99 protein-coding genes, 4 tRNA genes and 1 pseudogene (1 of these 104 cut by a window edge) are annotated in these 114,003 nt (G+C 71.8%); 28 read left to right on the top strand and 76 right to left on the bottom strand.

Annotation, left to right across the window (positions count from 1 at the left end; all coding sequences use genetic code 11):
• Together ACOTKD_RS04600 and ACOTKD_RS04595 are read right to left on the bottom strand one after the other, a co-directional pair.
• Positions 1-360, bottom strand: partial view of a PhoH family protein gene (locus ACOTKD_RS04600; protein ID WP_424887563.1) — the 5' portion only. The gene continues 648 nt to the left of window position 1, outside the view; 360 of the gene's 1,008 nt are visible here — the first part of the coding sequence; the start codon lies at positions 358-360; the stop codon falls past the left edge of the window.
• 140 nt (positions 361-500) lie between these two features.
• A complete protein-coding gene (locus ACOTKD_RS04595) occupies positions 501-1,712 on the bottom strand; it encodes a carbohydrate kinase family protein (protein WP_424887562.1) in 1,212 nt (403 codons plus the stop codon).
• A 71-nt stretch (positions 1,713-1,783) separates the two neighbouring features.
• Between ACOTKD_RS04595 and ACOTKD_RS04590 the strand changes: the two genes are divergently transcribed.
• Together ACOTKD_RS04590 and ACOTKD_RS04585 are read left to right on the top strand one after the other, a co-directional pair.
• Positions 1,784-3,151, top strand: coding sequence for a 6-phospho-beta-glucosidase (locus tag ACOTKD_RS04590; RefSeq protein ID WP_424887561.1), 1,368 nt, complete (start codon positions 1,784-1,786; stop codon positions 3,149-3,151).
• Positions 3,152-3,223: 72 nt separating this feature from the next.
• A complete protein-coding gene (locus tag ACOTKD_RS04585) occupies positions 3,224-4,027 on the top strand; it encodes an HAD family acid phosphatase (RefSeq protein ID WP_424887560.1) in 804 nt (267 codons plus the stop codon).
• Between the two features lie 224 nt (positions 4,028-4,251).
• Here ACOTKD_RS04585 and ACOTKD_RS04580 read toward each other — a convergent pair whose 3' ends face one another.
• From ACOTKD_RS04580 to ACOTKD_RS04560, 5 genes are all read right to left on the bottom strand, one after another.
• Positions 4,252-5,160, bottom strand: a complete 909-nt coding sequence (locus ACOTKD_RS04580) for a ribonuclease Z (RefSeq protein WP_424887559.1) — start codon at positions 5,158-5,160, stop codon at positions 4,252-4,254.
• A gap of 11 nt (positions 5,161-5,171) precedes the next feature.
• Complete coding sequence (locus ACOTKD_RS04575; protein WP_424887558.1) at positions 5,172-5,528, bottom strand: histidine triad nucleotide-binding protein; 357 nt, start codon at positions 5,526-5,528, stop codon at positions 5,172-5,174.
• 61 nt (positions 5,529-5,589) lie between these two features.
• Entirely contained in the window at positions 5,590-6,750 is a 1,161-nt protein-coding gene (locus ACOTKD_RS04570) for a tetratricopeptide repeat protein (RefSeq protein WP_424887557.1), read from the bottom strand.
• Between the two features lie 2 nt (positions 6,751-6,752).
• Positions 6,753-8,087, bottom strand: coding sequence for an ATP-binding protein (locus ACOTKD_RS04565; protein ID WP_424887556.1), 1,335 nt, complete (start codon positions 8,085-8,087; stop codon positions 6,753-6,755).
• 34 nt (positions 8,088-8,121) lie between these two features.
• Positions 8,122-8,652 carry a hypothetical protein gene (locus ACOTKD_RS04560; protein WP_424887555.1) on the bottom strand — a complete coding sequence of 177 codons (531 nt, stop codon included), beginning with the start codon at positions 8,650-8,652 and terminating at the stop codon, positions 8,122-8,124.
• Positions 8,653-8,966: 314 nt separating this feature from the next.
• Here ACOTKD_RS04560 and ACOTKD_RS04555 point away from each other — a divergent pair, with 314 nt between their 5' ends.
• On the top strand, positions 8,967-9,959 hold the full coding sequence (locus tag ACOTKD_RS04555; protein ID WP_424887554.1) for a hypothetical protein: 993 nt from the start codon (positions 8,967-8,969) through the stop codon (positions 9,957-9,959).
• Positions 9,960-10,037: 78 nt separating this feature from the next.
• On the opposite strand, the gene ACOTKD_RS04550 is transcribed toward ACOTKD_RS04555, so the two are convergent.
• Positions 10,038-10,661, bottom strand: coding sequence for an RICIN domain-containing protein (locus ACOTKD_RS04550; RefSeq protein ID WP_424887553.1), 624 nt, complete (start codon positions 10,659-10,661; stop codon positions 10,038-10,040).
• A 164-nt stretch (positions 10,662-10,825) separates the two neighbouring features.
• Here ACOTKD_RS04550 and ACOTKD_RS04545 point away from each other — a divergent pair, with 164 nt between their 5' ends.
• Positions 10,826-11,116 (top strand): hypothetical protein, encoded by a 291-nt coding sequence (locus ACOTKD_RS04545; RefSeq protein ID WP_424887552.1) that lies wholly within the window; start codon positions 10,826-10,828, stop codon positions 11,114-11,116.
• 518 nt (positions 11,117-11,634) lie between these two features.
• Here the strand turns inward: ACOTKD_RS04545 and ACOTKD_RS04540 are convergent.
• The 8 genes from ACOTKD_RS04540 to ACOTKD_RS04505 all read right to left on the bottom strand — a co-directional run bounded on the left by ACOTKD_RS04540 (position 11,635) and on the right by ACOTKD_RS04505 (position 20,059).
• The gene (locus ACOTKD_RS04540; protein WP_424887551.1) at positions 11,635-12,561 is read right to left on the bottom strand and encodes a barstar family protein; all 927 of its coding nucleotides are present in this window, start codon (positions 12,559-12,561) and stop codon (positions 11,635-11,637) included.
• A 353-nt stretch (positions 12,562-12,914) separates the two neighbouring features.
• Complete coding sequence (locus ACOTKD_RS04535) at positions 12,915-13,313, bottom strand: Imm50 family immunity protein (protein ID WP_424887550.1); 399 nt, start codon at positions 13,311-13,313, stop codon at positions 12,915-12,917.
• A gap of 14 nt (positions 13,314-13,327) precedes the next feature.
• Positions 13,328-17,593, bottom strand: a complete 4,266-nt coding sequence (locus ACOTKD_RS04530; protein ID WP_424887969.1) for a DUF6531 domain-containing protein — start codon at positions 17,591-17,593, stop codon at positions 13,328-13,330.
• 38 nt (positions 17,594-17,631) lie between these two features.
• A complete protein-coding gene (locus ACOTKD_RS04525) occupies positions 17,632-18,006 on the bottom strand; it encodes a WXG100 family type VII secretion target (RefSeq protein ID WP_424887549.1) in 375 nt (124 codons plus the stop codon).
• Between the two features lie 139 nt (positions 18,007-18,145).
• Positions 18,146-18,763: a hypothetical protein gene (locus tag ACOTKD_RS04520; RefSeq protein WP_424887548.1), complete on the bottom strand. Its 618-nt coding sequence runs from the start codon at positions 18,761-18,763 to the stop codon at positions 18,146-18,148.
• A gap of 305 nt (positions 18,764-19,068) precedes the next feature.
• Complete coding sequence (locus tag ACOTKD_RS04515; protein WP_424887547.1) at positions 19,069-19,368, bottom strand: hypothetical protein; 300 nt, start codon at positions 19,366-19,368, stop codon at positions 19,069-19,071.
• 50 nt (positions 19,369-19,418) lie between these two features.
• A complete protein-coding gene (locus ACOTKD_RS04510; protein WP_424887546.1) occupies positions 19,419-19,610 on the bottom strand; it encodes a DUF6255 family natural product biosynthesis protein in 192 nt (63 codons plus the stop codon).
• Entirely contained in the window at positions 19,607-20,059 is a 453-nt protein-coding gene (locus ACOTKD_RS04505) for a hypothetical protein (RefSeq protein ID WP_424887545.1), read from the bottom strand. The genes ACOTKD_RS04510 and ACOTKD_RS04505 overlap by 4 nt, the downstream gene beginning before the upstream one ends.
• Positions 20,060-20,221: 162 nt before the next feature.
• On the opposite strand from ACOTKD_RS04505, the gene ACOTKD_RS04500 reads away from it, so the two are divergent.
• Together ACOTKD_RS04500 and ACOTKD_RS04495 are read left to right on the top strand one after the other, a co-directional pair.
• The gene (locus ACOTKD_RS04500) at positions 20,222-21,076 is read left to right on the top strand and encodes a helix-turn-helix domain-containing protein (RefSeq protein ID WP_424887544.1); all 855 of its coding nucleotides are present in this window, start codon (positions 20,222-20,224) and stop codon (positions 21,074-21,076) included.
• A gap of 12 nt (positions 21,077-21,088) precedes the next feature.
• The gene (locus ACOTKD_RS04495; RefSeq protein ID WP_424887543.1) at positions 21,089-21,289 is read left to right on the top strand and encodes a DUF397 domain-containing protein; all 201 of its coding nucleotides are present in this window, start codon (positions 21,089-21,091) and stop codon (positions 21,287-21,289) included.
• Between the two features lie 587 nt (positions 21,290-21,876).
• Here ACOTKD_RS04495 and ACOTKD_RS04490 read toward each other — a convergent pair.
• From ACOTKD_RS04490 to hrcA, 5 genes are all read right to left on the bottom strand, one after another.
• On the bottom strand, positions 21,877-22,623 hold the full coding sequence (locus ACOTKD_RS04490; RefSeq protein ID WP_424887542.1) for a response regulator transcription factor: 747 nt from the start codon (positions 22,621-22,623) through the stop codon (positions 21,877-21,879).
• A 92-nt stretch (positions 22,624-22,715) separates the two neighbouring features.
• A complete protein-coding gene (locus tag ACOTKD_RS04485) occupies positions 22,716-23,468 on the bottom strand; it encodes a 16S rRNA (uracil(1498)-N(3))-methyltransferase (protein ID WP_424887541.1) in 753 nt (250 codons plus the stop codon).
• Positions 23,465-24,568 (bottom strand): nitronate monooxygenase, encoded by a 1,104-nt coding sequence (locus ACOTKD_RS04480; RefSeq protein ID WP_424887540.1) that lies wholly within the window; start codon positions 24,566-24,568, stop codon positions 23,465-23,467. The genes ACOTKD_RS04485 and ACOTKD_RS04480 overlap by 4 nt, the downstream gene beginning before the upstream one ends.
• A 98-nt stretch (positions 24,569-24,666) precedes the next feature.
• A complete protein-coding gene (gene dnaJ, locus ACOTKD_RS04475; RefSeq protein WP_424887539.1) occupies positions 24,667-25,803 on the bottom strand; it encodes a molecular chaperone DnaJ in 1,137 nt (378 codons plus the stop codon).
• The gene (gene hrcA / locus ACOTKD_RS04470; protein WP_424887538.1) at positions 25,804-26,820 is read right to left on the bottom strand and encodes a heat-inducible transcriptional repressor HrcA; all 1,017 of its coding nucleotides are present in this window, start codon (positions 26,818-26,820) and stop codon (positions 25,804-25,806) included. It abuts the gene before it with no gap.
• A gap of 196 nt (positions 26,821-27,016) precedes the next feature.
• Here hrcA and ACOTKD_RS04465 point away from each other — a divergent pair, with 196 nt between their 5' ends.
• Both ACOTKD_RS04465 and ACOTKD_RS04460 read left to right on the top strand, forming a co-directional pair.
• On the top strand, positions 27,017-27,760 hold the full coding sequence (locus tag ACOTKD_RS04465; RefSeq protein WP_424887537.1) for an MBL fold metallo-hydrolase: 744 nt from the start codon (positions 27,017-27,019) through the stop codon (positions 27,758-27,760).
• Between the two features lie 29 nt (positions 27,761-27,789).
• On the top strand, positions 27,790-28,620 hold the full coding sequence (locus ACOTKD_RS04460; protein WP_424887536.1) for a DUF3097 domain-containing protein: 831 nt from the start codon (positions 27,790-27,792) through the stop codon (positions 28,618-28,620).
• Positions 28,621-28,750: 130 nt separating this feature from the next.
• Here the strand turns inward: ACOTKD_RS04460 and hemW are convergent, their stop codons facing one another.
• The 3 genes from hemW to lepA form a co-directional block, all read right to left on the bottom strand.
• A complete protein-coding gene (hemW, locus tag ACOTKD_RS04455) occupies positions 28,751-29,983 on the bottom strand; it encodes a radical SAM family heme chaperone HemW (RefSeq protein WP_424887535.1) in 1,233 nt (410 codons plus the stop codon).
• A 39-nt stretch (positions 29,984-30,022) separates the two neighbouring features.
• The gene (locus tag ACOTKD_RS04450; RefSeq protein WP_424887534.1) at positions 30,023-31,912 is read right to left on the bottom strand and encodes an AMP-dependent synthetase/ligase; all 1,890 of its coding nucleotides are present in this window, start codon (positions 31,910-31,912) and stop codon (positions 30,023-30,025) included.
• Between the two features lie 276 nt (positions 31,913-32,188).
• On the bottom strand, positions 32,189-34,051 hold the full coding sequence (gene lepA / locus ACOTKD_RS04445) for a translation elongation factor 4 (protein ID WP_424887533.1): 1,863 nt from the start codon (positions 34,049-34,051) through the stop codon (positions 32,189-32,191).
• Positions 34,052-34,257: 206 nt separating this feature from the next.
• On the opposite strand from lepA, the gene rpsT reads away from it, so the two are divergent.
• Complete coding sequence (gene rpsT / locus ACOTKD_RS04440; RefSeq protein WP_058044490.1) at positions 34,258-34,524, top strand: 30S ribosomal protein S20; 267 nt, start codon at positions 34,258-34,260, stop codon at positions 34,522-34,524.
• Positions 34,525-34,844: 320 nt separating this feature from the next.
• Here rpsT and holA read toward each other — a convergent pair whose 3' ends face one another.
• Positions 34,845-35,831: a DNA polymerase III subunit delta gene (gene holA, locus ACOTKD_RS04435; RefSeq protein ID WP_424887532.1), complete on the bottom strand. Its 987-nt coding sequence runs from the start codon at positions 35,829-35,831 to the stop codon at positions 34,845-34,847.
• Positions 35,832-35,903: 72 nt separating this feature from the next.
• Between holA and ACOTKD_RS04430 the strand changes: the two genes are divergently transcribed.
• A complete protein-coding gene (locus tag ACOTKD_RS04430; protein WP_424887531.1) occupies positions 35,904-36,176 on the top strand; it encodes a hypothetical protein in 273 nt (90 codons plus the stop codon).
• Position 36,177: 1 nt separating this feature from the next.
• On the opposite strand, the gene ACOTKD_RS04425 is transcribed toward ACOTKD_RS04430, so the two are convergent.
• From ACOTKD_RS04425 to ACOTKD_RS04395, 7 genes are all read right to left on the bottom strand, one after another.
• On the bottom strand, positions 36,178-36,981 hold the full coding sequence (locus tag ACOTKD_RS04425) for an arylamine N-acetyltransferase family protein (RefSeq protein WP_424887530.1): 804 nt from the start codon (positions 36,979-36,981) through the stop codon (positions 36,178-36,180).
• 59 nt (positions 36,982-37,040) lie between these two features.
• Positions 37,041-39,572 (bottom strand): ComEC/Rec2 family competence protein, encoded by a 2,532-nt coding sequence (locus ACOTKD_RS04420; protein WP_424887529.1) that lies wholly within the window; start codon positions 39,570-39,572, stop codon positions 37,041-37,043.
• Entirely contained in the window at positions 39,569-40,339 is a 771-nt protein-coding gene (locus ACOTKD_RS04415) for a ComEA family DNA-binding protein (protein WP_424887528.1), read from the bottom strand. The genes ACOTKD_RS04420 and ACOTKD_RS04415 overlap by 4 nt, the downstream gene beginning before the upstream one ends.
• 272 nt (positions 40,340-40,611) lie before the next feature.
• Positions 40,612-41,457: a DegV family protein gene (locus ACOTKD_RS04410; protein ID WP_424887527.1), complete on the bottom strand. Its 846-nt coding sequence runs from the start codon at positions 41,455-41,457 to the stop codon at positions 40,612-40,614.
• 117 nt (positions 41,458-41,574) lie between these two features.
• Positions 41,575-42,312, bottom strand: a complete 738-nt coding sequence (locus ACOTKD_RS04405) for a hypothetical protein (RefSeq protein WP_424887526.1) — start codon at positions 42,310-42,312, stop codon at positions 41,575-41,577.
• A gap of 141 nt (positions 42,313-42,453) precedes the next feature.
• Positions 42,454-45,342, bottom strand: a complete 2,889-nt coding sequence (locus ACOTKD_RS04400; RefSeq protein WP_424887525.1) for a leucine--tRNA ligase — start codon at positions 45,340-45,342, stop codon at positions 42,454-42,456.
• Positions 45,343-45,663: 321 nt separating this feature from the next.
• Entirely contained in the window at positions 45,664-47,625 is a 1,962-nt protein-coding gene (locus ACOTKD_RS04395; RefSeq protein ID WP_424887524.1) for a S53 family peptidase, read from the bottom strand.
• 172 nt (positions 47,626-47,797) lie between these two features.
• Between ACOTKD_RS04395 and ACOTKD_RS04390 the strand changes: the two genes are divergently transcribed.
• Both ACOTKD_RS04390 and ACOTKD_RS04385 read left to right on the top strand, forming a co-directional pair.
• Entirely contained in the window at positions 47,798-47,953 is a 156-nt protein-coding gene (locus ACOTKD_RS04390) for a hypothetical protein (protein WP_424887523.1), read from the top strand.
• A complete protein-coding gene (locus ACOTKD_RS04385; protein ID WP_424887522.1) occupies positions 47,950-49,491 on the top strand; it encodes an NADH-ubiquinone oxidoreductase-F iron-sulfur binding region domain-containing protein in 1,542 nt (513 codons plus the stop codon). The genes ACOTKD_RS04390 and ACOTKD_RS04385 overlap by 4 nt, the downstream gene beginning before the upstream one ends.
• Positions 49,492-49,575: 84 nt before the next feature.
• Here the strand turns inward: ACOTKD_RS04385 and ACOTKD_RS04380 are convergent.
• A tRNA-Ala gene (locus tag ACOTKD_RS04380) sits at positions 49,576-49,648 on the bottom strand.
• 230 nt (positions 49,649-49,878) lie between these two features.
• On the opposite strand from ACOTKD_RS04380, the gene ACOTKD_RS04375 reads away from it, so the two are divergent.
• On the top strand, positions 49,879-51,228 hold the full coding sequence (locus ACOTKD_RS04375; RefSeq protein WP_424887521.1) for a glycosyltransferase 87 family protein: 1,350 nt from the start codon (positions 49,879-49,881) through the stop codon (positions 51,226-51,228).
• Here ACOTKD_RS04375 and phsA read toward each other — a convergent pair.
• The 9 genes and pseudogenes from phsA to ACOTKD_RS04330 form a co-directional block, all read right to left on the bottom strand.
• Positions 51,194-52,810, bottom strand: a pseudogene (phsA, locus tag ACOTKD_RS04370) (O-aminophenol oxidase PhsA); the annotation flags it as partial. The gene ACOTKD_RS04375 and the pseudogene phsA sit on opposite strands and share 35 nt — an antisense overlap.
• A gap of 292 nt (positions 52,811-53,102) precedes the next feature.
• On the bottom strand, positions 53,103-53,336 hold the full coding sequence (locus ACOTKD_RS04365; RefSeq protein ID WP_030366518.1) for a hypothetical protein: 234 nt from the start codon (positions 53,334-53,336) through the stop codon (positions 53,103-53,105).
• 124 nt (positions 53,337-53,460) lie between these two features.
• Positions 53,461-53,533, bottom strand: a tRNA-Ala gene (locus ACOTKD_RS04360).
• A 112-nt stretch (positions 53,534-53,645) separates the two neighbouring features.
• A complete protein-coding gene (locus ACOTKD_RS04355; protein WP_424887968.1) occupies positions 53,646-54,302 on the bottom strand; it encodes a histidine phosphatase family protein in 657 nt (218 codons plus the stop codon).
• Positions 54,303-54,308: 6 nt separating this feature from the next.
• Entirely contained in the window at positions 54,309-54,755 is a 447-nt protein-coding gene (gene rsfS / locus ACOTKD_RS04350) for a ribosome silencing factor (RefSeq protein WP_424887520.1), read from the bottom strand.
• A gap of 144 nt (positions 54,756-54,899) precedes the next feature.
• Positions 54,900-56,558, bottom strand: a complete 1,659-nt coding sequence (locus tag ACOTKD_RS04345) for an LCP family protein (RefSeq protein WP_424887519.1) — start codon at positions 56,556-56,558, stop codon at positions 54,900-54,902.
• Between the two features lie 31 nt (positions 56,559-56,589).
• Complete coding sequence (nadD, locus tag ACOTKD_RS04340; RefSeq protein WP_424887518.1) at positions 56,590-57,195, bottom strand: nicotinate-nucleotide adenylyltransferase; 606 nt, start codon at positions 57,193-57,195, stop codon at positions 56,590-56,592.
• A gap of 55 nt (positions 57,196-57,250) precedes the next feature.
• Positions 57,251-57,415: a hypothetical protein gene (locus ACOTKD_RS04335; RefSeq protein WP_189383120.1), complete on the bottom strand. Its 165-nt coding sequence runs from the start codon at positions 57,413-57,415 to the stop codon at positions 57,251-57,253.
• Between the two features lie 128 nt (positions 57,416-57,543).
• Positions 57,544-57,711, bottom strand: coding sequence for a hypothetical protein (locus ACOTKD_RS04330; RefSeq protein ID WP_359093962.1), 168 nt, complete (start codon positions 57,709-57,711; stop codon positions 57,544-57,546).
• 76 nt (positions 57,712-57,787) lie between these two features.
• On the opposite strand from ACOTKD_RS04330, the gene ACOTKD_RS04325 reads away from it, so the two are divergent.
• On the top strand, positions 57,788-58,912 hold the full coding sequence (locus ACOTKD_RS04325; RefSeq protein ID WP_424887517.1) for a M48 family metallopeptidase: 1,125 nt from the start codon (positions 57,788-57,790) through the stop codon (positions 58,910-58,912).
• Between the two features lie 415 nt (positions 58,913-59,327).
• On the opposite strand, the gene ACOTKD_RS04320 is transcribed toward ACOTKD_RS04325, so the two are convergent.
• The 5 genes from ACOTKD_RS04320 to proB all read right to left on the bottom strand — a co-directional run bounded on the left by ACOTKD_RS04320 (position 59,328) and on the right by proB (position 64,435).
• Positions 59,328-60,371, bottom strand: coding sequence for a hypothetical protein (locus tag ACOTKD_RS04320; protein ID WP_424887516.1), 1,044 nt, complete (start codon positions 60,369-60,371; stop codon positions 59,328-59,330).
• Between the two features lie 155 nt (positions 60,372-60,526).
• On the bottom strand, positions 60,527-61,168 hold the full coding sequence (locus ACOTKD_RS04315) for a hypothetical protein (protein WP_424887515.1): 642 nt from the start codon (positions 61,166-61,168) through the stop codon (positions 60,527-60,529).
• A 50-nt stretch (positions 61,169-61,218) separates the two neighbouring features.
• Positions 61,219-62,538, bottom strand: coding sequence for a glutamate-5-semialdehyde dehydrogenase (locus ACOTKD_RS04310; RefSeq protein WP_424887514.1), 1,320 nt, complete (start codon positions 62,536-62,538; stop codon positions 61,219-61,221).
• 100 nt (positions 62,539-62,638) lie between these two features.
• Complete coding sequence (locus ACOTKD_RS04305) at positions 62,639-63,130, bottom strand: hypothetical protein (protein ID WP_424887513.1); 492 nt, start codon at positions 63,128-63,130, stop codon at positions 62,639-62,641.
• A gap of 204 nt (positions 63,131-63,334) precedes the next feature.
• Positions 63,335-64,435 (bottom strand): glutamate 5-kinase, encoded by a 1,101-nt coding sequence (proB, locus tag ACOTKD_RS04300; protein ID WP_424887967.1) that lies wholly within the window; start codon positions 64,433-64,435, stop codon positions 63,335-63,337.
• Positions 64,436-64,708: 273 nt separating this feature from the next.
• On the opposite strand from proB, the gene ACOTKD_RS04295 reads away from it, so the two are divergent.
• The gene (locus tag ACOTKD_RS04295) at positions 64,709-66,769 is read left to right on the top strand and encodes a hypothetical protein (protein ID WP_424887512.1); all 2,061 of its coding nucleotides are present in this window, start codon (positions 64,709-64,711) and stop codon (positions 66,767-66,769) included.
• Between the two features lie 288 nt (positions 66,770-67,057).
• On the opposite strand, the gene obgE is transcribed toward ACOTKD_RS04295, so the two are convergent.
• The 15 genes from obgE to folC form a co-directional block, all read right to left on the bottom strand.
• A complete protein-coding gene (gene obgE, locus ACOTKD_RS04290; RefSeq protein ID WP_424887511.1) occupies positions 67,058-68,494 on the bottom strand; it encodes a GTPase ObgE in 1,437 nt (478 codons plus the stop codon).
• Between the two features lie 126 nt (positions 68,495-68,620).
• The gene (rpmA, locus tag ACOTKD_RS04285) at positions 68,621-68,875 is read right to left on the bottom strand and encodes a 50S ribosomal protein L27 (protein WP_030201505.1); all 255 of its coding nucleotides are present in this window, start codon (positions 68,873-68,875) and stop codon (positions 68,621-68,623) included.
• A 14-nt stretch (positions 68,876-68,889) separates the two neighbouring features.
• Positions 68,890-69,210: a 50S ribosomal protein L21 gene (rplU, locus tag ACOTKD_RS04280; protein ID WP_030366503.1), complete on the bottom strand. Its 321-nt coding sequence runs from the start codon at positions 69,208-69,210 to the stop codon at positions 68,890-68,892.
• A 368-nt stretch (positions 69,211-69,578) separates the two neighbouring features.
• The gene (locus ACOTKD_RS04275; RefSeq protein ID WP_424887510.1) at positions 69,579-73,778 is read right to left on the bottom strand and encodes an Rne/Rng family ribonuclease; all 4,200 of its coding nucleotides are present in this window, start codon (positions 73,776-73,778) and stop codon (positions 69,579-69,581) included.
• Between the two features lie 225 nt (positions 73,779-74,003).
• A complete protein-coding gene (locus tag ACOTKD_RS04270) occupies positions 74,004-74,789 on the bottom strand; it encodes a TIGR03936 family radical SAM-associated protein (RefSeq protein WP_424887509.1) in 786 nt (261 codons plus the stop codon).
• Between the two features lie 140 nt (positions 74,790-74,929).
• Positions 74,930-76,855 (bottom strand): TIGR03960 family B12-binding radical SAM protein, encoded by a 1,926-nt coding sequence (locus tag ACOTKD_RS04265; RefSeq protein WP_424887508.1) that lies wholly within the window; start codon positions 76,853-76,855, stop codon positions 74,930-74,932.
• A 64-nt stretch (positions 76,856-76,919) separates the two neighbouring features.
• A complete protein-coding gene (locus tag ACOTKD_RS04260; RefSeq protein ID WP_424887507.1) occupies positions 76,920-78,446 on the bottom strand; it encodes a CHAD domain-containing protein in 1,527 nt (508 codons plus the stop codon).
• Positions 78,447-78,683: 237 nt separating this feature from the next.
• A complete protein-coding gene (gene rodA, locus ACOTKD_RS04255; RefSeq protein ID WP_424887506.1) occupies positions 78,684-79,883 on the bottom strand; it encodes a rod shape-determining protein RodA in 1,200 nt (399 codons plus the stop codon).
• Positions 79,880-82,018 carry a penicillin-binding protein 2 gene (gene mrdA / locus ACOTKD_RS04250; protein ID WP_424887505.1) on the bottom strand — a complete coding sequence of 713 codons (2,139 nt, stop codon included), beginning with the start codon at positions 82,016-82,018 and terminating at the stop codon, positions 79,880-79,882. The genes rodA and mrdA overlap by 4 nt, the downstream gene beginning before the upstream one ends.
• Positions 82,015-82,644, bottom strand: coding sequence for a rod shape-determining protein MreD (mreD, locus tag ACOTKD_RS04245; RefSeq protein WP_424887504.1), 630 nt, complete (start codon positions 82,642-82,644; stop codon positions 82,015-82,017). The genes mrdA and mreD overlap by 4 nt, the downstream gene beginning before the upstream one ends.
• 3 nt (positions 82,645-82,647) lie before the next feature.
• The gene (mreC, locus tag ACOTKD_RS04240; protein ID WP_424887503.1) at positions 82,648-83,580 is read right to left on the bottom strand and encodes a rod shape-determining protein MreC; all 933 of its coding nucleotides are present in this window, start codon (positions 83,578-83,580) and stop codon (positions 82,648-82,650) included.
• Positions 83,581-83,877: 297 nt separating this feature from the next.
• Positions 83,878-84,897, bottom strand: coding sequence for a rod shape-determining protein (locus tag ACOTKD_RS04235; RefSeq protein WP_004950903.1), 1,020 nt, complete (start codon positions 84,895-84,897; stop codon positions 83,878-83,880).
• 291 nt (positions 84,898-85,188) lie between these two features.
• Entirely contained in the window at positions 85,189-85,602 is a 414-nt protein-coding gene (gene ndk / locus ACOTKD_RS04230; protein WP_367136338.1) for a nucleoside-diphosphate kinase, read from the bottom strand.
• 186 nt (positions 85,603-85,788) lie between these two features.
• Positions 85,789-86,136 (bottom strand): DUF4233 domain-containing protein, encoded by a 348-nt coding sequence (locus ACOTKD_RS04225; RefSeq protein ID WP_424887502.1) that lies wholly within the window; start codon positions 86,134-86,136, stop codon positions 85,789-85,791.
• A gap of 2 nt (positions 86,137-86,138) precedes the next feature.
• The gene (folC, locus tag ACOTKD_RS04220; RefSeq protein WP_424887501.1) at positions 86,139-87,665 is read right to left on the bottom strand and encodes a bifunctional tetrahydrofolate synthase/dihydrofolate synthase; all 1,527 of its coding nucleotides are present in this window, start codon (positions 87,663-87,665) and stop codon (positions 86,139-86,141) included.
• A gap of 120 nt (positions 87,666-87,785) precedes the next feature.
• Between folC and ACOTKD_RS04215 the strand changes: the two genes are divergently transcribed.
• From ACOTKD_RS04215 to ACOTKD_RS04195, 5 genes are all read left to right on the top strand, one after another.
• Positions 87,786-88,886, top strand: coding sequence for an ATP-binding protein (locus ACOTKD_RS04215; protein ID WP_424887500.1), 1,101 nt, complete (start codon positions 87,786-87,788; stop codon positions 88,884-88,886).
• The gene (locus ACOTKD_RS04210; protein WP_424887499.1) at positions 88,883-89,611 is read left to right on the top strand and encodes a response regulator transcription factor; all 729 of its coding nucleotides are present in this window, start codon (positions 88,883-88,885) and stop codon (positions 89,609-89,611) included. Before ACOTKD_RS04215 ends, ACOTKD_RS04210 begins: the two co-directional genes overlap by 4 nt.
• A 122-nt stretch (positions 89,612-89,733) precedes the next feature.
• Positions 89,734-90,864 (top strand): non-hydrolyzing UDP-N-acetylglucosamine 2-epimerase, encoded by a 1,131-nt coding sequence (wecB, locus tag ACOTKD_RS04205; protein ID WP_424887498.1) that lies wholly within the window; start codon positions 89,734-89,736, stop codon positions 90,862-90,864.
• Positions 90,865-91,115: 251 nt separating this feature from the next.
• The gene (locus ACOTKD_RS04200; RefSeq protein WP_424887497.1) at positions 91,116-92,483 is read left to right on the top strand and encodes a glycosyltransferase; all 1,368 of its coding nucleotides are present in this window, start codon (positions 91,116-91,118) and stop codon (positions 92,481-92,483) included.
• A 161-nt stretch (positions 92,484-92,644) separates the two neighbouring features.
• Positions 92,645-93,820, top strand: a complete 1,176-nt coding sequence (locus tag ACOTKD_RS04195; protein ID WP_424887496.1) for a hypothetical protein — start codon at positions 92,645-92,647, stop codon at positions 93,818-93,820.
• A gap of 203 nt (positions 93,821-94,023) precedes the next feature.
• Here the strand turns inward: ACOTKD_RS04195 and ACOTKD_RS04190 are convergent, their stop codons facing one another.
• Positions 94,024-96,657, bottom strand: a complete 2,634-nt coding sequence (locus tag ACOTKD_RS04190; protein WP_424887495.1) for a valine--tRNA ligase — start codon at positions 96,655-96,657, stop codon at positions 94,024-94,026.
• Between the two features lie 99 nt (positions 96,658-96,756).
• Here ACOTKD_RS04190 and ACOTKD_RS04185 point away from each other — a divergent pair, with 99 nt between their 5' ends.
• The 3 genes from ACOTKD_RS04185 to ACOTKD_RS04175 all read left to right on the top strand — a co-directional run bounded on the left by ACOTKD_RS04185 (position 96,757) and on the right by ACOTKD_RS04175 (position 99,420).
• Positions 96,757-97,509: a hypothetical protein gene (locus ACOTKD_RS04185; RefSeq protein ID WP_424887494.1), complete on the top strand. Its 753-nt coding sequence runs from the start codon at positions 96,757-96,759 to the stop codon at positions 97,507-97,509.
• Between the two features lie 69 nt (positions 97,510-97,578).
• Positions 97,579-98,355 carry a hypothetical protein gene (locus ACOTKD_RS04180; protein WP_424887493.1) on the top strand — a complete coding sequence of 259 codons (777 nt, stop codon included), beginning with the start codon at positions 97,579-97,581 and terminating at the stop codon, positions 98,353-98,355.
• A gap of 138 nt (positions 98,356-98,493) precedes the next feature.
• Positions 98,494-99,420 (top strand): hypothetical protein, encoded by a 927-nt coding sequence (locus ACOTKD_RS04175; protein WP_424887492.1) that lies wholly within the window; start codon positions 98,494-98,496, stop codon positions 99,418-99,420.
• 49 nt (positions 99,421-99,469) lie between these two features.
• Here the strand turns inward: ACOTKD_RS04175 and ACOTKD_RS04170 are convergent, their stop codons facing one another.
• Complete coding sequence (locus ACOTKD_RS04170) at positions 99,470-99,895, bottom strand: hypothetical protein (RefSeq protein ID WP_424887491.1); 426 nt, start codon at positions 99,893-99,895, stop codon at positions 99,470-99,472.
• A gap of 170 nt (positions 99,896-100,065) precedes the next feature.
• Between ACOTKD_RS04170 and ACOTKD_RS04165 the strand changes: the two genes are divergently transcribed.
• The gene (locus ACOTKD_RS04165) at positions 100,066-100,302 is read left to right on the top strand and encodes a GntR family transcriptional regulator (protein WP_424887490.1); all 237 of its coding nucleotides are present in this window, start codon (positions 100,066-100,068) and stop codon (positions 100,300-100,302) included.
• 416 nt (positions 100,303-100,718) lie between these two features.
• Complete coding sequence (locus ACOTKD_RS04160; RefSeq protein WP_424887489.1) at positions 100,719-100,856, top strand: hypothetical protein; 138 nt, start codon at positions 100,719-100,721, stop codon at positions 100,854-100,856.
• Between the two features lie 213 nt (positions 100,857-101,069).
• Here ACOTKD_RS04160 and ACOTKD_RS04155 read toward each other — a convergent pair whose 3' ends face one another.
• The 8 genes from ACOTKD_RS04155 to ACOTKD_RS04120 all read right to left on the bottom strand — a co-directional run bounded on the left by ACOTKD_RS04155 (position 101,070) and on the right by ACOTKD_RS04120 (position 108,130).
• Positions 101,070-101,591, bottom strand: coding sequence for a DUF4232 domain-containing protein (locus tag ACOTKD_RS04155; protein ID WP_424887488.1), 522 nt, complete (start codon positions 101,589-101,591; stop codon positions 101,070-101,072).
• A gap of 192 nt (positions 101,592-101,783) precedes the next feature.
• Positions 101,784-102,200: an ACT domain-containing protein gene (locus tag ACOTKD_RS04150; RefSeq protein WP_424887487.1), complete on the bottom strand. Its 417-nt coding sequence runs from the start codon at positions 102,198-102,200 to the stop codon at positions 101,784-101,786.
• Between the two features lie 74 nt (positions 102,201-102,274).
• A complete protein-coding gene (locus ACOTKD_RS04145) occupies positions 102,275-103,165 on the bottom strand; it encodes a hypothetical protein (protein WP_424887486.1) in 891 nt (296 codons plus the stop codon).
• Between the two features lie 160 nt (positions 103,166-103,325).
• Positions 103,326-104,615, bottom strand: coding sequence for an ATP-dependent Clp protease ATP-binding subunit ClpX (clpX, locus tag ACOTKD_RS04140; RefSeq protein WP_030366476.1), 1,290 nt, complete (start codon positions 104,613-104,615; stop codon positions 103,326-103,328).
• Between the two features lie 142 nt (positions 104,616-104,757).
• A complete protein-coding gene (locus ACOTKD_RS04135) occupies positions 104,758-105,426 on the bottom strand; it encodes an ATP-dependent Clp protease proteolytic subunit (RefSeq protein ID WP_374206189.1) in 669 nt (222 codons plus the stop codon).
• 80 nt (positions 105,427-105,506) lie between these two features.
• Positions 105,507-106,112 carry an ATP-dependent Clp protease proteolytic subunit gene (locus ACOTKD_RS04130; protein ID WP_106677247.1) on the bottom strand — a complete coding sequence of 202 codons (606 nt, stop codon included), beginning with the start codon at positions 106,110-106,112 and terminating at the stop codon, positions 105,507-105,509.
• A 379-nt stretch (positions 106,113-106,491) separates the two neighbouring features.
• Positions 106,492-107,868, bottom strand: coding sequence for a trigger factor (tig, locus tag ACOTKD_RS04125; RefSeq protein WP_424887485.1), 1,377 nt, complete (start codon positions 107,866-107,868; stop codon positions 106,492-106,494).
• Positions 107,869-108,053: 185 nt separating this feature from the next.
• Positions 108,054-108,130: transfer RNA gene (locus ACOTKD_RS04120), tRNA-Pro, on the bottom strand.
• 196 nt (positions 108,131-108,326) lie between these two features.
• Between ACOTKD_RS04120 and ACOTKD_RS04115 the strand changes: the two genes are divergently transcribed.
• Positions 108,327-108,400, top strand: a tRNA-Gly gene (locus tag ACOTKD_RS04115).
• Between the two features lie 89 nt (positions 108,401-108,489).
• Here the strand turns inward: ACOTKD_RS04115 and ACOTKD_RS04110 are convergent.
• Positions 108,490-108,684 (bottom strand): hypothetical protein, encoded by a 195-nt coding sequence (locus ACOTKD_RS04110; RefSeq protein WP_106677252.1) that lies wholly within the window; start codon positions 108,682-108,684, stop codon positions 108,490-108,492.
• Positions 108,685-108,920: 236 nt separating this feature from the next.
• Between ACOTKD_RS04110 and ACOTKD_RS04105 the strand changes: the two genes are divergently transcribed.
• Entirely contained in the window at positions 108,921-110,000 is a 1,080-nt protein-coding gene (locus tag ACOTKD_RS04105; RefSeq protein WP_424887484.1) for an acyltransferase family protein, read from the top strand.
• A 57-nt stretch (positions 110,001-110,057) separates the two neighbouring features.
• Here ACOTKD_RS04105 and ACOTKD_RS04100 read toward each other — a convergent pair whose 3' ends face one another.
• Positions 110,058-110,504 (bottom strand): HD domain-containing protein, encoded by a 447-nt coding sequence (locus ACOTKD_RS04100; protein WP_424887483.1) that lies wholly within the window; start codon positions 110,502-110,504, stop codon positions 110,058-110,060.
• Between the two features lie 53 nt (positions 110,505-110,557).
• Positions 110,558-111,697: a PP2C family protein-serine/threonine phosphatase gene (locus ACOTKD_RS04095; protein WP_424887482.1), complete on the bottom strand. Its 1,140-nt coding sequence runs from the start codon at positions 111,695-111,697 to the stop codon at positions 110,558-110,560.
• Positions 111,698-111,845: 148 nt separating this feature from the next.
• Here ACOTKD_RS04095 and ACOTKD_RS04090 point away from each other — a divergent pair, with 148 nt between their 5' ends.
• Positions 111,846-113,075 carry a GNAT family N-acetyltransferase gene (locus ACOTKD_RS04090; RefSeq protein ID WP_424887481.1) on the top strand — a complete coding sequence of 410 codons (1,230 nt, stop codon included), beginning with the start codon at positions 111,846-111,848 and terminating at the stop codon, positions 113,073-113,075.
• Between the two features lie 37 nt (positions 113,076-113,112).
• On the opposite strand, the gene ACOTKD_RS04085 is transcribed toward ACOTKD_RS04090, so the two are convergent.
• Positions 113,113-113,919, bottom strand: a complete 807-nt coding sequence (locus tag ACOTKD_RS04085; protein ID WP_424887480.1) for an Fpg/Nei family DNA glycosylase — start codon at positions 113,917-113,919, stop codon at positions 113,113-113,115.
• Between the last annotated feature and the right edge of the window lie 84 nt (positions 113,920-114,003).

Raw genomic sequence — 114,003 nt, 5'->3', positions numbered from 1 at the left:
GGTGCGGCCGCGGCTGGAGAGGATGTTCTGGGTGAGGACCGCTGCCGGGGTTTCGGTCTCGGCTCCCTGCTCCTCGTTCTTGAGCATGGCGATCGAGCGTTCCACCGCGTCCTCCGTCATCGGCGCACCCGTGCGGAGCACCAGCATCATCTCTGCGAACAGACGCTGGACGAGGGCCACTTCCCGCTCGTCGCCCGTCGCGCTGACCTCGTTGCCCCGTACGTGGATGTCCGTCGACGGGAAAGCTCTCTCGATGACCCGCAGGAGGGAGTCACCGGAGCCCAGGACCGTCACCATGGGGTGCTTGGCCGGGACCGTGAACTGCGCCGTCGCCTGCGGTCGTGTGGGTGTCTGAGTCATGGGCCGGCTCTCTGGCCTGCTCATCGCCTCTCTTCTGCATTCCGGTGTCCGGAGATCCTTGGAATACCAGGGTACGACGGCAGAACCACCCGCCCGAGGGGTTTTCCCGCCCGGGGCCGGGCCCCGGGCGGCCCGGCGGCCTAAGGCCGGCGGAAGCCCAGCGTGGGGACGGCCCGGCGCAGCGGCCAGGGCCGGACGGCCGCGGGCAGCAGGCCGTCGAGGAAGGCGTAGCGGCGGCGGACGGCCGGGCTCTGGTCGTCGTAGGAGCGCACGTGCTTCCACCAGGCGGCGATCTCGACCCACCCGGGCGCGGACAGCGACCCTCCGAATTCCTGTACGGACAGGGCGGCCGTCAGCCCGGCGAAGGCGAGCCGGTCGGCGAGGGGCCAGCCGGCCAGGGTGCCGGTGACGAAGCCCGCCACGAAGACGTCGCCGGCGCCGGTGGGGTCGAGCGCCTCGACGGCGATCGCGGGGACCTCGGCGCTCTCCCCCGTGCTGCTGTCGACCGCGAAGGCGCCCCGCTCCCCCATGGTGACGACGGCGACCGGCACCTTCTCGGCGAGCGCGCGGGCGGCGGCGCGGGGGCAGTCGGTGCGGGTGTAGCGCATGGCCTCCTCCGCGTTGGGCAGGAAGGCCTCGCAGTGTTCCAGGTCGGCGAGGTCGGCCGGGTCCCAGCGGCCCGTCTCGTCCCAGCCGACGTCGGCGAAGACCCTGCTGCCGCGGGCGGCGGCGCGGGCGATCCACTCCTCCTGGCGGCCGGGCACGAGCAGGGCCACACAGGCCCGCGAGGCCGGCGGGCACTCGGGGGCGGGCACTCCTCCCCCGTTGCCGGGCGGCGGCGCCTCGTGCCCGTGGGAGACCATCGTCCGCTCGCCCTCGTAGGCCATGGAGACGGTCACGGGCGAGTGCCAGCCGGGCACCGTGCGCGACAGGCCGAGATCGATCCCTTCCCCTTGTGCGAGCGCCTCCCAGCAGTACTCGCCGTACATGTCGTCGCCGAAGGCCGCGGCGAGGGAGGTGCGCAGGCCCAGCCGGGCCAGGGCGGTGGCCATGTTGGCGATGCCGCCGGGGCTCGACCCCATGCCCCGCGCCCAGGACTCCGTGCCGCGCACGGGGGCCGAGTCCAGGCCCGTGAAGATGATGTCCAGGAAGACCGTTCCGGTGAGGTACACGTCGGTGGGCGGATCGGCCTCCGCGCGGACCGCGGCCAGCGGGTCGAGGACGGGAGCCGCCCCCCGGAACCCCCCGAAGCCCTCCGTGCGCTCGCCCGGGCAGTGCCCGTTCCGTAGGTCCTTCAGGCCCTTGTCCTTCAGGTCCTCATGGGGGGCCGAGTGGGGCGAAGAGGTCGTCATACGCGCTCGCTGCTCCTCTCACGGGGTGCGGATCCGGACAGTGTGCCCGATGCTGAGGTACCTTCCGGAATATGAGGCTGACGATTCTCGGCGGTGGCGGGTTCCGGGTGCCTCTGGTGCACCGGGCCCTCCTTGACGACGCGCGGCACGACACCCCGGGCCGCTGTACGGAACTCGTGCTCTACGACACCGATTCCATGCGCATGAGAGTGATCGCTTCGGTGCTGGCGGCGCAGGCCGACGGGGTGCCCGGCGCCCCTGCCGTGCGCATCGCGCACAGCCTGGACGACGCGCTGCGCGGCACCGACTTCGTGTTCTCGGCCATCCGGGTGGGCGGTACGGCCGGCCGGGTGCTGGACGAGCGGATCCCCCTGAGCGAAGGGGTGTTGGGCCAGGAGACGGTCGGCGCGGGCGGGGTCCTGTACGGGCTGCGCACGGTGCTGGTGGCCCTGGAGATCGCGGAACGGGTGGCCGCGGTCGCACCCCGTGCGTGGGTCATCAACTTCACCAACCCGGCGGGCATGGTGACGGAGGCGATGTCGGCCGTCCTGGGCAGACGGGTGATCGGCATCTGCGACTCCCCCGTGGGGCTGGTCCGGCGGGCCGCGCGCGCCGCCGGAGCCGACCCCGAACGGGTGAGTTTCGACTACGTGGGCCTCAACCACCTCGGCTGGCTGAGGACGTTGAGCGTCGACGGCGTCGACCTGCTGCCGCGCCTGCTGGCGGACGACGCGGCCCTCGGCTCCTTCGAGGAGGGCAAGCTCTTCGGCGCGGACTGGCTGAGAGCCCTGGGCTCCCTGCCCAACGAATACCTCCACTACTACTACTTCCGCCGGGAGACGCTGCGCTCGGTGCTGGAGTCGCCGGAGACCCGCGGCCAGTTCCTCGACGAGCAGCAGAGCGGCTTCTTCGCCCAGGCGGCGGCCGCCCCGGACCGCTCGTACGAGCTGTGGGAGCGCACCCGGCTGCAGCGCGAGTCCACCTACATGGCCGAGAGCCGCGCGGCGAGCGGCGGCTGGCAGCGGGACTCCTGCGACCTGGACGGCGGCGGCTACGACAAGGTGGCGCTCGCGCTGATGCGGGCGATCGCCCGGGACGAGCCCACGCGCCTGATCCTGAACGTGCCCAACGGCACGACCGTCCCCGGCCTGGGCCCGGACGCCATCATCGAGACGGTGTGCGAGGTGACCGGCGAGGGCGCCCGGCCACTGCCGTGCGCACCGCTGCGCGAGGACCAGCTGGGGCTGATGCTGCAGCTCAAGGCGGTCGAGCGGGCCACGATCGCGGCGGCGGTGCACGAGGACCGCGACGCGGCGCTGCGGGCCCTCGCCCTGCACCCGCTGGTCGACTCGCCCGCGGTGGCGGCCCGGATCCTGGAACGGGCCGGGCGGGGAGCCGTTCGGCGTACCGGAGGGGACACATCGCCCCTACCCGCGTAGACAATGCTTGACCTGCCCTCGCCAAGGCCCTAGCTTCGCGCTGCACCGCCTTTGCTACTCAGGAGTACACACGTGCAGCTCAGCCTTGCGTCCAAGCGCGCCCGCATCGTCGCGGCGGGCGCCGCACTCGCCGTCGGCGCCGGCCTCTACACGGCCGGCGCCGCCCGCGCCGAGCACTCCCTGCCGCGCACGGACACGGAGATCCCGAACCTCACCAAGGTGACGGACAAGATCAAGGCCTACTACGGCGACACCGTCGACAAGAACGGCCAGCACTACGCCTCGCCCGACAGCAACTACGCCAAGCAGGTCGCCGACATCCAGAAGAAGGCGAAGGCGCAGCTGGAGAAGGCCGTCAAGAACCAGTCCGGCTCCGGCAAGAAGGGCGCGGCGAAGCCCGCCATCGTCCTGGACGTCGACGACACCACCCTGCTGACCTACAACTACGAGCTCCAGCAGGGCTTCCACTTCACGCCCGAGTCGCAGGACGCCTACCTGAAGTCCACCGACATGGGCCCGGTCTTCGGCATGCCGCAGCTCGTCAACTGGGCGCAGTCCAAGGGCATCACGGTCTTCTACGTCACCGGGCGCGACGAGCACCAGCGCGACTGGAGCGTGCGCAACCTCAAGAACGCCGGCTACAAGCCCGCCGCCGACACCGCGCACTTCTACCTGAAGAACAAGAAGACGCCGCCGGCGTACCTGCCGTGCGGCGCCAAGTGCACCACCGTCGAGTACAAGGCGGGCACGCGCAAGCACATCGAGTCGCAGGGCTACCGCATCGTCGGCAACTTCGGCGACCAGTACAGCGACCTGCAGGGCGGGTACGCGCAGCACACGTACAAGCTGCCGAACCCGATGTACTTCCTGCCGTAAGGCTGTGAGGCCGTAGGGCCGTGCGGCCGGCGGGGCTTCACCGGTGCTCCGGCCCGGTACCGCCTCGCCGGACCGCCGCGCCGTGGCCGATCGCCGTTGCGGCGCATGGGGCTCCTCGCCGTTTCCGGCAGAGAAATCGCCCGCCGCCACGGCGAGGAACCCCCGCGGCGAGGGTCCGGCGGAATACCGGAATACCGGAATGCCGGAATGCCGGCCGCGGAGGGCTAGCGCCTCTTCGGCACGGGCACCCGCATCAGGTCCCGGGCGACCGTGAGCTCGCCCTCGAAGCCGCCCGCACGGGCCTGCCGCTCGAAGACGGAAGGGTCGTCGTACCGCTGCGAGAAGTGCGTCAGCACGAGGTGCCGCACTCCCGCACCGGCGGCGACCCGGCCGGCCTGTCCCGCCGTCAGGTGCCCGTGGTCCGCGGCGAGTGCCGCGTCCTCGTCGGTGAACGTCGACTCGATGACGAGCATGTCGCAGCCCTCGGCCAGCTCGTCCACGCCGTCGCACAGCCGGGTGTCCATCACGAACGCGAACCGCTGCCCGCGCCGCACCTCGCTCACCTCGTCCAGCGTGACCCCGCCGACCGCGCCCTCGCGCTGCAGCCGGCCGACGTCCGGCCCGCTGATGCCGTGCGCGGCGAGCCGCTCGGGGAGCATCCGCCGGCCGTCGGGCTCGACCAGGCGGTAGCCGTAGGACTCGACGGGGTGCGAGAGCCTGCGCGCCTCCAGGCGGTAGGCGGGCCCCTCGTACAGGACCCCGCCCGTGCCGGAGACGGGCTCCTCGGCCAGCTGCACCGTCTCGCGGTAAGCGGTGGCGTACCGCAGGCGCTCGAAGAAGCGCTTGCCGCTGCGCGGGTAGTGCGCGGTGACCGGGTGCGGCACCTGGTCGAGGTTGATGCGCTGGATCACCCCGGCGAGGCCGAGGGAGTGGTCGCCGTGGAAGTGGGTGACGCACAGCCGGTTCAGGTCGTGCGCGGCCACCCCGGCGCGCAGCATCTGCCGCTGCGTGCCCTCGCCCGGGTCGAAGAGCAGGCCCTCGCCGTCCCAGCGCAGCACGTAGCCGTTGTGGTTGCGGTGGCGCGTGGGCACCTGGCTGGCGGTGCCCAGGACGACCAGTTCGCGTACGGACAAGGGGGCGCTGCCTAGCCGGGGGGCCAGTTGAAGCCGCGGCCGCCGAGGACGTGGGCGTGCGCGTGGAAGACGGTCTGGCCCGCGCCGGCGCCGGTGTTGAAGACGATGCGGAAGCCCTTGTCCCCGTTCTCCTGCAGGGCCACCTCGCCCGCCTCGCGCAGCACGTCGGCGGCGATCGCGGGCTCGGCCGCGGCGAGCGAGCCCGCGTCCGGGTAGTGCACCTTGGGGATGACCAGGACGTGCACGGGCGCCTGGGGGTTGATGTCGCGGAAGGCGACGGTGGTCTCGGTCTCCTTGACGACGGTCGCGGGCACCTCCCCCTTGACGATCTTGCAGAACAGGCAGTCCGCCTGCGGTTCTCCCGCCACCGGTGGGCTCCTCACGGGTCGTCGGCTCGTCGGCTCGGTCTCGGCTCCTACGGTCCGGATGTTACCGGGCGGCCTCCGATTCCCTCTCGCGGGCGGCTTTCAGCCGCTTTTCCTTCGCCTTCCCGGCGGCCTCGCGCTCGTTCCGCCGCTGGGCGGCCCCGTACCACATGGCGAGCACCACGGGCACCCCGCCGATCCACACGAGCGCCTGCTCGTAGCCCCGGTCCGTCCACGGCACGGTCACCAGCAGCACCGCGCAGAGCGTGGCCCACAGCGAGTGCACCACGGCCAGCTTGGCGGCGAAGGCACGACGGACCACCGACAGGAGGGTGAGCTGCGCGCCCTTCGGGAGCGTGAAGTACGTGCGCCACACGCACACCCCCCACCCCACGCACATGAGGAAGAAGAACCACATGCGGGGACCGAGCGGCGCGGGCAGGGAGGTCGGGTCGTCACCGGTCGGAAAGGCCCGGGAGGTGACGGCGGCGTACACGAGGCAGAGCAGGGCGACCCAGCGGGTGCGGCGCACCAGGCGCAGGGCGACGTCCTCCAGCCGGGCGACGATGTACGTGCTGCCCGGGTCGGAGCCCAGCGCCGCCGCGTACTCCTTCGCCAGCTCCGGCAGCCTCGCCTCGCGGGCCTCGTCCCGGTGCCCGGCGAGCAGGGCGCGGGCGTCGGCGTCGTCCGGGGCGAAGGCGAGGACGTCGCGCATCACCTGCTGCGCGGCGGCGGGGTCGCCCATCTCCATCAGGATGTGGTACCGGGCGAAGTGGGAGGCGACGACCTCCGGGCCGAGCCGCACCGCCTCGTCCGCCGCCTGGAGCGCGCCCTGGAGGTCGCCCGCGGCACGCAGGGCCGCCGACAGCGACTGGTACGGGGAGGGGTGGTGCAGGTGCAGCTGCACCGCCTCCCGTGCCGCCGTCACCGCCTCGTCCGCCCGGCCCAGGCGCCACAGCGCCTCGCTGCGCAGCATGTGGGCGTCGCCGTGGTCCGGGTTGACGCGCAGGGCGTTGTGCGTGAGGAGCTCGACCGCCGGCCACTTCTGCATCCGGTAGAAGCAGGCGGCGGTCAGCACCAGGGCGGCGGGGTCGTACTTCTTCTCCTCGCTCTCGTTCATGTAGGCGAAGAGGAGGTCCTTCGCGTCCTCGGTCCGGCCGAGGGCCAGCAACGCCTCGGCGCGGGCGACGGTCGGGTGCTCGCCGCCGTACGGGGTGCCACTCACGCTCAGAACATCCTCTTCTTCTTGAGGTACGCGAGCAGCTCGTCGTACTGCCCGCCCTCGTTGGCGAACTGGGCGACCCGGCGGGCCGAGTCGAACCACGGGCCGGTCGACGAACGCACCTGGGTGAGGACCGCGAGCAGGTCGTCGGTTTCGATCATCCGGGGGCGGCCGCTGCGCACGGAGTCCATCAGGGCCCGCTCGGCGGCGCTCTCGCACACGTGGCGCAGGTCCGCGCCGGAGAACCCGTCCGTCCGCTTGACCAGCTTGCGCAGGTCGATGCGTGCGATCGGGCGGTCCTTGAGGTGGTGGCGCAGGATCGACTCGCGGGCGGGCTCGTCCGGCGGCAGCACCAGGACCGTGCGGTCGAGGCGGCCGGGGCGGCGCAGCGCGGGGTCCACGTCCCAGGGGTGGTTGGTGGCCGCGAGGACGAACAGGCCCTCGTTGGCCTGGCCGTCGACGCCGTCCAGCTCCAGCAGGAGCTGGTTGACCGTGGTGCGCAGGCCGGAGTGGCGCAGCTGGCTGCGCTTGGCGCCGAGCGCGTCCAGCTCGTCGAGGAAGACGACGCAGGGCGCGCTGCGGCGGGCCGTCTCGAAGAGCTCGCGCAGATTGCGCTCGGAGTTGCCGATCCACATGTCGAGGACGTCGCTGATGCTGACGGACATGAAGCGGGCGCCCAGCTCACCGGCGACGGCGCGGGCGATGTACGTCTTGCCGCAGCCGGGCGGCCCGTACATGAGGAGTCCGCCGCGCAGGCTCTTGCCGTAGAGCTTGCGGAGCTCGGGGTTGCGCATGGGGGCGAGGAAGGCCGCTTCCAGACGCTCCTTGACCTGCTCCATGCCGCCGACGTCGGAGAGGGAGAGGCCGGCGGTCTCGACGTCCCAGGCGCTGACGCCGGCGGGGTCGTCGTCGCCGTGGGCGGAGAGGGGGGTGGGCTTACCCTCCGCTTCCTCCGCTCCTGCCTCTGCTCCTGCCCCTGTCTCTGTCTCTACGAAGCGGGGCGGGATGACATCGGAGAGCTCGTCCTCGGCCTGCTTCCAGTCGTAGCGGGGGGCTTCGGCGGGGGCGGGGGGCGGGGCGGCCTGGGCAGGGGCGCCTTGGGCAGGGGCCGGGGCCGTGGCCGGGGCGGTCACCGGCGGGGCGACGGCGCGGGCGATCAGCGCCTGCGCCTCGGCGTTGCCCGGTTCCCGCTGCAGGGCCGCGGCGACCTGGGATATCGCGTCCTGGACGAGCCCCGCTTCGAGAAGGAGCTGGGCGAGGTGCAGGCGCAGGGGCACATCGTCGGGCGCGGCGTCGACGGCCGCGCGCAGGCTCTTGAGGAGCGGGGACTCTTCGGGCATGGACCAAGGGTAAGCGGGGGTGCGGGGCGGCCTGTTACTTGGACTGGTGATGCCCGTCCTGCCAGTGTTTGTCGCCCTTGCTGCCGCTGTTGCCTTTGCTTCCGCCGTTGTTGCCGCCGTTGTTGCCGCCGTTGTTACTGGTGGGCTTGTCGCCACCGCTGCCACCGCTGCCGCCGCCGTTGGTGACCCCGCTCCCGGAGCAGTCGCCGAGAACGCTCGCCGTGAAGACCGTCTTGCCGTCGACCTTCGCGGTGAACTTCCCCTGTACGCAGGAGTCGTCGTAGAGGCCCGTCACCCGCCCGTAGACGATGACCTTCTGGCCGCCGGTGGTGCGGCCGTCGCAGTCGACGCCGACGGCGGTGACGGGGCGTGCCCCGCCCTTCTCCGTGACGCCGGGGTCCTCGGCCTTGCCCGTGCAGGTCAGCCACTGGACGGGATAGCCGTCGTGCTCCAGGCGGGCGGTGGCCCGCTTGCCGGCGTTCACGGCGACGACGACCGAGTCCAGCCCGCCGGGCCCTTCCTGGCGGCAGCCGGCGAGCCCCACGGCCGCGGTGCCCGTGAGCACCACGGCACCAGCTGCACACAGCACTGATCGTCCCTGTCGTCCCCGTAGGCGCCCCAATGCCCGCATACGCGGCAGTTTCCCACTCACGGGGTCCGGGCGGAAGGGCTGCAGGGGGGCGCGGGGCGGGTGGACGGGAGCCCGAAGGGCGGCATTCGCCTGTGAGTTCGACGGCAAAAAGGCGCTGCCCGCCTGTCTCGTTTCATTCTGTTCGACCACTCCCCGATCGGACAGACTCTGCTCGAATCGAGGATTCCCTTTCCCTTCGATGCACCTGGCACCCCGAAACACCCGATTCCCATCTTGCAAGGAGAATCATGAGGGGTTCACGGATAATGGTTGTGCTGCTGGGCGCATGTGCGCTTCTGACCGGCGGCATAACAGGTGGAATAGCGGGCGGAATTCCGGCGGAGGCCGCGACGCCTGCGCCTCGCCCGGGGCCGGCACCGGGGCTGGACGGCAATGGCGTCCTGATAGAGAACAGACTGTTTCATGACGCTTCCGGTCTGGTGACCGTCGGCGTCTACGAACTCGATGGAGCAAGCGCCCAAAGCATCTGGACGGAGGCGAAGGTAAGGGTTCCCGACCCGGACATGATCGTGATCGGCGGCGGAGCGATCGGGACGGACTGGCCCGAGGGCGCGTACCTGACCGCCTCCTACCCGGACTGGGACAAGAGGGCCTGGGTGGTGAGCACGAAGGATCACATCAACCGCAACGAGCACATAGTGAAGGCGTACGCCATCGGCCTGAAGATCCAGGGGATCTCGGCCTACGACCTGGCCAACATGGCGAAGATCAGTCCGAGCGACAACGTGTACGGCCAGTACCCGAGCGCCGAGATCGGCGTCGGATCGAACGACTACGCACTCGTCGGCGGCGGCTTCCGGATCGACTGGAAGGGGTGGGGCAACATGGCCACCGCCTCGTACCCGAATCCGGGGTCGAACTACACCACGTGGAAGGCGAGCTCGAAGGACCACCTGCACGAATCCCCGGCATCCATCAAGTCCTACGCCATCGGACTCCCGAGGTGGCTTCCGCAGATCGGCCGCAGCCTGGAGTCCCGCGTGACGACGGCACCGTCCTTCGAATCACGCAAACCCGGTATAGGCGTCGACGTGCAGGACGGCTTTGCGCTCACCGGCGGGGGCGCGTTCGTGGAGAAGCACACCGGCGCGGGCAACCTGATCTGGAAGATGGAGCCGAGAATACATCCGAATCCGGGCTTCGATGTGGCTTCCAAGGAACACAATCAGGTCGACACGGCCACGATCAGAGCCTTTGCGCTCGGGATCCGGATCGGCTGAGGCGCAATAGGCGCGAGCCTTGCTGCCGGCACGGAGGATGCGGGCAGCAAGGCTCGCTACCGGCTCAGCACTACTGACTCAGTGGAAGACCCACTTCTGGTTCTGCCACCCGTTGCAGGCCCAGAGCTGCACCTTGGCCCCGTTGTTGGGGATGGTGTTGGTGTCCCCGTCCAGGCACTGGGCGCCCTGGGCGTTCTGCAGGTTGCTGCCGTTCCACATCCAGATCTGGTTGTTCCACCCGTTGCAGGCCCAGAGCTGCACCTTGGCCCCGTTGTTGGGGATGGTGTTGAGGTCGCCGTCGAGGCACTGCGACCGGTAGCCGTTCTGGATCGTGTAGTGGCCGACGGGCTGGTTGGGCACGGGCGTCCAGTACCAGCTCTGGTTGTCCCAGTTGTTGCAGCCCCAGAGCTGCACCTTGGCGCCGTTGTTGGGAATCGTGTTCCGGTCGCCGTCGAGGCACTGGTTGCCGAGGTTGTTGGTGAACGCGGGGGTGCGGTAGACGGTGTCGACGGCGGGTCTGACGGAGGACCCGATGCCGGGCAGCTCGGCGACGGATCTGACGTCGACCACGGCCTTCCCGGCGGCGGGCCCGGAGAGCGGCTGCGGCATCTGCGACGCCTGCGCCCCGGCCCCGGTGGCCAAGCTGAAGCTGACGGCACTCAGCCCGGCGGCAATGCCGAGCGCTACGCGGGACTTGTGCATGTTCGCCTCTTTTCCGAACGAGGGGAATGTGCCGGGGGCCATCCGGCCACAAGGGTCATGGACAGACCAGGGCGAGAGACGAAGTAAACGACCAAATTCCGGACGAATGAAGGTCATAGCCGGGCACCGAAACCCCATCGGGCACATGGATATGATGGCGCATCATGCGCATAGCACTTCCCGCCCTGGTAGCGATAGGCGGCCTGGCCGCGGTCGTCTTCGGCATCCGTCTCGTTTTCAACATCGGCGGCACGGCCGACTCGTACGCGGCCATGGCCCGGGCGAGGTCCGAACGGATCTACCGCCGCCTGACCGGCTCCAACAGCCTGACCATGCCGCCGGTAACCACCCGGGGCCTCACCACGACCAATTTCCGGGTCAGGGGCGCGGCCTTGACCTTCGCGGGCCTCCTGATGGTGACCGCTGGAACGGTGCTCTTGTCGATGCGGCTCTAGAGGAATGCCGTCCATGTGCCTTTCAGCAGCGTTTCCGCAGACCCTTGTGGGCGACGCAGGGCAAGTGGTGGCAGTCATGCCGGATGCCACCTTGTCGCCGATCGGGTCTTTCCAAGTAGAGGTCCGGGGGGAAACTCTCACCATCCCGACCCGGATCCACAACGGCGTGCCAGCCGCAGAGTCGGTACGTGCCCTGCCCGCAACGCAGCAGACAGATCACGGGGTCGACGAACCCTGGGTGGTCCCGTTCGTCGTCCAATTGGCCGGCGAATACGTCATAGAGATCCTGGAGGCGATCTCCCGGGGCCTCCCCGGCCTAGCCGTCCCGCATTCGCCTCAGCGCCGACTGTAGGGCGACTTCATTGCACAGAACCCGGCATTCTTCGCCCGCACACAACGACGTGTGGCGAGCTACTGGTCCTGCTACTACCGCCAAAAGTACCCGTGGTTCGAGACGTACCCGGGAAGCCCCCTGATGGAAGCGTTCCGGACGGCCGCGTCAGAGCGGACCGGACGCGTCACGCCTCGCCACACGCCGCGGGCGTGGTAGCCGTGGGACTGTCGGCCCCCGCATCCGCCGCCTCGCCGGGCTCGCAAACGATCAGCACGGTGAACGGAATCCCGACGCCACGGGGCTTGTGGTGTGGGCTGTGCCAATGCTCGGCAACCTGCTTCAGCAGGCCGAAGAAGTGACCGCGCTCCTCCGGGCTTCCTGAGAGCAACTGCGTCGAATTTTCGATCACGACGAGGTACCGGTCGGCAGGAAGCCAGTTGAGATCCCGCAGGCAGTCAAGGAGGGCGTTCCAGTTCCACCCGAAGTAGTCGGGAAACCTAAGCTGCTCCCAGAACTGCTCGAAGACCCCGTCACTGTCGGCCATCGAGGCCCCGTCCAGCCGCGCGACGAACGTCATCCCGGACGACGCAGGCAAGAGGTCGAGTTCCCTGGCGGTGGCATCCCGGGCCACCACACGCAACCACGACTCGGCAAGCGGCACGGGGTCAGAGGGGAGCACTTGCCCGAACACAACCGTCGGCCCGTCGTCGGTATCCAAAACCCGCACGTCAAACCGCCTCTGCGGAAAGGCCCGCCCAAGCGCCGCCTCCCAGGACCGAGCCACCGCCCGGGCTATGTCCCCGAGTGCCTCTTCTTCCTCGGCGGTGTCACCGCAGTCGATCGCGTACCCGACCACGAAGCGGTTGAGAACGGCTTCGATGCTGCGAACGTCCCCATTCAGCTGGCGATACCAGTCGTCAAAGCTACCCGGCGCATACGAACGCTTCCGGAGCACGCATCCCCGCACCTCGACGAACTCAGGGTTCATGAAATGGACGAGGGCCAGCCACATGCCGGCCGTGCAGTGCCGCGCAAGAAAGTCGACGGCATCCAGGTCGCCCGTGTAGCTGTCGATCCAGGACTTGATCTCCGGATACTCATCGGGATGCACGGGCACCATCCGACGGAGGCAAGGACAACACGGAGCTCCGCGGCGTCGCCAGCAGGCCGATCACCGGGGGTGATTCCCGATACTCCCAGGTGAAGGGTCGGCGAAGCGCCTCTGCGAGCACATCACCGGTCAACCGCTCACCACCCTGGTGCGCCGGCCACTCGTCACCTAGGTACACCTCGACATACCCGGCTCGCTCCCAACGGGCGACGATCCCAGCGAAGACAGGAGCAACAGCCGGCCACTCAGCCTCGTCATCACTACCGGTCCAGTCAGCCAGAACCGACCAGAGGGGCGACATCTCCCGAGCGTTAACGAGGACACACTCCTCCTCCCCCGACAGAAAGCGCCTCTCAGGATTCATCCTGACGGCCGCTCTGGTATGCAGAAATACTTGACAGGAACACGGAATCTACATTTGCTTGAATTCGAACCTGAGAGGACATCACTTCAACCTTGATGGAATCTGTGCGCACCAAAGCGATATCAGCAATCGGGTCAGTACCGAAACCAAAAACAGTGACGTCGCGAACCCCGCCAAGAGAAAGCTCGATCTGCACGGTATCAAATCCCTGAGTCATCCATTTTTTCGGCGCCTTCGCCGGATACTCGGGAAGGTCAAGCCGCACCTTCAGAACTGGCCCTTCCCTGCTCAGCGTGACTTCATGGATGTGAACACCTTGAAGAGGGGGAACGGTTCCCCCGTAAACACTGGCGATTCCGGCAGGATTCGATAGCAGTTCAGTCCACATTGACGATGCCTTCATCAGTACTCATAGTGTTGCGCAGTTCCGGGCACCTTGCCGGTCCGAGGGTTCTCGAACGGCCTCACGTTGAGGTGACGCCCCTGGTCGCCGACTCCGCCCTCTCCGAACTGGTGGCCAGCCGAGTGATCCTGAATGATGACACGACTTCCGTCGCCGCGGGTGTACACGTACTCACGTGTCATCACAGCCTGTCCGTTTTCATCCATGACCTGCCTGCCGGATCGACCAGTCATGGGCACCATTTGCAGTTCGTCCGGCTGCTGCGACATCGGGATCCCCAAGTGTCGTTTCGCCTTACGGAAAGCAGCATTCCTACTAGGTGAGTAGTCGTGCGAAGGCTGGGCAATCTTGCACCCTTCGGGCGCCAAGCCCAGCGGATCGCCCCAGCCATAGGGGTTAACGACATAGCCATGATGATTGTCGGCCGGAACCAATCCCAATGGGTCCGGAGTGACGTATCGGTGAGCTTCATTATCGTAGTAGCGGAAGTAGTTGTAGTGCAGGCCCGTTTCTGCGTCCGCGTACTGGCCCGGGAAGCGGAGGGGGCAGTCGATGCCGTCGGACGGTGGGGACGGGAGGCTGGTGCCCCAGAGGGTCGTGCGGTGTTGCCAGGCCAGTTCGCCCGTGGGCGTGATCAGTTCCGTGGGGGTGCCGACCGCATCCGTGATGACGGCGTGGAAGTGCGTGCCGAAGTCCCGTTCGGCGTCGCCCTCCGCGAATTCCGCGATCAGGGACTTGCCCGCCGACCTGGCCAGGCGCGTGCGGTCCGTCTGCGTCAGGGGGCGGTGCGTGCCCGGGGCGTAGTCCCAGGTCGTCACCCTGCCGTCGGCTGTCGTCTGCTCGGCCAGCCGTGTGCCGTCCCAGGAGAAGGACGTCTCCTCGGCTGTTTCTCCGGCCTCTGACAGAAGCCGCTTCGATATGCGGCGGCCCAGCGGGTCGTACGCGTACCGCCAGCGCTCCCCCTCCGGCGTCACCGCCTCCCTGAGGCGGTCTTCCGCGTCCCACGTGTACGTCCAGACACGTGTTTGCCCATTCAGCAGCCGCGCCGTCTTGCTGGTCAGGCGGCCCTGCGCGTCGTGTTCGTAGCGCGTGCTGCCCGCCCGGCGGATGAGCGTGCCCTCGAACTCCCGTCGGCCGGCGGCCGCATGGGCCGGGGCCGTGACGCTCGTGACGTTGCCCGCCCCGTCGTACGCGTACCGCTCCGTCCAGCCGTGCGCCCGCACCGTCGTGACGCGGCCGGACGGGTCCAGGTCGAAGCGGCGCGTGCCGGAGGTGAGTTCGCGGATCTCCGTGAGGTAGCCGTCCTCGCGGTACGCGTACTCGCGGTGCTGGAGAAGGCGTTCCGCGCCCTTCACCACCTGGCGCGTCACGCGGTCCGCCGCGTCCCATTCCTGCGTGAGCGTCGCACCGTCGCCCAGGCGGCGTTCCGTCTCCCGCCCGGCCGCGTCGTAGGCGAAGGTCAGCCCGCCCGCCTCGCCGCTGAGCCCCACCGGCCGGCCCGCCGCGTCGTACGTCCACTCCGACGCGAGGCCGGACGGCGTCACGCGCCGAACCCGGCGGCCCAGCGCGTCGTACGCGTAGGTCGTCGTCCGGCCGTTCACTGACTCCGTCAGGACGCGGCCGAGCACGTCCCGCTCGTAGGCGAGCGACGCGTCGGCGTTCGCGGCACCGGCCAGGTTGCCCGCGGCGTCGTAGGAGAACGTCGTCACCGCATCGTCGTCACCGCGCTGCTCCGTGACGCGGCCCAGCGTGTCCCGCGTGAAGTGCAGGGATTCGCCCGCGCCGTTCGTGCGGGTCGTCAGGCCGCCCGCAGCGTCGTGCGCGTACGTGAGCGTGCGGCCGTTGAAGTCCGTCTCGGACGTCAGCCGGCCCGCCGCGTCGTAGGCGTACGACCATGTCAGGCCCTGCGGGTTCGTCACTCCCGTCAGGCGCAGCTCGGTGTCGTACGCGAAGGCGTACGTCGTGCCGTCGGGGTCCGTGCGGGACGTCGGGAGGTCGAAGTGGCCGGCCTCGTGACGGGTGGTGTTGCCCGCCGTGTCCGTGTGGGTGAGGAGGTTGTCCTCGCCGTCCCACGCCCAGGTCTCGCTCGTCCCGTCCGGGTACTCGCGCCGGGACGGCCTGCCCTCCGGCGTCCAGGTCGTGCGGGTGGCCCGGCCCAGCGGATCGACCGCCTCGACGATCCGGCCGAAGGGATCCCGTACGACCGTCGTGCGGTGGCCCAGGGGGTCCGTGATCTCCACCGGGAGCCCGGCCGCGTCACAGCTGACCTGCGAGACGTTCCCGAGCGCATCGGTCACCGCGGTCAGGTGGCCCCGGTCGTCGTGGGCGTAACGGGTCTCCGCGCCCGTCGGGTCCGTCGTCGTCGCGAGGTTGCCGCGGTCGTCGTACGTGTGGCGCCACGTCGCGCCGCCCGGCTCCGTGACCTCCACCGGCTTGCGGAACTCGTTGTAGAGCGCGGAACCCTGTGAGCCGTCCGGCAGAACAACCTTCGCCAGGTTGCCCGCCTCGTCGTACGCGTAGCGCGTCGTCCGGCCCAGCGGATCCGTCACCGAGAGGCGGTCCGCGCCCCTCTCGTCCCACTTCGTCAGCGTCTTGTGGCCGAGCGGGTCGGTCTCCTCCGTGACCAGCGCATCCGCGTTGTAGCGGTACGTGCGCTCGTGGCCGAAGGAGTCGGTGACCGTCGTCGTGCGGGTCTCGGGGTCGTACGCCAGCGAGCCCGAGAGAAAACCGTCACTCCCCTCCGTACGGACCACCCGGCCGGACGCGTCGTACGTGTAGCGGTACGAACTGTCGTTGCGGTCGGTCCAGGAGGTTATTCGGCCCTCGGCGTCGTACGTGAAGCGCAGGGGCTTGCCGCTGGAGTTGGTGACCTCCGTGAGGTTGCCCGCGCCGTCGTAGCCGTAGCGGATGAGGGTCGTGCCGCGGCCGGGGGCGGTCGGGGGTTCGTACGGGGACGGGGGCTCGTCGAGGAGGCGGAGGGCCGTCACGCGGGCGCCCGCGGCCTCCCCGATGACCTCCGTCTCGACGGCCACGTACGAGCCGCCCGAGTGGCGGATCCCGGTCGGCGTGCCCGTCGCCGTGCGCTCGAAGTCGATGCGCGCGCCGTTGCGGTCCTCCACGCTCTCCAGCGGCAGCTGGAGGATGCCCGGCTCCTCGGTCGGGACCAGGCCGCCGAAGGTGCGGGTGATGCCCGTCTGCGGGTCGGCGATGGTCATCACGCCGCCGGGCGTGCCGTCCCAGGTCAGGGGCCTGCGCGGGCCCTTCACCGGCAGGACCGGCTCGCCCGGCGCGGGTACGGGGTAGACCAGGCGCATGCCGTCCGCGGCCGCGTAGACGACGCCGTCGCCGTCGATCTGGACGCGCTCGTCGAAGGTCGAGGCCCAGGTCGGGCCGAACCAGGCGCCGGTGCGGTTCGAGGAGATGTGGGTGCGCTCGACGACCAGCGGCAGCGCGCCGGGGAGGGTCACGTCCGTCGCCGGGAGGAGCATCGCGCCGGTCGCGACGTCGATGGGGTCCAGGGCGCAGTCGATGTTGACGGGGAGTCGGGCGGCCTGGGCGAGTTCGACGTCCATGGGGCGGACGCCGTTGAAGAGGTTGCGGAAGCCGCCCGCGGCGCCGGCGTTCTTGGCGAGGCTGCCGAAGCCGCCGAACATGCCGCCGTAGATCATGCCGTCATTGGCGGCGTTGCCGGCCTCGGTGAAGTTGATGCCGTCCTGCCGCCCCTGCGCGATCTTGATCGGCTGAGCGACCGCCAGATTGACCGTGACGGACTCCAGGCCGCCGAGCGCTGCCGATGCCAGCGTCACGCCCACCACTTCGGCCACGGTCGTGGACACGACGACGCCGAGCGCGGCACCGGCCTCCACGATCGCGGTCGCGGCGGCTCCCGCGGGGCCGGCGAGGGCGCCGCCGGTGGCCATGGCGACCACGACAGCGGCACCCAGGACAGCGAGGTCCTCGATGATCTTGTCCCAGAGGTCGTCCATCGCCTTGTCGACCGCTGCGGCAAGCTGTTCCAGCCCCTCCGCCATCCTCTTGGACGACTCGGCGAGGTCGTGCAGCCAGCCGTCCTTCTCGCCCTTGGCATACCGGTGCCAGAAGACCTCGAAGGCCTCGATCGCCTCACCCTTGTTGTTGTGGATGAGGGAGGTGGCCTGGTTGTTGACCGGGGTGCGGATCTTCTCGACCTCACCCGCGAACTTCCGCCACGCCTTGGCGGCCTTACGGAGCTTGCCGGCATCGCCGTCGGGCCAGTAGAGGCCCATGTACTCGACGAGGAAGTGCTGGACCTTGTGCTTAACGCTCACTTGCCGCTACCGGCCTTACCCGGGTCCCCGCCCTTGACGCCGTTCTTCGAGAACATCCCGGCGATCAGCTTGTCGTTCTCGATGTGGCCGTCGGACATGTCCACCATCGCCTCGTGGATGCTCGCGAGGCCGGCAACGAAGATCTTCGTCGCGTGCTCGATCCTCTCCCGGGCGGGCTTGTACGAGTCGCCGAACGTCTTCCCCTGCTCGTCCGCACCCCATGGCGCGCCGAGGCCGTCGAGCGTCGTCGTCAGCTCGGTCAGCGCCTCGCGCAGCTTGCCGCTCTGCTCACTGAACGTCGGCGCCGCGGACTTCAGGTCCGCGGTCTTGATGTCCAGGATCTTGCCGTCGCCGCCCGGGCTGTCGCCCATAGCCGCCTCCCCCGCCAGGTCGTACACCAACGCCACATAATCGCACGTAGGTATGACGCTCTAGCGTCTGACGCGCGGTCGGCACGGCCACGGGGCGCGGCACGAACCGCCGCACTCCCCGTGGCCCGGACCGGCCCGCCTACAGCCGGTTCCACGCCTCCCGGCCCTGCGCGGACGGGATGTGCGCCCGGAACTTGTTCTCCAGGTTCGCGCCGCGTACGACCCCGAACGTGTGGTACGTCAGGCCCCATTCGTCGATGGCCGAGCCGTCGGCGAACATGCACATGGAGTGCAGGTTGTCGCGGCTGACACGATCCCCTTCCCTGATCCATCCGCCGACGTCGAGCTTGTTCTCGCCGAACTGCGACGTGCCGCCGAGGTGGGCGCAGTACACCGCGGCCGGGTTGACGCCTCCGGGAATGGGCGGCAGAGCAGGCTTACGGATGTAGGCCAGTGCCGCGAGGGTCGGCTTGTCCGCGGCAAGGGTGTCGGACGGAAGGACGATCTGTGTGTTGTCCTTCGCGTTCTGGAAACGGCACAGCTCGCGCACCGTGCCCAGCGGGGTGAGGTTGAGCTGGTTGTCGTAGTACGCGCGGTAGTCGGCGGGCGTGCCCCCCTTCTGCAGGCACCATGCCGCGGGCGTGACCGGCTTGGCCGCCGGTGCGGATCCTGCCGGTGCGGCCCCTGCCTGTGTGGCGGTCAGGAGCGCGGCGCCGGCGGTGAGAACCATGGCCGCTGCTGTGATCCGTGCTCGCATTGCGTCCTCCCGGTGTCCGGGTTGAGTGACGGAACGACAGAACGGCGGAATCCTGGGGTGGGGAGGACCGGCCCGTCAACGCTCGCGAGCGCGAATCGGACGATGTGATTCCGCGTCGGAAGAGGCTTGACGGCAGGCGCGGGCCTTCAGGTGGGGCCGCTGTGGCGCTCGGCCGGCATCCGTGACGCGCTTCTACGCCGCGTCGCCCCACCCGGACCGGTGGATTTCCGCGCCGAGAGGGCACCAGCCCCCGGCCAGCCGCTGACGCCGGCCGCGCAGAACCCGCATCGGCTGCGCAGGCGCCCTCAGCAGTTCACCTCACCCTCGCCGTTGCACGTCGTGCACGGCGCCTCGTGCTGCCAGCCGTCCTCGTCCTCCCACTCGATCTTTCCGCTTCCCTGGCACGAGGAGCACAGCGGCATCGGTCCCGCCCCTCCGATCTGATCGCACACGTCGTAGACGGCGTCCTCTTCCAAGAGGATCGCGTTCACCCCCGGCGGAGCGTTCTTCGTGACCTTGATCCGCAGACGGCCTTCCCACGTCCCGGCGACGACGCCCTCGATCCCGTCGGCCCACCCCGAACCGCTCGCTTCGACCCGGATCATGTCGCCATCCCGGACAGCCACTGCCGATCACTCCCATCGCCCCGTTCCCGTCAAGGAACCATGCTGGTGCTCACCGGCAATGGCAAACAAGCCTCCCACTGGGGCAGCTCCGGGAGCAGCAGGGCCGCGTAGCCCGTGAAGCGGCGGGTTCCGCAGTGGTCGCAGCTCGCCGCGTCGCCCTCCTGCGTCCAGCCCGCCGTGTGCGTGCACCTCGGCACGAGCCTGCCCACGGTCGCGGTCACCCCGTCGTCCCTTGCGGGATCCAGTGCGCGTTGCGGAAGTGGCGGCGCAGGGCGATGCCGGCGTGCACGACCTCGTCGCTGCCGCTGCACCTCTCTTCGGCCTGCCGCCATGCGGCATTCAGTTCGGCGCACGTTTCGCAGCCGGCCAGGGGTGTGGCCGATACGGCGTGCCGTTCGGGTTCGGGCAGTTCCACGACGTGGCCGCCGACGCTCACCTGCAGGCGGCCCCCTTCGTCCCCGCGCAGCCTCAGCCGCAGCGTGTCCCCGGCGACTGCCGGGGCGCCCACGATGAGCTCGGACGTCAACGTCTCGGCGGCGTCCGCCAGTTCCGACATCCGGTGCTCCGTCAGGACGGCCCGCAGTGTGGCCCTGGCGACGGCCAGTGCGCTCGGGTCGCGCGGCAGTTCCAGTACGTACGTCCATGGCTGCGTTACGGATACGGTTGCCATGAGGCCTCCCGGTGGCGAGGTGGGGTCGGGCCATTCGAAGTGGCCCGCGTCACACCGTAGCGGCCCCATGGGATACATCCCACGGAAATCATGGGATACGGCTTACACGTACGCCGTTCGAGCGATGCCGTCATGCACACGTACGAGCAGTGAAGGAACGCGATGCCACCGAGCACACCCTCACCGACCATCCGGCGGCGTCGCCTCGGCGCCGAACTGCGCAGGCTTCGCGAGCGCGCCGACCTGACCGCGACAGAAGCCGGGGCGCGGCTCGGAATCACGCAGTCCCGAGTCAGCAGCATCGAAGCCGGGCGCTACGGAGTCAGCGCAGAGAGGGTCCGCACCTTTGCCATCAACTACGACTGCGCAGATCAAGCGCTGGTGGATGCCCTGGCTGCCATGACAGGTGAGCGGAAGCGAGGCTGGTGGGAGGAGTACCGCGACACGCTCCCCGGCGGCCTGACCGATCTCGCGGAACTCGAACACCACGCGACGGCGCTACGTGTGGCCCAGGTGATCCACATCCCGGGACTGCTGCAGACGACGGACCAAGCCCGCACGATCTTTCGCGAGGCAGTGCCCCGGCTCCTGCCGCACGAAATCGAGTACCGCGTGTCTCATCGCATCAAGCGGCAGGCGGTCCTCTACCGCGATACGCCTCCGCCGTACACGGCGATCATCCATGAGGCAGCTCTGCGCATGCAGTTCGGTGGCCGCGTCATCGCCAAGGCGCAGCTCGACCACTTGCTCGACATGGGCGAGCGGGCAGACATCACCATCCTGGTGATCCCGTTCGGAAGCGTTGCGTTTCCGACCACCGGTCATGGAGCCGACTACTTCCACGGACCGGTTCCCCAACTCGACACCTTGGCGCTCGACATCGCCCACGGCGGCGCCATGATCGATGCACCAGCACAGCTCGAAAAGTACCGCCAGATGCTGGACCGCATGGAAACGGTCGCCCTCGATCAGAAGGCGTCACGCGAACTCATCCACCACATCGCGAAGGCCATCTGAAGGGGAAGGAAAGTGGCTCACCTCAACTGGCAGAAGTCCTCCTACAGCGAAGAGGCGTCCTCCTGCGTCTTCCTCGCCGCAACCCCCACCGGCGCCGTCCTCCTCCGCGAGAGCGATGTCCCCGACGCCATACTCGCCACAAGCCCGGCGCGGCTCCGCCCCCTCATAACGCGCATAAAAACCGGAACGCTCAGCGCGAGCGCCCCCCGCTGAACCCGGCGGCCGCCGGTACCCCCGTATCCGGCGGCCGGCCTCGGTTCTTCCGAGGTCAAGCGTCGCCCACGGCAGGTGCCCGTCACCATAGGAAGATCTTCCTACGGCAGGCGCACGCCCCGAGGAACCTCAGGCCACCGCCGGTCGTGGTGCGACCCGCGGCGCAAGTGCTAGCTTGGGCGTGCGTGCAGTTAAGGCAGAAGTACCAGTGGCTGCACGTATAGACCCCCGTCGTCGGACAGCTACTCCGCGACGAGGGTCCACCGAAAGAGGACGGTATGCGGCCGTCAGCCCTCAGCTTGTGTGAGGACTGGCGGTCACCGTCCGGTCAGCCACCTCCCGAACTCGCGGATCACCGCGCAGATACGCCCGAGAAGCGACTTCTTCCGATGGCGTCCCATGGGCGCCCCCTCCCTACAAGTGCACCCCTGCCCGGGGTGCTCCGGAGGACGCCCACGCCGGGCGCCCTGGGCGAGCGTCCGGAGAGGTGTTCACGTCCTCGTGGGAGGGGGCGCATTAGGTGCGCCACGGGCGACAATATCGTCTACAGACAGCCGAGTTGGTCTCGTGTCATCCGTTCAGGTGGTTCACGCGACCAAACCCTCCGCCCGCGCCACCACCAGCGTCGTCACCCGGTTGTTCGTGCCGAGCTTGCGGTAGATCCGTTCCAGGTGGCGGTTCACCGTGTGCGGGGAGATGGCGAGGCGGCGGGCGATGGCCGCTGCTGTCAGGCCCTCGGCGAGCAGGCCCAGGACCGTCGCCTCGCGCGGCGTCAGGTCGCCCCCTGCCGCGGAAGAGCCCACGCTGCGGAGGCGTTTCATCTCGGCGAGGTGGTGGCCCATGGTCTGGATCACCGGCTGGAGGCGTCTCAGGAAGGCGAGGTCGTGGGAGAGGAAGTCGCCCCGGCGGCCCAGGAGGGCGACGCACATGCTGCCGTTGTCGTGGGTGAGCGGCACGCCGACCTGCTGGGTGACGCCGAAGTCGCGGCGGGCCTCGCGGTACCAGTTCGTGTTGCGCCAGCCGTCGCAGATATCGGCGATGTTCACGGGCGCCGTTTCGGTCATCCCGTACTCCAGGAGGGGGTGCCGCTGCTGGATGCGGCGCTGGACCAGGCCGTCGACGACCCGGCTGAGCGGCTCAGGCGCCCAGCCGACGACGGCTCCCGTGCCCTCCCTGACCCGTACGTGCGAGAAGGTCGCCGAGTCGCAGCCCAGTGAGTCCAGCAGTTGCCGGGCCATCACGTGCCAGGCGGCGTCGGCGTCCTCGTTCTCCAGAACCGCGACGACGAGATCAAGCATCTGACCGTAGTCCCGTGTGCGGAGTTGTGCTGCCATGGCAGAGCTCGCTCCCCCCTCGTGACCCCCGTCATCCCCGTTCCTTACGACGTTCCCCCGAGATCAAACCCTTCGCGCCGCGCGCGCCGCCCTCAGGACCAGCGGCCCGTCCGCCCCAGCAGCAGCGCCGTGGCCGCCGTCCCCGCCGTGGAGGTGCGCAGGACGCTCGCACCGAGGCGGTACGGCTTCGCACCCGCCTCGGCGAACGCCGCGAGCTCCTCGGGGGAGACACCGCCCTCGGGACCGACGACGAGGACGATGTCGCCCGTGGCGGGCAGCGGTGCCGTGGCGAGGGGGGCGCTGTGGCCCTCCTCGTGGAGGACGGCGGCGAAGGCCGCGTCCGCGAGGAGCTGCGCGACCTGCCGGGTCGTCATCACTTCGCTGACCGTGGGGAAGCGGAGGCGGCGCGACTGCTTGCCGGCCTCCCGTGCCGTGGCGCGCCACTTGCCGAGGGACTTCAGGCCGCGGTCGCCCTTCCACTGGGTGATGCAGCGGGAGGCGGCCCAGGGGACGACGGCGTCGACGCCGGTCTCGGTCATCGTCTCGACGGCCACCTCGCCGCGGTCGCCCTTGGGCAGGGCCTGGACGACGGTGATGCGGGGCTCGGGGAGCGGCTCGGAGCGTACGGACGTCACGGCGACGTCCAGGTGGTCCTTGCCCTCGACGGCGGTCACGGTGCCGAACGCGCCCGTGCCCTGCCCGTCCGTCAGGCCGATCTCCTCGCCGACCCGCAGGCGGCGGACGGAGACGGCGTGGCGGCCTTCCGGGCCGTCGAGGGGGAAGACCGTACCGGGGAAGACCCCCGTCAGGGCGTCCTCCTCGACCAGGAACACCGGCGCTGTCATGACTTGCTCCCTCGCATCTCGCTCAACTTCCCCCGTGCCGCCTCCAGTTCCCCCAGCAGGGCCCGCAGCAGCTCCGCCGCCGGCAGCGGCCTCGCCAGGCGGTGGCCCTGGCCCGCCCACAGGTTCATCGCCTGCGGGTCGCCCGCCGCCGCGGCGGCCTTGCGCAGCCCCGCCGTCAGGTAGTGGACCTGGGGGTAGGCGGCAGGGGCGTACGGGCCGTGTTCCCGGATGAAACGGTTCACCAACCCCCGGGCCGGGCGGCCCGAGAAGGCCCGGGTCAGCTCCGTACCGGCGAACATCGGGTCGGTCAGCGCCTGTTTGTGCAGTGCGTGGGCGCCGGACTCCGGACAGGCCAGGAACGCGGTGCCGAGCTGCGCGGCGCAGGCGCCCGCGGCGAGGACGGCGGCTATCTGCTCGCCGCGCATCAGCCCGCCGGCGGCGATCACGGGCAGGTCGACGGCGTCCCGGACCTGGGTGAGCAGGGACAGCAGGCCGAGGCCCGCGCCGGTGCCGTCGGCGTGCGGGTCGTCGCGGTGGGTGCCCTGGTGGCCGCCGGCCTCGACGCCCTGCGCGCAGACCAGGTCCGCTCCGGCCTCCTGCGCGGCCTGTGCCTCGGCGGCGGAGGTGACGGTGACCACCGTGACCGTACCGGCGGCGCGGAGAGCGGCGACGGCCTCAGGCGAGGGGCAGCCGAAAGTGAAGGAGACGACCGGCACGGGGTCGTCGAGGAGGATCGCGAGCTTGGCTTCGTAGGCGTCGTCGCAGCCCTGGTCCCAGTCGCCGAGCGGCGTCTCGTACCAGGCGGACTCGCCGGCGAGCTGCTCGGCGTAGACCTCGACGGCGGCCGGATCGGCCGCGGGAGGCTGGGGCATGAACAGGTTCACACCGAAGGGTGCGGCGGTACGGGCCCGGAGCTGCTTGATCTCCTCGTACATCGCCGCGGGCGTCTTGTAGCCGGCGGCCAGGAAGCCGAGGGCGCCCGCCTCGGAGACCGCGGCCGCGAGGGCGGGCCCGGAGGCGCCACCCGCCATGGGGGCCTGCACGACCGGGTGCCGGCACAGTCCGGCGAGCGCGGAAGCCACCCTGGGTTCGTAAGCCATGCACACATCGTGTCACAGGCGATGACGATCGCCGGACGGGTCCGCTGCGGGCCCGTCCGGCGATCGTCGATCAAGGCGTGATGAAGGTGTTACGGGGCTCAGTGCCCGTTGAACGCGTCCTTCAGCCGCGAGAACAGCCCCTGCTGCCCCGGCTTGAACTCGCCCATCGGCCGCTCCTCGCCCCGCAGCTTCGCCAGCTGCCGCAGCAGGTCCTCCTGCTGCGGGTCCAGCTTGCCGGGGGTGATCACCTCGACGTGGACGACGAGGTCACCGCGGCCGCCGCCGCGCAGGTGCGTGACACCGCGCTGGTGCAGCGGGATCGACTGGCCCGACTGCGTGCCGGGGCGGATGTCGATCTCCTCGATGCCGTCCAGGGTCTCCAGCGGCACCTTGGTGCCGAGGGCCGCGGCCGTCATCGGGATGGTGACCGTGCAGTGCAGGTCGTCGCCGCGGCGCTGGAAGACCGTGTGCGGCTTCTCGTGGATCTCCACGTAGAGGTCGCCGGCGGGGCCGCCGCCGGGGCCGACCTCGCCCTCGCCCGCGAGCTGGATCCGGGTGCCGTTGTCGACACCGGCCGGGATCTTGACGGTCAGGGTGCGCCGCGAGCGGACGCGGCCGTCACCGGCGCACTCCGGGCAGGGGGTCGGCACGACCGTGCCGAAGCCCTGGCACTGCGGGCACGGCCGGGACGTCATGACCTGGCCGAGGAAGGAGCGGGTGACCTGCGAGACCTCACCGCGGCCGCGGCACATGTCACACGTCTGGGCGGAGGTGCCCGGGGCCGCGCCCTCGCCGCTGCACGTGGTGCAGACGACGGCGGTGTCGACCTGGATCTCCTTGGTGGTCCCGAACGTGGCCTCGTCGAGGGTCACTTCGAGACGGATCATGGCGTCCTGGCCGCGCCGGGTGCGCGAGCGCGGGCCGCGCTGCGACGCCTGGCCGAAGAAGGCGTCCATGATGTCGGAGAAGTTGCCGAAGCCCGCGCCGAAGCCACCGGCCCCGCCACCGCCGCCGGACGCCGAGAGCGGGTCGCCGCCGAGGTCGTAGACCTGCTTCTTCTGCGGGTCCGAGAGCACCTCGTAGGCGGCGTTGATCTCCTTGAACCGCTCCTGCGTCTTCGGGTCCGGATTCACGTCCGGGTGCAGCTCGCGGGCGAGGCGGCGGAAGGCCTTCTTGATCTCGTCCTGCGAGGCGTCACGCCGTACGCCCAGGACCGCGTAGTAGTCCGTGGCCACTTACGACTCCGCCAGGATCTGTCCGACGTAACGTGCCACTGCGCGTACCGCTCCCATCGTTCCGGGGTAGTCCATGCGGGTCGGTCCGACCACGCCGAGTTTGGCGACTGCCTCGTCGCCCGAACCGTAGCCGACGGCGACGACCGATGTGGAGTTCAGTCCCTCGTGAGCGTTCTCATGGCCGATGCGCACCGTCATCCCGGAGTCCTTGGCCTCGCCCAGCAGCTTCAGCAGCACGACCTGCTCCTCCAGCGCCTCCAGCACGGGCCGGATGGTGAGGGGGAAGTCGTGCCCGAAACGGGTGAGATTGGCGGTGCCGCCGATCATGAGCCGCTCCTCGGTCTCCTCGACGAGCGTCTCCAGCAGGGTGGCGAGCACCGTAGAAACGGTTCCGCGGTCCTCCTGCTCGAAGGACTCGGCGAGATCCGAGACCAGCTGCGGCACATCCGTGAACCGGCGGCCCACGACGCGGCTGTTGAGCCGGGCGCGGAGGTCCGCCAGCGAATTCTCCCCGATCGGGGCCGGGCAGTCGATCATGCGCTGTTCGACGCGCCCGGTGTCGGTGATCAGGACGAGCATGACGCGGGCCGGCGCGAGCGAGAGCAGCTCCACGTGGCGCACCGTCGACCTGGTCAGCGACGGGTACTGCACCACGGCGACCTGCCGGGTCAGCTGCGCCAGCAGGCGGACCGTGCGCCCCACGACGTCGTCCAGGTCGACGGCGCCGTCCAGGAAGTTCTGGATGGCGCGCCGCTCCGGGGTCGACAGGGGCTTGACGCCCGCGAGCCGGTCGACGAAGAGCCGGTAGCCCTTGTCGGTCGGGATGCGGCCGGCGCTGGTGTGCGGCTGGGCGATGAAGCCCTCCTCCTCCAGCGCGGCCATGTCGTTGCGCACCGTGGCCGGGGACACGCCCAGCCGGTGCCGCTCGGTGAGGGCCTTGGAGCCGACGGGCTCCTCGGTGCCCACATAGTCCTGGACGATGGCGCGCAACACCTCGAGCCTGCGTTCGCTCAGCATCGCGCGCACCTCCAAGTCCAGACCGTCTTACGGGGCCGATCCTGGCACTCAGTGGTGGCGAGTGCCAAAGCCCTCCAGCCAGTGTACGGCCGTGCACCACAGCCAGGGCAAGAGCCGTCCGCGCCGCGGCGCCCGCGCCCCCCGGGGAAGGACAGCCGGACGGGCAACCGTACCGCGCTCCCGCTAGCGTCCTGGTATGGACAGCGGTCAGCAAGGCCAGGGGGCGGAAGCACGGTGGGAACGGCTCGCGCCGGGGGTCGCACGCCGCCGAATGCCTGCGTGGGACGCCACAGTAGGGGTGATCGTCGGCAGTACGGGTGTGCTGCTCGTGGACACCGGGGCGACGGTTGCGGAGGGGGCGGAACTCGGGCAAGAGGTGCGGGAGCTGTTCGGCCGGAGCGTGACGCATATCGCTCTTACGCACCCCCACTTCGACCACGTGTTCGGCACGGCCGCGTTCCCGGGCGCGGAGGTGTACGGAGCGGTGGGCGCCGCCGAGCTGATGCGGCGCGAGCGCGAGGAGATCCGCCTGGACGCCGAGCGGTACGGGCTCGCGCCCGGGGCCGCGGCGGAGGCCGCCGAGCGCCTCGTCGTGCCCCGGCACCCGGTCAGCGGGGAGCTGACGCTCGACCTGGGCGGCGGACGGCAGGCCCTCCTCGCCAACCTCGGGCCCGCCCACACCGCGCACGACCTGGCGGTCTTCGTCGCGGGTCGCGGCGGAGCGCCCGAGGTCGTCTTCTGCGGGGACGTCGTCGAGGAGTCCGGCGAACCCCAGGCCGGTCCGGACGCTCTGCCCCGGTGCTGGCCCGCGGCCCTCGACCGGCTGCTGGAGCTCGGCGGCGAGGACGCGGTGTACGTGCCGGGGCACGGGGCGGCGGTGGACGCGGGATTCGTACGGGCGCAGCGGGACGCCTTGGCGGCGCGCTTCGACGTGTCGTAACCGTGTGCGCCGCGGGAAGAATGATCTCCATGCGCAGCAGACAGTACGGACCCGATCTCACTCCCCCGTGGAAGAAGCAGCAGCCCGCGCCCGAGGTGGCCGCGGACGTCGATCTCGTGGTCGAGGAGGTCACCACCGGCTTCTGCGGGGCGGTGATCCGCTGCGAGAAGACGGCGCAGGGGCCCGTGGTCACCCTGGAGGACCGCTTCGGCAAGCACCGCGTCTTCCCGATGGAGCCGCGGGGCTTCCTGCTGGAGGGGCGCGTCGTCACCCTCGTACGACCCTCCTCCGCGCCCGCCGCCAAGGGGCCCGCGCGGACGGCATCCGGCTCGATCGCCGTCCCGGGCGCGCGGGCGCGCGTCGCCCGGGCGGGGCGCATCTACGTGGAGGGCCGCCACGACGCGGAGCTCGTGGAACGGGTGTGGGGCGACGACCTGCGCATCGAGGGCGTGGTCGTCGAGTACCTGGAGGGCGTCGACGACCTCCCGGCGATCGTCCGCTCCTTCGCCCCCGGGCCCGACGCGCGGCTCGGCGTCCTCGTGGACCACCTCGTGCCCGGCTCGAAGGAGTCGAGGATCGCGGCGGAGGTGACGGGCGAGCACGTCCTCGTCGTGGGTCACCCGTACGTGGACGTGTGGGAGGCGGTCAAGCCCTCCTCCGTGGGCATCCGGGAGTGGCCGCGGGTGCCGCGGGGGCAGGACTGGAAGACGGGGGTTTGTGAGGCGCTGGGGTGGCCGTCGAACACGGGCGCCGCGTGGCAGCGGATCCTTTCGGGCGTGCGGTCTTATAAGGACCTGGAGCCGGAGCTCTTGGGCAGGGTCGAGGAGCTGATCGACTTCGTGACGGTGCCGGTGGGCTAGCGCGGAGGCTTCTCCCCTGACCCGCCCCTTCCCGAAACCGGGGCTCCGCCCCGGGCCCCGGTCCGCGCCGGACGCGCGTCGTCCTCCATCGCCGGACGGGCTGAATTCCAGCCCGTGCGGCGCTTGAGGCTCAGTCCACCAGGTCCCGCACCACCGCGTCCGCCAGGAGCCGGCCCCGCAGCGTCAGGACCGCGCGGCCCCGCTCGTACGGGCCGGGGTCCAGCAGGCCGTCCGCCAAGGCGCGAGCAGCGGCCGCCGCACCCGCCGGCTTCAGCAGCGACAGCGGGCAGCCGTCGATCAGCCGCAGTTCCAGCAGGATCCGCTCGACCCGGCGGTCCTCGTCCGGCAGGACTTCCCGTCCCGCGCCCGGCGACCGCCCCTCGGCCAGCGCCTGCGCGTACGCGCCCGGGTGCTTGACGTTCCACCACCGCACGCCCCCGACGTGGGAGTGCGCGCCGGGGCCCGCACCCCACCAGTCCGCGCCGCGCCAGTAGAGCTCGTTGTGGCGGCAGCGGCCGGCGTCGGACGTGGCCCAGTTGGAGACCTCGTACCAGGAGAAGCCCGCGGCCGTGAGCGCCTCCTCGGCGATGAGGTAGCGGTCGGCGTGGACGTCGTCGTCGGTCATGGGGACCTCGCCGCGGCGGATCCGGCGGGCGAGCCGGGTGCCCTCCTCGACGATCAGCGCGTACGCGGAGACGTGGTCGGGACCGGCGCCGACGGCCGCGTCCAGCGAGGCGCGCCAGTCGTCGTCGGACTCCCCGGGCGTGCCGTAGATCAGGTCGAGGTTGACGTGCTCGAACCCGGCCGCGCGCGCCTCCGCGACGCACGCCTCGGGGCGGCCCGGCGTGTGCGTGCGGTCGAGGATCTTCAGGACGTGCTGCCGGGCGCTCTGCATGCCGAAGGAGATCCGGTTGAAGCCGCCCTCGCGGAGCTCGGCGAGGTAGCGCAGGTCGACGGACTCGGGGTTCGCCTCGGTGGTGATCTCCGCGCCGTCCGCGAGGCCGAACTCGTCGCGGATCGCGGCGAGCATCCGGACGAGGCCGGCGGCGGGCAGCAGGGTGGGCGTGCCGCCGCCGACGAAGACGGTCTCGACGGGGCGCGGGTCGTCGCCCAGGACCTTCCGTGCGAGGCGGATCTCCCGCTCGACCGTCTCGGCGTAGTTGTCCCGCGAGGCGAGCGCGCCGCCGGAGCCGCGCAGCTCGCTCGCGGTGTACGTGTTGAAGTCGCAGTACCCGCAGCGCGTCGCGCAGTACGGCACGTGCAGGTAGAACCCGAGCGGCCGCTGCCCGGCGCCGGCAAGGGCGTGACCGGGCAGGGCCCCGTCCTCGGGCATGGGTTCGCCGTCAGGCAGTACGGAAGGCATGGGTCCATTGTCCGGCATCGCCGGAGTGGACCGGTCGGCTCACGCTTCCCGGGCGCCCTCGTACATCTCGTCGATCAGGTGCTTGTACTGCCGCTCGACCGCGGGCCGCTTCAGCTTCAGGCTCGGGGTGAGCTCGCCGTGCTCGACGTCCAGGTCGCGCGGCAGCAGCCGGAACTTCTTGATCGTCTGCCAGCGCTGGAGGCCCTCGTTGACCCGCTGCACGTAGCCCTCGACGAGCTCGACGGTCCGCGGGTCGGCGACGACCTCGGCGTAGGGCTTGCCGGCGAGGCCGTGGTCGGCGGCCCAGGCCATGAGGGTGGGTTCGTCGAGGGCGATGAGGGCGGTGCAGTAGTTGCGGTCGGCGCCGTGCACGACGGCGTTGGAGACGAAGGGGCACAGGGCCTTGAAGCGGCCCTCGATCTCGGTCGGCGCGACGTACTTGCCGCCCGAGGTCTTGATCAGGTCCTTCTTGCGGTCGGTGATGCGCAGGTAGCCGTCGGGGGACAGCTCGCCGATGTCGCCGGTGTGGAACCAGCCGTCGCTCTCCAGGACCTCGGCGGTCTTCTCGGGCAGGCCGTGGTAGCCGGCCATGACCCCGGGGCCGCGCAGGAGGATCTCGCCGTCGTCGGCGATGCGGACCTCGGTGCCGGGCAGGGGCTTGCCGACCGTGCCGGTGCGGTAGGCCTCGCCGGGGTTGACGAAGCTGGCGGCGCTGGTCTCGGTGAGGCCGTAGCCCTCCAGGATGTGGATGCCGGCGCCGGAGAAGAAGTAGCCGATGTCCGGGGGGAGCGCGGAGGCGCCGGAGACGCAGGCGCGCAGGCGGCCGCCGAAGGCCTCGCGGATCTTGGCGTAGACGAGGGCGTCGGCGACCTTGTGCTTGGTGGCGAGCCCGAAGGGGACGCCCGCGCTGCCGGTGCGGCGGAAGTTGTCCTGCGAGGCCTTGGCGTACTCGCGGGCCACCTCGGCGGCCCAGCGGAAGATCTTGTACTTGGCGCCGCCTCCCTCGCGGGCCTTGGCCGCCACGCCGTTGTAGACCTTCTCGAAGATGCGGGGGACGGCCGCCATGTAGGTGGGGCGGACGGCCCGGAGGTTCTCGGCGATGCGGTCCTGGCGCCCGTCGACGGCGGTGACGTGCCCGGTGCTGATCTGGCTGCACGTCAGCACCTTGCCGAAGACGTGCGCGAGCGGCAGCCACAGGAACTGCACGTCGTCGGGGCGGACCATGCCGGTGGCCTGGATGGCACGGGCCATGTACGACCAGGTGTCGTGGGGCAGGCGCACGCCCTTGGGGCGGCCCGTGGTGCCGGAGGTGTAGATGAGCGTGGCGAGCTGGTCGGAGCGCAGGTCCTTGATCCGCTCGCGCACGGTCTCCGGCTCGGCCGCCAGGCGGGCGGCGCCGCGCCGCTCCAGCTCGGCGAGGGAGAGCACCCAGCCCTCGGGGTCGCCCTCGGCGGGGACGGCGTCCTCCTCCTCGACGACCACGACGTGCACGAGGCCGGGCAGGTCGGCGCGGTGCTGCCGGGCCTTGGCGAGCTGGGCCGCGTTCTCGGCGATGAGCACCCGGCTCTCGGAGTCGGAGAGGATGAACGCCGTCTCCTCGGCGTTGGTGCTGGGGTAGATGGTGGTGGTCGCGGCCCCGGAGCAGAGCACTCCGAGGTCGGTCAGGATCCACTCCACGCGGGTGGAGGAGGAGAGGGCGACCCGTTCCTCGGGGTGCACGCCGAGGTCGACCAGGCCCGCGGCGATCGCGAAGATGCGCTCGGCGGCCTGGCCCCAGGTGAGCGAGGCCCAGGTGTCGGGGCCCTGGCCGGAGGGGGCGGGGACCGGGTAGCGGTAGGCCTCCGCGCCGGGTGTCGCCCCGACGCGTTCGAGGAGGATCGACGCCACGGAGGGCGGCCGGTTCTCGATCAAAGCCTGTGTCTCGGTCACGGCGTCCTCCGGGGCCCGATTCGTTGCTGGTGACTCACGAGTAACCTTCCAAGCAGTGATCAGCGTAAGCGGCCGGGGCCCGTGGCGTAAGAGGGTGAGAACGGCTTGTCGAAGCTGTGACCGGCGGGATCGCGGCCTTGCGGCCGGAACGTACGGAAGCGCCCGCTCCACGAGGTGGGAACGGGCGCTTCCGTACTGAACCGGAGACTGACCGGAGACTGACCGGGGGCCGGCCGGGTGCCGACCCGGGCGGCCGGGGCCGGCCCGGGGGGCGGGCTACTTCTTGCCCTTCTCCCCCGCCTCGTCGCTGGACAGCACCGCGATGAAGGCCTCCTGCGGGACCTCCACGCTGCCGACCATCTTCATCCGCTTCTTGCCTTCCTTCTGCTTCTCCAGCAGCTTCCGCTTACGGGAGATGTCACCGCCGTAGCACTTGGCGAGGACGTCCTTGCGGATGGCGCGGACGGTCTCGCGGGCGATGACGCGGGAGCCGATCGCGGCCTGGATCGGCACCTCGAAGTTCTGCCGCGGGATGAGCTCGCGCAGCTTGGCGACGAGCCGCACGCCGTAGGCGTAGGCCTTCTCCTTGTGGGTGATCGCGGAGAAGGCGTCGACCTTGTCGCCGTGCAGCAGGATGTCGACCTTGACCAGGTCGGCGGTCTGCTCGCCGGTGGGCTCGTAGTCGAGGGAGGCGTAGCCGCGGGTCTTGGACTTCAGCTGGTCGAAGAAGTCGAAGACGATCTCCGCGAGGGGGAGGGTGTAGCGCAGCTCGACCCGGTCCTCGGAGAGGTAGTCCATGCCCAGCATCGTGCCGCGGCGGGACTGGCAGAGCTCCATGATCGCGCCGACGAACTCGGTGGGCGCGAGGACGGTCGCCTTGACGACCGGCTCGTGCACCTCGGCGATCTTGCCCTCGGGGAACTCGCTCGGGTTGGTGACGACGTGCTCGGCGCCGTCCTCCATCCGCACGTTGTAGACCACGTTGGGCGCGGTGGCGATGAGGTCGAGGCCGAACTCGCGCTCCAGCCGCTCGCGGACCACGTCCAGGTGGAGCAGGCCGAGGAAGCCGACGCGGAAACCGAAGCCCAGGGCGGCCGAGGTCTCCGGCTCGTAGACGAGCGCGGCGTCGTTGAGCTGCAGCTTGTCCAGGGCCTCGCGGAGCTCCGGGTAGTCCGAGCCGTCCAGCGGGTAGAGACCCGAGAAGACCATCGGCTTCGGGTCCTTGTAGCCGCCCAGGGCGTCGGTGGCGCCGTTCTGCTGGGAGGTGATCGTGTCACCGACCTTGGACTGCCGGACGTCCTTCACACCGGTGATGATGTAGCCCACCTCGCCGACGCCGAGGCCGTCGGCCGGGAGCATCTCGGGCGAGTTGGTGCCGATCTCCAGCAGCTCGTGGGTGGCGCCGGTCGACATCATCTTGATGCGCTCGCGCTTCTTGAGCTCGCCGTCGACGACACGGACGTAGGTGACCACACCGCGGTAGGAGTCGTAGACCGAGTCGAAGATCATCGCGCGGGCCGGGGCGTCCTTGACGCCGACCGGGGCCGGGACGTCGCGGACGACGCGGTCGAGCAGCTCGGGCACGCCCATGCCGGTCTTGGCGGAGACCTTGAGGACGTCCTCGGGCTCGCAGCCGACGAGGTTCGCGAGCTCGGCGGCGAACTTCTCCGGCTGGGCGGCGGGCAGGTCGATCTTGTTGAGGACCGGGATGATCGTGAGGTCGTTCTCCATCGCCAGGTAGAGGTTGGCGAGGGTCTGGGCCTCGATGCCCTGCGCGGCGTCGACCAGGAGGATGCAGCCCTCGCACGCGGCGAGCGAGCGCGAGACCTCGTAGGTGAAGTCGACGTGGCCCGGCGTGTCGATCATGTTGAGGATGTGGGTGTTGCCCTCGTCTTCGGTGGGCGCCCACGGCAGACGGACCGCCTGGGACTTGATCGTGATGCCGCGCTCGCGCTCGATGTCCATCCGGTCGAGGTACTGCGCGCGCATCTGCCGCTGGTCGACCACGCCGGTGAGCTGGAGCATCCGGTCGGCAAGCGTCGACTTGCCGTGGTCGATGTGCGCGATGATGCAGAAGTTGCGGATCAGAGCCGGGTCGGTACGGCTCGGCTCGGGCACGTTGGTAGGGGTCGCGGGCACGCAGGATCCATTCGGTGACTTCGGCGTTGGTACGCCAGTCTCGGCGGGAGTCGGGTATACGACCCCTCCATCGTCCCATGAGCGGCGGCCGTCGTCCGGTTTGGGCGGCCGGAGGAGCTGCTGGTAGCCTGGTCCACTGTGCTTCGCGACCCTCTCACGCGTGGGGCACACATCTCGAAATCCAACGAACCTGAAAAGGCTCTTTCGTGGCGAACATCAAGTCCCAGATCAAGCGGAACAAGACCAACGAGAAGGCGCGCCTGCGTAACAAGGCCGTCAAGTCCGCGGTCAAGACCGCTGTCCGTGCGGCCCGCGAGGCCATCGTCGCCGGTGACGCCGAGAAGGCCACCGCCGCCGTTGCCCTGGCCGGCAAGAAGCTCGACAAGGCCGCCACCAAGGGTGTCCTGCACAAGAACGCCGCCGCCAACAAGAAGTCGGCGCTGGCCAAGCAGGTTGCCGCCCTCAAGGGCTGAAGCCTCTCCGGGGCGTGAGCCCCGGGCCTTCGCCGGTATCGGAATCAGCGGCCCCTCTACCGCTCCGGTCCGGCACCCCGCCGCGCTCGGTCGTTCGCCACGCGGGCGCGGCATGAGCCTCACGGCTCGATGAACGATCCAAAGGCCTCGTGCCCCCTTTCCCCAAGGGTGGCACGGGGTCTTTGGGCTTTTCGCGGGCCTTCCGTGTTCTCAATCTCTGCTTGGACTCAGAGGACGGACTCACAAGACGGACTCACAAGACGTGAGCCCAAGCAGAGATCGAGAACGGCGCCAGAGAGAGATCGGGAAGAGAACAGCGCTCAGGCGCGGCTGCGCGCCGCCCGGGCCACCGCGACGACCGCCTTCTCCAAGGCGTACTCCGGGTCGTCGCCGCCGCCCTTGACCCCCGCGTCCGCCTCCGCGATGGCGATGAGCGCCGCGGCGACACCGTCCGCGGACCACCCCCGCATCTGCTGCCGGACCCGGTCGATCTTCCACGGCGGCATGCCGAGGTCCCGCGCCAGATCACCCGGGCGGGCGCCGCGGGGGGCGGAGGCGAGCTTGCCGATGGCGCGGACGCCCTGCGCGAGGGCACTGGTGATCAGGACGGGCGCGACGCCCGTGGACATGGCCCAGCGCAGCGCCTCCAGGGCCTCGGCGGCCCGGCCCTCCACCGCGCGGTCGGCGACGGTGAAGCTGGAGGCCTCGGCGCGGCCCGTGTAGTACCGCCCGACGACGGCGGCGTCGATCGTGCCGTCGATGTCGGCGACGAGCTGGGTGCAGGCGCTCGCCAGCTCCCGCAGATCGCTGCCGATCGCGTCCACCAGGGCCTGGCAGGCCTCGGGGGTCGCGGAGCGGCCGGCCGTACGGAACTCGGTGCGCACGAACGCCAGCCTGTCGGCCGGCTTGGTCATCTTGGGGCAGGCGACCTCCCGCGCCCCGGCCTTGCGCGCCGCGTCCAGCAGGCCTTTGCCCTTGGCGCCGCCGGCGTGCAGGAGCACCAGGGTGATCTCCTCGGCGGGCGCGGAGAGATAGCCCTTGACGTCCTTGATCGTGTCCGCCGAGAGGTCCTGGGCGTTGCGCACGATCACGACCTTGCGCTCGGCGAAGAGCGACGGGCTGGTGAGCTCGGCGAGGGTGCCCGGCTGGAGGGCGTCGGGGGTGAGGTCACGGACGTCGGTGTCGGCATCGGCGGCGCGGGCGGCCGCGACCACCTCCCGGACCGCCCGGTCCAGGAGGAGATCCTCCTGGCCCACGGCGAGCGTGACGGGGGCGAGAACGTCGTCGGTTGCAGTCTTCCTGGCCATCGCGACCAGCATCCCACGCGCTACTGACACCTCCCCCCGCGCGTCCGTCCGCCATATCGCACAATGTGCGTTGTGAGCAGCCCTTATCTCTCCTCAGACACCGATTCCGTACGACACCTCCTGGTGCTTCCCGACCGTGATGCCGCGGAGGAGGCGGCCGAGGAGGCCGCGCAGCGCTTCGCGCTCGACGACGACCCTCAGATAGTCCGCGAGGCCCTGGCCGGCGAGGACGACGCCGAGGACGCCCAGTGGCTGGTCGTCCTGGAGGCCCCCGAGGGCGACCTCGACCTCGCCGCGCTGCGCGAGCTCGCCGAGGAGTACGACGGCTGGCTCGAGCGGGAGTGACTCAGCCTTCGGCCGGGACGGGGCCGCTCGCCTGCGGTATGCGCTCCAGCTCGATGCCGAAGTGCTCCCGGAAGGCCGGCAGGATCTCCTGCTCCGCCAGCGGCAGCTCCTGACGGCCCGTCGCGCCGGTGGTCACCAGGGTGCGGTCGCTGAGGGTGACGCGGCCGGTGGCGGTGAGCCGGGAGCAGATCACCGCCTTGGTGAAGAGGGACTTGGGCGAGGTGCGGTGCCACCAGCAGCCGCCCTCGAAGTCCGCCAGCTCCCGGGGCCGCCGTTCCAGGCGGTACTGCACGTCGCCCGCCCGGAGGAGGTCGAGGTCCCCGTCCGCCGTCTCGGCGAGCCGGAAGGGACCGGCGGGGTCGGCCTGCTCGCCCCGCTCGTCGAACCGCAGCGGGTAGTGGCTGTTCCGGCCGAACCCGACGTCCACCAGCCACGGCTCCGCGCTGTCGGCCGCGTGAACCCGCAGCGCGAGGTGGTCGAAGGGCGGGCCGAACAGCCCCTCGGGACCCATCACCCGCGCGGCCAGCAGCGTGACCCGGTAGCCCAGGGCGTCCAGCAGCGCGGCGAACGCGCCGTTGAGCTCGTAGCAGAAGCCGCCCCGCCCGCCCGTCACCTTGGCCACGAGGGCGGCGGGGTCCAGCACGACCTCCTCGCCCAGGTGGATCGACAGGTTCTCGAAGGGCACCGCGTGCAGGTGGCGGAGGTGGAGCTCGCGCAGAGCGGCCAGGTCCGGCACGGCCGGCCGGGTGACGCCGATACGGCTCAGGTAGGCGTCGACGGCGGCGTCACTGATGATCTTGTTCATGAGTCAGTTATCTCTCAGGTCGCTGGTGATGTCATCGGGCTGTGGTCCCGGTCACGGTCCTAGGTCGTGGACCTGGTGACCGCCGCTACCCTCGCCCCGCTGCCGGTCACCGCGACCGGCCCGTCCGTGTCGGTCCGCAGGACCGTCGTGCCCTGTGCCCTGAGCGCGGCGAGCGTGCGGGGCGAGGGGTGGCCGTAGGGGTTGCCGGCGCCGGCCGAGACGACCGCGAGGCGGGGCCGGAGGCCGCGTATCAACTGCGGGTCCTGGTGGGCGGAGCCGTGGTGGGCGACCTTGAGGACGTCCACGGCGGGCAACTCGGGGTGGGTCTCCCGGAGGGCCTGCTGGGCGGGTGGTTCCAGGTCGCCGAGCAGCAGCGCGGTCAGGCCGGCGCTGCGGACCAGCAGGGTGACGCTGGCGTCGTTGGGCCCCTCCTCGGCCGCCGCCGACGTCCCCGCCGGCGGCGGCCACAGCACCTCCCACGTCAGCTCCCCCAGGCCGCTGCGCTCCCCCGCCCGGGCCGTGGTCACGGGGACGTGCGCGCGCCCGGCCTCGCGGCGGACGAACGCCGCCCGGCCCGCGGGCTCCGCGAACGGCGTCGTCTCGATGCCCCCGACCGCCCGGCCGCGCAGCACCCCGGGCAGCCCGTCCACGTGGTCGGCGTGGAAGTGGCTCAGCAGGACGAGGGGGATCCGCTCGACGCCGAGGGCGCTCAGGCACCGGTCCACGGCCCGGGGCTCCGGACCGGCGTCCACGACGACCGCGCTCCCCTCGCCCGCCGCGAGGACCAGTGCGTCCCCCTGCCCCACGTCACAGACCGCGAGCCGCCAGCCGGGCGGCGGCCAGCCTGTCACCGCGCGGTTCAAAGGCGCCGGCCGGACGACCGCGACGAGCAGCAGCAGCGCGCCCGCCGCGCAGGCCCAGGGACTGCGGAGCAGCCGCCGGGCCGTGAACACGACGGCTGCCGCGACCGCGGCGAGCAGCAGGCCGCCGGCCCAGCCGCCCGGCCAGGCCAGCTCCGCCCCGGGCAGGTCCGCGCCCGTACGGGCCACCGCGGCGGCCCATGAGGCGGGCCAGGACGCGAGCCGGGCGAGCCACACCGCGACGGGGAGGGCCACGGGCGACACGGCGAGCGCGGCGAAGCCGAGCACCGTGGCGGGCGCGACGGCCGCCTCGGCGAGGAGATTGCAGGGCACCGCCACCAGGCTCACCCGCTCCGCCAGCACGGCGACCACCGGCGCGCAGACCGCCTCCGCGGCGGCGGCCGCCGCCAGGGCCTCGGCCACGCGCGGTGGCACCCCGCGCCGCCGCAGGGCCGCGCTCCAGCGCGGCGCGAGGGTCAGCAGGGCACCGGTGGCCAGCACCGAGAGGAGGAAGCCGGGGCTGCGGGCGAGCCACGGGTCGTAGAGGACGAGCAGCAGGGCCGCGGCGGCGAGGGCGGGCAGCAGGCCGCGGCGCCGGCCCGTGCCGAGGGCGAGCAGCAGCACCAGCCCGCAGGCGGCCGCACGCAGCACGCTCGGATCGGGCCGGCACACCACGACGAACCCCAGCACGAGCCCCGCGCCCAGCACCGCCGTCGCCCGCAGCGGCACCCCCAGCCGGGCCGCGAGGCCGCGGCGCTCGGCACGGGCGGCCAGGTGCGGCGGCCCGACGAACACGGCGAGCAGGATCGCGAGGTTGCTCCCCGAGACGGCCAGCAGGTGCGTCATGCCTGTCGCCCGGAACGCCTCGTCGAGGTCCGCCGGCACCCGGGAGGTGTCCCCCACCACGAGGCCGGGAAGCAGTGCCCGCGGATCCTCGGGCAGCCCGTCCGTGGCCGCCCGCAGCCCCGCGCGGAACCTGCCGGCGACGCGCTGCACCGTGCTCGGCCCGCCCACGACCCGGGGCGGCTCCCGGCCGCCGATCCGCAGCACCGCGGCGGGCAGCGGGCCGGAGCCTGCCGCCCGGGACGGCACCGTAAGACGCCCTTGGGCCCGCACCCGGGTGGACGGCAGCAGCCCGAGCCACGAAGGCGGCGCGATCAGCAGCACGGGCGCGCGGACGGTGGTCGTCGCACGGCCCGCGGTCACCTTGACCGCCTCGGCCTCGACGACGGCCGCGGGAGCCGCCCGGGCGGCTCCCCGCACGTGCGGGCGCGCGGCCCTCGGGTCGGCCGTGACCGTCGCCTCGACCACGGCGGCGGCATGCCGGCGGGCCAGCCCCGGCAGCGGCCCGCGGCGGGAATCCGCGCCCCGCAGGGCTGCCACCGCCGCGCCGGCCGCGGCGCACAGCAGGACGGCGGCGAGGGCGACGGCGATCCCGCGGCCGGCCGTGCGGCCCGGCCTCCCCCGGGCCAGCAGCACGCCGGCCGCCAGGGCCCCGGCGCCCGCCGCCAGGGCCACCGCCCGGCCGGTCGCGGTCAGGGCCGCGGCCGCCGCCACCCACGCCGCGACGGCGGGCGCGACCAGCCGCAGATCCGGTGGGCCCTCGTCCCGGAGCCCCGGCCCCGGCCCCGGGAGGGCCGCTGCGGGCCCATGTGCATTCCCGGTGGGCGTCATGGCCGCACCGCCACGAGCCCCGGGCAGCGGCGCCGTCATGGCTGCACCAGCCGTCATGGCTGCACCAAGGGACGGAGGTCGGTGAAGCGGCGACTGCCGATTCCGTTCACCTTGCGGAGCTCCTCGACGGAGCGGAAACCGCCGTGCTGCGTGCGGTAGTCGAGGATGTGCCGGGCCAGGACGGGACCGACGCCCGGCAGCGCGTCCAGCTGCTCGACCGTCGCCGAGTTCAGGCTCACCGGGCCGACCGGCGCGGGGCCTGTCCCGGCCGAGGCGGCCGTTCCCGGCGAGGGCCCGGGCGCACCGCCCGGACCGCCCTGGCTTCCCCCACCGCCCTGGCCGCCCGCCGGGGCGCCCACCACGATCTGCTCCCCGTCCATGAGGACGCGCGCCCTGTTGAGGCCCGTCGTGTCCGCGCCCGGGCGGGCTCCCCCGGCCGCGGCCAGCGCGTCGGCCACCCTCGAACCCGGCGGCAGACGCCGCACGCCGGGCCTGCGGACCTTGCCCGCCACGTCCACGACCACCGCCCCGCCCGTACGGGACGGTGAGGCCACGACCGGCGGAGGCGGCGGTGTCACAACGGCCGGCGTCTCCCGCGCGGGCACCCGTACGGTCTGCGGACGGCCGGCCAGGAAGTGATACGCGGCGAAGGCGCACGCCGCCACCAGCACGACCGTCAGTGCGGCGAGCGTCTTCGGCTCGATGCCGCAGCGCAGTTGCAGCCATAGCGGCAGGCGCTCCCGCACCGCGAGCCGCCAACGCCCGCCCGGCGGCGGGCCGTTGCGCTCGGGTAGCGAAAGGTGCCCGTTCGTGCGATCGGTCATGCGCAAGACGGTAGGGCGATTGCCCTGATCCCGCTGAGACGGCCTCATTCCCGTGGATAACCCGGCAGTTGTGGATAACTTCGCCGCCCGGCAGGGGGAATTGAGGCCGGGCCTCATTGCGGCCGGGCGATCCCGTATTCGATGATTCCGCCGGACCCTCGCCGTAGTGGCACAGCACCGTTGCGGCGGAGGAAGGTGCCGTGGCCCGGCAGGAGCGTCCGGGTGCCGAGCGCCCTGGGCGGGCCCGAGGCCCGGCCGGAAGCCCGGGGGCCCTACTTCGGCGCCACCACCACGCCCAGCAGCCCCGGCCCCGTGTGCGCCCCGATGACTGCTCCCACCTCGCTGACGTGCAGTTCCCCCAGCGCCGGAAGTCGTTCTCGCAGGCGGTCGGCCAGTTCGGTCGCGCGGTCCGGCGCCGCCAGGTGGTGGACGGCGATGTCGACGGGCGACGCGCCCGCGCGCTCCACCGCGATCTCCTCCAGCCGCGCGATGGCCTTGGACGCCGTGCGCACCTTCTCGCGCATCTCGATCCGGCCGCCCTCCAGCTGCAGCAGGGGTTTGACGGCGAGCGCCGAGCCCAGCAGGGCCTGGGCCGCGCCGATCCGGCCGCCCCGGCGGAGGTAGTCCAGGGTGTCGACGTAGAAGAAGGCGGCCGTGCCCTGCGCGCGCTTCTCCGCGGCGGCGACCGCCTCGTCCAGGGTCCCGCCGGCGTCCGCCGTCTCGGCGGCGGCCAGCGCGCAGAAGCCGAGGGCCATGGCGACCATGCCGGTGTCCACGACCCGCACCGGCACCTCCGCGTCGCGCGCCGCGAGGACCGCCGCGTCGTACGTGCCGGAGAGCTCCGACGACAGGTGCAGCGAGACGATCCCCTCCGCGCCCGCCTCGGCGGCCGCGCGGTAGGCCGCCGCGAAGATCTCGGGGCCGGGCCGCGAGGTGGTCACCGGCCTGCGCTTCTGCAGCGCCTGGGCCACGCAGCGGGCCGAGACCTCGGTGCCCTCTTCGAGCGCCTCGTCCCCCAGCACGACGGTGAGCGGTACGGCGGTAATGCTGTGCCGTTCCATCGCCCGCTGCGGCAGATAGGCCGTTGAATCAGTAATCACAGCGACATGGCGGGACATGTTCCGGAGGTTACCCGCCGGGGCGCTCCGACGGCAGTACGGGCCCCGTACAGGTGATCATCCTGCGGGACGGCCGGACACCGGGAGCCCTCATGGGGTACGCCCGCCCCGGGGCGGTCAGCCTGCGCTCTCCGGACGCCCCGTCTTCTGCCACGAATAGCCCGGCGCGCGCCACGCATCCCGCTCCCGGTCCCGCCCGGTGATCGCGCGTGGCTCCGGCTGCTCCCCCGGCTCTCCCGGCTCTCCAGCCGCTGCAGCGGCCCCCGCGGCCGGCCCGTCCGCACGCCCCGCCGGTGCGTCACCCACCGGCTCGTCGCTCCAGTGCCGCAGCGCGCCCGCCTCCATGCGGATCTGGCCGCTCAGCGTCTCCAGGTCGTCGTCGGCGAAGCGCCGGGCCCGGTCCTGGGCGGCGAAGCGCAGCGAGTCCGCCGAGTCCTTGACGCGGGCCGTGCGCTCGCGCAGCTCGGGCAGGCGGGCCGCGATGCGGGTCTTGTCCGGCTCGGTCTCCAGCCGCTTGAGCTCGTCGTCCAGCTCGTGGCCGTGGGCGCTGAGGCGCTGGAAGAGGGCGAGCGCCTCGGAGAGCGAGGGGTCCTCGGGGGCGGCGGTCTGCAGGGCGTCCTGCGTGGCGCGCATCGACGTGCGCAGCGAGAGGCGCAGCTGCGCGACCTCCCCGGCCGCGCCCGGCTGGGCGAACTGCCTGGCCTTGAGGCGGGTGTCCTCGACCGTGCGCCGCGCCTGGTGGACCGTGCGGTCGACGCCGCGCTTGACCGCCCGCACCGTCCTGACCGTGGCGATCACTGCCAGCGCGACGAGGACCGCGAAGATCAGTGCGACGATCACGGCCACGGCTTCCATGACGCTCCTCGGGACGGTGTGGGGACGGCGTCCGCCGTCTCCCTCCACCGTAAACGGCACGGGCAGGCCGCGGGTTCCGAACGAACCCCCAACCTGCCCGTAGGGAAGAACCCTCAGCCGGCCGAAGCAGGCCGGACCGGACTACGCCGGGACGATGTTCACCAGCTTCGGCGCCCGCACGATGACCTTGCGGATGCCCGCGCCGCCCAGCGCCGCGACGACCGCCGGGTCGGCCAGCGCGGCCTTCTCCAGCTCCTCGTCGGTGATGGCCGGCGGGACCTCCAGGCGCGCCTTGACCTTGCCCTTGATCTGGACGACGCAGGTCACGGCCTCGTCGACCAGGTAGGCGGGGTCGGCGACGGGGAAGTCCGCGTGCACCACGGAGCCGGAGCGGCCGAGCTTGCGCCACAGCTCCTCGGCGATGTGCGGGGCCAGCGGCGCGATCAGCAGCACCATGGCCTCGGCGACGGACCGCGGGACCTCGCTCAGCTTGGTCACGTGGTTGTTCAGCTCGGTGATCTTGGCGATGGCGGTGTTGAAACGCAGGTTCGCCAGGTCCTGGCCGACGCCGTCGATCGCCTTGTGCAGGGCGCGCAGCGTCGCCTCGTCGGCCTCGGAGTCCACCACGGTGACCTCGCCGGTGGCCTCGTCGACGACGTTGCGCCACAGGCGCTGCAGCAGCCGGTACTGGCCGATGACGGCGCGGGTGTCCCAGGGGCGGGAGACGTCCAGCGGGCCCATCGCCATCTCGTAGAGGCGCAGGGTGTCGGCGCCGTACTCGGCGCAGATCTCGTCCGGCGTGACGGCGTTCTTCAGGGACTTGCCCATCTTGCCGAGCAGCCGGCTGACCTTCTCGCCCTGGTAGTAGTACGCGCCCTCGCGCTCCTCCACCTCGGCGGCCGGGACGGCGATGCCGCGCGCGTCGCGGTAGACGTACGCCTGGATCATGCCCTGGTTGTAGAGCTTGTGGAACGGCTCGGCCGAGGAGATGTGGCCCAGGTCGAAGAGGATCTTGGACCAGAAGCGGGCGTACAGCAGGTGCAGCACGGCGTGCTCGGCACCGCCGACGTACAGGTCGACGCCGCCGTGCGGCTGCCCCTCGCGCGGGCCCATCCAGTACTGCTCGGCCTCGGGGGAGACCAGCTGCTCGTCGTTGTGCGGGTCGAGGTAGCGCAGCTCGTACCAGCAGGAGCCGGCCCAGTTGGGCATGGTGTTGGTCTCGCGGCGGTAGCGCTTGGGGCCGTCGCCGAGGTCCAGCGTGACGTTGACCCAGTCCTCGTTGCGGGAGAGCGGGGTCTCGGGCTCGGTGTCGGCGTCGTCGGGCTCGAAGGTGCGCGGCGAGTAGTCCTCGACCTCGGGCAGCTCCAGCGGCAGCATCGACTCGGGCAGCGAGTGGGCGACGCCCTGCTCGTCGTAGACGATCGGGAAGGGCTCGCCCCAGTAGCGCTGGCGGCTGAAGAGCCAGTCGCGCAGGCGGTAGTTGACCGTGGCCTCGCCGATGCCCCGCTCGGTCAGCCACTCGGCCATGCGGGCCTTCGCCTCGCTGACGACCAGGCCGTCCAGGGAGATGCCCTCCCCGGCCGAGTCGATGATCTCGGCGTCGTACGAGTCGAAGGACTCGGCCCAGGCGGCCGGGTCGGTGCCGCGGTCGTCGGCCGGCCGCACGACGCAGCGCATCGGCAGGTCGAAGGCGCGCGCGAAGGCGAAGTCGCGGCTGTCGTGCGCGGGGACGGCCATGATCGCGCCGGTGCCGTAGCCCATGAGGACGTAGTCGGCGGTGAAGACGGGCAGCTTGGCGCCGCTGACCGGGTTGATCGCGTAGACGCCGGTGAAGACGCCGGTCTTCTCCTTGGCGTCGGCCTGGCGCTCGACGTCGGACTTGGCGGCGGCCTCCTTGCGGTAGGCGGCGACGGCCTCGCCCGGGGTGGCGTGCCCGCCGGTCCAGTCCTCGTGGGTGCCCTCGGGCCAGGCGGCCGGGATGACGGAGCGGTGCGTGCCGTTGTCGGTCACCACCTGGTGCTCGGGCGCGACGACCAGGTAGGTGGCGCCGAAGAGGGTGTCCTGGCGGGTGGTGAAGACGGTGATCTTCTCGTCCGCGTGGCCGTCGACGGCGAAGTCGACGCGGGCGCCGACGCTGCGGCCGATCCAGTTGCGCTGCTGGAGCTTGATGGCCTCGGGCCAGTCCAGGGCGTCCAGGTCCTCCAGCAGGCGGTCCGCGTACGCGGTGATCCGCATGTTCCACTGGCGCAGCTTGGACTTGAAGACGGGGAAGTTGCCGCGCTCGGAGCGGCCGTCCGCGGTGACCTCCTCGTTGGCCAGCACGGTGCCCAGGCCGGGGCACCAGTTGACGGGCGCCTCGGAGGCGTAGGCCAGGCGGTACTCGCCCAGGACGTCGGAGCGCTCGGCGGCGGTCAGCTCGCCCCACGCGCGCCCGCCCGGCACCTCGCGCCGGCCGCTCTCGAACTGCTCGACCAGCTCGGCGATCGGGCGGGCCTTCTTCGCCTCCTCGTCGTACCAGGAGTTGAAGATCTGCAGGAAGATCCACTGGGTCCACTTGTAGTAGGCCGGGTCGATCGTCTCGAACGAGCGGCGCTTGTCGTGGCCCAGGCCCAGGCGGCGCAGCTGCGCCTTCATGTTGACGATGTTGGCGTCGGTGGAGACCCGCGGGTGGGTGCCGGTCTGCACGGCGTACTGCTCGGCGGGCAGGCCGAAGGCGTCGAAGCCCAGGGTGTGCAGGACGTTGTGGCCGGTCATGCGGTGGTAGCGCGCGTAGACGTCGGTGGCGATGTAGCCGAGCGGGTGGCCGACGTGCAGGCCCGCACCCGAGGGGTACGGGAACATGTCCATGATGAACTTCTTGGGGCGTGCCACGACCGCCGGGTCGCCCGCCAGGTCACCGCTGGGGTTGGGCGCCTCGTACGTGCCCTCGGCGTCCCAGGCGTCCTGCCAGCGTGCCTCGATGTCGGCGGCCAGCGCGGCCGTGTAGCGGTGCGGGGCAGCCACCTCGGCGGCGGTGTTGGTCTCGCTCATCGTCCTCAAAGCTCCATCGATCGTCGTCGTCTCTACCTGCGGCACCTGCGGAAATGAAAAATCCCCTCGCACAGGAGGGGACGCCGCGCCGATGCCGACCGTGGTCACCGGTCGGTACTGATCAGCGCGGCCCGCTAAGCAGAAGGCGTACGGCACGCATGGGGTCAGGTTACCGCAGGGGCCTGAGGGCCCGCACCGACGGTGCGGGCCCCGTATGCCACGAGTGAGCGCCGCGCCGGCGGGTCTTGTCCGGCGGGTGCGGGCCGTCCGTGGTTGCTCGCGCAGTTCCCCGCGCCCCTTACGGGGCGCGGTTCGCCCTGCTCAGCGCCGGTGACCCGGGACGTACGACGTCACGTACGAGTCACCCGGCGTGCCCACGCCCGTGACGTCGTCGTAGCCGGGGACGGCCGAGAGCGAGCTGTCGCCGCCGAGGCTGCGCAACGTGGTGACCAGGCCGTCCTTGGCGTCCACGCTGTTCTTGTAGTCGACGCGGACGACGCCGATGCCCTGGCCCTTGCCGAGCGGGTGGTCGGTGACGTCGTGGTAGGCGGCGGTGCCGTAGCGGTCGTAGATGGCGGGGTTGGCGAAGCCGATCGGCACGCCGTGGCGGGCCTGCTGGGCGAGCGCCTGGACGCCGGCGATCACCGGGGCGGCGAGCGAGGTGCCGCCGATGCGGTACTCGTCGTACTTCACCGAGCCGTCGGGGAAGGTCTGGGTCTGGCCGACGAGGAAGCCGGTGCTGGAGTCGGCGACGGCCGCGATGTCGGGCCCGACGCGCATGGGGGTGCTGCCGCCCGCCTTGGCGAGCGCGTCGGGGACGACGCCGCGCTGGTAGAACGGCTGCTGGTGGATCTTGCTGGTGCCGCCGCCGGCGCCGCCCGTGAAGACCGAGCCCTCCCAGCTCAGGCCGTCCTTGGAGAGCTCCGCCTTGTGGGTGCCCCAGCCGGTCTCCCACAGGTACTTGTCGCCCTTGCCGACGGCGAGGGAGGTGCCGCCGACCGAGGTGACCCACGGGGAGTTGGCGGGCGTGTCGGCCTGCTTGGTGCCGTGCTTGGCGACGTTGTCGCCGTCGTCGCCGGAGGAGAAGTAGAAGCCGATGCCCTCGACGGCGCCGGTCTGGAAGACCTGGTCGTAGGCGGCGGCCACGTCCGGGGTCTCGTTGCTCTCGACGTCGCCCCAGGAGTTGGAGACGATGTCCGCGAGCCGCCCGTCGACGATCTTGTGCAGGGCGTCGATCAGGTCGTCGTCCTGGCAGGACTTGCCAGCCACGTAGACGATGCCGGCGTCCGGGGCGACGGCGTGGGCGGCCTCGATGTCGAGGGTCTCCTCGCCGTACCAGCCGGAGGCGTCGCACTCCTTCTCGCCGGTGTGCGTCCAGTCGGCGGGCAGCACCTGGGAGTACTGGCCCTTGCTCCAGCTCTTGTCGCCGTTGCGCTTGGCGTACTGCTGGACGTCCTGGGCGATCGTCGGGGAGGCGTAGGCGTCGGTGATGGCGATCGTGACGCCCTTGCCGGTGAAGTTCTTCGCCCCGTACGCGGCGCGCAGCTGCTTGCCCGTGTAGCCCTTGATCGCGTACGGCGCGTGGGAGCCGTAGGCGGACGGCAGGCTCTTGTTCACGTTCGAGCCGTAGTACGTGGAGAACGGGCCGGCGTTGCGGAAGGCGGCCGACGGGCCGGGGAGGGTCTCGCGGTGCTTCGCCAGGCGCGGGGCGTCGTTCAGGCCCACGACGGTCAGGACGGCGCCGTCGAGCGAGGCGGGGACGGAGGCCGTGGTGGACGGCGCGTGGTAGGTGCGGCCGTCCTTGACGTAGCGGTGCAGCTCGGTGCCGAAGGCCTTCCTGGCCGCGGCGGCGTCACCGGTGACGGTGACGTAGTGGTCGTTGGTGCCGGTCACCTTCAGGCCGGAGGAGGTCAGCCAGCCGGTGACCCCGGCTATCTGTTCCTTCGTCGCCCCGAATCGTTCCTTCGCCCGGCGCGCCGTCAAGTACTTGCCGTACGAGGCGGACGCCGGGTCGGAGACGGCGCGGGCGTAGGCGGCGAGGCCCTTGGCGTCGCGGCCGGCGAGGTAGACGCGGGCGGTGACCTTCTCCGACGCGTCGGCGGTGCCGCGGTCGGCCGAGGGCGTCGCCCACAGCGGCTTGGTGCCCGCCAGCGCCTGCCGGTCGTGCGGCCCGGGCTGGGCCGCCAGGGCGGTGGGCGTGCCGAGCGCGAGCGCCCCGGCGGCCAGCGGCAGCGCTGCCGCCAGGGCCAGTCCGGCGCGCACGCGGGAGCGGCTTGATCTCATGGAACCCCCTGCGAAACGAGTGGTCGCAAACAGCGGGGCGTGCTGGCATGAGCACGCCCACAGTGCGTCACTCTTTCGGCGAACTGCTCAACCGTGGGGCATGAGTTCGTCAAGAAGAGATCAAGGAGGCGCCGGAGGGGCCGGTGGGGTAAAAGACCCGACGTTAGCAGTGGTGAGGCCCCTCGCACCGGGGTTGCGCGAAGCGGACCGCACGCCGCCGGTGGGCTCCCTACGGTGCCGTGCCATGGACCCCTTCCAGCTGCTCATCCACCTGACCGACTCCCCCGACCGCACCGGTGCCGCCGCCGCTCCGGGCCGGGCCCGGTGAGCCCCGCGCTCCCGGAACGGCCGGCGGTCCTCGCCCTCGGCCGCCCGCGCCTGCTGGCCGGGCTGGACCGGGCGGCCCGGCTCGACCGCAGCGCCCACCTGTCGGTCCACGGCTCGCTGCCCCAGCACACCGAGGCGCAGCTGACGGCGCTGGCGGAGGCGGTCGCGCTGCGCGGCCGGGGCGGCGCGGGCTTCCCCTTCGCGCGCAAGCTGCGGGCGGTGGGGCAGGCGGCGCGGCGGCGCGGCGCGCGCCCCGCCGTGGTGGTCAACGGCTGCGAGGGCGACCCGTCCAGCCGCAAGGACGCGGTGCTGCTCGCGCGGGCCCCGCACCTGGTGCTGGACGGGGCCCTGCTGACGGCGGCGGCCCTCGGCGCGGGCTCGGTGGTGGTCGGGGTGACCCGGGCGGCGGCCGAGGCCTCGGTGCGGGAGGCGCTGGCCGAGCGGGGGCTCGCCGACCGGCGGGCCCGGTCCGTGCGGGCCCGGGTGGTGCGCCTGCCCGAGCGGCTGGTGTCGGGCGAGTCCTCGGCGCTGCTGCGGGCCGCCGACGGCGGGCTGCCGCTGCCGCCCGGGCGGCCCGACCGGGCCGCGCGCGCGGGCCGGGGCGGCGCGCCGCCGCAGCGGGCCAAGGCGGAGACGTTCGCCCAACTCGCCCTCGCCGCCCGCCTGGGCGCCGAGGGCTACGCGGCCACGGGCGCCCCGGGCGAGCCGGGCACCCTGCTGCTGACCGTCTCGGGCGCGGTGCCCGAGCCGCAGGTCGTGGAGGTGCCGGGCGGGGTGCCGCTCGCGTACGTGCTGAAGGTGTGCGGCGCCGCTCCCGCCCTGCAGGGGGTGCTGACGGGCGGCTGTCACGGCGCGTGGCTGGACACGGCGACGGCGGCCCGGGCCCGGGTCTCCCACGGGGGCCTCGCGGACCGCGGCGGGGCCCTCGGGGTGGGCGCCGTGCTGGCGCTGCCCGCGGACACCTGCCCGCTGGGCGAGACCGTACGGGCCGCGCACTGGCTGGCCGCCCAGTCGGCCGGGCAGTGCGGACCGTGCCGGTCCGGGGTGCCGGCGCTCGCCGGGGCGCTCGCGGACGTGGTGGCGGGCGCCGGCCAGGGCGCCCTGGAGCGCGTGCGGGAGGCGGCCGGGGCCGTGCGGGGCCGGGGAGCGTGCGGGCACCCGGACGGCGCGGCACGGTTCGTCCTGAGCGCGCTGTCGGCCTTCACCGACGACCTGGCGGCGCACGTCCTGAACGGCGGCTGCGGGCGCCCCGCGGCCGGGGTGCTGCCGCTGCCCTCGGGCGCCGGCGCGGAGGCCACCGCGGACGGCGGCGGCCCGCGGCGCGTGGAGCGGCTGGCGGTGGACTGGACGCTGTGCGAGGGGCACGGGCTGTGCGCGGGCCTGCTGCCCCAGCTCGTACGGATCGGGCCGGACGGCTATCCCTCGCTCGCGGACGCGGGGGTGCCGGACCACCTGCGGGGCCGGGCCCAGCGGGCCGTGCGCCGCTGCCCGGCGCTGGCCCTGAGACTCGACAAGGAGCGGCTCGGCAGAGAGCGCTGAGCGTACGAAGCAGGGAGCGAACAGGGAGTAGTGGACGCACGAAAAAGCGGGCCGTCCGTTTCTGGACGACCCGCTCATCTCCTGTGGAGCTAAGGAGAATTGAACTCCTGACCTCCTGCATGCCATGCAGGCGCTCTACCAACTGAGCTATAGCCCCTTGACGCTCGCCGCCCGGGATCGGTTCGGGCTCCTGCCCTTTCCGGTTCCCCCTGGCGACATCGACAACATTACACGGACACCCCCTCCACCTGCCAAATCGGCCGCCCACCGGCGCCGGGAAGCCGGGCGAATGGGATAACATCGCCCCCTATTCGCCCGATTTGTCGGCCCTGCTTCGTCACTGCTTTTGTCACTGTTTTTGTCACTCCTGGAACCGGAGCGCTCCTCGTGACAGCCTGGCCCGGCCGCCCCGGCCGCCGCAGCACCCTGGCCGCCGCCGCGGGCTGTCTGGTCTCCTTCGGCCTCTTCCTCCTCGCCCAGCGGGCCTCCCACGTCGCCTCCATCGACGTCCTCGTCTACCGCGCCGAAGGCTGGACCGTCCGCACCGGCGGCGACCTCTACGCGATGCGCGCCACGCACCGCGGCCTGCCCGCCACCTACCCGCCCTTCGCGGCGCTCCTGTTCACCGCCCTCACCCTGCCCGGCCCGACCGCGCTGCGCGTCCTCACCGAGCTCGCCAACCTCGGCCTGCTGCTCGCCCTCACCCACCTCTCCGTACGACTCGTCGACGGCCGCCCCAGGGCCGCCGTGACGCTCACGGCCGCCGCGCTGTGCGTCTGGTGCGAGCCCGTCTGGCAGACCCTGCGCAACGGCCAGGTCAACCTCCTCGTCGCCGTCCTGGTGCTGTGGGACCTGACGCGGCCGGCCGGGCACCGCTGGGCGGGCCTCGGCACCGGCCTCGCGACGGGCATCAAGCTCACCCCCGCCCTGTTCGTCGTCCACCTGGCCGCCACGGGCCTGGCCCGCCGGGCGGACGGCGGGCCGTGGCCGCGCCGGGCGGCCGTCGCCACCGCCGCCTTCGGCGGCACGGCGGCCCTCGCCGCAGTGGCCCTGCCGCACGACTCGCGCCGCTTCTGGACCGACGCCGTCTTCGCCGCCGAGCGGGTGGGCCACGCCGAGGACACCGCCAACCAGTCGCTGCGCGGCGTCCTCGCCCGGCTGCTGCACACCGGCGACCCCGGCCCCTGGTGGGCGGTCGCCGCGGCGGCCGTCACCGTCCTCGGCCTGGCCGTCGCCGTACGGACCCAGCAGTGCGGGCGGCGGGGCGCGGCCTGGGGCGCCCTGTCCTGCGCGGCCACCGCGCTGCTCGTCAGCCCCGTGTCGTGGTCGCACCACTGGGTGTGGTGCGTGCCGGCCGGGCTGCTGCTCGCCCGCGAGGCGGCCGAGCGCCGCAGCCCCGCCTGGTGGGCGGGGACCGCGGCGGCCGCCGCGCTGTTCTGCTCGTACGTGCTGTGGCGGGTCCCGCACAGCGTCGAGGACCGGCCCGAACTCCACCAGAGCGGCGCCCAGATGCTGCTCGACGCCGGCTACCCGGCGGCCGGGGCCGCCTTCCTCGTGCTGGCCGCCCTGCGGGCCGCGGACACCGGCGGGAGCGTCAGCCCGAGTGCCCGGAGTGACCGCCGTGGCCGTGGCCGCCGTGCTCCCCGTGGTGGAACTTCAGTACCTCGCCCGGCATCACCACGAACGGACGCATCATCCCCATGTCCTCGTGCTCCAGCAGGTGGCAGTGGTACATGAACCGGCCGCGCGCGCCGCGGAAGCGGCCGATCACGTTCACCATCTGCCCGGCGGGCACCTGGATCACATCCTTCCAGCCCGCGTCGCCGTCCGGCACCGGCGCCGTGCCCCCGTGCTCCAGCGGCGACAGCGTGCCGCCCAGGGCCGTGTCGAACGGGCTCTTCGGGCCCGCCGGGTAGAGGTCCCGGCTCAGCACCTGAAAGTCGATCAGGTGGATGTGCATGGGGTGCGTGGGGCCGCCCAGGTTGAGGAAGCTCCACTGCTCCCAGCCGTCGTAGGTGACCATGAAGCCCAGTGCGTCGTCGAAGGTCTGCGCGGCCCTGCGGTACGTGCGCAGCTTGCCGTCCGCGCCCTTGACCTGGATCACGCCCTCGCTCGGGACCCGCACGTCCCCGGGCTCCGCCTTCTGCATCTCCCACATGCCCGGGTGGGCGTTCCCGGCCGTGCCGGGCGGGACCAGCGCGATCAGCCGGTGCTCGTGCGCGGGCGCCGTGTCGTGGGTGATCCGCTCGAAGGAGCTGGAGATCACCGGCGGCAGCACGAACGGGTCGTCCGCCTCCTCGTCCGCCACGCGGAACTCCATGACCTGCGGGTACGCGCCCCCCGGGGCCTCGTTGACCAGGCGGACGCGGCGGCCCCGCAGCAGGCCGAAGTCGATCAGCAGGTCCATCCGCTCGGCGGGCGCCACGGGCAGCGGCCCGTCCAGCGGCAGGGGGCGCGGCAGCAGCCCGCCGTCCGTGCCGATCCGCCAGGCCGCCCCCCGCACCGGCGCGCCCGTCTCCTCGTCCACGAGCCGGAGGGCGTAGGTGCGGGCGTTGGAGGCGTTGAGCAGCCGGAAGCGGTACCACCGGGCCGTCACGTCCAGGTGCGGCCAGATGACGCCGTTGACAAGGGTGTACGGGCCGTTGAAGGCCCGGGTGACGTTCTTTCCCTGTGCGTCCTTGCCGACGATCACGGTCTTGTGGAGGAGCCGGCCGGACAGCCTGCCGTCCGGGTCGGTGTCGAGGTTGCGGTCCTGGACGATCAGCGGGATCTCGTGCCTGCCCGAGGGCAGGTGCAGGGCGTCCTCCTCGTCGTCCCGCACGAGGTACATCCCCGCCAGGCCCGCGAAGACGTTCCACCGGGTGATGTCCATGGCGTGGTCGTGGTACCACCAGGCGACCGCGCGGTGGTCGTTGGGATATTCGGAGAGCTGGCTGTCGCCGGGCGCGACGGCGTTCTCGGACCAGCCGTCGTTGCCGCCGCCGGTGGGCACGCCGTGCAGGTGGGTGACGGTCCACGGCGGCAGCGCGGCGACGTCGGCCAGCGGTGCGGCGTCACCGCGGCCGGGCAGCGTGTCGGGCACCGGAGCGCCGGGCGCCTGCGCGGCCTCCACGGCGGTCACCGGGTGGGGTCCGGTGAGGCGGTTGCTCCAGGTGACGCGCAGCCGGCGGCCGCGCCGCACCTCGATCGTCGGCCCCGGGACGTGGCCCCCGTAGGCCCATACGCGGGTGGGCGGCAGCTGCGAGTGCAGCCGGACCCAGGTGGCGGTCTGTTCGATCTCGATGCCGTGGAGCGCTTCGGTCCGGCCGGGACGGAGCACCGGCGGGACGCGCAGGGCGTCGAGGAAGGGTGTGAGTTCGGCCACGGGCGCTTCGGGGCCCTCTCCGGAGCCGGCCGGGCTGACGACTGTCTCGGTCACGAGGTGACCTCCGCATGCTTCCCCCGTGCCGCCGGCCGTTCCCGGCGGCAGCTTCACCCCTCAGGACGCGCGCGTCCCTCCGGGGGGTTGCCCGACATGAAGGAAATCCGGGGAGAAAACGGGAAATCACACATTCCGCCGCGAGCCGGCGTGTGATCGCGTGCGGACCCGGGAGCCGGCGCGGCCGCGGCCCTCAGGCCGTCGCGAAGGAGTAGAAGCGCTTCAAGGCGCAGTGCTCGTCCAGCAGCCGGCCGTAGATCGGCTCGCCTTCCAGCTCGCGGTAGGTCTCGATGGGGTCGCCTTTTATGATCAGCGCCCGTGCGCACTCCACGCACCAGTACTGGTAGGCCGAGTTGAGCGGTTCCATGTCTCGGACGATCGGTGTGCCGCTGCCGCACCAGTCGCACTTCCGGCTGTGAGCACCCATGGGTCAGCCGTTCCCTCCCCTTCGGCCCGTCCTCCGCTCCCGACAGCCGGATTCTGCCACGGGAATGTGCCGGTAAAGCAAACGATCCCGCCTCCGGTGACGGAGACGGGATCGTTTCGAACTGTGGAGCTAAGGAGAATTGAACTCCTGACCTCCTGCATGCCATGCAGGCGCTCTACCAACTGAGCTATAGCCCCGCTGTTCTCAGGTCTTCCGGCGTTTCCCCCGGCGTTCCCCGCGAACAAGAAGAACTTTAGCCTGCCACCTGCCCCGATGTGAAATCCGGGCCCCGGGGCACCCCGGCGGCGCTCAGTCGTCGTCGCCGAGGACCGGCTCGGGGAGCGTCCCCGCGTTGTGCTCCAGCAGGCGCCAGCCGCGCGCGCCCTCGCCCAGCACGGACCAGCAGCAGTTGGTGAGGCCGCCCAGCGCCTCCCACGACCGGGACTCCAGCTGGAGCAGCCGGCCGATGGTGGTGCGGATGGTGCCGCCGTGGCTGACGACGACGAGCGTGCCGTCCTCGGGCAGCTTCCCGGCCTGCTCCAGGACGACCGGGGCGGCCCGGTCGGCGACCTCGGTCTCCAGCTCGCCGCCGCCGCGCCGGACCGGCTCGCCGCGCTTCCACGCCGCGTACTCCTCGCCGTACCGCGCGATGATCTCGTCGTGCGTGAGGCCCTGCCACACGCCCGCGTACGTCTCGCGCAGCTCGGCGTGGTGGCTGACCGGCAGGCCGGTGACCGCGGAGAGCTCCGCCGCCGTGTCCGCGGCCCGCTTGAGGTCCGAGGCGATGATCGCGTCCGGCCGGAGCCCGGCCAGCAGCCTGGCGGCCCGGCGCGCCTGCGCGACGCCGGTCCCGGTCAGCTCGATGTCCGTGGAGCCCTGGAAGCGGCGCTCCAGGTTCCACGGGGTCTGGCCGTGCCGCCACAGGACGATGCGGCGGCCGCGGCCGCCGCTCTTGGCGCTGGTCAGCTCAGCTCACCGGCCCGCGTCGCCGAAGCCCTCGCCGGCCTCCGCGGCCTGGGCACGGGCGTGCTCCTCGCCCTTGCCGCGGGTGGCGGCGGCGTCGGCGGGCAGCTCGATCTCCGGGCAGTCCTTCCACAGCCGCTCCAGGGCGTAGTAGACGCGCTCCTCGCTGTGCTGCACGTGGACGACGATGTCGACGTAGTCCAGCAGCACCCAGCGGGCATCGCGGTCGCCCTCGCGGCGCACCGGCTTGGCGCCGAGCTCCTTGAGCAGGTGCTCCTCGATCTCGTCGACGATCGACTTGACCTGGCGGTCGTTGGGGGCCGAGGCCAGCAGGAAGGCGTCGGTGATCGACAGTACGTCGCTGACGTCGTACGCGATGATGTCGTGCGCGAGCTTGTCGGCGGCCGCCTGGGCGGCGGCCTTGATGAGCTCGATGGAGCGGTCCGTGGCGGTCACAAGCCATGCTTTCGGTCGAAGGGGGTCAGGTACCCATCAAGGGTCTCACGACCCACCGGCGGCCCTCCTGGGCATTTCGGCGGCCACCGTCCGTGACCGCCTCCGCGACCGCCCGGCCGTCCCGGCCCGCGCGGCCGGGGCGCGTCAGCCCTTGTAGTCCTTGCCCAGGACCACGGTGACGTCGGCTGTGCCGGCGTCCTTGGACTGCTTCACGGCGCCCGCCGACAGCCCCAGGGTCTTGGCGACCTCCCTGGCCTGCGCCGCCCGCTTCTCGTCCGCGTAGAGCACCGCCGAGGCCCCCTCCGCGGTGCCCGCCGTGCCGCCGTCGATCACGCTGTAGCCGCTGTTGACCAGGGTGATCTGCGCGGAGGTCGCCGCGCCCTTGCCGCCTGTGGCGTTCTTCACGCTCACCCGGGGCGCCGCGTTCGGGTCGGTGTTGCGCACCGTGCCGCCCAGGACGTCCTTGACGAGCCCGCCGGTGGCCTTCTCGCCGAGGGTGCCGTCCTGCTGCACGGGGAGCACGGAGGTGGCGTACGAGCCCTTCTTGGCCAGCGCCGCGAGGTGCGCCAGGGAGGCGCCCAGCTGCTCGGTGGACAGCGACGGGTCGGGGATCTGCGCCAGCGTCTCCACGGTGCGCGTCGCCGAGGCGCCGTCGGCCGGCATCTTCCGCAGCACCGCCTGCATGACCTGGCCGAACCGGGTGAGCTGCTTGCCCTCGTCCTCACCGGGCCCCCGGTAGGTGGCGTAGGCCACCGCCATGCGGCCGCTCAGGCTCTGCGCGGTGCCGCGCCGGACCACCGGGCCGTCGCCCTGCTTCTCGCCGGGGACGTCCGTGTCCGTGTCGGCCTCGATCCCGCCGACGAGCTCCACCAGGTTCTCCAGGTAGGGCGTGTCCAGCCGCCAGCTGCCCTTGATGTCGGAGCCCAGCAGCGTGTTCAGGGCGTCCCGGGTCGCGCCGGTGCCGTCGTCCTGGACGGACTTGCCGAGCGTCGTGGAGCCCGCGCCGCCCTCCTTGGCGACGGCCAGGGTGTTCGGCAGCAGGACCGTGGTGCCCTTCCCGGTGGTCTCGTTGTCGACCAGCAGGGCCGTGGAGGAGCCGCCGCCGTGCGTCTGCCGCAGGTGGACGACGATCACGTCGCGCTTCTGCCCGCCGCCGGACGCGGCCGCGCCCTTCTTGCCGTCCGGGCCGCTCAGGAACAGGTAGGCCGCCGCGCCGCCCACCGCGAGGACGAGCACCACGGCGAGCGCCACGATCCGGTTGCGGCCCTTGCGCTTGCGCTCGTCGCGCCGCTCGGTGCGGCTCTCGCTGAACTTGAGCCAGTCGATGACGTCCTCGGAGTCCTCGTCGGGCTCCTCGATGAACGAGAACGAATCCGCTGCCGCGGTGGGAACGGGCGCCTCGCCGGACGCCTCGCCGGGCGCGCGCCCGCCGGCCGGCGGCTCGTGCGGCCCGGCCTCGTGGGGCTGCGCCCCGGGCCCCGGCGCTTCCGGCTCCCGGGTGCCGGGCGCCTCGGTGTACGGCGGGCCCGCCTGCCGCGGGATCCACTCCTGCTGCCGGGTCTGCTGCTGAGGGGGCTGCTGCGCGGGCATGCCGTACGGGTCGTAGCCGCCCGCCGTGCCGTAGCCGTCGTACCCACCGCCCCCGTGGCCGGTCTCCTGGGGCGAGAAGGAGTGCTGCTGCAGCGGTTGACCGTACGGATCGTAGACCCGCTCGGGCGCGTCCGGCCGGTACACCGGCTGCCCGTAGGCGTCGTAGCCGTACACCTGCGGCTGGTGTGCGTACGGGTCCTGTCGGTCGTTCACCGGTTCCCCTCGGTACCCCTCGGTCCGTGCCTCAGTGCCGGTAGAGCTTGCGCTTGTTGATGTAGCGCACGACACCGTCGGGGACCAGATACCAGACGGGGTCGCCCTGCGCCACGCGCGCCCGGCAGTCCGAGGAGGAGATCGCGAGGGCCGGCACCTCGACCAGGGAGACGCCGCCCTCCGGCAGCCCGGGGTTGGTCAGTATGTGGCCGGGCCGGGTCACGCCGATGAAGTGGGCCAGGGAGAACAGCTCCTCCGTGTCCCGCCAGGTGAGGATCTGGGCCAGCGCGTCGGCGCCCGTGATGAAGAACAGGTCCGAGTCGTCGTTGAGCGCGGCCAGCTCACGGAGCGTGTCCGTGGTGTACGTCGGGCCGCCGCGGTCGATGTCGATCCGGCTGACCGAGAACTGCGGGTTGGACGCCGTGGCGATCACCGTCATCAGATAGCGGTCCTCCGCCGGCGACACCTCGCGGTGGCTCTTCTGCCACGGCTGTCCCGTCGGTACGAAGACCACCTCGTCCAGGTGGAAACGCGCGGCCACCTCGCTCGCGGCGACCAAGTGGCCGTGGTGGATCGGGTCGAAGGTCCCGCCCATCACGCCGAGCCGCCGCTTCACGGGCCCTGTCTGCTCTCCCATGCGTGCAGACCCTACTGGGCGCGGCCGGAGGCCGGACCCCCAGGGACCGGCTCGCTCAGCGGTCGCGGTTGAAGCGGGTGGTGACCCACAGCAGGAGCAGCAGGATGACCAGGGCGGCGCCGCCGGTCATGAACGGGCTGATGCTCGGGTGGGTGTCGACGTGCTCGCCCTCGGAGGCGAGGGTGGCGAGGGCGGTGTGCGCTGAGGCGAAGGCAGTCATCGTCGGCAGGACCTATCCGGGACGGTAGCGGGCAGAGACTTCTGCCACATCGTATGCGGGGGCCGCGGGCGGGCTCACGCCGACTCCACGCCTTGTGGCGCGGCGTCAGTCGTTTCCTCCCTCCCGCGTCAGTCCTTCTTGTAGCCGCGCAGCAGGAACCAGGCCAGGAAGACGATCCCGACCACGCCGACGATGAGCACCGTACGGATGACGGGGCCCGGACCCGTGTCGTCCTTGGAGACGGCGAGGATCTCGGTGACGCCGGGCTGGGCGGCGAGCGCATGCAGAGGGGACATGCCTCCACGGTAGCCCCGCCGGCGGCAGCGCCTAGGGTGGGGTCCGGAAGGTGCACACGCCGCCGAGGGGGTCTCGATGAGTGACAGCAGCAACGGCAGCAACGGCCACGCTCCGGGGGAACGGCTGCCCGGCCGGCAGCGCAGGCGCTTCCCGGACATCTCCTCCCGCGCCTACGAGCACCCGGCGGACCGCTCCGCCCTCGTGGCGCTGCGCAAGCTGAGCGGCTTCGACACGGTCTTCAAGGCGCTGAGCGGGCTGCTGCCCGAGCGCAGCCTGCGCCTGCTGTTCCTGTCGGACTCGGTGCGCGTGGGCGAACAGCAGTTCCAGCACCTGCACACCATGCTGCTGGACGCCTGCTACGTCCTGGACCTGCCGAAGGTCCCGCCGATGTACGTCACGCAGGACCCGCAGCCCAACGCGATGTGCATCGGCCTGGACGAGCCCGTCATCGTCGTCACCACCGGCCTCGTCGAGCTGCTCGACGAGGAGGAGATGCGGGCCGTCGTCGGCCACGAGGTGGGGCACGCCCTGTCCGGGCACGCCGTCTACCGCACCATCCTGCTCTTCCTGACGAACTTCGCCGTCAAGATCGCCTGGATCCCGCTGGGCAACGTCGCGATCATGGCGATCGTGACGGCGCTGCGGGAGTGGTTCCGCAAGTCGGAGCTGTCCGCGGACCGGGCGGGGCTGCTGGCCGGCCAGGACGTCCAGGCCTCGATGCGCGGCCTGATGAAGATCGCGGGCGGCAACCACCTGCACGAGATGAACGTGGACGCGTTCCTCGCGCAGGCCGAGGAGTACGAGGCGGGCGGGGACCTGCGCGACTCCGTCCTCAAGATCCTGAACGTGCTGCCGCGCAGCCACCCGTTCACGACCGTGCGGGCGGCGGAGCTGAAGAAGTGGGCCGCGAGCCGGGACTTCCAGCGGATCATGGACGGGCACTACCCGCGGCGCGACGAGGACAAGGACGCGTCGGTGACGGACTCCTTCCGGGAGTCGGCGAACCACTACGCGGAGTCCGTGCGGGCCAGCAAGGATCCCCTGATGGGGCTGGTGCGGGACATCGCGGGTGGCGCGGGGGAATTCGGCGGGCGGCTGCGGGACGCCTTCACGGGCCGCCCCGGCAGTGCGGGGAGCGGCTCCGCCAAGGACCCCGGGAAGGGCCCCGAGGGGCCCTCGGAGGGCACGGGGACGGCCTAGCGGCCTCCGGCCGGGTACCCCGGCCAGGAGCGGTAGTACGGCACCGCCGGAACGGCCGATGGGGCTTGAGCGCCGTCGCGGCGGGAGACTCTTGCCGGGACCGGCAGCTTCCACGCCGACGGCTCCTAGGCCTCGCGGCGGGCCCGGACCAGTGCCGTACGGCGCCGCCGGAACGGCCGACGGAGGCTGAGCGCCGTCGCGGCGGACACTTCTTGCCGGGACCGGCAGCTTCCACGCCGGCGGCTCCCGGGCCTTGCGGCAGCTAGAGCATTGCCGGGCTCGGCAGATTCTTTCCGCCGCCGCGGGCCTCAGCCACCGCAGCGGAGTCCGGCGGTGCCGGACCGGGCGCAAGCCCGGCGTGCAAGCGAACCGGCACCATGCCGAGCCGTGGGGCGACCCCGCGTCCGCGCAACGGCTAGCGCCCCAGCGACCCGCACACCGCGCCGGCAGGCGGATCCGTGCTGTACGGGTCCGTGCCCGACACGGATCCGTCCGGCTTCTGGCCGGCCAGGAGGGGCCGCAGGTAGGCCTCGTCGTCGGCCGAGCAGGACTGCGGGCCGGCCTGCAGGTAGCTCTGCACGACGATCAGGTGGTGCTCCTGCAGCCCGTCCCGGTCGAACCGGAACCGCATCTCGCGCCGCACGGTGAACAGCGACGCCTCCTGCGGGCCGGCCACCGGGCGCACGGCGTAGACGAAGGTGTGGTCGGCGGAGACCTCCAGCGTCGCCGGACCGGTCTCGGAGACGCGGAAGACGCCGCGCGTGCGCACGGGGGTGTCCACGAGGGCGACCCGCGCCGGGTCGAAGCGCACGAGCCAGGCCGTGGCCGCGTGCCGCCCGTCGTTCGCGGGCCGGTCGAAGCTCCGGTCGAACTGGTCGAGTTGGGCGGGGTCCAGCAGCAGCCGGACGGTCCGCTGGGAGCCTCCGGTGAGCACGGCCGGGTCGAGGGCCGACTTGACCGTGTACTCCTTGGCGGCGGCGAGGGCCGCCATCACCTGGCTCTCGGAGAAGTGCTGGGTGCTGCGCGCGGGGGGCAGGTTCACGCCTTCGGCGCCGAGCCGGAACTTCGCGGCGGGGCTGCGGTCGAACAGCTCCTGCGCGCCGCCGCCGGGCACCGGGTCCTTGGGGGCGAGCGGCACGAGCATGGCGCGCATCGGCTCGGCGGCGGGCACGACGGGGTCCTTGTAGGGATGGCGCAAACCCATGTAGACGGCCGTGCCGAAGGCCAGGGCTATGAGGATCACGAGGACGAGGACCTGCCGGGAGGTGCTGACCCGGGACCACACGTGCCGGTTGCGGACGGCGAGCGCGTGATCACCCATGCGCTCGCTGGCGGAGAGCTCCTGCAGGCGGGCAGCCCGGACGAACGATTCGTCGAAGACGACGGATCGGTACTCGTCGTCCCCACCTGCCGGGACACCCTCGGGCGTGCCCTCAGGTGGGTCTCCAGGCCCGTCCATACATCAAGAGTAGGTCTGCCGGGGCTCCGGTAAACGCCGTGGTACACGACAAGTTCCGAAGAAATCCCGGCGCGGATCAGCGTGCCGGGGCCACGCACATACGTGCAGGTCACAGCGGTTGCGGCGGGTGAGCTCCTGGCCTCCGGCGCGGCCGATCAGGGGCGGGGCGCCGCGGAGGCCACCGGAGGCTCGGAATCCGCTGATACGGAGGGCAGCGGGCCCGGCCGGGAGCCCACCGGGGCGTCCACGCCGCTGGTCGCGGGCGGCGGATCGGAGCTCGGCCGATTGCCCGAGGAGGCGCTGCGGTAGACGGCGGCGAAGGCGAGGGCCACCACGCCTATGCCCATCACCACCGCGAGCACCCAGGCCACCGGACGGTGCCAGCGGGCGTGGCCCCGGTAGGGGCGCCGGGGGCCGCCGTGGCGGCCGTACGGCCCGTAGGCGTCGTCCGGGTCCAGATCGTGGGTGAGGGCGGGCCAGGGGCCCGCGCGGCCCGGGTGGTACCCGGGCAGGGCGCCGCCGAAGCCGTCCTCGTAGGCGTCGAGATCATCGTCGGCGGGGCCGCCGCCGGACCGGGAGCGCGGCGACGGAGCGGACTGTGACGTCTCGCTTTCGGCGCGTGCCCGGTCGGCGGCGAGCATCCGCTCGACCGCTGAGGGCTCGCGGATCCTCGCGGACCGCACGAACTCCTCGTCGAAGACCACGGAGGCGAAGGGGTCGTCCCGATCGTCCCCGCTGCGGTTGCTGTCGGGCTCCTCGCCGTCCGGGAACGGCTGGCCCCCCACGTCGTCCGGCACCCGTCCAGCGTAGCCCCGGAACGGTCAATCCGCTCAGCCCGTAGGGGAATTCAGCTCGCGGGGAGCCCGTTGCCGCGCACGTGGCCGTCGCCCGTGACGATGTACTTCGTCGAGGTGAGCTCGGGCAGGCCCATCGGGCCGCGCGCGTGCAGCTTCTGCGTGGAGATGCCGATCTCGGCGCCGAAGCCGAACTGGCTGCCGTCCGTGAACCGCGTCGAGGCGTTGACCGCGACGGTCGTCGCGTCCACGAGCTGGGTGAAGCGGCGGGCGGCGGCCTGCGACGTGGTCACGATGGCCTCGGTGTGGCCGGAGGACCACAGCCGGATGTGGCGGACGGCGGCGTCCAGGTCGTCCACGACGGCGGCGGCGATGTCGTACGAGAGGTACTCGGTCTCCCAGTCCTCGACGGTCGCCGGCACCACCGTGGCCGGGCTGCCCTCGGCCAGTTCGAGGACGCGCTCGCAGCCGTGCACCGTCACGCCGGCCTCCGCCAGGGCCGCGAGCGCCTTCGGCAGGAACTCCGCGGCGATGTCCTGGTGCACGAGCAGCGTCTCGGCCGCGTTGCACACGCTCACGCGCTGCGCCTTGGAGTTGACGAGGATGTTCACCGCCATGTCGAGGTCGGCCTGCGCGTCCACGTACACGTGGCAGTTGCCGGTGCCCGTCTCGATGACCGGGACCGTGGACTCCTCCACGACCGTACGGATCAGGGAGGCGCCGCCGCGCGGGATCAGCACGTCGACCATGCCGCGGGCGCGCATCAGCTCGCGCACCGACTCGCGGCTCTCGCCCGGCACCAGCTGCACGGCGTCGGCCGGCAGGCCGGCCCCGCCCACGGCGTCGCGGATGACGCGCACGAGCGCGGTGTTGGAGGCGTACGCGGAGGACGAGCCGCGCAGCAGGACCGCGTTGCCGGACTTCAGGCACAGGGCGGCCGCGTCGACGGTCACGTTGGGCCGGGCCTCGTAGATGATCCCGACGACGCCGAGCGGCACGCGGACCTGCCGCAGGTCGATGCCGTTGGGGAGGGTGGAGCCGCGGACGACCTCGCCGACGGGGTCGGGCAGGGCCACGACGTCGCGCACGTCCTTGGCGATGGCCCGCACCCGCTCCGGGGTGAGGGTCAGGCGGTCGACGACGCTCTCGCTCGTCCCGGCGGCGCGGGCCTTGGCGACGTCCTCGGCGTTGGCCTCGACGATCTCCTTCGTCCGCACCTCGAGGGCGTCGGCGATGGCCAGCAGCGCCTCGTCCTTCACCGAGCGCGGCAGTGGCGCGAGCTCCGCGGCGGCGGCGCGGGCGCGGTAGGCGGCGCGCAGCACCGGGGACTGCGGCATCGGGTCGGCGAGGGGGGAGGGGAAAACGCTGCTCATGACTCGCAGGGTAGTCGCGCGCGGCCCGGGGCCACTACGCATTCCGGACTGTGGACGCGGCGTCCGGCCCGCGGACGGGCCGGAGGGCGCGCCGGCCCGCTCAGAACGGGTGCACGCCCACCGGCGTGGCCGGCAGCGGGCCGTAGCCCTCGGCGATCCGCTGGTGGTACGTCTCCCGGTCGATGACCTCCAGGCCCACGATCTCCCACGGGGGCAGCCGGGCCGTCGAGCGGTGCTCGCCCCACAGGCGCAGCGCGACCGCCGCGGCGTCGTGCAGGTCGCGCGCCTCCTCCCAGTACCGGATCTCGGCGTGGTCGCGGGCGTAGCGGCTGGTCAGCAGGAAGGGGTGGTCGTGGGCGAGCTGTTCGAGCGCGCGGCGCACCTCGGCGAGCGGCGCCTCGGCGCCCGAGACGCTGAGCGTGATGTGCCACAGCCGGGACACTTCGACCGCATCGCCCCCGCCTCCGCCCGCGACGCTCGTCAGCGCGCGCCTCTCCCCCACGGCCCCGCGGGCCTGGGCGGCGGGGCCCGCGGCCGTGGCCGGGGGCGTGCCTCCAGCGCGGGGCAGCGCCCCTGGGCGCCCTCGTCTCACCGGCGGCCTCCTTGCTCGCTGCTCCGCGTGCGTACGGCGGAGCGGTGGTGCTGGTCGTCGCTCTCGCATCAAAGTTGACCAGTCTGCGGGCGGCCGTGTGGGGTTTTTGCAGAAAGGCCCCATGGAAAGGCTGGACTTACCGCGCTGTCCGGCCCCGCCGTGGGGCCGGATCCGTCACCACTGTGTCGCCGTGGGTGACGCCCGTCAGCGGCGCAGCACGACCAGGTCGTCGCGGTGCACGACCTCGCGCTCGTACTCCGGGCCGAGCTCCCGGGCCAGGTCGCGGGTGGAGCGGCCGAGCAGCTGCGGGATCTCGCCCGCGTCGAAGGCCACGAGCCCGCGCGCCACGGCCCGGCCCTCGGTGTCGCGCAGCTCGACGGGGTCGCCCGCGCTGAACTCGCCCTCGACCCCGGCGATGCCCGCCGGCAGCAGCGAGCCCGTGCCGTCGACCACGGCTCGGACGGCCCCCTCGTCGAGGGTCAGCGCCCCCCGGGGCGTGGAGGCGTGCGCGAGCCACAGCAGGCGGTCCGCGGAGCGGCGCCCGGTGCGGTGGAAGAAGGTGCCGGTGGGGCGGCCGGCGAGGGCGTCCGCCGCGTGGCTGGCGGAGGTGAGGACGACGGGGATGCCGGCGGCGGCCGCGATCCGGGCGGCGTCGACCTTGGTGACCATGCCGCCCGTGCCGACGCCGGCCTTGCCCGCGCTGCCGATCGAGATGCCCTCCAGGTCCTTCGGCCCGGTGACCTCGTCGATCCGCGAGGTGCCCGGCGTGGACGGGTCGCCGTCGTAGAGGCCGTCCACGTCGGAGAGGAGCACCAGCAGGTCCGCCCGTACGAGGTGGGCCACGAGGGCGGCCAGCCGGTCGTTGTCGCCGAAGCGGATCTCGTCCGTGGCCACCGTGTCGTTCTCGTTGACGACCGGCACCGCGCCCATGGCCAGCAGCTGGTCCAGCGTCCGGCGGGCGTTGCGGTAGTGCGCGCGGCGGCTGGTGTCGTCCGTCGTGAGCAGCACCTGGCCCACGCGCCGGCCGTAACGGGCGAACGACGCGGTGTAACGGGCCACGAGGAGGCCCTGGCCGACGCTGGCGGCGGCCTGCTGGCGGGCCAGGTCGCGCGGGCGCCGGTCGAGGCCCAGCGGGGCCAGCCCGGCCGCGATGGCACCGGAGGAGACCAGCACGATCTCCTTCTCGCCGCCGGCCTTGGCGAGCGTGTCCACCAGCGCGTCAACGCGGTCGGCATCCAGTCCCCCGCCCGCGGTGGTGAGCGAGGACGACCCCACCTTGACCACGATCCTGCGGGCGGCCGCCACCGCCGCCGCACGGACCCCTTGCTGCTCCCCTGCCCCAGTCACCGCACACACCTCAGCCGATTCGCCGGTCGCCCGCCTCTGCCGGGCTGCCTCAGGCCCGCAAATCTACCGTCTGAGATTGTGGTCGTTCGGCCCTGTTTTGCGATGATTGCCGTCACGGAAGATTGCTCCTGGACCAGCCCGCGTCATACGGTCGGTAGTCGACCGTTGCCCAGGCACGGTTCCCCCACACCCAAAAGTCCCCCCTTAGTCCGCCTGCCAGGAGCCCTCCCAGTGCCTTCTGCCGGAACAGCCTCCCGACGCGCCGTCCAGGCCGCGGCGCTGATCGCGATGCTGGTGTTCTTCGCCACGCAGCTCGTCGGCGCCCTGCTGCCCAACGTGCCGTTGCTGATCGCCGCCTCCGCGGCGGGGCTCGCCCTCGATCTCTACCTGCAGCACCGTGACCCCGGTCTCGTCGCCGTCCTCGGCAAGGTCCGCTTCGACGTCATGGTCCGGCAGCTGCTGCGCGACATGCTGGTCCTCCTCGGGCTGCTCCGGCTCCAGGGCGACGGCTCGCTGCGCGGCTACGCCCCCCTCTTCGTCGGGCTCGTCCTCTTCTACGCCGCACACCTCGCCTGCCAGGCCACCGCGATCCTGGTCCGGCGCAGCCGCACGCTGCCCTTCGTGACCCGCAACATCGACACGACCGGCCTGCACCTGACCGCCGCCCCGCCGCGCCTGCTGGCCCGCCAGCACGGCCGCCGCCTGCTGCGCTTCGCGATCCCCGCCACCGCGGGCATGCTGGTCACCGTCGGCACGGAGAAGCCCCTGTGGGGCGTGCTCGGCATCGCCGTGGCCCTCCTGCTGGCCGTGGGCGGCACCGTCCACCTGGCGGGCTGGCTGCGGCCCAAGAAGCGCATCGCCGACGAGCAGCGCGCCCTGGAGTGGCTCGACCGCTGGCTGGCCGACTACCAGCCGACCACGGGCATGTACTTCTCGGGCGGCACCACCTCGGCCTACCAGGCCAACATGTGGCTCTCCACCCTCGCCGCGCTCGACGGCAACCCCGTGATCGTGCTCCGCGAGCGCTTCATGGTGCAGAAGATCGAGGCCACCGACGTGCCGATCATCTGCATCCCCAAGGTCGTCCACCTGATGGCCCTGGAGAAGTCCTCGCTGAAGATGATGATCCACCCGGCGAACTCCGGAAAGACCTCGCAGGTCCTGCGGATGCCGTCGATCAAGCACGCGTTCATCAACCACGGCGAGAGCGACAAGCTCTCCAGCTGCAACCCGTACTCCAAGGCGTACGACGAGATCTGGGTCGCCGGCCCCGCCGCCCGCGAGCGCTACCAGCTCGCCGACATCGGCGTCGACGACCGCGACGTGGTCGAGGTCGGCCGCCCGCAGCTGGCCCCGATCCGCCCGTACGCGGGCGCGCCCACGCGTGCCCGCGGCGGAGCCGCTGATGAATGCTTCACGACGGTCCTCTACGCCCCCACGTGGGAGGGCTGGGACGGCAACCCCGGCAACACCTCGGTGATGCTCGCCGGCGAGAACATCGTCCGCGCGCTCCTCGCCGACCCCAAGGTGCGCCTGCTCTACAAGCCGCACCCGATGACCGGCTCCGTCGACCCCCGCGCGGGCCGCGCCAACGAGCGCATCCAGGCCATGATCCGCGAGGCCGCCGCCGCCCGTACCGGTGCCCGCCCGGGCCCGGAGGCCGCCGCCGAGCTCGACCGCCGCACGGCCGAGCTCGACCGCCTGACGACGAGCACGTTCCGCGACAGCGCGGACGAGATCGAGCGGATGATGCTCCAGGGCACCCCCGAGGCGGGCCGCGCCGCGACCGTCGAGGCCGCCACCGCCGCCTGGGAAGCCGCCTACTGGGCCTCCCTGCCGGAGTGGGAGCACCAGATCATCACCACCGCCCGGCCGGCGCTCTTCAGCTGCTTCAACGAGGCGGACGTCCTGATCAGCGACGTGTCGAGCGTCGTCTCGGACTACCTGATCAGCGAGAAGCCGTACGCCGTCGCCAACACCAGCGGCATGACCGAGGAGGAGTTCCGCACGAACTTCCCGACGGTCAGCGCGGCGACGATCCTCACGCCGGAGGCCGGCGAGGTCGCGGGCCTGCTCGCGGCCGTCCGCGACCCCCGCCTGGACGGCCTCGCCGAGGCCCGCGCCGAGCTCAAGGTCCAGCTCCTCGGCCCGTCCGACCCGCCGTCGCTGGTCCGCTTCAACGCGGCGGCGCTGGCGCTCGCCGCGGAGGCGGACGCCCGCCGGGCGCGGATGGAGGCTCGCGCCTCCGAGATCCCGACACAGCGGGAGGCGGATGCGGCTGCGGCGGTTTAACGCCGCGTCAGCATGACGAAGGCCCCCGGGAGGTTCGCCTCCCGGGGGCCTTCGTCATGGCCTCACCGTCGCGGTGCCGGGCGCCCCGTCAGGGGCGCGGGGAACTGCGCGACCAGCCGGAGCCGGTCTGCAGCCGACATGGAACGTGGCCCCGCGGCCATGCGTAAGGCCCCCGGGAGGAAAACCTCCCGGGGGCCTTCGTCATGCATGTCAGCCGGCTGCAGGCCGTCCGTGGTTGCTCGCGCAGTTCCCCGCGCCCCTGACGGGGCGCATGGGGTCTCACACCCGTCAGAACGGGTTGAACTCGTCGTACTCGCGGTCCGCCTCGTCCCGCTCCGCATCGCGGTCGCGGCGCCGCTGCGCCGCAGGCCGCGGCGCCTCGAAGCGGTGGTCCTCGCCACGGCGGCCCAGCATCTCCGCGCCGGCGGCCATCGACGGCTCCCAGTCGAAGACGACCGCGTCGTCCTCGGAGCCGATGGCGACGCCGTCGCCCGCGCGGGCACCGGCCTTCATCAGCTCCTCCTCGACGCCGAGGCGGTTGAGGCGGTCGGCGAGGTAGCCGACGGCCTCGTCGTTGTTGAAGTCGGTCTGCCGCACCCAGCGCTCCGGCTTCTCGCCGCGCACGCGGTAGAGGCCGTCCTCCTCCAGGGTGACGGTGAAGCCCGCGTCGTCGACGGCCTTCGGGCGGATGACGATGCGGGTCGCCTCCTCCTTCGGCTTCGCGGCGCGCGCCTCGGCGACGATGCCGGCCAGCGCGTAGGACAGCTCCTTGAGGCCCTGCCGGGAGACGGCGGAGACCTCGAAGATGCGGTAGCCGCGGGCCTCCAGCTCGGGCCGGATCATGTCGGCGAGGTCCTGGCCGTCGGGGATGTCGACCTTGTTGAGGACGACGAGGCGGGGCCGGTCCTCCAGGCCGCCGTACTCCTTCAGCTCGGCCTCGATGACGTCGAGGTCGGTGACCGGGTCGCGCTCGGACTCCAGCGTCGCCGTGTCGAGGACGTGCACGAGCACCGAGCAGCGCTCGACGTGGCGCAGGAACTCCAGGCCGAGGCCCTTGCCCTGGCTGGCGCCGGGGATGAGGCCGGGCACGTCGGCGATCGTGTAGACGGTCGCGCCGGCGGTGACCACGCCCAGGTTCGGGACGAGAGTGGTGAAGGGGTAGTCGGCGATCTTCGGCTTGGCGGCGGAGAGCACCGAGATCAGCGAGGACTTGCCGGCGCTCGGGTAGCCGACGAGGGCCACGTCGGCGACGGTCTTGAGCTCCAGGACGATGTCGCCGGTCTGGCCGGGCTCGCCGAGGAGGGCGAAGCCGGGCGCCTTGCGGCGGGCCGAGGCCAGCGCGGCGTTGCCGAGGCCGCCGCGGCCGCCCTGGGCGGCGATGTAGGTGGTGCCCTCGCCGACGAGGTCGGCCAGGACGTTGCCCTTGGCGTCCAGGACGACGGTGCCGTCCGGGACGGGCAGGACGAGGTCGGAGCCGTCCTTGCCGGAGCGGTTGCCGCCCTCGCCGGGCTTGCCGTTGGTGGCCTTGCGGTGGGGGCTGTGGTGGTACTCGAGCAGGGTGGTCACGGACTGGTCCACGACCAGGATCACGTCGCCGCCACGGCCGCCGTTGCCGCCGTCGGGGCCGCCGAGCGGCTTGAACTTCTCCCGGTGCACGGAGGCGCAGCCATGGCCTCCGTTACCCGCGGCGACGTGCAGCTCGACGCGGTCCACGAAGGTGGTCATCGCAGTGTGCCTCCAGATACAGATGGGGATGTCTTACGTTGTAACGCAGCGAGGGCGGACCCGCTTCCCGCACAGGGAAGGGAGGTCCGCCCTCGCTATCGCTCTACAGCGTGCCGATCAGGAAGATCAGGCAGCCGGAACGATGTTGACGACCTTGCGGCCACGGTGGGTGCCGAACTGCACCGCACCGGCCTGCAGCGCGAACAGGGTGTCGTCGCCGCCGCGACCGACACCGGCGCCCGGGTGGAAGTGGGTGCCGCGCTGGCGGACCAGGATCTCACCGGCGTTGACGAGCTGACCGCCGAAGCGCTTCACGCCGAGCCGCTGAGCGTTGGAGTCGCGACCGTTCCGGGTGGACGATGCGCCCTTCTTGTGTGCCATGTGTTCTCAGTCCCTTACTTCGCAGCCGTGGGGATGCCGGTGATCTTCACCGCGGTGTACTGCTGGCGGTGACCGATGCGCTTGCGGTAACCGGTCTTGTTCTTGTACTTCAGGATGTCGATCTTGGCACCCTTGTGGTGGTCGACGATCTCGGCCGAGACCTTGATGCCGGCCAGGACCCACGGGTCGCTGGTGACGTTCTCGCCGTCGACGACGAGCAGCGTCGAGAGCTCGACCGCGTCGCCCACCTTGCCGGTGGAAATCTTGTCAACCTCAACGATGTCGCCGACAGCAACCTTGTGCTGGCGACCACCGCTACGCACGATTGCGTACACGCGGATCTCACTCTCTCGCTAGTAAAGGAACCTCTGATGCCAGCCGCTCGCACGGGCCGGGGCCCGTGACAGTCCGAGTGGACGAGCGGCCTCTCCCGGCGGGGCCGGAAGGTGTTTGCTCAGTGGCGTGGTGCCGTAACAGACACCGACCGTCAAGATTACGTGCCCTTGACGAACGGGTCAAACCGGCCCCTCGCCGGGGTGGCCGCTGCCGCGACGGGGCCGTACAGCCCTGCCGGGCATGGCACCGCCGGACTCCGCCGTCGCGGCCGACCGCCGTCGCGGCGGCTCAAGTGTGTGCGCCGCGCCGGGGAGCGACCCCGGCCGGCGCCGTCCGGCGGTGCCGGGCCGGTCCGAGCCCGCGGGGCTCAGTCCTCCGAGGAGGACACCGCTTCCGCGGCCGCCTTCTTCGTCGTCCGCTTGGCCGGGGCCTTCTTGGCCGCCGTCTTCGTGGCGGTCTTCTTGGCCGTGGCCTTCTTCGCGGTCGTCGTCTTCTTGGCGGCCGTCTTCTTGGCGGCGGTCTTCTTCGCCGGTGCCTTCTTGGCGGCCGTCTTCTTCGCGGCCGTCTTGCGGGCGGTCTTCTTGGCCGGGGCCGCGGCCTCGGCCTCCTCGGCCTCAGCGCCCTCGACGCCTTCGGAGACGGGCTCGGCGGCCGGCTCGGCGGCCTCAGGGGCCTCCGGGGCCGGCTCGGCCGCGACCGGGGCCTCGACGACCACGACGGCCGCCTCGGCGTCCGCCGGCGACCCCGCCGGAGCAGAGACCCTGCGGGTCACCCGGCGGCGCGGCCGCGCGGGAGCGGCCGGAGCCGCCTCCTCCACGGGCTCCGCGACGGGCGCGGGCTCCTCGGCCGGCTCGGCGACGGCGGCGGGCACCGGCTCCGGCGCCTCCACCACGACCTCGGCCGGAGCCTCGGCCACCCGCGGCGCACCCGCCGGAGCGGACGCCTTGCGGGTCGCCCGGCGGCGCGTACGGCCGCCGCGCTTGGCCGCGGCCTCAGCCTCGGCAGCGCTGCCGAACCACTCCTCGTCACCGCCGACGGACGGCTGGAGGTCGGCCTCGGTGACGGCGACGGGCTCCAGCTCGGGCGCCTCGGGCGCGCCCTCCGCCGCGGCGGCCGCGGGGGCCTCCTCCGGCGACGGGGCCTCCTCGGCGGCCGGGCCCGCGGTCGCGGCGACGGCGGCCTCGTGCACGTGCTCGTGCGCGGCCTTGCCCTTCTTCTTGCCGCGCTTGCCGCCGCCACCGCCGCCGACCGACGCCGGCTGGTCCATGTGGACGATGACGCCGCGGCCGTTGCAGTGCACGCAGCCCTCGGAGAAGGACTCCAGCAGGCCCTGGCCCACCCGCTTGCGGGTCATCTGGACCAGACCCAGCGAGGTCACCTCGGCGACCTGGTGCTTGGTGCGGTCGCGGCCCAGGCACTCCAGCAGGCGCCGCAGCACCAGGTCCCGGTTGGACTCCAGCACCATGTCGATGAAGTCGATCACGATGATGCCGCCGAGGTCGCGCAGCCGCAGCTGGCGCACGATCTCCTCGGCCGCCTCCAGGTTGTTCCTGGTGACCGTCTCCTCCAGGTTGCCGCCCTGGCCGGTGAACTTGCCGGTGTTGACGTCGACGACGACCATCGCCTCGGTCCGGTCGATGACGAGCGAACCGCCGCTCGGCAGCCAGACCTTGCGGTCCAGCGCCTTCATCAGCTGCTCGTCGATCCGGTACGTGGCGAAGACGTCGACGTCCGACGTCCACTTCTGCAGCCGGTCGGCCAGGTCGGGCGCGACGTGCGAGACGTAGCCGTGGATGGTCTCCCAGGCCTGGTCACCGCTGACGATGACCTTGGAGAAGTCCTCGTTGAAGATGTCGCGGACGACGCGGACGGTCATGTCCGGCTCGCCGTAGAGCAGGCTCGGCGAGCTCGTCGAGATCTGCTTCGCCTTCTTCTGGATGTCCTCCCACTGCGCCTGCAGACGCTCGACGTCACGGCGCAGCTCGTCCTCGCTCGCGCCCTCGGCGGCGGTGCGCACGATGACGCCCGCGTCCTCGGGGACGATCTTCTTGAGGATGGTCTTCAGGCGCGCCCGCTCGGTGTCGGGGAGCTTGCGGCTGATGCCGGTCATCGAGCCCTCGGGCACGTACACGAGGTAGCGGCCCGGGAGGGAGACCTGGCTGGTCAGACGCGCGCCCTTGTGCCCGATCGGGTCCTTGGTGACCTGGACGAGCACGGACTGGCCGGACTTCAGCGCGGTCTCGATGCGGCGCGGGCCGTTGCCCATGCCGAGCGCCTCGAAGTTGACCTCGCCGGCGTACAGGACGGCGTTGCGGCCCTTGCCGATGTCGACGAAGGCGGCCTCCATCGACGGCAGCACGTTCTGGACCTTGCCCAGGTAGACGTTGCCGACGTAGCTGGTGGCCTGCTCCTTGTTGACGAAGTGCTCGACGAGGACGTTGTCCTCCAGCACGCCGATCTGGGTGCGCTCGCCGCTCTGGCGGACGACCATCACGCGCTCGACGGCCTCGCGGCGGGCCAGGAACTCGGCCTCGGTGATGATCGGCACGCGGCGGCGGCCCTGCTCGCGGCCCTCGCGGCGGCGCTGCTTCTTCGCCTCCATGCGGGTGGAGCCCTTGATGGACTGCACCTCGTCGAAGCCGGTGCCGGGCTCGCGCTCCTCGCGCTTGCGGGGCTCGCGGACCTTGACGACCGTGCGCTCCGGCTCGTCGACGCCCTCGGCCTCGACGGCCTCACCGCTGCGACGGCGGCGGCGACGGCGGCGACGGCTGCCGGCCGTGCCCAGGCCGGCGGCCTCCTCGCCCTCCTCGGGCTCCTCCTCGCGGGCCTCGGCGGCCTCCTCGGGCTCGGCCTCCGGCTCCTCCTCGGTCTCGCCCTCGGCCTCGGCGGCCTCGCCACGGCGGCGGCGACGGCCGCCCCGGCGACGGCGGCGGGAGGGGCGCTCGCCCTGCTCCTCGTCCTCGGCGGCGGCCTCGGCGGCCTCCTCGGGCTCGGCCTCCGGCTCCTCCTCGGCGGCGACCGGTGCGGCGTCAGCCTGCTCGACCTCGGCGGGCTCGCCGCGGCGGCGGCGACGGCGGCGGCCGGCGGCCGGGGCCTCGGCGACGACGCGCTCCTCCTCGGCCTCGGCCGGCTCCTCCACGGCGGCCGCGGCAGCGGCAGCGGCAGCGGTCTCCGGGGTCTGGAACATCGGCTCGGCGAAGACGGGGGCCTGGAAGACGGCCGTCGGCGGACGCACGGCACGGCGGCGGCCCCGCGCGGGGGCGGCGGCCTCCTCCGGCGCGGCCTCGGCGGCCTCGCGGGCGCGGCTCGCCTCCTTCGCGGCCTCCAGGGCGGCGGCGGCCTGCTCGGCGTCACCGGCGGCGACGCGACGGCGCGAGCGCGCACGGGCGGGGGCCGGCTCGGCGGCGGCCTCGGCGGGCTGCTCGGCGGCGGGCGCCGCGGCGGGGGCGGTGGCCCGGCGGCGGGTACGGCGGCCGCGGGGCTCGGTGGGAGCCTGCTCCCCGGCCTCGGCGACGGGCTCGGCAACCGGCTCGGCGGCGACGGCCTCGGCCGGCTCGGCGGCCTGCGGGGCGCCCGCCGGGGCGGTGGCCTTACGGGTGGCACGACGGCGCGTACGGGCCGGGGCGGCGGTCTCGGCGGCCTCCGGAGCGGCGGCGGCCGGAGCCTCCACGGGCTCGGCGACGGCCTCGGTCACGGCCTCGGCCTGCGGCGCACCCGCCGGAGCGGACGCACGACGCACGGCACGGCGACGCGGACGGGCCGGGGCGGCCGGAGCCTCCTGCGACTCCTCGGCCACGGGCTCGGCGGCCGGGGCGGCGGGCTGCGCGGGTGCTTCCACGACGGCCTCGGCGGCCTGCGGCGCACCGGCCGGGGCGGAGGCGCGGCGCACGGCACGGCGGCGCGGACGGGCGGGGGCCTCGGCGGCCTCCGGAGCGGCGGCGGCCGGAGCCTCCACGGGCTCGGCGACGGCCTCGGTCACGGCCTCGGCCTGCGGCGCACCCGCCGGAGCGGACGCACGACGCACGGCACGACGGCGCGGACGGGCCGGGGCGGCCGGAGCCTCCTGCGACTCCTCGGCCTCTTCGGTCTCCTCCGCGACGGCGGCGGCGACGGCGGGCGCGAGCGGCTCGACGACGGCCTCGGCGCCCTTCGGGGTGCCGGCGGGGGCGGTGGCCTTACGGGTGGCACGGCGGCGCGTACGGGGAGCGGGCTCCACGGCGGGCTCCTCGACGGGCTCGGCGGTCAGGGCGACGGGCTGCGGGGACTCGGCCACCTCGGGGGCGGTCTCCACGGCGGGCTCGGCGACCTTGGGGGCGCCGGCGGGGGCCGTGGACTTGCGGGTCGCACGGCGGCGCGGGCGCGCGGGCGTCTCAGGGGCGGCCGGGGCCTCTGCCTCCGGCGTGGCGGCCTCGGCGGCCTCGGGGGCCTCGGCGGCAGCGGCCGGCGGGCCCGCGGGGCGGGAGGCCGCACGGCGGCGGCGACGTGCCGGCAGCGTGTCGCTGGGGCTGTTGTTGTCGGATTCGGTCCCGGCAGGGCCGGGCTCAGCGGGCTCAATGGATTCGAGCATGCGGGCGGTTCTCCCGTCACGCTCCCGGGCGCCGCGCCGGTTCCGGCCCGCCGGTCCGCGTGATGAGCGCGGTACCGCCGTCCGGGGCGCGGTCGCCGCACGGGAGCTGTCGTCTCGCTCGCCGGGCCCGAACCTTGTCCTCGGGGACCGGCGAAAGTCTCCTGGTCAGTGCGCCTGCCGCACCGGGTGGCTCCCTGGTGTCCGGCGGCGCTTCGACGGCCGTCCTTACGCGGAACCTTCCGGCACCTGCGCATCGCCTGCGGGGCTCGGCCCGGCGGCCGTGGTGGGGAAGGCCGGGGCGGCTTCGCGGTCAAGCGCGAGCGGGTCGGTCACCGTGCCGGACTCCTCATCGAGCAGCCCCTGCGCCAGCCTGGTCACCGCAGCGGGGACCGGCGGCGCCAGGTCGGCCGTAGCGCGGAGACCGGACAGGACGTCGTCGGGTCGAACGGCGGGTGTGGCGTGCCGAACAACCAGCCGCAGTATCGCACAGGGACCGTCGCCGGGCCTATCGGCCGCGGCGTCCCGCGCCTCGAGCCGGATCACGGCACCACGCGCGTCGAAGGTCCGCAACCCGTTTTTGGTGCGGCGCTGGACGTCCACCTGCTCGGCGGCCATGAACGCCGCCACGGCGCGCTCGGCGTCCGCGGGCTCCACGCCGTCCAGCCGGAGCTCCCAGACGGAGGCCTCCAGCCGCTCGGCGAAGGAGGACGTCCGGGCCTCGACGGCGTCCGTGATGTCCAGCCCGGCGGGCAGGGACTCGTCGAGCAGCTTGCGCAGCTGCTCCACCTCGCGGACCTCGGCGAGCTGGATCTCCAGGTACTCGGCCTCGCTGCCCGTGCCGGTGGGTGCGGCATTGGCGTACGACACCTTCGGGTGCGGGGTAAAGCCCGCCGAGTAGGCCATGGGGACCTCGGCCCGGCGCAGGGCCCGCTCGAAGGCGCGCTGGAAATCGCGGTGGCTGGTGAACCGGAGGCGGCCGCGCTTGGTGTAGCGCAGGCGGATGCGCTGCACCGCGGGTGCGGGCGGCGGGCCTTCGGGCTGTCGCTTGCCCAGTGGTCTGATTCCTTCGTGAGTGCGGTCGTACTGCTACCTAGAGTACGTGCCACGGGGGCCCTGCCAACCCGGCAGGGCCCCCGCTCGAACGTACGTTCCTACTTGACGACGGAGAGCGGAAGCAGCTTCTTGCCCGTCGGGCCGATCTGGATGGACGTGTCCATCTGCGGGCAGACGCCGCAGTCGAAGCACGGCGTCCAGCGGCAGTCCTCGACCTCGGTCTCGTCGAGCGCGTCCTGCCAGTCCTCCCAGAGCCAGTCCTTGTCGAGACCGGAGTCCAGGTGGTCCCAGGGCAGGACCTCCTCGTACGTGCGCTCGCGCGTCGTGTACCAGGCGACGTCCACGCCCTGCTCGGGCAGCGTCTGCTCGGCGCACTTCATCCAGCGGTCGTACGAGAAGTGCTCGCGCCAGCCGTCGAAGCGGCCGCCGTCCTCGTACACCGCGCGGATGACGGAGCCGATGCGGCGGTCACCGCGCGAGAGCAGGCCCTCGACGATGCCGGGCTTGCCGTCGTGGTAGCGGAAGCCGATCGAGCGGCCGTACTTCTTGTCGCCGCGGATCTTGTCGCGCAGCTTCGCCAGGCGGGCGTCCGTCTCCTCGGCGGAGAGCTGCGGGGCCCACTGGAACGGCGTGTGCGGCTTGGGCACGAAGCCGCCGATGGAGACCGTGCAGCGGATGTCGTTGGAGCCGGAGACCTCGCGGCCCTTGGCGATCACGTTGACCGCCATGTCGCCGATCTGGAGGACGTCCTCGTCGGTCTCGGTCGGCAGCCCGCACATGAAGTACAGCTTCACCTGGCGCCAGCCGTTGCCGTACGCCGTGGCGACGGTGCGGATCAGGTCCTCTTCCGAGACCATCTTGTTGATGACCTTGCGCATGCGCTCGGAGCCGCCCTCGGGGGCGAAGGTCAGGCCGGAGCGGCGGCCGTTGCGCGTGAGCTCGTTGGCGAGGTCGACGTTGAAGGCGTCCACGCGGGTGGACGGGAGGGACAGACCGATCTTGTCCTCCTCGTACCGGTCCGCCAGGCCCTTCGCGATGTCACCGATCTCGGTGTGGTCGGCGGAGGACAGCGAGAGGAGGCCGACCTCCTCGAAGCCGGTCGCCTTGAGGCCCTTGTCGACCATCTCGCCGATGCCGGTGATGCTCCGCTCCCGCACGGGGCGCGTGATCATGCCGGCCTGGCAGAAGCGGCAGCCGCGGGTGCAGCCGCGGAAGATCTCGACGGACATGCGCTCGTGGACGGTCTCCGCGAGCGGTACGAGCGGCTGCTTCGGGTACGGCCACTCGTCCAGGTCCATGACGGTGTGCTTGGACACGCGCCACGGCACGCCGGACTTGTTGGGCACGACGCGGCCGATGCGGCCGTCCGGCAGGTACTCGACGTCGTAGAACGCCGGGACGTACACCCCGCCCGTCTTCGCGAGCCGGAACAGCAGCTCCTCGCGGCCGCCCGGGCGGCCCTCGGCCTTCCAGGCCCGGATGATCTCGGTGATCTCCAGGACGGCCTGCTCGCCGTCGCCGATGACCGCGCAGTCGATGAAGTCCGCGATCGGCTCGGGGTTGAAGGCCGCGTGGCCGCCCGCGAGGACGATCGGGTCGTCGATCGTGCGGTCCTTGGACTCCAGCGGGATGCCCGCGAGGTCCAGGGCCGTGAGCATGTTGGTGTAGCCCAGCTCGGTGGAGAAACTCAGGCCGAAGACGTCGAACGCCTTGACCGGCCGGTGGCTGTCCACGGTGAACTGCGGGACCTCGTGCTCGCGCATGAGCTCCTCGAGGTCCGGCCACACGCTGTACGTGCGCTCGGCGAGGACGCCCTCCCGCTCGTTGAGGACCTCGTAAAGGATCATGACGCCCTGGTTGGGCAGGCCGACCTCGTACGCGTCCGGGTACATCAGGGCCCAGCGGACGTCGCACTCGTCCCAGGGCTTGACGGTGGAGTTCAGCTCGCCACCGACGTACTGAATGGGCTTCTGCACGTGCGGGAGGAGAGCTTCGAGGCGCGGGAAGACCGACTCGACAGGCATCGCAATGTCTCTCATGAGCGGAAGGGGGTGACCCTCAAGGGTAACGTGCCCGCGGAGCGGACCCTCACGACCGCAGATCGGCCCGGTACCGCTTGCGGGAGGCCTTGCGCCACAGGCCCGGCAGCTCCCGCTCGTACCCGGCCGCGCGCTGTTCCTCGCGCCCGTACAGCAGCCCCAGGGTGAACGTGCTCTCCCCCGCCGCGTGGGCCCGGACCGCGAGCGCGCGCAGGGCGGTGCGGGTCATGACGCTGTCCTGGTGCTCTCCGAGGAGCGTCTGGACGTCCTTCATGCGGGACGTGAAGCGCTTGGCGGGCTTGCCGAGGGCCGGCCTCGCGGCCTCGGCGGCGTAGCGGGCGCGCTTGGCCGCCTTGCGGGCCTCGTGGAGCGCGGTGTCGCGCGCGGGACCGGGACCGGTGCCCAGGGCCTTCTCGACGCGGCCGGCCAGCCGCTCGTAGTCGTGCAGGACGGCCCCGGCCAGGACCTCCGGCGCGGGGCGCGCGGCGGCCCTCCGCAGCGGCGGGTCGGCGAGGAGGGCGTCGAGCGCGTCGAGGAGGGCGAGGTACCGCTCGCCGTCGAGGAGGGCGAGGACACGCTTGCGGGAGCCCCTGGCGCGGCCGGCCGCGTAGACGCGCAGGCGGGCGCGGACGGGCCCGAGGACGAGCGTGACCGGCAGCCCGGCGAGGCCGTCCTTCAGGCGGGCGGTGACGACCTCGCGGTCCCGGTCCGCGCCGAGCTCCTCGGCCAGCCACTTCAGCTCCGCGCCGAGCGGGTCGGTGACCTTGCGGTCCAGGACGCCGCCGTACGTGCGGAAGGCGCTGCGCAGGCGGCGCGTGGCGACGCGCATCTGGTGGACGGAGTCCTCGGCGTCGCGGCGGACGGCGGTGTCGTACGCGAGCAGGGCGCCGATCTGCTCGCGCACGTAGGCGAGGACGTGGTCGCCGGCGGTGGCGGGCTTCCGCGCGGGCTTCTTCTGCTGCTGCTCCTCCCCCGTCTCCCGCAGCGCCCTGGCCAGCTTCGACGGCGCGTCGGAGGGGTGCAGGCCCTCCTTGCGGAGGCGCTTGTCGACGGTGTCGAGGAAGGCGGGGTCGGTGCCGCCGCCGAGTTCGACCTCGAACTCGGTCCAGCGGGCGCTGCGGCCGCCGTCGCCGAGCCGGTCGGCCCTGACCCGGTCCTCGCTGGCCTCGGCGAGGAGCGTGCCCCGCGCGTCGAGGAGCCGGCTGACCGTGCGGCGGGAGCGGATGCGGACGAGGGGGACGAGCGCGGCGTGCCGGACGCGGGCCCGGACGAGGGCGGCGAGGGCGCGCGGCACGTCCGGCGAGAGGGGCGCCCGGACCTCGTCCCGCACCCCGGGGGCGACGGGGAGCTTGAGGTGCCAGCCCTCGTCCTCGCCGCCGGTGCGGCGGCGCAGGGTGATGCCGGCCGCGGCGAGGCGCCGGTCCGCGGTGTCGTAGTAGACGGCGTCGAGTTCGTGCGTCACTTCGCCGGTGACGGCCGCGACGCCCGCGACGCGGCTCAGGTCGGGCAGCGTGGCGCCTCCGGCGTGGGGCCCGGCTTCGTACTTCCGCTCGATCTCGCGCAGAGTGTCCGCCATAGTGCCGAATCTAGTGCGGGTGTGTCCTATGGGGCAGTCCTGTTTACGCCGGGCTGCGGCGGGTTCGGCCTTGACGCCGGGCTGGGGCCGGCTCGGCACCGCCGGTCAGCGCCGCTGTGGTTGCGCGCCGCGGCGGCGGGCATTTTTTCCGCCGCAGCGGCGCATCACCACGACGGCGGGAGTCCGGCGGAATCCCCGGCCGCCCCGGCCGTAGCGTCCAGGTCGTCCCGGTCGGCTTTACGCCGAGACCGGTCGCTGGACCTTGATCGACTGCAGGAGTCCGATCGCGATCCACGCCGCGAACATCGACGACCCCCCGTACGACACGAACGGCAGCGGCAGGCCCGTGACCGGCATGATCCCGAGCGTCATGCCGATGTTCTCGAAGGACTGGAAGGCGAACCAGGCGACGATCCCGGCCGCCACGATCGTCCCGTAGAGCTCCGTGGTCTCGCGGGCGATCCGGCACGCGCGCCAGATGACGACGCCGACGAGGAAGATGATCGCGCCCGCGCCGACGAAGCCGAGCTCCTCCCCGGCGACGGTGAAGATGAAGTCGGTCTGCTGCTCGGGCACGAACTGGCCGGTGGTCTGGGAGCCGTGGAAGAGGCCGGAGCCGAGGAGGCCGCCGGAGCCGATGGCGATGCGGGCCTGGTTGGTGTTGTAGCCGACGCCGGAGGGGTCGAGCGCGGGGTTGGCGAAGGCGGCGAAGCGGTTGATCTGGTACTCGTCGAGGACGCCGAGCTGCCAGATGAGGATGCAGCCGAGGACGCCGGTGCCGATCAGGCCGGCGATCCAGCGGTTGGACGCGCCGGAGGCCAGGAGCACGGCGAGGACGATGACGACGAGCACCATCACGGAGCCGAGGTCGGGCATCAGCAGGATGATCAGGATCGGCAGGGCGGCGAGGCCGAGGGCCTCGACGACGGTGCGGTGGTCGGGGTGGAGCCGCTCGCCGGCGTCGACCTTGGCGGAGAGCAGCATCGCCATGCCCAGCGCGATGGTGATCTTGGTGAATTCGGAGGGCTGGAGGGAGAAGCCGCCGCCGAGCTGGATCCAGGACCGGGCGCCGTTGATGGTGGCGCCGAGCGGGGTGAGGACGGCGACGGTGAGCAGGACGGAGATGGCGTAGAGGATGGGGACGGCGCCGCGCAGGGCGCGGTGGCCGACCCAGACGGCGCCGACGGCCAGGCCCAGGCCGATGCCGGTGTTGAGGATGTTGCGGAGCAGGAAGTAGTACGGGTCGCCCTGGTTGAGCTCGGTGCGGTTGCGGGTGGCCGAGTAGACGAGGAGGGTGCCGATGCCGGAGAGGGCGAGGGCGGCCCAGACCATCACCCAGTCGAGGCGGCGCAGGACGGAGTCGCGGGCGGTGAGGCGGCCCCAGGCGGAGCGCTCGGGGCTGTAGCGGCGGGCGCGGTAGCCGCCGGTGGTGGTCACGAGTCCTGCTCCTCCTTCCGGGCCGAGGGGCTGGGCTGGGGCGGCTCGATGGGCTGGGCCTCGATGGTGCCGTCCTTCTGGATCTTCGGCAGTCCGGTCTCCGGGTGGGGCAGGAGCGCCTTCTTGGCGTCGATCTTGCCCTTCTCGTCGACTCCGTAGAGGGCGTTGTAGATGTTGCGCACGGCGGGGCCGGAGGCGCCGGAGCCGGTGCCGCCCTGGGAGATCGTCATGACGACGGCGTAGTCGCCGGTGTAGGTGGCGAACCAGGAGGTGGTCTGCTTGCCGTAGACCTCGGCGGTGCCGGTCTTGGCGTGCATCGGGATCTCCTTCTGGGGCCATCCCTCGAAGCGCCAGGCGGCGGTGCCCTGGGTGGCCACGCCGGCGAGGGCGCCGTCGATCTGGTCGCGCGTCCTCTTGTCGAACGGCAGCCTGCCGTGGGACCGCGGCTCGATCTCGTGGACGGTGCGGCCGTCGGGGCTGATGACGGCCTTGCCGACGGTGGGGTTCCAGAGGGTGCCGCCGTTGCTGATGGCGGCGTAGATGGTGGCCATCTGCAGGGGGGTGACAAGAGTGTCGCCCTGCCCGATGGAGTAGTTGACGGAGTCACCGGCGCGCATGCGCATGCCGGACTCGCAGTTCTCCTTGGCGATCTGGCCGGCGTAGCTGGTGTCGGTCTTGCCCTGCTTGCACCAGGAGTCCTTGTTGGCCTCCCAGTAGTTCTTCTTCCACTCGCGGTCGGGGACGCGGCCGGTGACCTCGTTGGGGAGGTCGATGCCGGTCTCCTTGCCGAGGCCGAACTCGTGCGCGGTCTTGTAGAACCAGTCGGCGGGGTGCTTGGGGTTGTTGCCGCCGTCCTTCTGCCACTGGCGGTAGGCCAGGTCGTAGAAGACGGTGTCGCAGGAGACCTCCAGGGCGCGGCCGAGGTTGATGGGGCCGTACCCCTTGGACTCGAAGTTCTTGAAGACCTGGCTGCCGATGCTGTACGAGGCCGAGCAGTTGTAGTTGTCGTCGAAGGCGTAGCCGGCCTTGACGGCGGCGGTGGCGGAGATGACCTTGAAGATCGAGCCGGGGGCGGCCTGGCCCTGGATGGCGCGGTTGAGCAGCGGGAAGCCGGAGTCCTTGCCGGTGAGGTTCTGGTAGTCCTTGGCGGAGATGCCGCCGACCCAGGCGTTGGGGTCGTAGGTGGGGTTGGAGGCCATGGCGACGACGCGGCCGGTCTTCGCCTCCATGACGACGACGGCACCGGCGTCCGCCTTGTAGTTGGTGCCGGTGTTCCGGTCGGTCTCCTTGCGGGCGTCCTTCATCGCCTGGTCCAGCTCGCGTTCCGCTATGGCCTGCACGCGGGCGTCGATGCTGGTGACGAGGTTGGCGCCGGGGACGGCCTTGTCGCTCTTGGCCTTGCCGATGACGCGGCCGAGGTTGTCGACCTCGTAGCGGGTGACGCCGGCCTTGCCGCGCAGCTGCGAGTCGTACTGGCGCTCCAGGCCGGAGCGGCCGACCTGGTCGGAGCGCAGCAGCGGGGAGCGGCCGGCCTTGGCCTTGGTGATCTCCTCGTCGGTGACGGGCGAGAGGTAGCCGAGGACCTGGGCGGTGTTGGAGCCGCCGGGTCCGGCGTAGCGGCGGACGGCGGTGGGTTCGGCGGTGATGCCGGGGAAGTCCTCGGCGCGCTCGCGGATCTGCAGGGCCTGCTGGGTGGTGGCCTCGTCGGTGATGGGGATGGGCTGGTAGGGCGAGCCGGCCCAGCAGGGCTTGGGGGTCTTGGCGTCGCAGAGCCGGACCTTGGCGGCGACGTCCTCGGTCTTCATGTTCAGCACGCCGGCGAGGCGGGCGAGGACGGTGCGGCCGCGGTCCTTCATCTTCATCAGGTCGGTGCGGCTCGCGGAGACGACGAGGCGGGTCTCGTTGTCGGCGAGGGGGACGCCGCGGGCGTCCAGTATCGAGCCGCGGGTGGCGGGGGCGACGACCTGCTGGATGTGGTTGTCGGCGGCTTCGGCGGTGTACTCGTCGCCGTTGCGGATCTGGAGGTACCAGAGCCTGCCGGCGAGGGTGAGGAGGAGGGAGAAGACGAGGATCTGGATGACGATGAGGCGGATGGTGACGCGGGAGGTCCGCCCGGAGTCAGGCAGGTTGCTCACAGCCGCTTCACTCCCCTCATCCGGCCCGGCCGGCGCAGCCCCGTCCGCATGCCCGTGCGCTGGCCGCCCACGCGGCCCGCGCGCGATCCCCCCATCGTGCTGGGGCCGTCGGCGGTCAGCGGGTCGTTCTGGACGCGCCGGGCCATGGCCATGACGAGCGGGACGACGAAGGGCGCGAGCAGCAGGTCGTAGAGGGCCGCGGTGAAGACGAGGCTGGTGAGGCCGACGTTGCGCGCGGCGGTGTCGCCGACGAGGGAGCCGACGCCCGCGTAGAGCAGCGTGGAGCCGACGGCCGCGGCCACGACGACGAGCATGGGCACGGTGGCCGAGCGCAGCTTGCCCGTCTCGGGCCGGACGAGGCCGACGAGGTAGCCGATGACGGACAGCACGAGGGCGTACCGGCCGGTGGCGTGGTCGGCGGGCGGGGCGAGGTCGGCCAGCAGGCCGGCGGCGAAGCCGACGACCGCGCCGTTGGTGTGGCCGTGGACGAGGGCGAGCCCGACCACGACGAGGAGGAGCGGATCGGGGACGGCGCCCGGCAGATGGAGCCGTGCCAGGACGGTGACCTGCACGACGAGGGCGACCACCACGAGCGCGGTCGAGAGCAGGATCCGGTTGAGGCGCATCGGTCAGTCCTCGGGTTTGGCGCTCGCGGAGGGCGTGACCGTGACGGTCACGGTGGGCGTGGGCTTGGGCGCTTCCGGCTTGGGCGGCAGCACGGTGTCGCGGGGGTCGGTGCGCGGGGGTTCGACGACGACGCCGACGATGTCGAGCTTGCTGTAGCCGACGAAGGGGCGGACCTGGAGGGTGCGGGTGAGGCTGCCGCCGGCGGGCTCGACGCGGGTGACCTCGCCGACGGGGACACCGGCCACGAACGGCTTGTCGCGGCTGGAGCCGAAGGTGACGAGCCGGTCGCCGGGCTTGACGGCCGCCTTGCCGTTGAGCAGTTCGACGCGCAGGACGCCGGCGCCCTGGCCGTTGGCGAAGCCGAGCTCGCCGCTCTTCTCCATGCGGGTGCCGACGGTGAACTTGGGGTCGTTGGCGAGCAGTACGGTCGCGGTGTCGCGGGCGACGGTGGTGACGCGGCCGACGAGGCCGTCCCCGTTGAGGACGGTCATGTCGCGCTTGATGCCGTCGCGGCTGCCGGCGTCGATGGTGACGGTCCAGGAGAAGCCCTGGGCCGCGCCTATGGCGATGACCTGGGCGCCCTTGATGCCGTACTGGCCGCGGCCGGCGGTCCCCAGCATGGCGTCGAGCTCGGCGGCCCGGCCGCGGTTGCGGGCGTCGCTGCCGAGCCGCTGCTTGAGACTGGTGTTCTCGCGCTCCAGGGCGCTGATGCGGTTGTGCCGCTCGTCGGAGTCACGCACGGCCGCCACGGCGTTGCCGACGGGGTCGACCGCGGAGGCGACGCCCTTCTCGACGGGCCCGAAGACGGAGGCCGCCGCGTGCCGGACGCCGTCGAGCGGGGACCGCTCACCGCCACGGATGTCGACCGTGATCAGTGCGAAGGCGATGGCGACCAGCAGCACCAGCAGCAGCCGGCTCTCTCGTGTGTCCCTCACGTGCGGCGGCGTGCCCTTCTCGTAGGACCGGCGGGCTGCGGGGCGGGCCGGTCATCCGGAGCGTTGTGCCTGTATATCAGGTTGTTTCCCGGCAGCGGTGGTACGCAGGGTGCCTTTGGCGCCACCCCCGGCCAAGGGGGTGGCACCGGTCCCCCGGCAGGTGGAACGCGCCGGGCGCGGCACCCCGGGAGGCGGCCCCGGGCGACGGTCCGGAACGGCACTCCGGGGCGGCGACACGGCGCCGGAGCACCGCCTGCCGCCGCGGTCCCGGCGTACCCGCCCGCAGGAGCGGGCGCGTCAGCGCCGCGGCTGGGCGTCGAGGACCTGCTGGAGGGCCTCGAACTCCTCGACGCACTTGCCGGAGCCCAGTGCGACGGAGTCCAGCGGGTCCTCGGCGATGTGGATCGGCATGCCGGTCTCCCGGCGCAGCCGCTCGTCGAGGCCGCGCAGGAGGGCGCCGCCGCCTGTGAGAACGATGCCGCGGTCCATGACGTCACCCGAGAGCTCGGGCGGGCACTTGTCGAGGGTGGTCTTGACGGCGTCGACGATGGAGTTGACCGGCTCCTCGATGGCCTTGCGGACCTCGGCGGCGGAGATGACGACGGTCTTGGGCAGGCCGCTGACCAGGTCCCGGCCGCGGATCTCGGTGTGCTCGTCCTGCTCCAGGTCGTAGGCCGAGCCGATGGTGATCTTGATCTGTTCGGCGGTGCGCTCACCGAGGAGGAGGCTGTACTCCTTCTTGATGTGCTGGATGATCGCGTTGTCGAGCTCGTCGCCGGCGACGCGGATGGACTGGGCGGTGACGATGCCGCCGAGGGAGATGACCGCGACCTCGGTGGTGCCGCCGCCGATGTCGACGACCATGTTGCCGGTGGCCTCGTGGACGGGGAGGCCGGAGCCGATCGCGGCGGCCATCGGCTCCTCGATGATGTGCACCTGACGGGCGCCGGCCTGGGTGGACGCCTCGATGACGGCGCGCCGCTCGACGCCGGTGATGCCGGAGGGCACACAGACCACGACGCGGGGCCGGGCCATCCAGCGCCGCTTGTGGATCTTGAGGATGAAGTAGCGGAGCATGCGCTCGGTGATCTCGAAGTCGGCGATCACGCCGTCCTTCAGCGGCCGGACCGCGACGATGTTGCCCGGGGTGCGGCCGATCATCTTCTTCGCCTCGGCACCCACCGCGAGGATGCCGCCGGTGTTGGTGTTGATGGCGACGACGGATGGCTCGTTGAGGACGATTCCGCGGCCTCTGACGTACACCAGCGTGTTGGCGGTCCCGAGGTCGACAGCCATGTCACGGCCGATGAACGACATGTTGTTCCCCATGAGGATACGTCTGGCCTTCCCAGCTGGAGTGAGCGATTGCTTACTTGCGGTCGGCAGGGTGTGCGGTGCGCGGCGGGCGCGGAAGCTCTCATCGTAGTCTCGACCGGTCGAACGCGGCGCGAGGGTTCCTCCGCCATTGTCGGCGGAAGTGGAGCTTCCCCCAGTAATGGTGACGTCGTGTCGGAGTGAGAGGTTCCCTCGTTCGCCACGCATATGCCAGGGGCGACCGAAAGAAAATCGGTCGCCCCTGATCGGAAAGGCTCCGGGCCTGATGCGCTATCAGGCGAGGCCGGGAAAGAAAATCTTGATTTCCCGCTCGGCCGACTCCTCGGAGTCCGAGGCGTGGATGAGGTTCTCGCGCGTGATGGTGCCGAAGTCACCACGGATGGATCCCGGGGCGGCCGAAATCGGGTCCGTCGGGCCGGCCAGGGCGCGCACGCCCTGGATGACGCGCTCGCCCTCGACGACCATGGCGACGACGGGGCCGGAGGACATGAAGCCCATCAGCGGCTCGTAGAAGTCCCGGCCCTCGTGCTCGGCGTAGTGCTGCGCGAGGGTGTCGCGGTCGAGGGTGCGCAGCTCCAGCGCGCTGATCGTCCATCCGGCCTTGCGCTCGATGCGGGCGATGACCTCGCCGGTCAGCTTGCGCCGGACGCAGTCGGGCTTGAGAAGGACGAGGGTGCGCTGGCTCATACTGCGGCTCCTTGCGGGCGATCGTTCTGGTGGGCCAGAGGGTACAGGTGCGCGGCGCGGGAGCGGCACCCGGACCGCCACCACCCGCCGGGCGCCGCGCACGGCGTCCGGCGGACCGCGTCCGCCTGCGCGGAGCCGACGGCCCGGGCACCGGGGCCCGTACGGCACCCGGCCGCCGGATACGGGCTACCCGGCGTCAGCCGCCGCGGCCGCCGCGAAGCGGGCCTTCGCCTCGTCGATCTTCCGGCCGAAGTGCACCGAGGCCCACCACAGGCCGCCGAAGACCACCCCGAGGATGAACATCATCGGGACGATGAAGCCGCTCAGGACCAGCCCGATCTGCAGCAGCCAGCCCAGCTGGACGCCGCCCGGGCGGGTGAGCATGCCGCACAGCAGCACGCTCACGGCCATCGCGGTGCCGCTGACGGCCCACACCGTGCCGGTCGACAGGCCGGACATCTGCATGGCGACCAGACCGGCGAACCCGATGACGAAGAATTCACCGATGAGAGTGCCGGCGCACAGCGTTCTCATGATCAGCCCTTCCCGAGGAGCAGCCGGGCCTCGCCGACCGTGATCACCGAGCCGGTCACCAGGACGCCCGCGCCCGAGAACTCGGACTCCTCCTCCGCGAGGGTGATCGCGGCCTCCAGGGCGTCGTCCAGCCGGGGCTCGACCTGGACGCGCTCGGCGCCGAAGACCTCGACGGCGATGGCCGCGAGCTCGTCGGGGTCCATGGAGCGCGGGGTGGAGTTGCGGGTGACGACGACCTCGGCGAAGACCGGCTCGAAGGCCTCCAGCAGGCCGCGGACGTCCTTGTCGGCGCTGGCGCCGACGACGCCGATGAGCCGGCTGAAGCCGAACGCCTCGGTGATCGCCTCGGCCGTGACCTGCGCGCCGGCCGGGTTGTGCGCGGCGTCCAGCACGACGGTGGGGCTGCGGCGCACGACCTCCAGCCGGCCCGGGGAGCTGACCTGCGCGAAGGCGCGGCGGACGGTGTCGATGTCGAGCGTGCGGGCGTGCTGCGCACCGATGCCGAAGAACGCCTCGACGGCGGCCAGGGCGACCGCGGCGTTGTGCGCCTGGTGGGCGCCGTAGAGCGGCAGGAAGAGCTCGGGGTACTCGCCGCCGAGGCCGCGCAGCGTCAGCAGCTGGCCGCCGACGGCGACCTCGCGGGAGACGACGCCGAACTCCATGCCCTCGCGGGCCACGGTGGCGTCGACGTCGACCGCGCGCTTGAGCAGCACCTGTGCGGCGTCGACCGGCTGCTGGGCGAGGACGACGGTGGCGTCCTGCTTGACGACGCCGCCCTTCTCGCCGGCGATGTCACCGGGGGTGGCGCCGAGGCGGTCGGTGTGGTCGAGCGAGATGGGGGTGACGACGGCGACGGAGGCGTCCACCACGTTCGTCGCGTCCCAGGTGCCGCCCATGCCGACCTCGACGACGGCCACGTCGACCGGGGCGTCGGCGAAGGCCGCGTAGGCCATGGCGGTCATGACCTCGAAGAACGACAGGCGGTAGTCCTCGCGGTCGTCGACCATCTCCACGTACGGCTTGATGTCCTGGTACGTCTCGATGAAGCGCTCGGCGGAGATCGGGGCGCCGTCGAGGCTGATGCGCTCGGTGATCGACTGGACGTGCGGGCTGGTGTACCGGCCGGTGCGCAGGTCGAAGGCGCCCAGCAGCGACTCGATCATGCGGGCCGTGCTGGTCTTGCCGTTGGTGCCGGTGATGTGGATCGCGGGGTAGGCGCGCTGCGGCTGCCCCAGGATGTCCATCAGGGCCTCGATGCGGACCAGCGAGGGGTCGAGCTTGGTCTCGCCCCAGCGGCCGGCGAGCTCGGTCTCGACCTCGCGCAGCGCGCGGTCGGTCTCGGGGTCCTCGGGCCGGGCGGGGATGTCGCCCTGCGGCGGCCCGGCCTGGGCGCGCAGGGTCCGGCTGCCGGCCTCGATGACGGCGAGGTCGGGGTCGCGGTCGGTCTCGGCATCGACAATTTCCTCGAAACGGTCATTGTCGTCGGGGCCGGTGCTGCCGTTGTCGTCGTTCAGGGGGCGCTCGCTCACGCGGACCAGTCTACGGAGGGGGTACGACAGCGCGGGCGGCAGGCCCGGCGGCCTTGTCCTACGGTTTTCCCGGAAGGCCTCTTAAGACCTTTATGCCTCTTTCTGTACGGGAGCCCGGTGGTGAACGAGGACGACGACCGGTGGCGGACGCTGCTGGACGCGCTGCTGGAGGCGCTGCCCGGAGGCGCCGCCGTGCAGGGCCCGGACGACCGGGTGCTCGCGGCCAACCGGAGGTTCACCGGCATGTTCGGCACCGGGGTCCGGGCCGGCGGGATCCCGGCCCGCCACCACGTCCACCGGACGGCCGAGCTGCCCCTCCCCGACGGCCGCACCGTCCGCCGCGTGATCGAGCCGCTCCGCCACGAGGGCGCCTACCTGGGCGCCCTGTGGACGTACGAGGACGTCACCGAGCGCAAGCGGCGCGAGCGGGACCTGGAGCGCGACAACGTGGCGCTCACCGAGCTGGCCCGGCAGCGCAACGCCTTCACGGCCGCCGCCTCCCACGAGCTGCGCACGCCCCTCACCTCCGTGATCAGCTTCTGCGAGCTGCTCACCGACCCCTCCTTCGGCGCCCTCACCGACGAGCAGGCCTCCTTCCTGGACGCCATCCGGCGCAACGCCGACCGCATGCAGCGGGTGATCGCCGACCTGCTGCTGACCACCCGGATGCGGGCCACCGCCGGCCTGGAGCTGGAATTCGGCGACGTGGAGGTGGACCGGATGCTGCAGGACGCCGTCCTCGACCGGATGAGCACGACGCAGGAGGCGGGATTGTTCACCGTTCTGGAGTGCACCCCCGGACCCGTCCTGCGCGGTGACCGGCACCGGCTGCAGAACGTCCTGGCCAATCTTCTGGAGAATGCCGCGAAATACACCCCCGCGGGTGGCCGGATCTCGGTCACGGCGGCGCCGCGCGGAGAGTTCTGGGAGATCGAAGTCGCCGATACCGGAATCGGTGTCCCGGAGGAATTCCGGGAGGAGATCTTCAATGGTTTCGTACGGGCACCGAACGCGCGTACGGGCGGATATCCCGGCACCGGCCTCGGCCTCGCCATCAGCCGCGCCATCGTCCGGCTGCACGGCGGCACGATCACCGTCGGCGAGGCGGCGGACGGGGGCGCGGCCTTCCTGATCCGGCTGCCGGTGGAGGGGCCCGGGGATCCCCCGGACGAGGACGGCGCAAACGACCGGGGCGGACCCGCCGGGAGGGCGGACGCGTGACCCGCGTGCTCGTCGTCGAGGACGACCCCGACCTCTCCCTCGCCCTGCGCACCCTCCTCACCCGCGCCGGCTACGAGGTCGCCCACGCCGACAACGGCCGCGACGGGCTGCGGCTGCTGTTCGCCGAGCGCCCCGCCCTCATGCTCCTGGACATCGGGCTGCCGCAGCTCAACGGCTGGGAAGTGCTGGAGCGCACCCGCGACCTGAGCGACCTGCCCGTCCTGCTGCTCACCGCCCGCGGCGCCGAGACCGACCGGGTCCGCGGCCTGCGCGCCGGCGCCGACGACTACCTGCCCAAGCCCTTCGGCAATGACGAGCTGCTCGCCCGCGTCGAGGCGCTGCTGCGCCGCACCGCGCCCACCCGCTGGGCCGGCGACTCCTTCGACGACGGGCTGCGGCTCGTGCCCGAGCGGCGCTCGGCGGTCTGGCAGGGCCACGAGGCCCGGCTCAGCGACATCGAGTACCGGCTGCTGCAGGTGCTCGTCCGCAACCGGGGCCGGGTGATCACCACCGACCAGTTGCTCGACCGGGTGTGGGACGACCCCGAGGGCACCGGCCGCGAGCGGGTGAAGTTCGCCGTCCTGCGGCTGCGGCGCAAGCTGCGGCAGGCCGCCGGCGACGAGGCCGCGGACCCGTTGGAGGCCGTACGGGGCCTGGGCTACCGCTACCGGGCCGACGGCGGGGACGAAGGTCCCGCCCCGGACGAGGACGAAAGTCCCTTCTAGCCCGATTTCCGCCCCGATTCCGGTTTCGCAACCGTCGGGCAACCGAAGGCACCCCGGGGGTGCAACCGAGGCACCGCAAGGTCGTGAGCTGTCAGCAGCCCGTCGGCCCCAGGAGTCACCTCGTGCAGTCCCTGCCCGTCCGTAGCGTCGCCGTCGTCCTCGGCACCCGCCCCGAGCTGGTCAAGCTCACCGACCTCGTACGCCTCCTGGGCCCCGCCGCCCACCTGGTGCACACCGGTCAGCACTACGACGAGGAACTGTCCGGCCGCTTCCTGACCGAGCTGGGCCTGCCCGAGCCGACCTTCCTGACCGGGGTCGGCGGACAGCCGCGCGCCGTCCAGATCTCCAGTGCCCTCGCCCAGCTCGACGACCTCTTCACCGCCGAGCCGCCGCTCGCCGTCGTCGTCCAGGGCGACACCAACGCGGCCCTCGCCGGCGCGCTCGCCGCGAACGCCCGCGGCATCCCGCTGCTGCACGTCGAGGCCGGCCTGCGCAGCCACGACCGCAACATGCCCGAGGAGCACAACCGCGTCCTCATCGACCGCATCGCGGACGTCCTGTGCGCGGCCACCGAGGACAACCGCGCCAACCTCCTCGCGGAGGGCGTCGACGACGCCCGCATCGCCGTCACCGGCAACACCGTGGTCGAGGCGGTGCACGGCCAGCTGCCGTCCGCGGCCGAGCGCGCGGAGCTGCTGGAGCGGCACGGCCTGACCGCCGACTCGTACGTCCTGGCCACGGTCCACCGCCCCGAGAACACCGACTCCCCCGAGGCCCTGCGCGCCATTTTCACCGAGCTCGCCGCGCTCGTGGCCGACGGCCGGCCGGTCGTCGTGCCGCTGCACCCGCGGACCCGGGCCCGGCTGGCGGCCGCCGGCCTGGAGGGCCTGCTGACGGGCCTGACCGTCACCCGCCCCCTCGGCTACGGCGAGTTCCTCGCCCTGGCCCGGCACGCGGCGCTGCTGGTCTCCGACTCGGGCGGCATCCAGGAGGAGTGCACCGTGCTCGGCCGCCCGCTGGTCGTCGTGCGGCGCTCCACGGAGCGGCCGGAGGCGATGGCGGACTTCGCGGACCTGGTGGAGCCGGGTGCGGAGATCGGGCGGGCCGCCCGGCGCCGCCTCGCGGAAGGCCCGCAGGGCCTGTCCCGCCTCGCGTCCCTGCCGAGCCCCTTCGGGGACGGCCTGGCGTCGGACCGCATCGTCGCACTGCTGACGGCGATCGGCGCGCCGCAGGAGCTGGCCGCGGCCGCGTAGGGCCTCTCCCCCACCCCGCCCCTTCCCGTAACCGGGGCTCCGCCCCGGACCCCGCATCGCGCTGAACGCGCTCGTCCTCAAGCGCCGGACGGGCTGAGAGTGCCCGGCCAGGCACCATCCAGCCGTCCGGCGGCTGAGGACGAAACGGGGAAAGGGCGGGGCCGGGGCCTCTCCTCCGCGCAACGGCGAGCAACCCCCCACGCACGTGACCGGCGGTGCCGTACCCGCCGAAGCCCCCCGGAGTAAAACCCGTGTTCTCCAGCCCCCTCTTCCTCGTCTTCCCCTTCTTCCTCCTCGCCTGCTTCCTCCTCTACTGGGCCGGCGCCCGCCACGCCTACCTCCGCCGCCCCGAGGCGGAGAACGGCGACGCCGACGCCTTCGACTGGCACTTCTTCGTCCCGTGCCGGGACGAGGAGGCGGTCGTCGGCACCACCGTCGAGCGCCTGCGCGCCGACCACCCCCGCGCCCACGTGTGGGTCATCGACGACGACAGCGACGACCGCACCGGCGCCATCGTCGCCGCCCGCGCCGAGACGGACCGCCGCGTGCACCTCGTCAGCCGGGTCCGCCCCCATGCCCGCCAGGGCAAGGGCGCCGCGCTCAACGCCGCGTACGACGAGCTGAACCAGTTCCTCTCCAAGGACGCCGACCGCGAGCGCGTCGTCGTGTGCGTCATCGACGCCGACGGCCAGCTCGACCCGCACGCGCTGGAGCGCGTGAGCGGCCCCGCCGGCTTCGGCGACCCGGAGACCGGCGGCGTGCAGGTCAGCGTGCGCATGCGCAACGCCGGCGACCCCCGCCCGCTCGGCGAGGACCGCGGCCGCCTCCGCAACGCCTTCGCCCGTCTCCTCGTCCGCATGCAGGACATGGAGTTCTCCGTCTCCAACGCCGGCATGCAGCTGCTGCGCGGCCGCACCGGCTCCGTGGGCCTCGGCGGCAACGGCCAGTTCACCCGGCTCGCCGCGCTGGACCGGATCGCCGCCGCCGAGCGCCGCCCCTGGCAGCGCGGCGCGCTCCTGGAGGACTACGAGCTGGGCCTGCACATGATCCTGGGCGGTGACCGGATATCCCACATAGCCGACACCTGGGTCTCCCAGGAGGGCCTGCCGCACGCCCGCCGCTTCCTCACCCAGCGCACCCGCTGGGCGCAGGGCAACCTGCAGTGCGTCCGCTACGCGCCGCGCATCGTCTCCTCCCGCCACTACGGCGGCAAGGGCGTCCTGGAGACGCTCTACACCTTCCTCCAGCCGGTCGCCCACCTGGTGACCCTCGCGCTGTGCGCGGTCATGTTCGCCCTGCTGGGCCTGACCGCGGCCGAGGACGGCTTCGGCGCCGCGTTCGGCGGCATGCTCGCGCTGTGGCCGCTGGTGCTGGGCCTGGCCGTGGTCTCCGTGCTGCCGTTCGTGCTGTGGGGCCCGGTCTACCGCCGGGACCGCGCGTCCGACCACTCGCTGCTGTCCGCCCTGCTGTGGGGCCTCGCGCTGTGGCTGTACGCGTACCACCTCTTCCCGGCGTCGGCGCGCGGCTTCGTGCGGATGCTGCGCGGCCGCAACGGCTGGGCGAAGACGCGGCGCAACGCCGAGGTGGTCACCTCGGGGCCGGTCGCGATCGAGAGCTGACGCCGCATCAAACAAACCATGAACCGGGTCACACTTGTGGCCCTCGGGGCAACCAATGCTCCCGTTCCGCCATCTGACCCCCGGTGACACATGTCCGGCGCAGGTCCGGGCAGCGGAACGGGAGCGTTGTACGGGTGCGGGTACCGGAAATCAGCACACGGATGCACTTGCTGCTGCTCACGGCGTGGACCGTGCTGTGGTTCGCCGTCGTGGAACCCAACGGCGGCTTCTCCTGGCACTACCTGCGCACCGGCGGCGAGCTGATCTACCAGGGCGCGTCGGGCGACGGCACCGGCGGGCTCAACCTCTACGCCCACCACCCCGAGCTGCAGATGGGCCCCATCAGCTTCCTGGTGGCGGGCCTGTTCAACCCGTTCTCCGAGCACACCGGCCAGTTCCTGGCGGCGGCGTTCATGTCCGTGCTGGGCCTGGTCATCATGGTGCTCGCGGGGCGCAGCGCCGCCACCCACTTCCTCGGCACGGGCACCAACCACGATCGGCTGCGGCGCCGCGTGCTGATCGCGGGGCTGGCGTTCATCCCGATGTGGATCGAGGTGTCGGTGCGGTTCGGGCACCTGGACGACGTCCTGGCGCTGTTCTTCACGGCGCTGGCGGTCTGGTTCCTGACCCGCTGCAACCCGGCGGCCGTCGGCGCCTGCCTGGCCCTGGCCATGGACTCCAAGCCGACGGCCCTGGCCTTCGTGCCGCTGATCCTCGCCCTGCCCCGCGACCGCTGGATGAAGGCGGTCCTGTGGTGCGCGGCACTGCTGGCCATCGCCTGGCTGCCGTTCTTCGTCGCGGCCCCGGACTCCTTCGCCGCGGCGAAGTTCACCATCCCCAACAGCCCGGCCTCCGCCCTGCGCTGGCTGGGCGGCAACACCCCCGTGACCCCCGACTGGGCCCGCCCCGCCCAGGCCGCCCTCGGCCTCACCCTGGGTGCGGTCGCGGTGTGGCGGGGCCGCTGGGCCGGGGTCGTCCTGCTGGGCGCGAACGCCCGCATCCTCCTCGACCCGAGCGTCTACACGTACTACACGGCCTCGGTGCTGCTCGGCACGCTCCTGTGGGACGTGTGCGGGCAGCGGCGCCTCGTGCCGTGGTGGAGCTGGATCGCACTGATCGTGCTGTACGGCAGCGTGTTCGCCGTACCGGACGAGTCGGCCAAGGGCCTGATCCGGCTCGGGTTCGTGGCGGTGTCGACGGCGTACGTGCTGTGCTGGCCGCAGCACCGCCGGAAGCGGCGCCGCCGCCCTCTTGCGGAGGAGGACGAGGGTCTGGTGGAGGGCCCGTGGGGCCCGATGTGGGACCCGAACCGGTCGAGGCCGTGGGCGGCGCGTTAAGCGCTTCGCGCTCCGGCAGCGCAGTGCAGCGCCCCGCAAGGGGCGCGGGGCGGGGTCGATCTGCGGCTCCGCCGCGTGGGGGCGCCCCGTAAGGGGCGCGGGGAACTGCGCGACAAGCCCCCACCGGCCCACAGCTGACACACACAAAACGGCCCCCGTGCTCATGAGCACGGGGGCCGTTTCAGAGCCCGAAGGGCACCGGCTCAGCCCTGCGGCAGAGCCGCCAGCTGCGCACTGATCCGCTCGATGTCCGCGTCGGCCGTCTCCAGCCGCTTGCGGATCTTCTCCACGGCAGCCTCCGCCGCCTTGGCCAGGAACGCCTCGTTGCCGAGCTTGGCCGTGGACTGGGCCTTGTCCTTCTCGGCCGCGGCGAGCGCCTTGGTGAGGCGCTTGCGCTCGGCCTCGACGTCGATCGTGCCGGACAGGTCGAGGGCGACGGTCGCGCCCGCGACCGGCAGCGAGGCGGTCGCGGCGAAGCCCTCGCCGGCCGGCTGCAGGCGCAGCAGCGAACGCATCGCGTCCTCGTGGGCGGCCAGCGCCGTGCCGGTCAGGTCGAGGCGGGCCGGGACCTTCTGGCCCGGCTGCAGGCCCTGGTCGGAGCGGAAGCGGCGGACCTCGGTGACGACCTGCTGGAGCGTGGCGATCTCCTGCTCGGCGGCGGCGTCGCGGAAGCCACTGTCCTTCGGCCAGTCGGCGATGACGACGGACTCACGACCCGTGAGCGTGGTCCACAGCGTCTCGGTGACGAAGGGCACGACCGGGTGCAGGAGCTTGAGGGTGACGTCGAGGACCTCGCCCAGGACGCGGCGCGAGGCCTCGGCCTCGGGGCCGCCCTTCTGGAACGTGGTCTTGGACAGCTCCACGTACCAGTCGAAGACCTCGTCCCACGCGAAGTGGAACAGCGCGTCGGAGAGCTTCGCGAACTGGTAGTCGTCGTAGAGCGCGTCCACCTCGGCGACGACGGCGTTGAGGCGCGAGAGGATCCAGCGGTCGGTGGCCGACAGCTGCTCGGCGGGCGGCAGGTCGCCCTCCACCGTGGCGCCGTTCATCATCGCGAAGCGCGTGGCGTTCCAGATCTTGTTCGCGAAGTTGCGCGAGCCCTGGACCCAGTCCTCGCCGATCGGCACGTCGACGCCGGGGTTGGCGCCGCGGGCGAGGGTGAAGCGGACGGCGTCGGAGCCGTACTTGTCCATCCAGTCGAGCGGGTTGACCGCGTTGCCGAAGGACTTCGACATCTTCTTGCCGAACTGGTCGCGGACCATGCCGTGCAGGGCGATGGTGTGGAACGGCGGAGTGCCGTCCATCGCGTACAGGCCGAACATCATCATCCGGACGACCCAGAAGAAGAGGATGTCGTAGCCGGTGACGAGGACGGAGTTCGGGTAGAACTTCTCGACGCTCTCGGTCTTCTCGGGCCAGCCGAGGGTGGAGAAGGGCCACAGGCCGGAGGAGAACCAGGTGTCGAGGACGTCGGTCTCCTGGTGCCAGCCCTCGCCGGCCGGCGGCTGCTCGTCCGGGCCGACGCAGACCATCTCGCCGTCGGGGCCGTACCAGACCGGGATGCGGTGACCCCACCACAGCTGGCGCGAGATGCACCAGTCGTGGAGGTTGTCGACCCAGTCGAAGTAGCGCTTCTCCATCTCCTGCGGGTGGATCTTGACCTTGCCGTCGCGGACGGCGTCGGCCGCGGCCTTGGCCAGCGGGGCGGTCTTGACCCACCACTGCATGGACTGGCGCGGCTCCAGCGTCGTCTTGCAGCGCGAGCAGTGGCCCACGGAGTGGGTGTACGGGCGCTTCTCGGCGACGATGCGGCCCTCGGCGCGCAGGGCGCCGACGATCGCGGAGCGGGCCTCGAAGCGGTCCAGGCCGAGGAAGGGGCCGTGGGCGGTGATCACGCCGTGCTCGTCGAGAACGGTGATCGACGGCAGGTCGTGGCGTCGCCCGATCTCGAAGTCGTTCGGGTCGTGGGCCGGGGTGACCTTGACGGCGCCCGTGCCGAACTCGGGGTCGACGTGCTCGTCGGCGACGACGGGGATGCGGCGGCCGGTCAGCGGCAGCTCGATCTCGGTGCCGACGAGGTGCTTGTAGCGCTCGTCCTCGGGGTGGACGGCCACGGCGGTGTCGCCGAGCATCGTCTCGGCGCGGGTCGTGGCGACGACGATCTCCGAGTCCCCGGAGCCGTAGCGGATGGAGACGAGCTCGCCCTCGTCGTCCTGGTACTCCACCTCGATGTCGGAGATGGCCGTGAGGCAGCGGGGGCACCAGTTGATGATGCGCTCGGCGCGGTAGATCAGCTCGTCGTCGTAGAGCTTCTTGAAGATCGTCTGGACGGCCTTGGAGAGACCCTCGTCCATGGTGAAGCGCTCACGGCTCCAGGCCACACCATCACCCAGACGGCGCATCTGCCCGGAGATCTGGCCACCGGACTCGCCCTTCCACTGCCAGACGCGCTCGACGAACGCCTCGCGGCCGAGGTCGTGGCGCGACTTGCCCTCCTTGGCCAGCTCGCGCTCGACCACGTTCTGCGTGGCGATGCCCGCGTGGTCCATGCCCGGCTGCCACAGGACCTCGTAGCCCTGCATGCGCTTGCGGCGCGTGAGGGAGTCGATCAGCGTGTGCTCGAAGGCGTGGCCCAGGTGGAGGGAACCGGTGACGTTCGGCGGCGGAATGACGATCGTGTAGGGCTCCTTCTCGCTCTTGGCGTCTGCCTCGAAGTAGCCCCGCTCTACCCAGCGCTCGTACAGCGGCCCCTCTACGTCGGCCGGCGCGTACTGGGTCGGCAGGTCGGGGGTGCGGTCGGCGTGCCCGCTGTCGGGGCGCTGAGTGTTGTCGGTCACGGGGTGAATTCTAAGGGGGCGTACGCGGGGGTTTCGAATCGATTGCCGCGGGATCGGCGAGGATGACGCCCACGCAACGAGAGAAGCGGCGAGAGAACGATGAGCAAGCAGCAGGCCGCCCTGTACGAGCCGCTCCCGGTCACGGCCCGGTCCTACGCACAGCCGGGCGGCCCGAACGGCTACGGCGCAGCCGTGTGGCCACCGCCGGTCCCGGACCGGCGGGGCGCCGGCCGGGGCAGGGTCGTGGCCGGCGTGGTGATCGGTTCGCTCGTCCTGATGTGCACTCTTCTGGGCGGATTCCTGATCCTCACGGGCGGCGGCAGCAAGGCGGCCGGCGGAGCGCGGTACCGGCTGACGGCACCGGACCGCGTGGCCGGCTTCCGGATGGACTCGCCGGTCGGCCGCACGTTCCGGACGGACCACCTGGAGCGGCTGCGGAGCCTCGGGGTACGGGACGCGGGCAGCATCACGGCCGGCTACTCCTCGCCCCGCGGAAAGCTGATGTTCAGCGGCGTCTGGGGCGAGGTGAGGGATCCCGAGCGGGCCGTGGACGGCATGTTCGAGGCGATGGCGGAGGACGCCCGACGGGAGCCGGTGCGGAGCGGCGCGCGGGAGGAGGTCGTGGGCAGCCCGGAGCGGGTGAGCGTGGACGGCGCCGTCATGAAGTGCCAGCCGGTGAGCTTCACCCCGGCCGAAGGCGGCCCCGGGGTGTCCCTGACCCTCCCGTACTGCGTCTGGGCGGACCACAGCACGGTGGGCGTGGTGGGCGCGGCGCTGGGCGAACGGACGGCCGTCCCGGAGGCGGCGGAGGCGGCGGGTCAGCTGCGGCGGGCGGCGCGGACCCCGCAGTAAGGGCCGGATAAGCGACAAGAAAGGATGTTCCCCGACTTCTATCGACAAAGAGAAGCGGGGGGACGTCCCATGACCGACAACCAGCAGCAGCCGGTACCGCCGACGCCGCCGGCGGCGTACGGGCAGCCGGGGTGCGGCGGGCCCGCGCCATGGCCGCCGCCGATCCCGGACCGGCGGGGCGGGAAGGGCAAGGCGATCGGCATCACGATCGGCGCGGTGGCGGTCGTGGGCGCGCTCATCGCGGGCGCGGTGTACTTCGTGGGCAGCAGTGACAACGACACGGCGGCGTACAGGATCGAGCTGCCGGAGACGCTGCTGGGCGGCGAGTACAAGAAGGACAAGGACGACGCCGACTCCGCGAAGTCCGAGGACATCAGCGCCAAGGACCGCGCGCAGATGAAGTCTTTCGGGATCGAGGACGCCGACGGCGACGCCGCCGGCTACCAGAGCGACAAGCGCGGGTCTCTGGAGGTCGTCGGCATGTACGGCAGGATCCCCGACCCGGAGAAGACGCTCGACCGGATGGCGGCCGGGCAGGAGAAGGCCGGCGCCGGGAACGGCAAGCCTCCCCTCGGCGGCAAGACCGAACGCGGCACGTACAAGGACTACCGTCCCCGCGGGTTCGACGGAATCGCCCTGAAGTGCAAGGCCGACACGACGTCCTTCTCCTTCGGCGACAAGAACACCTCGATGACCCTCAGCCAGTGCCTGTGGGCGGACAAGGGCACCATCGCCTCGGTGACCAGCATGCCCTTCGGCGGCGAGGGCGACGCCAAGGGGATATCCGCGGAGGAGCTGGCCGAGATCACGGCCAGGATCCGCCAGGAGGTCCGCAAGCCGAAGTAGGCGATTCGCCCGAAGTGGCCGCCACTGTGTGACAACTGTTCCGAAACCGTTGCCGCCCGGCGGCAAGAGTCATCTAAGAGATCCGGAAGGATAGCGGGACTGTCACACGAGTCCCCCCACGGATCGAAGAGAGACGCGATGAGCTACAACCAGCCGGGCCCCTACGGCCAACCGCCCCAGCAGCCGGGCCCGTACGGCCAGGGCGCCCCGGCCGGCCAGCCCGGTTACGGTTACCCGCCGCCGCCCCCGCCGCCCCCGGGCACCCCGTACGGCGCCGCCCCCCAGGCGCCCCAGCAGCCCTGGGGCGTCCCCCAGCAGCCCCAGCCGGGCTACCCGGGCGGCCAGTACCCCCCGCCGGTCCCGCCACAGGGCGGCGGCAAGGGCAAGGCGATCGGCATCACGATCGGCGCGGTGGCGGTCGTGGGCGCGCTCATCGCGGGTGCGGTGTACTTCATGGGCGGCGGCGGTGACGTCAAGCCGTACACGATCGTCCTGCCGGACACTCTGCTGGACGGGAAGTACACGAAGAGCAGTGTCAGCTCGCCGGGGTCCAAGCAGACGAGCACTCAGGACCTGACGGACAACGCGAAGGTCAAGGAGCTGGGGATCTCCAACGGCACCAGCGTCTCGGGTGCCTACGCCAACGCCGAGAAGCAGAACCTCTCGGTGATCGGCGTGTACGGCGAGCTCTCCGACCCGGCAAAGACGGTCGACGCGATGATCGCGAAGTCGGAAGAGAACCAGAAGAAGAACGCCGAGACCATGCAGGGCATCAAGATCGAGACGGTCGCGCCCTGGACAGAGTTCTCCCCGAGTGACTTCGACGGCGCGGTCATGAAGTGCGCAACCAAGAAGACCACGGTCACCATGGGCACCATTTCGAGCTCAAACGAAGCCACCGAGTGCATCTGGGGCGATTCGAGCGCCATCGGCGCCGTCAAGCACGCGGTCGCAAAGAGCAACAGCCCCTACGGAGGCAGCACCTCCACCGGCAACGTGATGGCCGGCAAGGAGATGGCCGAGGTAACCGCCAAGGTCCGCAACGAGGTCCGCAAGGACAAGTAAGCAACGACGGGTAGCGGCCGCAGGGGCGGCCGCTACCGTCACGTCCGGGCTACTTCCCCCACCTACTGGCGGCGTTGGCTGCCTGAACCTTCGCGCTGAGCAGCTCGGCCTCGGTGGCGGGCCGGATCGTGTCGGGGTCCACTTCCCAGTCACCCCCGCCGGAGGGCGCACGCAGCAAGAGCTGCGACCCACCATTGCGCATGACTTGCCCGACGCTGCCGTCCCGCTTGTCCACGACGAACGAGCCGATGGCGGGGAGTGGTTGGTGCGCCCGTTCCGAGCAGGTGCAGATGCCCAGTGGGGAGCGGGACTCAAGGTTGATGCCGTGGGCGGTGGCCCATACGTAGACGCCGCAGGTGGGGCCCTGCGAGGTACGGGGTTCGGGTTCTGCCGCGCGAGGCTCGGGCACGGGCGGCGCTTCGGGGGCGGAAATCCGCCGTACCCGACGGAACCAGCGGTGGATAAGGTTGCGCATGTCGACGCTCCTCGTAGGCGTTGGCCATGCCCCGGGACCGTGCCAGCGGTCGCCGGGGTCTTCCACGACGCGGAGAGCGTAGCGCAGAGATCTATAGAGCCCGTAGATAACTAAGGAACCGAAGGAATCTGGACATTGCAGCGAACACTTGGAACACGTAGCGTCCCTGTGTGGTCGAATTCGCTCCTGACATCCCACGCTGGCGCCAAGTCGCCGAAGTGATCCGGCAGCGCATCAAGGACGGCACGTACCCGCCCCGCTCGCGCGTCCCGTCCATCAACCAACTCACCGAAGAGTTCGGCATCGCAGCCATGACGGCCCACAAGGTCCACCGCGGCCTCCGCGAGGAGGGGCTGATCTACACGGAGCCCGGCCTGGGCTCGTTCGTCGCCGAGCGGCAGCCGTAGATCGCACGGGAGGGGCCGGGGTGGTCCTGGCCCGGCAAGGGGCGTAAAGCGTGATTTGCGGAGACGCTCTGGGTTCGCCCTACGTGCGGCAGAGTCCGTAAATCATGCAGCCCCGTAGGGCCTGGACCACCCCGGCCCCGACCCCAGGCCGCACACGAAAGCGCCGCGTATCACGCACAGTTGGCGCTTCGCCACTTCCCGCCCCGGCCCGCCGTCCAGCCGCTATGCTCGCCGCTTGATGACGCGTTGACGCGCCGGTCTTTCCGGGGCGCCCGCAACGGTCAGTCACCCGCTCGGGGGGCTGGTTGGGGCGCGGCCACCCCGGTCGCACCGGGAGTGGCCGCGCCCATGGTCAGCCCTCCGCCTGGAGGGTCTGACCGGTGGGCGGTACCCACCCTGGGAGAAAGGCGCGGAACGTGCGCCATCGCAAAAAGAAGGACCGGTCTCGCCTGCGGGCCCAGCTCTATCGGATCTACCGCTGGTCGGCACCCCTCGTGGGCGCCGTGCTGGTGGCTCTGCTCCGGTGGTGGCTGGAGGTGAGGTACAAGCTGTAAGCCCTCGCTAAAGCCACTAGCGAGGGATCACAGCGTTTGGTCCTTCGCAGGAGCCCGCCATCGTGCCCCCGATGGTGGGTTCCACCGTGTCCGGTGACCGCATCTGGATGACACGGCTGCCCGGGGTACCCGACCGGATGGACATCGGCAGCTCCTACCGTACTCGCTTCGCCCCTCCCAAGCACCGGAGAAGCTCAGCACAACGCAACCTCTTCACCACATCAGGGCGGCCTCGACGTCGCTCTGCCAGTACGTCACCGCCGCCTTGCTGTCGACCCACGTGCCCTCGGGGAGCTTCACCGTGCGCGCCCGGCTCTCCGTGCCGTCACCCTCGTCGAAGCTCACGCGCAGGACGCTCACGGTGCGCCCGTCCGTGCCGGAGCCGTCAGCAGCCGAAAGGTTGATGCCGGCGTACGCGGACTGGCCCGGCTCCAGGGTGACCACGGCCTGCGGTATCGACTCGTCCACGACCGACACCACGTGCTGCGCAGCGTCGAAGGCCAAGTGCGGGTGCCCGTAGGCGAAGCACCGCTCGCTGCCGGTGTTGGTGACCGTCAGCAGCTGGTGGTTGATCGGGCGGGACACGTTCTGCACCGTGGTCGTGGTGTTGGTGAGGGAGCAGGCCGGAACGGGCGCCGGCTCCGCGGCCTGCGCCTGAGCGGACGAGGCTGCTGCGCCGGCGACGAGCGCGGCCGCGAGGGCGAGGCCGGTGGTGGTGATGCGGGCGGTACGCATACGGGTGTCTCCAAGGGGTGTCGGACGCCTCCCGGAACGGGATTGCCCGGGGCGTGCCGCCAGCCTCTCCGCGGATCTTCGCCACCCACAAGGCCTCACCGCGCCATCCGGGACGCCGAAACGCCTACATCCCGCCTGACCTGCGGAGACAGCACTCCCCTGGAATGCCGCAGCGGGACGCGCCGACGCTCCTCAGCCGCCGGACCGATCCCACTCGGCCGCGCTCGCCAGCCGCTCCAGGACCCCCACCGCCTCCTCCGCCCGCTCGTACGGGACGAAGAGGTGGTCGTGGTGGAACCCCGCCACGACGTTGCAGCTGAGGTCGGCCTGGGCCAGGGCCTGAGAGACAGCGGCCGTCAGCCCTACCGCCTCCAGCGCCGAGTGGATCCGCAGCGTGATCCAGCCGGCCACGTAGTCGTACGACAGCCCGGCCGCGTCGGCCTCCTCCTGGCGTACGACCAGGGTCAGCCCTTCCGGCTCCCGCACCGTCACCACGGGGGAGACACCCTCGGGCGCCTCCCCCACCACCGTCGCGTACACGTACCGCCCGGCGTTCAGCTCCGGCCGCATTCCGCTCAGCAGCTTGCTCAGATCACGTTCTCCAGCCATGGCCACACCCTACGCACGCGCGCATGCGAAAGGGCGCCCGGCACTCGTCCGGACGCCCTCTTCCACGCTACCGCTCAGCCCTCCTCGACGAAGAGCTCGTCGATCGTGGATGCGGTGAGAGCACGGTCCATCCAGCGCTCCAGGACCTCCAGGTCAGTGCAGCTTGTGATGCGCTCGCGGGCCGCCTCCGGCACGAGGATTTCCCGGTGATCCAGTACGCGCAGCACCATTGCCGACGCAGCTGCCCGCCCCTTGGCCTCACCCTTCAGAAGCGTCTCCTCGATGAGCGTGCCCCGGCCGGGGAAGTACGTGCGGATGGTCATCAGGTTCCTCCAGGTCTCCCTTGCCGGGGTCTCTCCCAGGCCGATTTCCAGCAGTTCCGAGTAGTACGCGACGGACTCTTCGTCTACCGTCCCCAGGGCACGCGCCAGCGCGTCCAGTATGGCCGGAGCATCCTGGTCCCGCCCATGCGTCATGGCCGAGAAGGTCGCCAGGGCCAGATTTTGGGCGGCTTCCTCCTCGTCGATGATCGGCGGAACGTTTCCGGGCCCCAGGACCAGCGGGTGCACGGACAGCGCTTTCCAGCCCTCGGGCCCGAGCTTGAAGGGGCCTGCTGCCCATTCCGCGGTCGCCTTGTCCTGGCAGACCACCAGCAGCAGTGCCGGGTGCCCGAACTTGGCCTTCAGAAACGCGAGGTAGTACGCCCAGCTGACCGCCTTGCCGCTGTCGCGGCGCCCTTGTGCCTCGATGGCCAGGAGAAAGCTCTCTCTGCTGTCACACGGCTGGATGCGCAGCACGCTGTCCACGCGCCGCTCCAGTGGTCTGATCTCTGTGGCGTCCGGCGAAAGGACTTCGACGGACACCTCCTCCGGCAGGGGAACGCCCAGGATCCGGAACACCGGAGCAAGTAACTCCGGGCGCTCCTGGAAGATCCGGTGTGATGCCTCGTGTTGCGATGTGACCATGGTCCGACCGTAGGAACGCAGCACCCACCCCGTTCAGCAATCCACAGCCGACCACCCGTTCGATACGCGGATCGATCACCCGTTCCGCAAACACGCGGGCAGCAAAAAAGGGGGCACCCGGCACAATGCCGGGCGCCCCACAAGCAACAAGCGCAGCGCGCTACGCGCTCTTCTCGTGCCGCTCGTCCTTCCCCACGATCCGCGGCTCCCGCGGCACCAGCGTGGGGTTCACGTTCGAGTGGACGACGTCCGCCGTGATGACGACCCGGGCGACGTCCTTCCGCGACGGGACCTCGTACATCACGGACATGAGGACTTCTTCCATGATGGCGCGCAGGCCGCGCGCGCCCGTGCCGCGCAGGATCGCCTGGTCGGCGATGGCCTCCAGGGCCGGGCGGTCGAATTCGAGCTCGACGCCGTCGAGTTCGAACAAGCGCTGGTACTGCTTCACCAGGGCATTGCGCGGCTCCACCAGAATCTGGAGCAGCGCCTCGCGGTCGAGGTTGTGCACGGACGTAATCACCGGCAGGCGGCCGATGAACTCCGGGATCATGCCGAACTTGACCAGGTCCTCCGGCATGACCTCCTGGAACTGGTCGCTGGCCTCGATTTCCCGCTTGGAGCGGATCGTGGCGCCGAAGCCGATGCCCTTCGCGCCCGCCCGCGACTCGATGATCTTCTCCAGGCCGGAGAAGGCGCCGCCGACGATGAAGAGCACGTTCGTCGTGTCGATCTGGATGAATTCCTGGTGCGGGTGCTTGCGGCCGCCCTGCGGCGGAACGGACGCGGTGGTGCCTTCCAGGATCTTCAGCAGGGCCTGCTGGACGCCCTCGCCCGACACGTCCCGAGTGATCGACGGATTTTCGCTCTTACGGGCGACCTTGTCGATCTCGTCGATGTAGATGATGCCGGTCTCGGCCTTCTTGACGTCGTAGTCGGCGGCCTGGATCAGCTTCAGCAGGATGTTCTCGACGTCCTCGCCGACGTAGCCGGCCTCCGTCAGGGCGGTGGCGTCGGCGATGGCGAAGGGGACGTTCAGCATGCGGGCCAGGGTCTGGGCCAGCAGCGTCTTGCCGGAGCCCGTGGGGCCCAGCAGGAGGATGTTGGACTTGGCGAGCTCGATGCCGTCGTCGCGGTTGTGAGCGCCGGTCTCACCGGCCTGCACCCGCTTGTAATGGTTGTAGACGGCGACGGAGAGGGCCTTTTTCGCGGCTTCCTGGCCGACGACATAGCCCTCGAGGAACTCGTAGATTTCGCGGGGCTTGGGAAGCTCTTCCCAGCGGACCTCGCTCGTCTCCGCGAGCTCTTCCTCGATGATCTCGTTGCAGAGGTCGATGCACTCGTCGCAGATGTACACACCAGGACCCGCGATGAGCTTCTTCACCTGCTTCTGGCTCTTGCCGCAGAACGAGCACTTGAGCAGATCGCCGCCGTCACCGATGCGTGCCACGAGGTGCTTCCCCTTCGCCTGGGATCCGCCTTGCACTGCGAACCCGGGTGCTTGCCTATCGACGGTACCTTGCCGGGCCCCCCGAGCGGGCCCCCCTTGCCCTTACTCGGTCAGTGCAAGGGGGATACCAGCGGCACGGCGATCAAACGTTTACGGAACTCTTGCGGGTAGAAACGATCTGGTCGACCAGGCCGTAGGCGAGCGCGTCCTCGGCAGTGAGGATCTTGTCGCGCTCGATGTCGTCCCGGATCTTCTCGATCGGCTGGGTGGAGTGCTTGGCCAGCATCTCCTCCAGCTGGGTGCGCATCCGCATGATCTCCTTCGCGGCGATCTCCAGGTCGGAGAGCTGCTCGCGGCCCGTCTGGCTGGAGGGCTGGTGGATCAGCACGCGGGCGTTGGGCAGCGCCATGCGCTTGCCCGGGGTGCCGGCCGCGAGCAGGATCGCGGCGGCGGAGGCGGCCTGGCCCATGCAGACCGTCTGGATGTCCGGCTTCACGAACTGCATCGTGTCGTAGATGGCCGTGAGGGCCGTGAACGAGCCGCCGGGGCTGTTGATGTAGATCGAGATGTCGCGGTCCGGGTCCATCGACTCCAGGCACAGCAGCTGCGCCATGACGTCGTTGGCGGAGGCGTCGTCGATCTGCACGCCCAGGAAGATCACGCGCTCTTCGAAGAGCTTCGCGTACGGGTCGTACTCGCGGACGCCCTGCGAGGTGCGCTCGACGAAGCGCGGGACGACGTAGCGGGAGTCAACCTGCGGGCCGGTGTACAGGCCGCTCGGGGACGAGATGTTCATGCGGGTTTTCACCATCCTGGTGGCGGTCGGTGGGCCGGGAGGCAGCCTCCCCGGCCCGGATGCGGGCTGTCTGGCGGTACGTACTGCGCCGGGGCTCAGGCCCCGGTGCCGCCGCCGCCCGGAACGCCGGAAGCGTGGGTGATGATCTCGTCGATGATCCCGTACTCCTTGGCCTCCTGCGCGGTGAACCAGCGGTCGCGGTCACCGTCACGGATGATCGTGTCCACGGTCTGGCCGGTGTGGAGCGCGGTGATCTCGGCCATGCGCTTCTTGGTGCGCAGCAGCTGCTCGGCCTGGATCTTGATGTCCGAGGCGGTGCCGCCGAGGCCCGCGGACCCCTGGTGCATGAGGATGTCGGTGTTGGGCAGCGCGAAGCGCTTGCCCGGGGTGCCGCCGGTCAGCAGGAACTGGCCCATCGAGGCCGCGAGGCCCATGCCGATGGTGACCACGTCGTTCGGGATGTACTGCATGGTGTCGTAGACCGCCATGCCGGCCGTCACCGAGCCGCCGGGGCTGTTGATGTAGAGGTAGATGTCCTTGTCCGGGTCGGCGGCCAGGAGGAGCATCTGCGCCGTGATCTTGTTGGCGATGTCGTCGTCGACCTGCTGGCCGAGGAAGATGATCCGCTCCCCGAGCAGCCGGTTGTAGACCTGGTCGCCGAGGCCACCACCGATGGCGATCTCACCGGCGGCGGAAGGCATCAGATTCGTCACGTATCCACCTGCTCGTCTCTGACGGCAACGGGCCGTCTCCGCGTCTTCTCCGGGGACCGGGGTCCGGCCGGCGCGGCCGGGCTGCTGCCGGCGGTCGCCACGTGGTCCCCTGCCCTCGTATCTACGGACCCTAACGCGCTGTTCGGCGGCCGCCATCCCGCATCAGGAACTGTTCGCTCTGAGCGCAGGTTCGCCGTGACACCGGTACGGGCCCGGCGCGGGATCCGCAGGTCGCGCAGGCCCGGGCGGCAGGGCGGGCAGCCGGCCCCGGGGACACGGACGGGCCCGGACGTGCGAACACGTCCGGACCCGTTCCGTAGCTGCCTCACGGGCGCCCTGCGGCGCCTGCGCGGGAGACCGGGGCCAATCAGGCCTCGGTCGTGCCCTCGGCGGCCTCGACGACCTCGGTGGCGGCCTCGGCCGTCTCCTCGTCCTCGTCGTCCAGGCTGATGACCTCGCCGGACGCGTCCTTGACGGTGGCGGCCTCGACCACGGTGGCCAGCGCCTTGCCGCGGGCGACCTCACCGACGAGCATCGGGACCTGGCCGCCCTCGACGACCGCCTGGGCGAACTGGTCGGGGCTCATGCCGGAGGACTGGGCACGGCGCATCAGGTGCTCCGTGAGCTCGTCCTGGCCGACCGAGACCTTCTCCTTGTTGACGATCTCGTCGAGGATGAACTGGGTCTTGATGCCCTTCTCGGCCTGCTCCTTGAGCTCGGCGTCGAACTCCTCGGCGGACTTGCCCTGGATCTCCAGGTACTTCGCCAGGTCCAGGCCCATCTGGCCCAGCTGGTGGTGCTCGAGGTTGTGCTTGCGGGTGTTGACCTCGTCCTCGAGCAGCTTCTCCGGCATCGGGACCTCGACGAGCTTGATCAGCTCGTCGAGGACCTTCTCCTGGGCCTGCGTGGCCTGGTCGAACTTCTTCATCCGCTCAAGGCGCTTGCGGCTGTCGGCGCGCAGCTCCTCCAGGGTGTCGAACTCGCTCGCCAGCTGGGCGAAGTCGTCGTCGAGCTCCGGCAGTTCGCGGGACTTGACGGCGGTGACGTCGACCTTGACCTCGGCCTCCTTGCCCTCGGCGGAACCGCCCTTGAGCTCGGAGGTGAAGGTGGCGGTGCCGCCGGCCTCCAGGCCGGTGACGGCCTCGTCGATGCCGTCGAGCAGCTGGCCGGAGCCGATGGTGTAGTCGACGCCCTTGGCGACGCCGTCCTCCAGCACCTCGCCGTCGACCTTGGCCTCCAGGTCGACGGTGACGATGTCACCCTCGGCGGCGGCGCGCTCGACCGGGGAGGTGGTCGCGAAGCGGTCGCGCAGCTGCTCGAGCGACTTCTCGACGTCCTCGTCGGTGACCTCGACGGAGTCGACGGTGACCTCGATGCCGGAGTAGTCCGGGATCTCCAGCGTCGGGCGGATGTCCACCTCGGCGGTGAAGGACAGCAGCTCGCCGTCCTTCAGCTCCGTGATGTCGACCTCGGGCTGACCCAGCGGGTTCAGCTCGGCCTCGTTGATCGCCTCGGTGTAGAACTTCGGAAGCGCGTCGTTGACGGCCTCCTCCAGCACCGCACCGCGGCCGAAGCGCTGGTCGATGACACGGGCCGGGATCTTGCCCTGACGGAAGCCCTTCACCGTGACCTGCTGGTTGATCTTCTTGTACGCCGCGTCGAGGCTGGCCTTGAGCTCCTCGAAGGGCACCTCGACAGTGAGCCGAACCCGAGTCGGGTTCAGGGTCTCCACGGCGCTCTTCACGGTTCGGTCTCCTTGGGGCTGACTTCTGGTGATTCTGCTGAGGTTCAGCGGATCGCGCCCGGTAGGCAGACTCGGTAGTGCAGACACACGGGCACGCAGCTTGCATAGTAACCGCAAGCAGGATGACGCCCACAATGTGATCTTGCCCGTGGCCGCGTGGTTCCCGGTGGCCGCGGCCGTTCGTGTGGTCGGGGTGGCCGGATTCGAACCGACGACCTTCCGCTCCCAAAGCGGACGCGCTACCAAGCTGCGCCACACCCCGTAAGTGCGAGACGTAGGGTACATGCCCGCGGAGGGGACGGTGGCCGCATTCGCGGCGGCGCCCGGGAGCGCGGGGCGGCGCGGGACCGGCGCGGAGACGCGCGGGGACCGGGGCCGAAGGGGTGACGTGCGGCGCACCGCCCGGACCCGCTACGATGCACACCGTGCCGTACGGCCCTTCCGGGCTCGCGGCGCGTGCGGGCGTAGCTCAATGGTAGAGCCCCAGTCTTCCAAACTGGCTACGCGGGTTCGATTCCCGTCGCCCGCTCCACCGACGCCTCCGGCCCTGCCGGGGGCGTTTGTCATACGGCGGCCACCACCCGCCGGCGGCCACCTGCTGACCGACCGCTGACCGGCGTCTCAGATCTTGATGCCGCTTATCGTCTCGACGATCGAGTTCAGGAACCTCTGAATGGACGGCGCCAGGCCCGTCGAGGCGAGGAAGAAGCCGAAGAGCATGGCCACGATGGCCGGGCCGCCCTTGATGCTGCCGGAGCGGAAGAGCACCACCAGCACGATCGCCAAGAGCAGCACCACTGACAGCGAAATGGCCACAACTGATCACACCCTCGGTCGGATACACCGGTCCACCCACTGGTCGGCCCGGGAGACATGCTCCCCGCAGCCCTCGCCCGTCAACCATCGTGCCACCAACTTGCCTGTTTCTGTGGGCCCGTGACATTTCATCGGCACTTCGTCCAGAAACTGTCCGCAAAGCCGTGGTCAGTGGATATCGGGGGACTTGGCGGGCGGCGTGGCGGCCGCGGCGAGACGCCGCTAGGGTGCGTCGGATGTCCCCCGCCGTCACACCCCCCGCCCGCGCGGTGACCCCCTCGGAGCAGGCCGGACCCGCGTCCGCCGCCGCCCCGGCACAGCGCGATCCCTTCTTCGACAACGCGAAGTACCTCGCGATCGTCCTGGTGGCGCTGGGGCACGCGTGGGAGCCGCTCTCGCACTCCAGCCGTGCCGCGATGGCGCTCTACATGACCGTGTACACCTTCCACATGCCGGCCTTCATCCTGATATCCGGCTATTTCTCCCGCGGTTTCGATATGAGTCCGGCCAAGCTCAAGCGGCTGCTCACGGGCGTGGTCGTGCCGTACCTGGTCTTCGAAGTCGCCTATACGTACTTCCAGCACTGGGCGGAGCCCGACGCGGCGCCGGAGCCGGTCTCGCTGCTCAACCCGTGGTACCTGAACTGGTTCCTCGCCGCGCTCTTCGTCTGGCGGCTCACCACGCCGGTCTGGAAGCTCATCCGCCGGCCGGTCCCCGTCGCCTTCGTCGTCGCCGTGCTGGCCGCCGTCTCCCCCGAGATCGGCGGCGACTTCGATCTGCAGCGGGTGCTGCAGTTCCTGCCGTTCTTCGTGATCGGCCTGCACCTGCGGCGCGAGCACTTCGAGCTGGTCCGGCGGCGGTGGGTGCGGGTCGCGGCGGTGCCGGTGTTCGCGGCGGCGGTGGCGGTCGCGTACTGGCAGGCGCCCACGCTCGACACCGGCTGGTTCTACCGGAACAGCGCCGTCCAGGACCTGCACGAGCCGGTCTGGACGGCGCCCGTGATGACCCTGACCCTCTTCCTCTGCTCGGCCGTGCTCACGGCGGCCTTCCTCGCCTGGGTCCCGCGCCGGGCCGTGTGGTTCACGTCACTGGGCGCGGGGACGCTGTACGGGTACCTGCTGCACGGCTTCCTGATCAAGCTGTCGCGCTGGTGGGAGTGGTACGACGCGGCTGCGTGGATTCGTCAGCCGGTCGGTGAGGTCGTGGTCACCCTGATCGCCATCGTGGTGATGACGGCGCTGTGCACGTCGCCTGTACGGCGGGTTTTCCGGTGCGTGATGGAACCGCGGATGGAGTGGGCGTTCCGTAAGGCCTGAGGCCGGTCCGGCACCGCCGGTCTCCACCGTTGTGGTTGCGCGCCGTCGCGGCGGAGATCAGTGGTGCAGGCCCAGCAGCCGCCGCATCTTCGCGTACTTCGCCGCCAGGCGTACCCGCGTGGCCTCGTCCAGTTCCTTCGCCCGCTCCGGGTCCGAGTTGTGGGCCAGGTCGGACTCCTTGACCAGGAGGGCGCCGGGCGTGGCCAGGATGCGGGCCGCGTACTCCTCCGGGGGCTCGCCCGGGCGCTTGGTCACCGCGAGGATCATGTCCTTGACCGCGGGGGGCAGCTCCGAGGACGCCAGCCACTCCTCGCTCACCGCGCCGTCCTCGACGGCGTCGTGCAGCCAGGCCGCGGCTATCTGCTCGTCGCTGCCGCCGCGCTGCCGCACGCCCTCGGCGACGGCCGCCAGGTGCTCGGTGTACGGGCGGCCCGCCTTGTCCGTCTGGGCGGCGTGGGCGCGGCGCGCCAGGGCTTCTACGGCGGCGAGGTCGAGAGCGGTCATGGGCGTCCTCCGTGGTGCGGTGCCGGGGGCCGGTACCGGGTTCAGTGCCGGGTTCAATGCCGGCAGATCAGCAGCAGGGCGCGGTCGTCGTTGACGTCCTTCGCGACGGCCTCGATGAGGTGCCAGGCGGCGCCCTGGAAGCCGGCGGAGACGTAGCGGTCGGCCTCGCCGGTGAGGCGGTCCATGCCCTCGGTGAGGTCGCGCTCGGCGGTCTCGACGAGGCCGTCGGTGAAGAGCATCAGGACGTCGCCGGGCCGCAGGGTGCCCTTTATGGGGTCGAACTGGGCGCCGTCGTAGACGCCGAGGAGCGGGCCTTCCGCCGCCTTCTCCTCCCAGCGGCCGGTGCCCGCGCAGAGCTGGAGGCCGGGGAGGTGGCCCGCGGAGAACATCTCGTAGTCGCCGCTGTCGAGGTCGAGGACGAGGTGCACGGAGGTGGCGAATCCCTCGTCCCAGTCCTGGCGGAGGAGGTAGCCGTTGGCGGCGGGCAGGAAGTCGTGGGGCGGCAGGGAGCCGAGGAGGCCGCCGAAGGCGCCGGAGAGCAGCAGGGCGCGCGAGGCGGCGTCCATGCCCTTGCCGGAGACGTCCGTGAGGACGACCTCCAGGGTGCGGCCGCCGTTCGTGCGGGCCGCGACGACGAAGTCGCCCGAGAAGGACTGGCCGCCGGCCGGGCGGAGCGCCATCTCGCGGTGCCAGCCGCGCGGCAGCTTCGGCAGCTTGCTCTGGACGCGGATGCGTTCGCGCAGGTCGAAGAGCATGGTGCCGCCGCGCCGCCAGGGCACGCCGACGCGGCTGCGGAACTGGGCGATGAGCAGCCCGAGGAAGCCGACGGCCGCGACGACGAGGATCGTGCCGGGCGTGACGCGGACGCCGTCCCCGGAGGCCTCGGCGTTCAGCACGCCGGCCTCGGCGATCAGGGCCACGGCGGAGGCGGCGTAGAGGGCGAGCAGGCTCGCGGGGCGCAGCAGCAGCCCGCCGGCGACGATGGGCAGCACGAGGGCGGTGGGCACGCACCAGGCGGGCAGCGCGATGGTGGTGAGGGCGAGCGCGGGGACGGTGAGGAGGAGGGCCGCCAGGGCGATCCAGTCGGAGCCGTCGCCGCGGAAGTAGTCCACCCCGGCTTTGCGCACGCTTGTGCGGGCCCGGTGCCATGCTTTGCGCATCCGTGCCGTCGGGGTCTCCGCACCGCCAGTCATTGCATCGTGACCTTATCCACCCATTCGGCGGTGCGTCGACTCACGCCGCGCCGACACGGCCGCGCACGGTACGTCCCGTGCGGCAGGGTCGGCCCCTTATGTGAAATTCCTTCGCGTGCGGGGCGGGATCGCTGCTAGGGATGGGGGCATGACGACGGAGTTGCGGGTCCTGCGCGATGCGGAGTTCGACACGTGGTACGCCAACCTGGAGCTGGCGTTCGGCGGTGTCCCCGAGCCCCCCGAGGAAGTCGCACTGTGGCGGGAACTGACCGGCTTCGACCGGTCGATCGGGGTCTGGGACGGCGCGGAGGCGGTGGGTACGACCGGGGCGTTCGCGTTCCGGATCACGGTCCCGGGCGGGGAGCAGGTTCCCGCCGCGGGGGTGACGATGGTGTCCGTGCGGCCGACGCACCGCAGGCGGGGCCTGTTGCGGCGGATGATGCGGCGGCAGCTGGACGACGTACGGGCCTGGGGTGAGCCGCTGGCCGTCCTGACGGCCTCCGAGCCGGACATCTACGGGCGGTTCGGCTACGGCATCGCGACACACTCGATGAGCGTCCGTATCGATACGGCCCGCGTGCGGCTGTCCGTCCCGGCGGGCACGGACGGGGTGCGGCTGCGCTTGTCGAAGCCCGGTGAAGCACGCGACGCCTGCGAGGCGGTCTACGCACGCCGGGTAGCCGCCCGGCCGGGCATGCTCGCACGGCAGCCGGGCTGGGAGGGCCTGCCGTTGCTGGACCCGGCGGACACCCGTGAGGGGGCGTCGCCGCTGCAGTGCGTGCTCGCCGAGGAGGACGGGCGCACGGTGGGGTACGCGCGGTACGCCGTGCGGCCGGACTGGGCCGCCGCGGGCGCGAACGGCACGGTGCTGCTGCGCGACGCGGAGGCGCTGACCCCGGCCGCGTACGCCGCCCTGTGGCGCTATCTGACGGAGATCGACCTGACGGCGTGCGTCACCGCCCACAACCGGCCCGTGGACGACCCGCTGCTGCACCTGGTCGGCGACGTCCGGCGGTGCGAGGCGCGGGTGAAGGACTCGCTGCACGTCCGGCTGGTCGACGTGGGGGCGGCGCTCGCCGCGCGGACGTACCGCGGCGCGGTGGACGTGGTGCTGGAGGTCGCCGACGACTTCTGCCCCTGGAACGCGGGGCGGTGGCGGCTGACGGGCGACCGGAAGGGCGCGTCCTGCGAGCGCACCGAGGACGCGGCCGATCTGGCCCTGTCCGTGCGGGAGCTGGGCTCGGCCTACCTGGGCGGGGTGTCCCTGGCCGCGCTCGCGGGGGCGGGCCGGGTGCGGGAGCTGCGCGAGGGCGCGCTGGAGGAGGCGGCGACGGCGTTCGGCAGCGACGTGGCGCCGTGGCTGCCGCACGGCTTCTGATCCCCGCCCCGGCCCCTGCCGGGCGAGTGACGGGCTGTCAGCGCTGCTGGCAGCCCGGGCACCAGAAGAGGTTGCGCGCAGCCAGGCCGGCGGTGCGGATCTCCGCCCCGCAGACGTGGCAGGGCAGGGCGGCCCGGCGGTAGACGTACACCTCGCCACCGTGGTCGTCCACGCGCGGCGGGCGGCCCATGGCCTCCGGGGTGTGCTCGGGCCGCACGGTGTCGATCCTGTTGTTGCGCACGCCCTCGCGCATCAGGGCGGCCAGGTCGGCCCACATGCCGTCCCACTCGGAGCGGGTGAGGTCGCGGCCGGTGCGGTACGGGTCGATGCCGTGCCGGAAGAGGACCTCGGCGCGGTAGACGTTGCCGACGCCCGCGACGACCTTCTGGTCCATGAGCAGGGCGGCGACGGTCGTGCGGCTGCGGGAGACGCGCTGCCAGGCCTTGCCGGGGTCGTCGCCGGGGCGCAGCGGGTCCGGGCCGAGCCGGTCGTGTATCGCCTGCTTCTCGTCGCCGGTGATCAGGGCGCAGGTGGTGGGGCCGCGGAGGTCCGCGTACGACTCGGGGTTCGCCAGGCGCAGGCGGACGGTCTCGGTGGGGGGCGGGACGGGGCCTCTGCCGAGGGCGTACTTCCCGAAGAGACCCAGGTGGATGTGGACCCAGTCGTCGCCGAAGCCGAGGAAGAGGTGTTTGCCGTGGGCCTCGGTGGTGTCGAGGACGCGGCCGTCTATGAGCGCGGCGCCGTCGGAGAACTTGCCCTGGGGGCTGGTCGCCCGGACGGGGCGGTCCGCGAACATGTCGCGGTGGTCGGCCGCCAGGCGGTGGATCGTATGCCCTTCGGGCATGGGGCTTGTCCTCCGACAGGGTTCGTTGACGACTGCGGGCGCAAACGCCGGAGTGTCCGGCCGGGCCGCTCGCGCGGCCCGGCC

It is taken from the genome of Streptomyces sp. XH2, from assembly GCF_049725035.1.
Taxonomy (GTDB): Bacteria; Actinomycetota; Actinomycetes; order Streptomycetales; family Streptomycetaceae; genus Streptomyces; species Streptomyces roseoverticillatus.
The sequence above is the reverse complement of the archived record's forward strand: the minus strand, read 5'-3'. Positions and strand labels throughout refer to the sequence as shown.

Coding starts and splice junctions, on each gene's coding strand:
- ACOTKD_RS04595 (WP_424887562.1), bottom strand. CDS start 1,712: ATGACGACCTCTTCGCCCCACTCGGCCCCCCATGAGGACCTGAAGGAC.
- ACOTKD_RS04590 (WP_424887561.1), top strand. CDS start 1,784: ATGAGGCTGACGATTCTCGGCGGTGGCGGGTTCCGGGTGCCTCTGGTG.
- ACOTKD_RS04565 (WP_424887556.1), bottom strand. CDS start 8,087: ATGCCCGAAGAGTCCCCGCTCCTCAAGAGCCTGCGCGCGGCCGTCGAC.
- ACOTKD_RS04555 (WP_424887554.1), top strand. CDS start 8,967: ATGAGGGGTTCACGGATAATGGTTGTGCTGCTGGGCGCATGTGCGCTT.
- ACOTKD_RS04550 (WP_424887553.1), bottom strand. CDS start 10,661: ATGCACAAGTCCCGCGTAGCGCTCGGCATTGCCGCCGGGCTGAGTGCC.
- ACOTKD_RS04545 (WP_424887552.1), top strand. CDS start 10,826: ATGCGCATAGCACTTCCCGCCCTGGTAGCGATAGGCGGCCTGGCCGCG.
- ACOTKD_RS04535 (WP_424887550.1), bottom strand. CDS start 13,313: ATGTGGACTGAACTGCTATCGAATCCTGCCGGAATCGCCAGTGTTTAC.
- ACOTKD_RS04530 (WP_424887969.1), bottom strand. CDS start 17,593: ATGGGCCTCTACTGGCCCGACGGCGATGCCGGCAAGCTCCGTAAGGCC.
- ACOTKD_RS04525 (WP_424887549.1), bottom strand. CDS start 18,006: ATGGGCGACAGCCCGGGCGGCGACGGCAAGATCCTGGACATCAAGACC.
- ACOTKD_RS04520 (WP_424887548.1), bottom strand. CDS start 18,763: ATGCGAGCACGGATCACAGCAGCGGCCATGGTTCTCACCGCCGGCGCC.
- ACOTKD_RS04515 (WP_424887547.1), bottom strand. CDS start 19,368: ATGATCCGGGTCGAAGCGAGCGGTTCGGGGTGGGCCGACGGGATCGAG.
- ACOTKD_RS04505 (WP_424887545.1), bottom strand. CDS start 20,059: ATGGCAACCGTATCCGTAACGCAGCCATGGACGTACGTACTGGAACTG.
- ACOTKD_RS04500 (WP_424887544.1), top strand. CDS start 20,222: ATGCCACCGAGCACACCCTCACCGACCATCCGGCGGCGTCGCCTCGGC.
- ACOTKD_RS04490 (WP_424887542.1), bottom strand. CDS start 22,623: ATGGCAGCACAACTCCGCACACGGGACTACGGTCAGATGCTTGATCTC.
- ACOTKD_RS04485 (WP_424887541.1), bottom strand. CDS start 23,468: ATGACAGCGCCGGTGTTCCTGGTCGAGGAGGACGCCCTGACGGGGGTC.
- ACOTKD_RS04480 (WP_424887540.1), bottom strand. CDS start 24,568: ATGGCTTACGAACCCAGGGTGGCTTCCGCGCTCGCCGGACTGTGCCGG.
- hrcA (WP_424887538.1), bottom strand. CDS start 26,820: ATGCTGAGCGAACGCAGGCTCGAGGTGTTGCGCGCCATCGTCCAGGAC.
- ACOTKD_RS04465 (WP_424887537.1), top strand. CDS start 27,017: ATGGACAGCGGTCAGCAAGGCCAGGGGGCGGAAGCACGGTGGGAACGG.
- ACOTKD_RS04460 (WP_424887536.1), top strand. CDS start 27,790: ATGCGCAGCAGACAGTACGGACCCGATCTCACTCCCCCGTGGAAGAAG.
- hemW (WP_424887535.1), bottom strand. CDS start 29,983: ATGCCTTCCGTACTGCCTGACGGCGAACCCATGCCCGAGGACGGGGCC.
- holA (WP_424887532.1), bottom strand. CDS start 35,831: ATGGCCAGGAAGACTGCAACCGACGACGTTCTCGCCCCCGTCACGCTC.
- ACOTKD_RS04425 (WP_424887530.1), bottom strand. CDS start 36,981: ATGAACAAGATCATCAGTGACGCCGCCGTCGACGCCTACCTGAGCCGT.
- ACOTKD_RS04420 (WP_424887529.1), bottom strand. CDS start 39,572: ATGACGGCTGGTGCAGCCATGACGGCGCCGCTGCCCGGGGCTCGTGGC.
- ACOTKD_RS04415 (WP_424887528.1), bottom strand. CDS start 40,339: ATGACCGATCGCACGAACGGGCACCTTTCGCTACCCGAGCGCAACGGC.
- ACOTKD_RS04410 (WP_424887527.1), bottom strand. CDS start 41,457: ATGTCCCGCCATGTCGCTGTGATTACTGATTCAACGGCCTATCTGCCG.
- ACOTKD_RS04405 (WP_424887526.1), bottom strand. CDS start 42,312: ATGGAAGCCGTGGCCGTGATCGTCGCACTGATCTTCGCGGTCCTCGTC.
- ACOTKD_RS04400 (WP_424887525.1), bottom strand. CDS start 45,342: ATGAGCGAGACCAACACCGCCGCCGAGGTGGCTGCCCCGCACCGCTAC.
- ACOTKD_RS04395 (WP_424887524.1), bottom strand. CDS start 47,625: ATGAGATCAAGCCGCTCCCGCGTGCGCGCCGGACTGGCCCTGGCGGCA.
- ACOTKD_RS04365 (WP_030366518.1), bottom strand. CDS start 53,336: ATGGGTGCTCACAGCCGGAAGTGCGACTGGTGCGGCAGCGGCACACCG.
- nadD (WP_424887518.1), bottom strand. CDS start 57,195: ATGGGAGAGCAGACAGGGCCCGTGAAGCGGCGGCTCGGCGTGATGGGC.
- ACOTKD_RS04335 (WP_189383120.1), bottom strand. CDS start 57,415: ATGACTGCCTTCGCCTCAGCGCACACCGCCCTCGCCACCCTCGCCTCC.
- ACOTKD_RS04330 (WP_359093962.1), bottom strand. CDS start 57,711: ATGTCCCCTCTGCATGCGCTCGCCGCCCAGCCCGGCGTCACCGAGATC.
- ACOTKD_RS04325 (WP_424887517.1), top strand. CDS start 57,788: ATGAGTGACAGCAGCAACGGCAGCAACGGCCACGCTCCGGGGGAACGG.
- ACOTKD_RS04320 (WP_424887516.1), bottom strand. CDS start 60,371: ATGGACGGGCCTGGAGACCCACCTGAGGGCACGCCCGAGGGTGTCCCG.
- ACOTKD_RS04310 (WP_424887514.1), bottom strand. CDS start 62,538: ATGAGCAGCGTTTTCCCCTCCCCCCTCGCCGACCCGATGCCGCAGTCC.
- obgE (WP_424887511.1), bottom strand. CDS start 68,494: ATGACCACCTTCGTGGACCGCGTCGAGCTGCACGTCGCCGCGGGTAAC.
- rpmA (WP_030201505.1), bottom strand. CDS start 68,875: ATGGCACACAAGAAGGGCGCATCGTCCACCCGGAACGGTCGCGACTCC.
- ACOTKD_RS04275 (WP_424887510.1), bottom strand. CDS start 73,778: ATGCTCGAATCCATTGAGCCCGCTGAGCCCGGCCCTGCCGGGACCGAA.
- ACOTKD_RS04265 (WP_424887508.1), bottom strand. CDS start 76,855: ATGCCTGTCGAGTCGGTCTTCCCGCGCCTCGAAGCTCTCCTCCCGCAC.
- ACOTKD_RS04260 (WP_424887507.1), bottom strand. CDS start 78,446: ATGGCGGACACTCTGCGCGAGATCGAGCGGAAGTACGAAGCCGGGCCC.
- mreD (WP_424887504.1), bottom strand. CDS start 82,644: ATGCGCCTCAACCGGATCCTGCTCTCGACCGCGCTCGTGGTGGTCGCC.
- ACOTKD_RS04235 (WP_004950903.1), bottom strand. CDS start 84,897: ATGTCGTTCATCGGCCGTGACATGGCTGTCGACCTCGGGACCGCCAAC.
- ndk (WP_367136338.1), bottom strand. CDS start 85,602: ATGAGCCAGCGCACCCTCGTCCTTCTCAAGCCCGACTGCGTCCGGCGC.
- ACOTKD_RS04225 (WP_424887502.1), bottom strand. CDS start 86,136: ATGAGAACGCTGTGCGCCGGCACTCTCATCGGTGAATTCTTCGTCATC.
- ACOTKD_RS04195 (WP_424887496.1), top strand. CDS start 92,645: ATGCACTTGCTGCTGCTCACGGCGTGGACCGTGCTGTGGTTCGCCGTC.
- ACOTKD_RS04185 (WP_424887494.1), top strand. CDS start 96,757: ATGAGCAAGCAGCAGGCCGCCCTGTACGAGCCGCTCCCGGTCACGGCC.
- ACOTKD_RS04180 (WP_424887493.1), top strand. CDS start 97,579: ATGACCGACAACCAGCAGCAGCCGGTACCGCCGACGCCGCCGGCGGCG.
- ACOTKD_RS04175 (WP_424887492.1), top strand. CDS start 98,494: ATGAGCTACAACCAGCCGGGCCCCTACGGCCAACCGCCCCAGCAGCCG.
- ACOTKD_RS04170 (WP_424887491.1), bottom strand. CDS start 99,895: ATGCGCAACCTTATCCACCGCTGGTTCCGTCGGGTACGGCGGATTTCC.
- ACOTKD_RS04155 (WP_424887488.1), bottom strand. CDS start 101,591: ATGCGTACCGCCCGCATCACCACCACCGGCCTCGCCCTCGCGGCCGCG.
- ACOTKD_RS04150 (WP_424887487.1), bottom strand. CDS start 102,200: ATGGCTGGAGAACGTGATCTGAGCAAGCTGCTGAGCGGAATGCGGCCG.
- ACOTKD_RS04145 (WP_424887486.1), bottom strand. CDS start 103,165: ATGGTCACATCGCAACACGAGGCATCACACCGGATCTTCCAGGAGCGC.
- ACOTKD_RS04135 (WP_374206189.1), bottom strand. CDS start 105,426: ATGGTGAAAACCCGCATGAACATCTCGTCCCCGAGCGGCCTGTACACC.
- ACOTKD_RS04130 (WP_106677247.1), bottom strand. CDS start 106,112: ATGCCTTCCGCCGCCGGTGAGATCGCCATCGGTGGTGGCCTCGGCGAC.
- ACOTKD_RS04105 (WP_424887484.1), top strand. CDS start 108,921: ATGTCCCCCGCCGTCACACCCCCCGCCCGCGCGGTGACCCCCTCGGAG.
- ACOTKD_RS04100 (WP_424887483.1), bottom strand. CDS start 110,504: ATGACCGCTCTCGACCTCGCCGCCGTAGAAGCCCTGGCGCGCCGCGCC.
- ACOTKD_RS04095 (WP_424887482.1), bottom strand. CDS start 111,697: ATGACTGGCGGTGCGGAGACCCCGACGGCACGGATGCGCAAAGCATGG.
- ACOTKD_RS04090 (WP_424887481.1), top strand. CDS start 111,846: ATGACGACGGAGTTGCGGGTCCTGCGCGATGCGGAGTTCGACACGTGG.
- ACOTKD_RS04085 (WP_424887480.1), bottom strand. CDS start 113,919: ATGCCCGAAGGGCATACGATCCACCGCCTGGCGGCCGACCACCGCGAC.